At 66.0% G+C, this 112199-nt stretch carries 107 protein-coding genes and 3 tRNA genes (2 of these 110 cut by a window edge); 68 read left to right on the top strand and 42 right to left on the bottom strand.

All coding sequences use genetic code 11. The features are described from left to right. Positions 1 to 66: the final stretch of a PleD family two-component system response regulator gene (locus J0I99_RS01065; protein ID WP_291395255.1), read on the top strand. 1305 nt of this gene lie to the left of the window's left edge; only the last 66 of its 1371 coding nucleotides appear in the window; the start codon falls outside the window, past its left edge; its stop codon occupies positions 64 to 66. Between the two features lie 307 nt (positions 67 to 373). Here the strand turns inward: J0I99_RS01065 and J0I99_RS01070 are convergent, their stop codons facing one another. The 10 genes from J0I99_RS01070 to ruvX all read right to left on the bottom strand — a co-directional run bounded on the left by J0I99_RS01070 (position 374) and on the right by ruvX (position 11793). Then, entirely contained in the window at positions 374 to 1117 is a 744-nt protein-coding gene (locus J0I99_RS01070; protein ID WP_291395257.1) for a hypothetical protein, read from the bottom strand. Positions 1118 to 1284: 167 nt separating this feature from the next. After that, positions 1285 to 1452, bottom strand: a complete 168-nt coding sequence (gene rpmG / locus J0I99_RS01075) for a 50S ribosomal protein L33 (protein ID WP_273959475.1) — start codon at positions 1450 to 1452, stop codon at positions 1285 to 1287. A gap of 150 nt (positions 1453 to 1602) precedes the next feature. Beyond that, on the bottom strand, positions 1603 to 2025 hold the full coding sequence (locus J0I99_RS01080) for a DUF983 domain-containing protein (RefSeq protein ID WP_291395259.1): 423 nt from the start codon (positions 2023 to 2025) through the stop codon (positions 1603 to 1605). A 2-nt stretch (positions 2026 to 2027) separates the two neighbouring features. Beyond that, positions 2028 to 4319 (bottom strand): ribonuclease R, encoded by a 2292-nt coding sequence (rnr, locus tag J0I99_RS01085; RefSeq protein ID WP_291395262.1) that lies wholly within the window; start codon positions 4317 to 4319, stop codon positions 2028 to 2030. 101 nt (positions 4320 to 4420) lie between these two features. Further along, on the bottom strand, positions 4421 to 7048 hold the full coding sequence (gene topA / locus J0I99_RS01090; protein ID WP_291395264.1) for a type I DNA topoisomerase: 2628 nt from the start codon (positions 7046 to 7048) through the stop codon (positions 4421 to 4423). Positions 7049 to 7182: 134 nt separating this feature from the next. Further along, positions 7183 to 8301, bottom strand: a complete 1119-nt coding sequence (gene dprA / locus J0I99_RS01095; RefSeq protein WP_291395267.1) for a DNA-processing protein DprA — start codon at positions 8299 to 8301, stop codon at positions 7183 to 7185. A gap of 3 nt (positions 8302 to 8304) precedes the next feature. After that, positions 8305 to 8946, bottom strand: a complete 642-nt coding sequence (gene plsY / locus J0I99_RS01100) for a glycerol-3-phosphate 1-O-acyltransferase PlsY (protein WP_291395269.1) — start codon at positions 8944 to 8946, stop codon at positions 8305 to 8307. Then, positions 8943 to 10256, bottom strand: coding sequence for a dihydroorotase (gene pyrC, locus J0I99_RS01105; protein WP_291395271.1), 1314 nt, complete (start codon positions 10254 to 10256; stop codon positions 8943 to 8945). Before pyrC ends, plsY begins: the two co-directional genes overlap by 4 nt. After that, positions 10253 to 11248, bottom strand: coding sequence for an aspartate carbamoyltransferase catalytic subunit (locus J0I99_RS01110; protein ID WP_291395273.1), 996 nt, complete (start codon positions 11246 to 11248; stop codon positions 10253 to 10255). Before J0I99_RS01110 ends, pyrC begins: the two co-directional genes overlap by 4 nt. 95 nt (positions 11249 to 11343) lie before the next feature. Then, positions 11344 to 11793 (bottom strand): Holliday junction resolvase RuvX, encoded by a 450-nt coding sequence (gene ruvX, locus J0I99_RS01115; RefSeq protein WP_291395275.1) that lies wholly within the window; start codon positions 11791 to 11793, stop codon positions 11344 to 11346. 165 nt (positions 11794 to 11958) lie between these two features. Between ruvX and J0I99_RS01120 the strand changes: the two genes are divergently transcribed. The 7 genes from J0I99_RS01120 (at position 11959) to J0I99_RS01150 (ending at position 15947) form a co-directional block, all read left to right on the top strand. After that, entirely contained in the window at positions 11959 to 12147 is a 189-nt protein-coding gene (locus J0I99_RS01120) for a DUF4160 domain-containing protein (protein WP_291395277.1), read from the top strand. Continuing rightward, positions 12140 to 12589: a DUF2442 domain-containing protein gene (locus J0I99_RS01125; protein WP_291391840.1), complete on the top strand. Its 450-nt coding sequence runs from the start codon at positions 12140 to 12142 to the stop codon at positions 12587 to 12589. Before J0I99_RS01120 ends, J0I99_RS01125 begins: the two co-directional genes overlap by 8 nt. Next, entirely contained in the window at positions 12589 to 13095 is a 507-nt protein-coding gene (locus J0I99_RS01130; protein WP_291395279.1) for a hypothetical protein, read from the top strand. The genes J0I99_RS01125 and J0I99_RS01130 overlap by 1 nt, the downstream gene beginning before the upstream one ends. Positions 13096 to 13176: 81 nt before the next feature. After that, positions 13177 to 13464, top strand: coding sequence for an Asp-tRNA(Asn)/Glu-tRNA(Gln) amidotransferase subunit GatC (gene gatC, locus J0I99_RS01135; RefSeq protein WP_291391842.1), 288 nt, complete (start codon positions 13177 to 13179; stop codon positions 13462 to 13464). Between the two features lie 5 nt (positions 13465 to 13469). Beyond that, positions 13470 to 13952 (top strand): GNAT family N-acetyltransferase, encoded by a 483-nt coding sequence (locus J0I99_RS01140; RefSeq protein WP_291395281.1) that lies wholly within the window; start codon positions 13470 to 13472, stop codon positions 13950 to 13952. A gap of 70 nt (positions 13953 to 14022) precedes the next feature. Further along, positions 14023 to 15507, top strand: a complete 1485-nt coding sequence (gene gatA / locus J0I99_RS01145; protein ID WP_291391844.1) for an Asp-tRNA(Asn)/Glu-tRNA(Gln) amidotransferase subunit GatA — start codon at positions 14023 to 14025, stop codon at positions 15505 to 15507. 125 nt (positions 15508 to 15632) lie between these two features. Continuing rightward, positions 15633 to 15947 (top strand): hypothetical protein, encoded by a 315-nt coding sequence (locus J0I99_RS01150; protein ID WP_291391845.1) that lies wholly within the window; start codon positions 15633 to 15635, stop codon positions 15945 to 15947. A 585-nt stretch (positions 15948 to 16532) separates the two neighbouring features. Here J0I99_RS01150 and J0I99_RS01155 read toward each other — a convergent pair. Next, positions 16533 to 16787 (bottom strand): YjhX family toxin, encoded by a 255-nt coding sequence (locus J0I99_RS01155; RefSeq protein ID WP_291395283.1) that lies wholly within the window; start codon positions 16785 to 16787, stop codon positions 16533 to 16535. Between the two features lie 302 nt (positions 16788 to 17089). Between J0I99_RS01155 and J0I99_RS01160 the strand changes: the two genes are divergently transcribed. From J0I99_RS01160 to J0I99_RS01185, 6 genes are all read left to right on the top strand, one after another. Continuing rightward, entirely contained in the window at positions 17090 to 17398 is a 309-nt protein-coding gene (locus J0I99_RS01160; RefSeq protein WP_291391847.1) for a chorismate mutase, read from the top strand. A 32-nt stretch (positions 17399 to 17430) separates the two neighbouring features. Then, complete coding sequence (locus J0I99_RS01165) at positions 17431 to 17955, top strand: GNAT family N-acetyltransferase (protein ID WP_291391848.1); 525 nt, start codon at positions 17431 to 17433, stop codon at positions 17953 to 17955. Positions 17956 to 17965: 10 nt separating this feature from the next. Then, positions 17966 to 19468 carry an Asp-tRNA(Asn)/Glu-tRNA(Gln) amidotransferase subunit GatB gene (gatB, locus tag J0I99_RS01170; RefSeq protein WP_291395285.1) on the top strand — a complete coding sequence of 501 codons (1503 nt, stop codon included), beginning with the start codon at positions 17966 to 17968 and terminating at the stop codon, positions 19466 to 19468. 82 nt (positions 19469 to 19550) lie between these two features. Then, a complete protein-coding gene (locus J0I99_RS01175; protein WP_291395287.1) occupies positions 19551 to 20039 on the top strand; it encodes a nucleoside deaminase in 489 nt (162 codons plus the stop codon). A 74-nt stretch (positions 20040 to 20113) separates the two neighbouring features. Beyond that, positions 20114 to 21331, top strand: a complete 1218-nt coding sequence (locus J0I99_RS01180) for an MFS transporter (protein WP_291395289.1) — start codon at positions 20114 to 20116, stop codon at positions 21329 to 21331. Positions 21332 to 21635: 304 nt separating this feature from the next. Next, positions 21636 to 22112, top strand: a complete 477-nt coding sequence (locus J0I99_RS01185) for a VOC family protein (protein ID WP_291395292.1) — start codon at positions 21636 to 21638, stop codon at positions 22110 to 22112. 94 nt (positions 22113 to 22206) lie between these two features. Here the strand turns inward: J0I99_RS01185 and J0I99_RS01190 are convergent, their stop codons facing one another. After that, a complete protein-coding gene (locus J0I99_RS01190; RefSeq protein ID WP_291395293.1) occupies positions 22207 to 23097 on the bottom strand; it encodes a DMT family transporter in 891 nt (296 codons plus the stop codon). Between the two features lie 208 nt (positions 23098 to 23305). Here J0I99_RS01190 and J0I99_RS01195 point away from each other — a divergent pair, with 208 nt between their 5' ends. After that, positions 23306 to 24271, top strand: coding sequence for a bifunctional helix-turn-helix transcriptional regulator/GNAT family N-acetyltransferase (locus J0I99_RS01195; protein ID WP_291391854.1), 966 nt, complete (start codon positions 23306 to 23308; stop codon positions 24269 to 24271). Between the two features lie 93 nt (positions 24272 to 24364). On the opposite strand, the gene purN is transcribed toward J0I99_RS01195, so the two are convergent. Then, the gene (purN, locus tag J0I99_RS01200; protein ID WP_291395296.1) at positions 24365 to 24961 is read right to left on the bottom strand and encodes a phosphoribosylglycinamide formyltransferase; all 597 of its coding nucleotides are present in this window, start codon (positions 24959 to 24961) and stop codon (positions 24365 to 24367) included. Then, entirely contained in the window at positions 24958 to 26034 is a 1077-nt protein-coding gene (gene purM / locus J0I99_RS01205; RefSeq protein WP_291395298.1) for a phosphoribosylformylglycinamidine cyclo-ligase, read from the bottom strand. Before purM ends, purN begins: the two co-directional genes overlap by 4 nt. Positions 26035 to 26067: 33 nt before the next feature. Here purM and J0I99_RS01210 point away from each other — a divergent pair, with 33 nt between their 5' ends. From J0I99_RS01210 to J0I99_RS01225, 4 genes are read left to right on the top strand one after another with little or no spacing between them, the layout of a single operon-like run. Continuing rightward, complete coding sequence (locus J0I99_RS01210) at positions 26068 to 27273, top strand: AI-2E family transporter (RefSeq protein WP_291395300.1); 1206 nt, start codon at positions 26068 to 26070, stop codon at positions 27271 to 27273. After that, a complete protein-coding gene (locus J0I99_RS01215; RefSeq protein WP_291391858.1) occupies positions 27270 to 28016 on the top strand; it encodes a hypothetical protein in 747 nt (248 codons plus the stop codon). Before J0I99_RS01210 ends, J0I99_RS01215 begins: the two co-directional genes overlap by 4 nt. Then, positions 28009 to 30180 (top strand): RNA degradosome polyphosphate kinase, encoded by a 2172-nt coding sequence (locus J0I99_RS01220; protein WP_291391859.1) that lies wholly within the window; start codon positions 28009 to 28011, stop codon positions 30178 to 30180. The genes J0I99_RS01215 and J0I99_RS01220 overlap by 8 nt, the downstream gene beginning before the upstream one ends. Next, positions 30177 to 31715, top strand: a complete 1539-nt coding sequence (locus tag J0I99_RS01225) for a Ppx/GppA phosphatase family protein (protein WP_291395303.1) — start codon at positions 30177 to 30179, stop codon at positions 31713 to 31715. Before J0I99_RS01220 ends, J0I99_RS01225 begins: the two co-directional genes overlap by 4 nt. A gap of 9 nt (positions 31716 to 31724) precedes the next feature. Here J0I99_RS01225 and J0I99_RS01230 read toward each other — a convergent pair whose 3' ends face one another. From J0I99_RS01230 to J0I99_RS01240, 3 genes are all read right to left on the bottom strand, one after another. After that, positions 31725 to 33074 (bottom strand): TCR/Tet family MFS transporter, encoded by a 1350-nt coding sequence (locus tag J0I99_RS01230; RefSeq protein ID WP_291391861.1) that lies wholly within the window; start codon positions 33072 to 33074, stop codon positions 31725 to 31727. 72 nt (positions 33075 to 33146) lie between these two features. Beyond that, on the bottom strand, positions 33147 to 34388 hold the full coding sequence (locus J0I99_RS01235) for an FAD-dependent monooxygenase (RefSeq protein ID WP_291395305.1): 1242 nt from the start codon (positions 34386 to 34388) through the stop codon (positions 33147 to 33149). Positions 34389 to 34397: 9 nt separating this feature from the next. Next, a complete protein-coding gene (locus J0I99_RS01240) occupies positions 34398 to 34643 on the bottom strand; it encodes a zinc-finger domain-containing protein (protein WP_291391863.1) in 246 nt (81 codons plus the stop codon). Positions 34644 to 35002: 359 nt separating this feature from the next. On the opposite strand from J0I99_RS01240, the gene J0I99_RS01245 reads away from it, so the two are divergent. From J0I99_RS01245 to thrS, 4 genes are all read left to right on the top strand, one after another. Further along, positions 35003 to 35761: an alpha/beta fold hydrolase gene (locus J0I99_RS01245; protein ID WP_291391864.1), complete on the top strand. Its 759-nt coding sequence runs from the start codon at positions 35003 to 35005 to the stop codon at positions 35759 to 35761. Positions 35762 to 35856: 95 nt separating this feature from the next. Further along, on the top strand, positions 35857 to 36687 hold the full coding sequence (gene cysE, locus J0I99_RS01250; RefSeq protein WP_291395307.1) for a serine O-acetyltransferase: 831 nt from the start codon (positions 35857 to 35859) through the stop codon (positions 36685 to 36687). A 103-nt stretch (positions 36688 to 36790) separates the two neighbouring features. Further along, positions 36791 to 37009, top strand: a complete 219-nt coding sequence (locus J0I99_RS01255) for a DUF3126 family protein (protein WP_291395309.1) — start codon at positions 36791 to 36793, stop codon at positions 37007 to 37009. A gap of 271 nt (positions 37010 to 37280) precedes the next feature. Beyond that, positions 37281 to 39254: a threonine--tRNA ligase gene (gene thrS / locus J0I99_RS01260; protein ID WP_291395311.1), complete on the top strand. Its 1974-nt coding sequence runs from the start codon at positions 37281 to 37283 to the stop codon at positions 39252 to 39254. 43 nt (positions 39255 to 39297) lie between these two features. On the opposite strand, the gene J0I99_RS01265 is transcribed toward thrS, so the two are convergent. The 9 genes from J0I99_RS01265 to J0I99_RS01305 all read right to left on the bottom strand — a co-directional run bounded on the left by J0I99_RS01265 (position 39298) and on the right by J0I99_RS01305 (position 46255). Next, positions 39298 to 39594: a hypothetical protein gene (locus J0I99_RS01265; RefSeq protein WP_291395313.1), complete on the bottom strand. Its 297-nt coding sequence runs from the start codon at positions 39592 to 39594 to the stop codon at positions 39298 to 39300. Between the two features lie 249 nt (positions 39595 to 39843). After that, positions 39844 to 40200, bottom strand: a complete 357-nt coding sequence (locus tag J0I99_RS01270; RefSeq protein WP_291395315.1) for a cupin domain-containing protein — start codon at positions 40198 to 40200, stop codon at positions 39844 to 39846. A 102-nt stretch (positions 40201 to 40302) separates the two neighbouring features. Continuing rightward, complete coding sequence (locus J0I99_RS01275; RefSeq protein WP_291395317.1) at positions 40303 to 40569, bottom strand: hypothetical protein; 267 nt, start codon at positions 40567 to 40569, stop codon at positions 40303 to 40305. A 131-nt stretch (positions 40570 to 40700) separates the two neighbouring features. Further along, a complete protein-coding gene (locus tag J0I99_RS01280; RefSeq protein WP_291393905.1) occupies positions 40701 to 40970 on the bottom strand; it encodes a PilZ domain-containing protein in 270 nt (89 codons plus the stop codon). Between the two features lie 86 nt (positions 40971 to 41056). Then, positions 41057 to 42823 carry an adenylate/guanylate cyclase domain-containing protein gene (locus J0I99_RS01285; protein ID WP_291395319.1) on the bottom strand — a complete coding sequence of 589 codons (1767 nt, stop codon included), beginning with the start codon at positions 42821 to 42823 and terminating at the stop codon, positions 41057 to 41059. Positions 42824 to 42944: 121 nt separating this feature from the next. Next, positions 42945 to 44204, bottom strand: coding sequence for an RNA polymerase sigma factor (locus J0I99_RS01290; protein ID WP_291395321.1), 1260 nt, complete (start codon positions 44202 to 44204; stop codon positions 42945 to 42947). Between the two features lie 42 nt (positions 44205 to 44246). Then, on the bottom strand, positions 44247 to 44675 hold the full coding sequence (locus J0I99_RS01295; RefSeq protein ID WP_291395324.1) for a YciI family protein: 429 nt from the start codon (positions 44673 to 44675) through the stop codon (positions 44247 to 44249). Between the two features lie 12 nt (positions 44676 to 44687). Beyond that, positions 44688 to 45113 (bottom strand): YciI family protein, encoded by a 426-nt coding sequence (locus tag J0I99_RS01300; protein ID WP_291395326.1) that lies wholly within the window; start codon positions 45111 to 45113, stop codon positions 44688 to 44690. Between the two features lie 113 nt (positions 45114 to 45226). Further along, entirely contained in the window at positions 45227 to 46255 is a 1029-nt protein-coding gene (locus J0I99_RS01305; protein ID WP_291395328.1) for a hypothetical protein, read from the bottom strand. 105 nt (positions 46256 to 46360) lie between these two features. Between J0I99_RS01305 and J0I99_RS01310 the strand changes: the two genes are divergently transcribed. The 3 genes from J0I99_RS01310 to J0I99_RS01320 all read left to right on the top strand — a co-directional run bounded on the left by J0I99_RS01310 (position 46361) and on the right by J0I99_RS01320 (position 49113). Then, the gene (locus tag J0I99_RS01310) at positions 46361 to 46939 is read left to right on the top strand and encodes a nitroreductase (RefSeq protein ID WP_291395329.1); all 579 of its coding nucleotides are present in this window, start codon (positions 46361 to 46363) and stop codon (positions 46937 to 46939) included. A gap of 69 nt (positions 46940 to 47008) precedes the next feature. Then, positions 47009 to 47827: a transglycosylase SLT domain-containing protein gene (locus J0I99_RS01315; protein ID WP_291395331.1), complete on the top strand. Its 819-nt coding sequence runs from the start codon at positions 47009 to 47011 to the stop codon at positions 47825 to 47827. A 77-nt stretch (positions 47828 to 47904) separates the two neighbouring features. Further along, positions 47905 to 49113 carry a DUF2336 domain-containing protein gene (locus J0I99_RS01320; protein ID WP_291395333.1) on the top strand — a complete coding sequence of 403 codons (1209 nt, stop codon included), beginning with the start codon at positions 47905 to 47907 and terminating at the stop codon, positions 49111 to 49113. Here the strand turns inward: J0I99_RS01320 and J0I99_RS01325 are convergent. Next, complete coding sequence (locus tag J0I99_RS01325) at positions 49110 to 49883, bottom strand: NAD kinase (protein WP_367115342.1); 774 nt, start codon at positions 49881 to 49883, stop codon at positions 49110 to 49112. The two genes, J0I99_RS01320 and J0I99_RS01325, sit on opposite strands and share 4 nt — an antisense overlap. 116 nt (positions 49884 to 49999) lie before the next feature. Here J0I99_RS01325 and prfB point away from each other — a divergent pair. Then, a protein-coding gene (prfB, locus tag J0I99_RS01330) for a peptide chain release factor 2 (protein ID WP_291392017.1) occupies positions 50000 to 51128 on the top strand; the annotation gives its coding sequence in 2 pieces (ribosomal slippage) (positions 50000 to 50068 and positions 50070 to 51128; 1128 coding nt in all). 167 nt (positions 51129 to 51295) lie between these two features. On the opposite strand, the gene J0I99_RS01335 is transcribed toward prfB, so the two are convergent. The 3 genes from J0I99_RS01335 to J0I99_RS01345 form a co-directional block, all read right to left on the bottom strand. Continuing rightward, positions 51296 to 54619 (bottom strand): beta-ketoacyl-ACP synthase 3, encoded by a 3324-nt coding sequence (locus J0I99_RS01335; RefSeq protein ID WP_291395337.1) that lies wholly within the window; start codon positions 54617 to 54619, stop codon positions 51296 to 51298. A gap of 103 nt (positions 54620 to 54722) precedes the next feature. Then, entirely contained in the window at positions 54723 to 55910 is a 1188-nt protein-coding gene (locus J0I99_RS01340; RefSeq protein ID WP_291395339.1) for a M23 family metallopeptidase, read from the bottom strand. Between the two features lie 86 nt (positions 55911 to 55996). Continuing rightward, the gene (locus J0I99_RS01345; protein ID WP_291392022.1) at positions 55997 to 56491 is read right to left on the bottom strand and encodes a peroxiredoxin; all 495 of its coding nucleotides are present in this window, start codon (positions 56489 to 56491) and stop codon (positions 55997 to 55999) included. A 223-nt stretch (positions 56492 to 56714) separates the two neighbouring features. Between J0I99_RS01345 and J0I99_RS01350 the strand changes: the two genes are divergently transcribed. Then, entirely contained in the window at positions 56715 to 60104 is a 3390-nt protein-coding gene (locus tag J0I99_RS01350) for an AsmA-like C-terminal region-containing protein (protein ID WP_291395341.1), read from the top strand. A 71-nt stretch (positions 60105 to 60175) separates the two neighbouring features. Next, positions 60176 to 60625: a universal stress protein gene (locus tag J0I99_RS01355; RefSeq protein WP_291392025.1), complete on the top strand. Its 450-nt coding sequence runs from the start codon at positions 60176 to 60178 to the stop codon at positions 60623 to 60625. A gap of 145 nt (positions 60626 to 60770) precedes the next feature. Here the strand turns inward: J0I99_RS01355 and tyrS are convergent, their stop codons facing one another. Together tyrS and J0I99_RS01365 are read right to left on the bottom strand one after the other, a co-directional pair. Next, the gene (gene tyrS, locus J0I99_RS01360) at positions 60771 to 62027 is read right to left on the bottom strand and encodes a tyrosine--tRNA ligase (protein ID WP_291395343.1); all 1257 of its coding nucleotides are present in this window, start codon (positions 62025 to 62027) and stop codon (positions 60771 to 60773) included. 164 nt (positions 62028 to 62191) lie between these two features. Further along, entirely contained in the window at positions 62192 to 62854 is a 663-nt protein-coding gene (locus J0I99_RS01365) for an alpha/beta hydrolase (protein ID WP_291392030.1), read from the bottom strand. A 297-nt stretch (positions 62855 to 63151) separates the two neighbouring features. Here J0I99_RS01365 and J0I99_RS01370 point away from each other — a divergent pair, with 297 nt between their 5' ends. The 8 genes from J0I99_RS01370 (at position 63152) to aroA (ending at position 71630) form a co-directional block, all read left to right on the top strand. Further along, positions 63152 to 64306, top strand: a complete 1155-nt coding sequence (locus J0I99_RS01370; protein WP_291395345.1) for an aminotransferase class V-fold PLP-dependent enzyme — start codon at positions 63152 to 63154, stop codon at positions 64304 to 64306. 10 nt (positions 64307 to 64316) lie between these two features. After that, positions 64317 to 65816, top strand: a complete 1500-nt coding sequence (sufB, locus tag J0I99_RS01375) for a Fe-S cluster assembly protein SufB (protein ID WP_291392034.1) — start codon at positions 64317 to 64319, stop codon at positions 65814 to 65816. Between the two features lie 73 nt (positions 65817 to 65889). Further along, complete coding sequence (gene sufC, locus J0I99_RS01380; protein ID WP_291395790.1) at positions 65890 to 66642, top strand: Fe-S cluster assembly ATPase SufC; 753 nt, start codon at positions 65890 to 65892, stop codon at positions 66640 to 66642. Continuing rightward, positions 66639 to 67847, top strand: coding sequence for a Fe-S cluster assembly protein SufD (sufD, locus tag J0I99_RS01385; RefSeq protein ID WP_291395347.1), 1209 nt, complete (start codon positions 66639 to 66641; stop codon positions 67845 to 67847). Before sufC ends, sufD begins: the two co-directional genes overlap by 4 nt. Before the next feature lie 164 nt (positions 67848 to 68011). Next, complete coding sequence (locus J0I99_RS01390; RefSeq protein ID WP_291395349.1) at positions 68012 to 69232, top strand: cysteine desulfurase; 1221 nt, start codon at positions 68012 to 68014, stop codon at positions 69230 to 69232. 33 nt (positions 69233 to 69265) lie between these two features. Further along, a complete protein-coding gene (locus J0I99_RS01395) occupies positions 69266 to 69682 on the top strand; it encodes an SUF system Fe-S cluster assembly protein (protein ID WP_291395351.1) in 417 nt (138 codons plus the stop codon). A 52-nt stretch (positions 69683 to 69734) separates the two neighbouring features. Next, positions 69735 to 70115 (top strand): iron-sulfur cluster assembly accessory protein, encoded by a 381-nt coding sequence (locus J0I99_RS01400; RefSeq protein ID WP_291390219.1) that lies wholly within the window; start codon positions 69735 to 69737, stop codon positions 70113 to 70115. A 240-nt stretch (positions 70116 to 70355) separates the two neighbouring features. Further along, on the top strand, positions 70356 to 71630 hold the full coding sequence (aroA, locus tag J0I99_RS01405; protein WP_291395353.1) for a 3-phosphoshikimate 1-carboxyvinyltransferase: 1275 nt from the start codon (positions 70356 to 70358) through the stop codon (positions 71628 to 71630). Here the strand turns inward: aroA and J0I99_RS01410 are convergent. From J0I99_RS01410 to parE, 3 genes are all read right to left on the bottom strand, one after another. Continuing rightward, positions 71627 to 72688 carry a GGDEF domain-containing protein gene (locus J0I99_RS01410; protein ID WP_291395355.1) on the bottom strand — a complete coding sequence of 354 codons (1062 nt, stop codon included), beginning with the start codon at positions 72686 to 72688 and terminating at the stop codon, positions 71627 to 71629. The two genes, aroA and J0I99_RS01410, sit on opposite strands and share 4 nt — an antisense overlap. Before the next feature lie 136 nt (positions 72689 to 72824). After that, entirely contained in the window at positions 72825 to 74186 is a 1362-nt protein-coding gene (locus J0I99_RS01415; protein ID WP_291395357.1) for a DEAD/DEAH box helicase, read from the bottom strand. 271 nt (positions 74187 to 74457) lie between these two features. Continuing rightward, a complete protein-coding gene (parE, locus tag J0I99_RS01420; RefSeq protein WP_291395359.1) occupies positions 74458 to 76491 on the bottom strand; it encodes a DNA topoisomerase IV subunit B in 2034 nt (677 codons plus the stop codon). Positions 76492 to 76891: 400 nt separating this feature from the next. On the opposite strand from parE, the gene J0I99_RS01425 reads away from it, so the two are divergent. The 5 genes from J0I99_RS01425 (at position 76892) to J0I99_RS01445 (ending at position 81425) form a co-directional block, all read left to right on the top strand. Beyond that, positions 76892 to 77308, top strand: a complete 417-nt coding sequence (locus J0I99_RS01425; protein WP_291395361.1) for a hypothetical protein — start codon at positions 76892 to 76894, stop codon at positions 77306 to 77308. A 111-nt stretch (positions 77309 to 77419) separates the two neighbouring features. Further along, positions 77420 to 77740, top strand: a complete 321-nt coding sequence (locus J0I99_RS01430; RefSeq protein ID WP_291395363.1) for a hypothetical protein — start codon at positions 77420 to 77422, stop codon at positions 77738 to 77740. Between the two features lie 597 nt (positions 77741 to 78337). Then, a complete protein-coding gene (locus tag J0I99_RS01435) occupies positions 78338 to 79870 on the top strand; it encodes an ABC-F family ATP-binding cassette domain-containing protein (RefSeq protein WP_291395365.1) in 1533 nt (510 codons plus the stop codon). A gap of 139 nt (positions 79871 to 80009) precedes the next feature. Next, positions 80010 to 80726 (top strand): PilZ domain-containing protein, encoded by a 717-nt coding sequence (locus J0I99_RS01440; RefSeq protein WP_291395367.1) that lies wholly within the window; start codon positions 80010 to 80012, stop codon positions 80724 to 80726. A 3-nt stretch (positions 80727 to 80729) separates the two neighbouring features. Further along, positions 80730 to 81425: a PilZ domain-containing protein gene (locus J0I99_RS01445; RefSeq protein ID WP_291395370.1), complete on the top strand. Its 696-nt coding sequence runs from the start codon at positions 80730 to 80732 to the stop codon at positions 81423 to 81425. Here J0I99_RS01445 and J0I99_RS01450 read toward each other — a convergent pair. Beyond that, positions 81422 to 82408, bottom strand: coding sequence for a DUF808 domain-containing protein (locus tag J0I99_RS01450; protein ID WP_291393974.1), 987 nt, complete (start codon positions 82406 to 82408; stop codon positions 81422 to 81424). The two genes, J0I99_RS01445 and J0I99_RS01450, sit on opposite strands and share 4 nt — an antisense overlap. Positions 82409 to 82530: 122 nt before the next feature. On the opposite strand from J0I99_RS01450, the gene J0I99_RS01455 reads away from it, so the two are divergent. Further along, entirely contained in the window at positions 82531 to 83622 is a 1092-nt protein-coding gene (locus tag J0I99_RS01455; protein WP_291395371.1) for a DUF4432 family protein, read from the top strand. A gap of 53 nt (positions 83623 to 83675) precedes the next feature. Here J0I99_RS01455 and glnA read toward each other — a convergent pair whose 3' ends face one another. Both glnA and J0I99_RS01465 read right to left on the bottom strand, forming a co-directional pair. Then, positions 83676 to 85085 carry a type I glutamate--ammonia ligase gene (gene glnA, locus J0I99_RS01460; protein WP_291395373.1) on the bottom strand — a complete coding sequence of 470 codons (1410 nt, stop codon included), beginning with the start codon at positions 85083 to 85085 and terminating at the stop codon, positions 83676 to 83678. A 57-nt stretch (positions 85086 to 85142) separates the two neighbouring features. Further along, the gene (locus J0I99_RS01465) at positions 85143 to 85481 is read right to left on the bottom strand and encodes a P-II family nitrogen regulator (protein WP_046105125.1); all 339 of its coding nucleotides are present in this window, start codon (positions 85479 to 85481) and stop codon (positions 85143 to 85145) included. A gap of 302 nt (positions 85482 to 85783) precedes the next feature. Between J0I99_RS01465 and J0I99_RS01470 the strand changes: the two genes are divergently transcribed. The 3 genes from J0I99_RS01470 (at position 85784) to J0I99_RS01480 (ending at position 88933) form a co-directional block, all read left to right on the top strand. Continuing rightward, positions 85784 to 85868: transfer RNA gene (locus J0I99_RS01470), tRNA-Leu, on the top strand. 54 nt (positions 85869 to 85922) lie between these two features. Next, a complete protein-coding gene (gene tig, locus J0I99_RS01475) occupies positions 85923 to 87302 on the top strand; it encodes a trigger factor (RefSeq protein WP_291395375.1) in 1380 nt (459 codons plus the stop codon). 152 nt (positions 87303 to 87454) lie between these two features. Beyond that, a complete protein-coding gene (locus J0I99_RS01480) occupies positions 87455 to 88933 on the top strand; it encodes an NAD(P)H-hydrate dehydratase (protein WP_291395377.1) in 1479 nt (492 codons plus the stop codon). A gap of 64 nt (positions 88934 to 88997) precedes the next feature. Here the strand turns inward: J0I99_RS01480 and J0I99_RS01485 are convergent, their stop codons facing one another. Both J0I99_RS01485 and J0I99_RS01490 read right to left on the bottom strand, forming a co-directional pair. Further along, a complete protein-coding gene (locus J0I99_RS01485; RefSeq protein WP_291395792.1) occupies positions 88998 to 90239 on the bottom strand; it encodes a cytochrome P450 in 1242 nt (413 codons plus the stop codon). Beyond that, on the bottom strand, positions 90232 to 90702 hold the full coding sequence (locus J0I99_RS01490; RefSeq protein ID WP_291391003.1) for a YbjN domain-containing protein: 471 nt from the start codon (positions 90700 to 90702) through the stop codon (positions 90232 to 90234). The genes J0I99_RS01485 and J0I99_RS01490 overlap by 8 nt, the downstream gene beginning before the upstream one ends. Positions 90703 to 90903: 201 nt before the next feature. On the opposite strand from J0I99_RS01490, the gene J0I99_RS01495 reads away from it, so the two are divergent. The 9 genes from J0I99_RS01495 (at position 90904) to J0I99_RS01530 (ending at position 97220) form a co-directional block, all read left to right on the top strand. Next, positions 90904 to 91134: a hypothetical protein gene (locus J0I99_RS01495; protein ID WP_291391004.1), complete on the top strand. Its 231-nt coding sequence runs from the start codon at positions 90904 to 90906 to the stop codon at positions 91132 to 91134. A 29-nt stretch (positions 91135 to 91163) separates the two neighbouring features. After that, a complete protein-coding gene (locus J0I99_RS20285) occupies positions 91164 to 91286 on the top strand; it encodes a hypothetical protein (RefSeq protein WP_363278247.1) in 123 nt (40 codons plus the stop codon). Positions 91287 to 91382: 96 nt separating this feature from the next. Further along, positions 91383 to 91604 (top strand): hypothetical protein, encoded by a 222-nt coding sequence (locus tag J0I99_RS20290; RefSeq protein WP_367115343.1) that lies wholly within the window; start codon positions 91383 to 91385, stop codon positions 91602 to 91604. Continuing rightward, positions 91601 to 92227, top strand: coding sequence for an ATP-dependent Clp protease proteolytic subunit (locus tag J0I99_RS01505; RefSeq protein WP_291395379.1), 627 nt, complete (start codon positions 91601 to 91603; stop codon positions 92225 to 92227). The genes J0I99_RS20290 and J0I99_RS01505 overlap by 4 nt, the downstream gene beginning before the upstream one ends. A gap of 172 nt (positions 92228 to 92399) precedes the next feature. Beyond that, positions 92400 to 93674: an ATP-dependent Clp protease ATP-binding subunit ClpX gene (gene clpX, locus J0I99_RS01510; protein WP_291395381.1), complete on the top strand. Its 1275-nt coding sequence runs from the start codon at positions 92400 to 92402 to the stop codon at positions 93672 to 93674. Between the two features lie 98 nt (positions 93675 to 93772). Next, positions 93773 to 94618: a patatin-like phospholipase family protein gene (locus J0I99_RS01515; RefSeq protein WP_291395383.1), complete on the top strand. Its 846-nt coding sequence runs from the start codon at positions 93773 to 93775 to the stop codon at positions 94616 to 94618. Beyond that, complete coding sequence (locus tag J0I99_RS01520; RefSeq protein ID WP_291395385.1) at positions 94615 to 95565, top strand: small ribosomal subunit Rsm22 family protein; 951 nt, start codon at positions 94615 to 94617, stop codon at positions 95563 to 95565. Before J0I99_RS01515 ends, J0I99_RS01520 begins: the two co-directional genes overlap by 4 nt. A 101-nt stretch (positions 95566 to 95666) precedes the next feature. Further along, positions 95667 to 96722 (top strand): cysteine synthase A, encoded by a 1056-nt coding sequence (cysK, locus tag J0I99_RS01525; RefSeq protein WP_291395387.1) that lies wholly within the window; start codon positions 95667 to 95669, stop codon positions 96720 to 96722. 69 nt (positions 96723 to 96791) lie between these two features. Beyond that, on the top strand, positions 96792 to 97220 hold the full coding sequence (locus J0I99_RS01530; protein WP_291395389.1) for a low affinity iron permease family protein: 429 nt from the start codon (positions 96792 to 96794) through the stop codon (positions 97218 to 97220). 342 nt (positions 97221 to 97562) lie between these two features. On the opposite strand, the gene J0I99_RS01535 is transcribed toward J0I99_RS01530, so the two are convergent. Next, positions 97563 to 98648 carry a citrate synthase/methylcitrate synthase gene (locus tag J0I99_RS01535; protein WP_291395391.1) on the bottom strand — a complete coding sequence of 362 codons (1086 nt, stop codon included), beginning with the start codon at positions 98646 to 98648 and terminating at the stop codon, positions 97563 to 97565. An 88-nt stretch (positions 98649 to 98736) separates the two neighbouring features. Here J0I99_RS01535 and J0I99_RS01540 point away from each other — a divergent pair, with 88 nt between their 5' ends. The 5 genes from J0I99_RS01540 to J0I99_RS01560 all read left to right on the top strand — a co-directional run bounded on the left by J0I99_RS01540 (position 98737) and on the right by J0I99_RS01560 (position 105551). Beyond that, positions 98737 to 99870, top strand: a complete 1134-nt coding sequence (locus tag J0I99_RS01540) for a citrate synthase (RefSeq protein WP_291395794.1) — start codon at positions 98737 to 98739, stop codon at positions 99868 to 99870. Positions 99871 to 100069: 199 nt separating this feature from the next. Further along, complete coding sequence (gene lon, locus J0I99_RS01545) at positions 100070 to 102511, top strand: endopeptidase La (RefSeq protein WP_291395393.1); 2442 nt, start codon at positions 100070 to 100072, stop codon at positions 102509 to 102511. 128 nt (positions 102512 to 102639) lie between these two features. Beyond that, on the top strand, positions 102640 to 103797 hold the full coding sequence (locus J0I99_RS01550) for an alpha-D-ribose 1-methylphosphonate 5-triphosphate diphosphatase (RefSeq protein WP_291395395.1): 1158 nt from the start codon (positions 102640 to 102642) through the stop codon (positions 103795 to 103797). Between the two features lie 124 nt (positions 103798 to 103921). After that, positions 103922 to 105121, top strand: coding sequence for a Tet(A)/Tet(B)/Tet(C) family tetracycline efflux MFS transporter (gene tet / locus J0I99_RS01555; protein ID WP_291395397.1), 1200 nt, complete (start codon positions 103922 to 103924; stop codon positions 105119 to 105121). A 154-nt stretch (positions 105122 to 105275) separates the two neighbouring features. After that, positions 105276 to 105551 (top strand): HU family DNA-binding protein, encoded by a 276-nt coding sequence (locus tag J0I99_RS01560; RefSeq protein ID WP_291391713.1) that lies wholly within the window; start codon positions 105276 to 105278, stop codon positions 105549 to 105551. Positions 105552 to 105625: 74 nt separating this feature from the next. Here J0I99_RS01560 and J0I99_RS01565 read toward each other — a convergent pair. After that, a tRNA-Val gene (locus J0I99_RS01565) sits at positions 105626 to 105701 on the bottom strand. Positions 105702 to 105885: 184 nt separating this feature from the next. On the opposite strand from J0I99_RS01565, the gene J0I99_RS01570 reads away from it, so the two are divergent. The 8 genes from J0I99_RS01570 to nuoF all read left to right on the top strand — a co-directional run. Beyond that, positions 105886 to 105962 (top strand) — tRNA-Asp (locus tag J0I99_RS01570). A gap of 174 nt (positions 105963 to 106136) precedes the next feature. Next, positions 106137 to 106682: a porin family protein gene (locus J0I99_RS01575; RefSeq protein WP_291395399.1), complete on the top strand. Its 546-nt coding sequence runs from the start codon at positions 106137 to 106139 to the stop codon at positions 106680 to 106682. A 305-nt stretch (positions 106683 to 106987) separates the two neighbouring features. Beyond that, the gene (locus J0I99_RS01580) at positions 106988 to 107353 is read left to right on the top strand and encodes an NADH-quinone oxidoreductase subunit A (RefSeq protein WP_291391715.1); all 366 of its coding nucleotides are present in this window, start codon (positions 106988 to 106990) and stop codon (positions 107351 to 107353) included. After that, complete coding sequence (locus J0I99_RS01585; protein ID WP_291391716.1) at positions 107344 to 107919, top strand: NADH-quinone oxidoreductase subunit B family protein; 576 nt, start codon at positions 107344 to 107346, stop codon at positions 107917 to 107919. The genes J0I99_RS01580 and J0I99_RS01585 overlap by 10 nt, the downstream gene beginning before the upstream one ends. A gap of 8 nt (positions 107920 to 107927) precedes the next feature. Further along, positions 107928 to 108539: an NADH-quinone oxidoreductase subunit C gene (locus tag J0I99_RS01590; protein WP_291395401.1), complete on the top strand. Its 612-nt coding sequence runs from the start codon at positions 107928 to 107930 to the stop codon at positions 108537 to 108539. Beyond that, entirely contained in the window at positions 108539 to 109729 is a 1191-nt protein-coding gene (locus tag J0I99_RS01595) for an NADH-quinone oxidoreductase subunit D (RefSeq protein WP_291395403.1), read from the top strand. The genes J0I99_RS01590 and J0I99_RS01595 overlap by 1 nt, the downstream gene beginning before the upstream one ends. Then, positions 109729 to 110976 (top strand): NADH-quinone oxidoreductase subunit NuoE, encoded by a 1248-nt coding sequence (nuoE, locus tag J0I99_RS01600; protein WP_291395405.1) that lies wholly within the window; start codon positions 109729 to 109731, stop codon positions 110974 to 110976. Before J0I99_RS01595 ends, nuoE begins: the two co-directional genes overlap by 1 nt. Further along, positions 110976 to 112199, top strand: partial view of an NADH-quinone oxidoreductase subunit NuoF gene (gene nuoF, locus J0I99_RS01605; RefSeq protein WP_291395407.1) — the 5' portion only. Its footprint extends 90 nt past the window's final position; 1224 of the gene's 1314 nt are visible here — the first part of the coding sequence; the start codon lies at positions 110976 to 110978; its stop codon lies off the right edge, out of view. The genes nuoE and nuoF overlap by 1 nt, the downstream gene beginning before the upstream one ends.

Raw genomic sequence — 112199 nt, forward strand, 5'->3', positions numbered from 1 at the left:
GCCGACGTGGCGCTCTACCGGGCAAAGCGCGAAGGCCGCAATCGCGTCGTCTGCGACGCTGCCTGACCGGCACTTCCGGGCCCGAGAGCATTAAGGTTAAGGGTTAGTAACGTTTTGCGCGGCCTATTTGATTCGCCGAAAGAACGCGATAAGTTGCCCCAGTCGAATACGCCGACACTCTCGGTGTCAGCAGGCACCCCTACGGTTCTCCTCAGGTCCGCCGCAACTCCTGGGTCCGTAGGGAGGCTGGTTCGCAGCGGACAAGAGTGGCCTCTTTGACATTCCGCTGCGGACCAGCCGTCTATCCAACGCCCGTCCCGTATACCGGGGCGGGCGTTTTCCGTTCGTGACGCATTTGCGGCCAACGATCAGGTCAGTTGGCCAGCGTGCAATCGGTTGTCTCGGGGTCGATGCGTTGCAGCCCGTCCCGGTCACGATTCTCGGCCTTGTGGAAGACAACGGCAGGCTCGCCGGAGCGATCGAGCTCGAGTGTGCCCACGGCGCCCGCGAAGGCGCCCGAGGTCAGCAGGATCTTGTCGGCCGCGACGGCATAGGTGCCGCTGGCCGACGCCGTCCGATAGGTGCCGTCCGGGGCGAGGGTGAGCGTCACCATCATGGAATAGGCGATCAGGTACTCGTTGGGAACGCTGGCCTCGGCGCTGATGTGCACCTCCTGCCAGGCGCAGGTCAGTTTTCCGGTCGGGATGGATATCGATTCGGTTCGCACGGACTGAGGGGGCATGCCGCCAAGCGACGTGCTGCCCGTCATGTCGCCGCGCAACTGCCCTTCGCCGTCGAAATAGGCATCGAACGCGCCGCTGCCCTGGTGTCCGAACTGCTCGCCGTCGCAACGGCCGCGGAGCTCGAAACGGGTCCGGCCCTGTTCAAGATACAGGATGCACTTGCCATTCTCGAGGTAGCTGCGGGCCTCGACAAGTTCGGCTTCAAGATGCTTGCCGGCGATCGCGATGGTTGCCCGGCCGCTGAAGTTGCCCCCGTCCAGGGCAGCCTCGACGGCGAACTCGCCCGGATGCCCGTCCGCGGATTGCAGCAGGCCCCGGAAGGAGACCGCGCCGCTGTCGGGGGTGAGTTCGTTCCCCAGCGCGGGCGTGGCCAAAAGGCTCACGACCAATAGCAGCCTGCACAGAATCGGTCGCATTCACCCTCCCTCCGGTGTCGGATTGCCTAACGCATTCAAGCACGGGTTCCATACAGGGGAAACGCGGGCAATAAAAAACCCCGCGCCGGAGCACGGGGCTTGTCGTTGTCGTCCGGAATGCCAGACTACTTGATCTTGGCTTCCTTGAACTCGACGTGCTTGCGCACGACCGGATCGTACTTCTTGAACGAGAGCTTCTCGGTCTGGGTACGCGAGTTCTTCTTGGTGACGTAGTAGTAGCCGGTGTCCGCAGTCGACACGAGCTTGATCTTCAAAGATACGGCTTTGGCCATGGTTCAGGTTCCTTGAAACGGCTTGCCGCGCGTTGGTTTGGCGCGCGGCACTGAATTCACGCGGGCCACTGGGCCGCTCAAATTTGGCCGGAAACTACGGATTTTCGGCCGGATGTCAAGGCGATATAGGTGCAGGGACCGCAGCGCCGGTCAGACGTCGCTGCGGGCAATCTCGGTCGAGGTGCGGGCAGGATCGAACCCGTACATGTAGTTGGCCCATTGCAGCCCGACCACGGCGCCCTTGATCGAGGGCAGCATGACCAGCGGCAGCAGGATCGCGGCGGGAATCATGGTCAGCACGTAGAGCATGGGGTCCGACGGTCCGCTCATCTCGGCATGCAGCATCCAGCCGACCAGCACGTGGCCGACGATGAAGATGGCAATGTAGGGGGGGAAGTCGTCGGCACGGGCCGAGCTCAGGTCCAGTCCGCAGTTCGCGCAGGTCTGGTTCAGCTTCAGGTAGCCGCGAAACAGCTTGCCCTTGCCGCAGTTCGGGCACCGGCAGGCAATGCCGTTGCCTACCGCCTTCCAGAGCGAGCGGCTCGCGCGATACGTCTCAACCTGAACAGCCATGGCTATCTCTTCTTCCTGGGCGTCTTGGGGGAGGGGCGCGCCTTGCCGCGCGATGCAGATGATCCTTTGCGGCCTCGCCTGCCAGATGACGGAACGCCGCGGGCCCCCTCGCTGAGCAACTCAAAGCGCAACGCACCCGCCAGAGGCGCCGCTTCGAGCAGTCGTACCTGCACGTCGTCGCCGATGCGGAACGTTTCGCCGGTGCGGTCCCCGACCATCGCCTGCATCTCCTCGACGTAGCGATAGTAGTCCGTCCCGAGGGTCGAGGCCGGTATGAAGCCATCGGCTCCGGTGTCCTTGAGGCGCACGAAAAGACCCGACCGGGTGACACCGGAAATCCGGCCTTCAAACCTGGCGTTGATGTGGGCGGCGAGAAACTGCGCCAGCAGGCGATCGATGGTCTCGCGCTCGGCCAGCATGGCGCGACGCTCGGTGGAGGAGATGTGCTGCGCGATGCCGGGAAGCTTAGCGATCTCGCTGTCCGTCAGTCCGTCCTTGCCGAGGTTGAGCGCGGTGATCAGCGCACGATGGACGATCAGGTCGGCATAGCGCCGGATCGGCGAGGTGAAATGGGCGTAGCGATCGAGGTTGAGGCCGAAATGGCCGTAGTTCTCGGCCGCATACTCGGCCTGCGCCTGGGTGCGCAGGATGATCTCGCTGACCTGCTGGATCTTGCCGTCCGTGCGGGCCTTGTCGAGGATGCGGTTGAAATCGGACGGGCGCACCGCATCGGACTTGGGCGCCGGCAGGGCAAGCGAGGAGAGGAAGTCGCGGAGCGCGACCAGCTTCTCCTGGCTGGGCACGTCGTGCACGCGATAGAGCAGGGCGCTCCTGTGCTTCTCGAGCGTCTCGGCGGCCGCGACGTTGGCGGCGATCATCATCTCCTCGATGAGCCGGTGCGCATCGAGGCGCTCGGGCACCTTCACGTCGACGACCATGCCGGCCTTGTCGAGGATGATCTTGCGCTCGGGCAGGTCGAGGTCGAGCGGGCCACGGGCGTCACGAGCCTTTGCCATCGCTCCATAGGCAGCCCACAGCGGCCGCAGGATCGTGTCGAGGATCGGGCCGGTCTTGTCGTCCGGCTTGCCGTCGATCGCGGCCTGCGCCTGCTGGTAGTTGAGCTTCGCTGCTGAACGAAACAGCACCCGGTGGAAGCTGTGGCTGCGCTTCTTGCCGTGCTGGTCGAACACCATGCGCACCGCCAGCGAAGGGCGGTTCTCGCCTTCGCGCAGCGAGCAGAGGTCGTTCGAGATGCGCTCGGGCAGCATCGGCACGACCCGGTCGGGGAAATAGACCGAGTTGCCGCGGATGTAGGCCTCGCGATCGAGCGCCGTCCCTGGCCGCACATAGGCGGCGACGTCGGCAATGGCGACGTAGACGATGTGGCCACCCGCGTTCCCGGGATCGACGTCCGGCTCGGCATAGACCGCGTCGTCGTGGTCCTTGGCGTCGACCGGGTCGATGGTGACGAGCGGAATGTGCCGCCAGTCCTCGCGGCCCTTGAGGTCCCCCCCCTTCGCGTCCTCGGCCTCCTTGGTGACCGAGGCGGGAAAGCGGTAGGGAATCTCGAGGTTGTGGATGGCAATCAGCGAGATCGCACCCTCTGACCGGGGGTTGCCGATGACATTGGTGACCCGCGCCTTGGGGATCATCAGCCGCCCGGCGAACTTGACCTCGACTTCCACCAGGTCGCCGTCACGCGCGTCGCCGAGGTCGGCGCCGTCGATGCGCATTTCCTTCTGCTTGCGGTCGACCGGGAGCAGCCGCGCGCCGTCCTCGTCCAGCCGGACGATGCCGATCTGGCCGCGGCGCGGCTTGTCGAGGATCTTCATCGCCCGGGCGGTGTAGTTGGGAAGCTCGCCCTCGCCGGGATCGATGCGCGCCAGGATGCGGTCTCCTGGTGCGGGGACGACGCGGGCGTTCTTCGGCTGGTGCACGGTGACGCGCGGCCGTGCGCCTTCCTCGTCGTTCCACTGCGCCGGGAAGGCGTAGAGGTCGTCGGGATCGGCGTCGGCCGGGATGTCGAGGACGGTCACGGCGGGCAGGGCGGCAGTACGCCGGATCTGCTTGCGGGTGCGGGCGATGAAGCCCTCGCCCTCCATCTCCTTGAGCATCACCTTGAACGGGGTGCGCATGTCGCCGTGGATGCCGAAGTGGCGTGCCAGGTCGCGCTTGCCATCGAGGCTCGGGTTCTCAGCCATCGCCTGCAGGATGGCCTCACGGGAGGGCAAGGCGCCCACGGAGAATTCGCGTGGGGCCTTGGATACGATCTTCTTGTTGGTCTTCTGAGCCATTTTCAATCCACGGAGTCATCCCCGCAAAGGCGGGGATCTCCGTTCTTGTGGAGGCTCTGAAACAGAGGCCCCGCTTTCGCGGGAATGACTCTGTGAAATTGTCAGACCTCCACAGTCTTTGTCTTCGAGGCGGCCTTGGCCTTGGTTGCCTTGGCTGCCGGTTTCTTTGCCGTCGCCTTCTTCGCCGGAGCCTTCTTAGCAGCAGCGGTACGCGACGAGGATTTCTTTGTCGCCGAGGCGCCCCCCTTGGCGGCGATGAGCTCGAGCGCCTTCTCGACGGTCACGTCTTCCGGCTTCAGATCCTTGGGCAGCGTGGCGTTCACCTTGCCCTGATTCACATAGGGGCCATAGCGGCCGGCGCGAACCGTGATTGGACCGCCTTCGTGCTCGAAGGTCTGGATCGCGGCCGGGGCAGCGCGGTTGCCACGGGCGAACCGTCCACCGCCGGCGGCCTTCTGGGCCAGGAGGTCAACGGCGCGGTTGAGTCCGACCGTGAACACTTCCTCGACATCGGGGAGGTTGGCATAGGTCCCGTCGTGGAGAACGAAGGGCCCGTAGCGACCGATGCCGGCGCTGATCGGCTTGCCCGTCTCGGGATGGTTCCCGATTTCGCGCGGAAGCGACAGGAGTTGCAGTGCCTTCTCGAGTGTCAGGCTGTCGGGCGTCCAACCCTTGGGCAAGGACGAGCGCTTCGGTTCGGCACCATCGCCCAGCTGTACATATGGGCCGAAGCGGCCGGACTTCAAGGCGACCTCGAGTCCACTCTCGGGATCGGTGCCGAGGATGCCATCACCCGCGCCTGCCTCGCTCGCACCGCCGGTGGCGGCATCGCTCAACTGCATGGTGTAGCGGCACTCAGGATAGTTCGAGCAGCCGATGAAGGCGCCGAACTTGCCGAGCTTCAGCGACAGCTGGCCCTCGCCGCAATGGGGGCAGCGGCGCGGATCGGAGCCATCGGCCTTGGCCGGGAAGATGTGGTCCGACAGCATCTCGTTGAGGGCATCGAGTACTTCGGAGACGCGCAGGTCCTTGATCTCGTTGACCTGGTGCTGGAAGTCCTTCCAGAAGTCGCGCAGCACGTCCTTCCAGGCGAGCTTGCCGTCCGAGATCAGGTCGAGCTGTTCCTCGAGGCTGGCGGTGAAGCCGTACTCGACGTAGCGGTTGAAGAAGCTCTCGAGAAACGCGGTTACGATGCGGCCGCGATCCTCGGGGATCAGGGCGCGCTTCTCGAGCCGGACGTAGTTACGGTCCTGCAGCACCGAGATCGTCGCCGCGTAGGTCGACGGCCGGCCGATGCCGAGCTCTTCCATCTTCTTGATGAGGCTGGCTTCGGTGTAGCGCGGCGGCGGCTGGGTGAAGTGCTGCTCGATCAGCGCTTCCTCGAGCTTGGGCCGGTCGCCGACGCTCAGCGGCGGCAGCTCGCGGCTGTCCTCGTCGTCCTCCGCATCCTCGGCGCGATCTTCCCTGGCCTGCACGCCATAGAGCGCGAGGAAGCCGGGGAAGGTGACGACCGAACCGATGGCGCGCAGCGCGATGTCGCGGCTGGTGGCGAAGACCGAGATATCGGCGGTGGTGCGCTCGACTTCGGCCGAGCGCATCTGACTGGCCAGCGTACGCTTCCAGATCAGTTCGTAGAGGCGATGCCGGTCCGGATCGCCGCGCAGCGTGTCCGGATGGCGGAACATGTCGGTGGGCCGGATGGCCTCGTGGGCCTCCTGCGCATTCTTGGCCTTGGTCTGGTAGATGCGGGCCTTCTCGGGCACGTAGTCCGAGCCGAATTCCTTGACGATGGCGCGGCGCGCCTGGTCGATGCCTTCCGGCGCCATCTGCACGGCGTCGGTTCGCATGTAGGTGATGATACCGTCCTCGTAGAGCCGCTGTGCGACCTGCATGGTGCGGCTGGGCGAAAAGCCGAGGCGCGAGCTGGCATCCTGCTGCAGCGACGAGGTTGTGAAGGGCGGATAGGGATTGCGCCTGGTCGGCTTCTTGTCGACGGCGGTGACGCTGAACGTGCCGGCCTCGATGGCTTTCTTCAGGGCCTCGGCATCGGCGGCGGTGCCGACGTCGAGCTTGTCGGTCTTCTTGCCGTCGACAGAATAGAGACGCGCCTCGAAGCTCTTGCCCTTCTCGCTGAGGCGGGCGCCGATCGACCAGTATTCCTGGGCCCTGAACTTTTCGATCTCGCGTTCACGGTCCGACACGATGCGGAGCGCCACCGACTGCACGCGGCCGGCCGAGCGGGACCCCGGGAGCTTGCGCCACAGGACCGGCGACAGCGTGAAGCCGACGAGATAGTCGAGGGCGCGGCGCGCCAGATAGGCGTCCACCAGCGGCTCGTCGATGGCTCGGGGATGCTGCATCGCCTCGGTGATCGCGGCCTTGGTGATGGCGTTGAACACGACGCGGCTGACCGGCTTGTCCTTGATCAGCTTCTTGGACCGGAGCACGTCGAGCACGTGCCAGCTGATCGCCTCGCCTTCGCGATCCGGGTCGGTGGCGAGGATCAGTTCGTCGGCGTTCTTGAGCGCGTTGCCAATATCCGAGAGGCGCTTCCGGGAGGCAGCATCGACTTCCCAGCTCATCGCGAAGTCTTCGTCCGGCAGCACCGAGCCGTCCTTGGCCGGCAGGTCGCGGACGTGGCCAAAGCTCGCCAGGACCTCGTAGTCCTTGCCCAGATAGGTGTTGATTGTCTTGGCCTTAGCCGGACTTTCAACGATGACGAGCTTCATCGGACAACGCTTTCGGGAGTGGCTTTCAAACGCGGCGCAACATGGTGAACCGCCTTGGGGCTGTCAACCGGGGCAAATCCTGCAACCGCAGTTCCCCTACGGGGAAGAATCTCGTGGGAGCGGATGAGTGCGGCTCAGGGTCGGAGCGCCACCAACTGGCCGCTTGACCATTCGATCCGGCCATCGAGGTCGAGCTCGAGCAGAAGCGTCTGCACCCGGCCGATGCCGATGCCGGTGGTCTTGATCACGTCGTCGACCGGCACCGGGGTGATGCTGAGTGCCTCGATCAAGCGCGACCGCTCGTCGCTCGACGGCGCAACCGGATCGTAGCCCTCGCTGTCCGGCACCCAGTCGGGCTCGAGCAGGCTGGTGCGAGACGGATCGGCTTCGCGTAGCGTGTCGATGATGTCGGCCGCACCCGTGACCAGCCTGGCGCCCTGCTGGATGAGCGCGTTGCCGCCTTCGGCGCGCGGATCAAGGGGCGAGCCGGGGACCGCGAAGACCTCCCGGTTCTGCTCGAGCGCCAGGCGGGCGGTGATGAGCGATCCGGAACGCTTGGCCGCCTCGACCACCACGGTGCCGAGCGACAGACCGGAAACGAGGCGGTTACGCCTCGGAAAGTCGCGTGCCCTGGGTTCCCAACCGATCGGCATCTCGGTGAGCAATGCGCCGCCGCCGGCGACAATCTCGCGGGCGAGGGGAATATTCTCGTCGGGGTAGATCCTGTCGAGGCCGCCAGCGAGCACGGCAACGGTGCCGGTGCGCAGCGATGCGGCATGGGCCGCCGCGTCGATGCCGCGGGCCAGGCCGGAGACGATGGTATAGCGCGCTTCGCCGAGATCAGCGGCCAGCAGGCGCGCGAACTTCTGCCCGGCGGTCGAGGCGTTGCGGGCGCCGACAATGGCGACGGTGCGGCGCAACTCGAGGTTCTCGCCCCCAGCGATCGTCAGCATCGGCGGGGCGCCGGAGATGTAGCGAAGCAGCGGCGGGTAGTCCGGCTCCCCGGAGCCTACCAGCCGGCCACCCAGCTTCGCGGTTGCCGCAATCTCCTCCTCGGCCTGCATGGCGGAGGGGATGCGCGCCGGCGTGCCGACGCGGCGCAGCAGCCCGGGCAAGGCCTCGAGCGCGGCCTCTGCCGAGCCTTCGCGGTTGATCAACTGGCGAAAGGTCTGTGGGCCGACATTGTCGGTACGAATGAGCCGCAACCACGCGGTGCGTTGCGACGGCGTCAGTTCGATGCCGTCGCGCGCCATGGGTCAGCCGGCCTTGTTCTTCTCGGAGCCGATCTTGGGTTCGGTACCGTCCCACAGGCGCCGGATATTGCCCCAGTGCTTGTAGTAGAGCACCAGCGTCAGCAGGGCGCAGGCGGCCGCAAGGCTCAGGGCGGCGTCTTCCGCGCCAGCAAGGCCGTAGGCGAAGAGCGGGGCGGTGGCGGCGGCGGTCAGCGCGGCCAGCGACGAGTATTTGCGGCCGAAAGCAACGAGCAGCCATACCCCGCAGAAGACGAGGCCAACGACCCAGTTCCACGCCAGAAGGACGCCGATATAGGTGGCCACGCCCTTGCCGCCCTTGAAGCCGAGCCAGACCGGGAAGACGTGGCCGAAGAAGGCACCAATGCCGGCGGCATAGACGATGTAGCGGTCGGCCAGCAGCGTTTCCGCACCGGGCGTTGAAATAAGGAACCAGCGCGCGATCAGCACCGCCACGATGCCCTTACCGGCGTCGAGCAGAAGCGTGCCCGCGGCAAGCCAGCGGTTGCCGGTGCGGAGCACGTTGGTCGCGCCGATATTGCCCGAGCCGACCGAGCGGATGTCGATGCCGACGGCGCGCGTCAGCAGCAGGCCGAACGGGATCGAGCCAAGCAGGTAGCCAATGACGGCGGCGATCAGGAAATTCATGCGGCGGCGCCCTCCCGGGTCGCAGAATGGCTGAAGACGAGCTTGCCCGCAACGAAGCTGTGCATCACCGCGCCCTGCATGCGCGCTCCCTCGAACGCGGTATTGCGGGAGCGGGAGCGCAGGTCGCGATCCTTGACGACCCAGGGAAACTCGGGGTCGAGGATGATGAGGTCCGCCGGCGCCCCGATGGCGAGGCGGCCGGAGGGGAGGCCGAGGATCTCGGCCGGACGGCTGGTCATGGCGCGCAGGACGGTCAGCAGCGGCACGTCACCGGAATGGACGAGGCGGAGCGCGGCGGCGAGCATGGTCTCGAGTCCGACGGCGCCGTCCGATGCCTCGGCGAAGGGCTGGCGCTTCACTTCGCTGTCCTGCGGGTCGTGCGCCGAATGGATGGTGTCGATGGCGCCCGACTTGAGGCCCTCGATCACGGCCTGCCGATCATCCTCGGAGCGGAGCGGCGGTGAGAGCTTGAAGAAGGTGCGGTAGGGAGCAACGTCGTTCTCGTTGAGGGTGAGGTTGTTGATCGAGATGCCGGCGGAGACGGTTCCAGAGCGGCGCTTGGCGGCAGCCAGCAACTCGACGGCGGCGCCCGTCGAGACCTGCGCGGCGTGATAGCGGACGCCGGTAAGGGCGGCGAGTTGCAGGTCGCGGGCGAGGGGGATGGTCTCGGCCTCGATCGGGATGCCCTTGAGGCCGGAGACGGTGGCGAGCGTTCCTTCGTTCATCACGCCTTCGCCGACCAGCGTCCGCTCGGCGACATGGTGGATGACCGGCATGTCGAAGTTGGCCGCGTAGGTGAAAGCGGCGCGCAGCAGGCCGGCGGACTGGATCGAGTTGCGGCCGTCGGTGAGGGCAACGGCGCCGGCCTCCTGCAGCAGGCCGAATTCGGTGATCTCCTCGCCCCTGAGGCCGCGGGTGATGGCGGCCGCCGGCAGGATGTTAACCGAAGCAGTGGCGCCGGCTCGACGCAGCAGGAAATCGACCAGCGCACCGTCGTCGATCACCGGGGTCGTATCCGGCATCAGCACGAAGCTGGTGACACCGCCAGCTGCCGCGGCATCCGCGGCACTTTGAAGAGTCTCGCGGTACTCATGGCCGGGCTCGCCGGTGAAGACGCGCATGTCGATGAGGCCCGGCGCGACGACCAGGCCCCTCGCATCATGGAGTTCGGCCCCATCCGGGATGCCCTGCGGGCCGGCATTGGTCAGCCCGGCAATCCTGCCGTCCTCGACGAGGATGGCGCCGGGAGAATCGCGGTCGGTGGCGGGGTCGACGATGCGGGCGTTGGTGATGACGAGCGACCTGCTCATGCCGCCACCTCGCGGTCGGCGAGGAGGGTGTCGAGCACCGCCATGCGCACGGCAACGCCCATTTCGACCTGCTCGTTGATGACGGAGCGGGGGCCGTCGGCGATGGCAGGGTCGATCTCGACGCCGCGATTCATCGGGCCCGGATGCATGACGATGGCATCGGGCCTAGCGTAGCTCAGCTTCTCGGCATCGAGGCCGTAGAAGTGGTAGTACTCGCGGATCGACGGGATCATCCGGCCGCTGGCGCGCTCGTGCTGCAGGCGCAGCATCATGACCACGTCGGCGCCTTCAAGGCCTTTGCGCATGTCGGTGTAGACCTCGGAGGTCAACGCCTCGATGCCGCGCGGAATGAGCGTTCGCGGTGCAACGACTCGGGTGCGGACCTGCATGGCGCCGAGCAGCAACAGGTTGGAGCGGGCGACGCGCGAATTGGCGATATCGCCGCAGATGGCGACGGTGAGGCCGGCGAGATAGCCCTTGTGCTGGCGGATGGTCAGGGCATCGAGCAGCGCCTGGGTCGGGTGCTCGTGCGCACCGTCCCCGGCGTTGATGACCGAGCAGCCAACCTTCTGGCTGAGCAGTTCCACCGCGCCGGAGGCGGAGTGGCGGACGATGATGACGTCCGGGCGCATGGCGTTGAGCGTCGCGGCCGTGTCGATCAGGGTCTCGCCCTTGGCGACCGACGACGTCCTCACCGACATGTTGGTGACCTGCGCGCCCAACCGCTTGCCGGCGATCTCGAAGCTCGACTGGGTGCGCGTCGAGTTCTCGAAGAACAGGTTGATCTGAGTCTTGCCCGTCAACGTCGGCAGGATCTTCCGCTCCTGCCGCGAGATCGGGATCATCGCCTCGGCGCGATCGAGCAGTTCGACGATCTCGTGCTGGTTCAGCTGGCTTATGCCGAGCAGGTGCCGATGGCGGAATGGGGGTCTTGATGCCGATCCTGGGGCCGGCTGGCCCGGGGTGACCGATGCTGGCGAGGAAGTAGCCATGCCGCTCCGTTCCAGATGTTCGGGGCGGCATATCGCACGGGGCGCCCGCTGTATAGTTTTGTGGCACATTTTCCCCGGCGCGCGCTGTCGGGCCGCTACAATGCGCCCCGCCGCAGCCGCTCTAGAGCCCCCTGCAGGATGTAGCTCGCGGCCAGCTTGTCGACGACCTCTGCCCGCTTGTCGCGGCGGACGTCGGCCTCGATCAGGGTGCGCGTGACGGCGGATGTCGAGAGGCGCTCGTCCCAGAACACGATGGGAAGGTCGGTCTTCTGGGCGAGGTTGCGCGCAAAGGCCCGGGTGGACTGCACCCGGGGCCCTTCGGAGCCATCCATGTTGAGTGGCAGGCCGAGGACGAAGCCGACGGCGTCGTTTTCCGCGATCAGCTCGATCAGGCGGGCGGCATCCTGCGTGAACTTGGTGCGCTTGATGGTTTCGAGCGGCGTCGCCGAGTAGCGCATGCCGTCCGAGATGGCGACGCCGATGGTCTTGGTGCCGAGATCGAGCCCGAGCAGCTTGCCCGTGGGGGGGAGGGCGGAGAGGTCCAAGCTAAGCGCTCGTTGACATTGAGAACAAAACGTGAATTCTGGATAGGTAGACCTACGGACTCGACACGTTTCCTGCCGTAACGTCTTGAATTAGTGCATGGGGCGCACTAATTTTTGAGGAATTCTATGCCGACCATATTCCGAATTGGAAGGGTGCGGGTCAGAATGTTCTTCGATGATCACCATCCACCGCACTGCCACGTCTGGACGCCGGACGGCGAGGTGCAGATCGCTCTTGCCGACCTGTCAACGATGCGAGGTCGTATCAGTAAGGACGACTACGAATTAGCGATGGTATGGATTCGAGACAACATCGAGCGTCTTTGGCAGGAGTGGGATCGCTTGAATGGGTAACGACTACATTTCGGTTGGCCGGCCGCTCCCGCGCATCGCGGATGCCGCGCCGGGCGAGGGCCGCACCGCCAGGATCACCTGGAACAACGGCAGCACGCAGTGGGTAGACCTCGCGCCGGCGCTTGCCAATCATCGTGCCTTTGTGCGTCTGCGGTCCGACGACGCCTTGTTCGCCAGCATGAGGGTTAGTGAATATGGCGACTGCCTGGAGTGGAGCGACGGTGCAGAACTGTCCGCTGTGTGGATCGAGGAGCTGGCAGACGCGTCGCTCGACAATGCCGAGTTTCGGGACGCGATGGAAAAGCTGCATTTGACGCTGGACGGAATGGCGGCACGCCTTGGTATCGCGCGGCGCCTTGTGGCCGACTATCGGAAAGACAAACCCATTCCCAAACATATCGCCCTCGCCACAAAATACCTGCTGACGCGATCGGCTGCCTAGTGAAACTCACCTGGTTCGGCGGCACGACGATCCGCATTCATATCGGCGGCATCATACTCGTGGCTGACGCCGCGGGGATTGAGGGAGTGGATCCGGACGAGGTGGTATCCGGGGCGGACCGGGTCTTTGCGGTGGGCGAACTGGAGAAGGTCGATCCCGCTGCCTGGCAACCGGGGCGGGCCGGATCGATGCTCGACGGTGCGGCGGCGGTTGCCGTGCTCGGCATAAAGGGCGGGGCGATCATTGCCACGCCTGGAGAGCCGCCGCTGGTGCTGGCGGGGGCGGGTCTACCCAGGCTCGGCCGTTGGGGGCGGGACGCCGTCGTCGTCGTGTTCGGCGATAGCGCGGACGAGATGGCGGCCGAAGTGCTGGACGCCGTCGGGCCGAGGCTGATCGCGATCGCCGCATCGGAGACCGTCGTCGACCGGGCCTTCGCCGCGCTTCGGGATCGGTTGGACGGCACCGGCCTTGCTTCGCTCGAGGCCGGATTGGCGCTGGAAGTCTGATGGCGGCCAACAAGCCTTTTCGTTTTGCATTGCCGCGTGGCGTTGCTAGAACGCGGGAAATCGTGACTTTCGGAGTACCCCATGTCCGTTGATGCCGCCACCGTGAAGCGTATTGGCCGCCTGGCCCGCATTCGCATCGAGGAGGGCGAGGTTGCCAAGTACCAGGACGAGTTGAACGCCATCCTGGGCTTTGTCGAGCAGCTGGACGAGGTGGATGTGTCGGGCGTCGAGCCGATGACCTCGGTGATGCCGATGACGCTGCGCCAGCGCGAGGACAAGGTGACGGACGGCGGCTATGCCGAGAAGATCGTCGCCAACGCGCCGCTGAGCGAAGACAACTTCTTCATGGTGCCCAAGGTCGTCGAGTAGGCGCCATGGCCGTCACGATCGCCATCGAGACGCCGCTGCAGGATGACGTCCGCGAGCTCGTCAGCGAGCTGAACGTGCACCTGTTGCCGCTTTCACCGCTGGAATTCCAGTTCAAGATGACTGTCGAGCAGATGGCCGGCGCCGATACGACGCTGTTCGTGGCCCGCAACGAGGTCGGCGAGGCTGTCGGCTGCGGCGCGCTTAAGGTGATCTCGGACCAACAGGGCGAGGTCAAGCGTATGTATACAAGGCCGTCGGTCCGTGGGCAGCGGGTCGGTTCGGCCCTGCTCGAGGCGATCACGGAGCTGGCGCGCCAGAAGGGCATCGGCCATCTGCTGCTCGAAACCGGCACCGGCGACGGCATGGCCGAGGCCCACAGGCTCTATACCCGCAGCGGTTTTAACCCGCGCGGCCCCTTCCTCGACTACCCCGATAGCGAGTGGTCGGCGTTCTTCGAGAAGCACATCGACCAGCCCGCCGTCGCCTGAGGTTGCGGGAAGCGCCGCACCTCTGTAGGAACGGCGATCGATATTCCCGCGTCATTCCCGCGAGCCAGCCTTGTCCGATCTCACCCGCCTGACCCTTGCCGCCGCCCGTGACGGGCTGAAGCGCAAGGATTTCACCTCCAGCGAACTCACCGGCGCCTATCTGAAGGCGATCGAGGGTGCCAATCCCAAGCTCAACGCCTATGTGGCGGTGACCGCGGAACAGGCGCTGGAGCAGGCCAAGGCGAGCGACGGAAAGCTGGCTGCCGGGCAGGGCGGTTCGCTCGAAGGGATTCCGCTCGGGATCAAGGACCTGTTCGCCACTAAGGGCGTCCACACCCAGGCGGCAAGCCACATCCTCGACAGCTTCAAGCCGGAATACGAATCGACGGTGACGTCGAACCTGTGGCGCGATGGCGCCGTGATGCTGGGCAAGCTCAACATGGACGAGTTCGCCATGGGCTCGTCCAACGAGACCAGCTACTACGGCCCGGTCATCAACCCCTGGCGCGCCTCGAACTCGAACGCGCAACTGGTGCCGGGCGGTTCGTCCGGTGGCTCGGCGGCTGCTGTATCGGCGTGGCTATGCGCCGCGGCGACCGCGACCGACACCGGCGGCTCGATCCGCCAGCCGGCGGCGCTGACCGGTACGGTCGGAATCAAGCCGACCTATGGCCGCTGCTCGCGCTGGGGCGTGGTCGCCTTTGCTTCGTCGCTCGACCAGGCCGGGCCGATCGCCCGCACCGTCGAGGATGCGGCGATCATGCTGACCTCGATGTCGGGGTTCGATCCCAAGGACTCGACCTCGGTGGAGCTGGCGGTGCCGGACTTCGCCGCCGCGGTGGAGCGGGGCGTGAAGGGCCTCGTGATCGGCATTCCGCGCGAGTATCGGATGGACGGCATGCCGGCCGAGATCGAGGCGCTGTGGCAGCAGGGCATCGCCTGGCTCAAGGCCGAGGGCGCGACGGTACGCGACATCTCGTTGCCGCACACCAAGTACGCGCTGCCGGCCTACTACATTGTGGCGCCGGCAGAAGCCTCGTCGAACCTCGCCCGCTATGATGGCGTGAAGTACGGCCTGCGCGACACGGGCAAGGATATCACCGACCTCTATGAACTGACCCGCGCCGACGGCTTCGGCCGCGAGGTGAAGCGCCGCATCATGATCGGCACCTATGTGCTGTCGGCCGGCTATTACGATGCCTACTACGTCCGGGCCCAGAAGGTGCGCACGCTGATCAAGCGCGACTTCGAGACCGTGTTCAGCGAGGGTGTGGATGCCGTGCTGACGCCGGCGACGCCGTCCGCGGCGTTCGGGATCGGCGACGAGGACATGAAGGCGGACCCGGTCAAGATGTACCTGAACGACGTCTTCACCGTCACCGTGAACATGGCAGGCCTGCCCGGCATCGCCGTGCCGGCGGGCAAGGACGGGGCCGGCTTGCCGCTCGGCCTGCAGCTCATCGGCAAGCCGTTCGATGAGGAGACGCTGTTCGCGGCGGGCCGCGTCATCGAGCGCTCGGCCGGCATCGATTTCTCGCCCGACAAGTGGTGGTGACGACCACGAGAATCCCGAAACCGCTTGAAGCCTAGCGGTTTCGGCACTATTTGCCGCCCATGCGCAAATTGAGACTTGTCGAAATGCCGGCCCGCCCGGTGATTTCGTATCAGAGGACTGGCTCCATGGCCGACGTTTTCACGACCCTCGACTGGTCGGCTCCCCCCAAGGACATGTCCAAGCCGCTGCAGGCCATGTGGTGGATCAAGAAGGGTGGTTTCCGCGTCGGCCCCGAGTGGGAAGAGGCGCACCGGATCGTGCAGTCGATGGAAGGCACGTTCGAGTTCGACTGGGTGCACGCCCTGCTGCACTGGATCGAGGCCGACATGGGCAATGCCGACTACTGGTACCGCCAGGCCGGCCGCAAGCGCGCCACCGCCAGCGTTTCGGCCGAGTGGGAGCACATCGCCCGCGAACTGAGCGGCGTCACGCAGCACTGAGCTCAAGTCAAACGGAGTTTCCCGATTTCGCGGGAATGACCCGGTGGTTGGGGAAGCACTAAGAGCCCGACTGGCTGATTGCCATCGGGGTTTGGTGCAGTCTTGCCGCACCGGGGTGCGGCATGGGCGGGACTTCGTCCCCGTGCCGGTCGTCCGGCAAACTGTACAAAGGTTGGGACTCTCGCCCCGCCCATTGCGAACGGTCTTTAGGCCGCCGGCACCACGAAGCGATGCAGGAACCGGCAAACCCTGGCAGGAACGCCTCCCCACCAGCCCGAACCCCCACCGCGACGCCGCGTAGCGCCTCGCATCGATGAGGTGCGGGGAGAATACGATGCGTCCGGAGTGGGGGGATCAGTTTTTCTTTTCCAGCAGCACCGGTCGTCATCCCGGCGGAAGCCGGGACCCACGGCTCGGTGGTGGGACCATAAGCAAATGGCGCCCGCCCGTCGGTGATAGGTGGGCGCGATCGCAGCAACGCCAACCACTTGAGCACTGGGTCCCGGCTTCCGCCGGGATGACGGCCGGTGGGTGGGATGACGGCCGGTGGCTGCGGCGAACTGGTGCCCCAGCCACCGGTATGCCCTATCTGTTGTCCACCTCTGCCCGTACCAGCTCGAGGCCGCGCCGGGTGATGCGGTAGGGGCGGCTGTTGGCGGAGGCTATGGCCTTCTTGTTCTTGAGTATCTTGAACATGCCGAGGGTGCAGGGCATGAGCCAGCCGTCGCGGCTGTAGAGCTCGATGCCGTTGATCTTGCCGGTCTCGGATTTGAGTGCGTGAATGGAGCCGCCCTGCGCGAGGGCGTGCAGCACCCGCTGTTCTTCGCGGGAAATATCCATGGAATGTCAATGCCTTGGGATGCGTCGAAGCGAGCCGCCGCCAGCATCGCGCTTGGCAGCAACCTGGTTCAGACCCCGAGCCAACTCACTGATTGCGCGAGGCAATCAGGTGGCCGGGGGGTTACGCAATCTCCGTCTGGCTAGACATAAGGCAGTCCTGTCCTTGAAAGCGCCGCCGTACTGCCGCGCCGATGAACGGGTGATGAATAGCGGCGGAGCGGCATCCGGGCCAGCCCCCCGGTTGCAAACGCCGGCGTGGCGGTGCAAACCAGCAACTCTACCCCTTGCCCCGAGTGCCTCCCGTGACCAAAGCCCCTGCCGAATGCAACACCAAGGAAGACGTGCGCGCCGAGATCGACCGGATCGACCAGGGGCTGCTGTCGCTGCTCGCCGAGCGCCACGCCTACGTGACGCGCATGGCCGAGATCAAGACGGACCCGCATGAGGCCTATGACCCGACGCGCATCGAGTCGATCATTGCCAAGCAGCGCAAGCGGGCCGAGGAACTGGACCTCGACGAGGACCAGGCCGAGCTGATCTGGCGCACGCTGATCAACTGGAATGTGAACTACGAAAAGGGCATTATCGCCGCGCGCAAGCGCCACGGCTGAGCTAGGCTGGCCGCGTACCGGAGCCAAACCAGATGACGTCGCCCGAGATCACGATCAGGAAGGCAGTCGCGAGCGAGGCCGAGCGCCTGGCGGAACTGGCGCTGCTCGCCTGGGAGCGCGACCTGCGCCCGTTCCTGTCGGGCGAGGCGGCGAGCCGGCAGAGCGAGAAGCGGCGGCTGGGGACGGCGGTGCACGAACTGCTCGACCGGACAATCGTGGCCGAGATCGACGGCGTGCCGGTCGGCTGGTGCGCGCGGGCGCGGAGCCGCGCGTACATCCCGTACCTGTTCGTGACGCCGTCGTTGCAGAACCAGGGCATCGGCAAGCTGCTGCTCAGGCGAATGGAGTCGATCCTCGAGCTCGAGGGCAACGACCGGGTACAGCTCGATACCTTGAGCGACAACGTGCGGGCGGTGAATTTCTACCAGCACCAGGGCTATCGTATCCTGGTGCTCAAGCGCGAAGGCGGCCACTCGAACGACGCGCAACTCAGCGTGCGGCTCGAAAAGCGCCTCTCCCCATACCGCGGTCCGCTGACCGACGACGAAGAAGAATAGGAAGTCCCACTTGACCCTCATCGATACCAGGACCCCCAACCCCAAGAGCTTCATCAAGGGTTCGACCGGGGATTGGGAGATCGTCATCGGCATGGAAGTGCATGCCCAGGTGCTGTCTGAATCGAAGCTCTTCTCGGGCTCTTCGACCGAGTTCGGCTCGCCGCCCAATGCCAACGTCTCGTTCGTCGACGCGGCCATGCCGGGCATGCTGCCGGTGATCAACGCCGAATGCGTGCGCCAGGCGGTGCGGACGGGGCTCGGGCTCAAGGCGCAGATCAACAAGCGCTCGATCTTCGACCGCAAGAACTACTTCTATCCGGACCTGCCGCAGGGCTACCAGATTTCGCAGTTCAAGGACCCGATCGTGGGCGAGGGCTCGGTGTTCCTCGACATGGGCGGCGAGGAGCATATCGAGATCGGCATCGAGCGGCTGCACCTCGAGCAGGACGCCGGCAAGTCGATCCACGACCAGCATCCGAACATGAGCTTCGTCGACCTCAACCGGTCGGGCGTGGCGCTGATGGAAATCGTGTCGAAGCCCGACCTGCGCAATGCCGACGAGGCCAAGGCCTATCTCGGCAAGCTGCGCACGATCCTGCGCTATCTCGGCACCTGCGACGGCAACATGGAAGAGGGCTCCATGCGGGCCGACATCAACGTCTCGGTGCGCAGGCCCGGCGGCCCATTCGGCACGCGCTGCGAGATCAAGAACGTCAACTCCATCCGCTTCGCCGGCCAGGCCATCGAGTTCGAGGCGCGGCGGCAGATCGACATCCTCGAGGACGGCGGCACGATCGACCAGGAGACGCGGCTCTACGACCCCAAGACCGGCGAGACACGCTCGATGCGCTCCAAGGAAGAGGCGCACGATTACCGCTACTTCCCCGATCCGGACCTGCTGCCGCTGGAATTTGACCAGGCCTTCATCGACGACCTGGCCCAGCACCTGCCGGAACTGCCCGACGACAAGCAGGCGCGCTTCATCAAGGACTATGGCGTGACGCCTTATGACGCGATGGTGCTGACGCTCGAGCGCGAGACGGCCGACTACTACGAGGAAGCGGTCAAGTCGGGCGGCGGAAAGCGCGACGGCAAGGCCGTGGCCAATCTCGTCAACGGCGACATCGCGGCCTACGCCAACAGCCAGGGCCTCAGCGTATTCGAGACGCACATCAAGCCGGCCCAGATCGCCGGTATCGTCGATCTGGTCGCAGCCGGGACAATTTCGTCCAAGGGCGCCAAGGATCTGCTCCAGATCATCATCGCCGAGGAGCCCGAGGGCGAGCCGGCCGAGATCGTCGAGCGGCGCGGCATGAAGCAGGTGACCGACCTCGGTGCGATCGAGGCCGTGATCGACGAGATCATCGCTGCGAACCCGGGCCAAGTGGCGGCCGTCAAGGCCAAGCCGACCATGCTCGGCTGGTTCGTCGGCCAGGCCATGAAGGCGAGCGGCGGCAAGGCCAACCCGCAGGCGCTGAACGAGTTGCTGAAGAAGAAGCTGGGGATCGAGTAGGCGATCGCAGCTACGGAATCCGCCGGCTTGTAACGGCGGGTTCTTTGGCACAAGCTGCCCGGGCAATCCGGAGGGTCAGCGGATGCCACAACGCCCCTATGACGAGCGCCTGCTGCGACAGACATTCGACGTTGCCCGCAGGGCCCGCGACGCCGGCGAGCACCCTTTCGGTTCGCTGCTCGCCGACAAGGACGGCAACGTCCTGCGCGAGCAGCTCAACGGCTACAAGGCCGGCGGCGGCGACCGCACCGCGCACGCCGAACGCCTGCTGGCGCAGTGGGCGCGGGAGAACCTGAGCGAACAGGAGCTGGCCCAGTGCACGCTCTATACGTCTGCGGAACCGTGCGCGATGTGCTCCGGCACGATCTACTGGGTTGGCATCGGGCGCGTGGTGTTCGGCCTTGCCGAGCACGACATGAAGGCGCTGACCGGCAATCACAACGAGAACCCCACACTCGACCTGCCTTGCCGGACCGTATTCGAGGCCGGCCAGAGACCAACGGATGTGGTGGGTCCGCTGCTTGCGGACGAAGCGGCAAAACTCCATTCTGATTTCTGGAAAGACAAGTAGCTCAAGGGCTGCTTAGTCGTGAGGTGCCGCCAGGTTCCGCTCCCGCGGGACCGGGCTGACCGCTGAGGGAAAACATGACGACCGAACCGAGCGCAAATCCGGGCCGGCGCTCCCTTCCCGCCGGCATCTGGGCGCTCGGCTTTGTTTCGCTGCTGATGGATGTCTCGTCCGAGATGATCCATGCGCTGCTGCCGATCTATCTGGTGACAGCGCTGGGTGCGACGGCGCTAATGGTTGGCTTGATCGAGGGCATAGCCGAGGCGACCGCTTCGGTGACCAAGGTGTTCTCGGGCGCGATTTCGGACTGGCTGGGCAAGCGCAAGCTGCTCGCCATCATCGGCTACGGCGTCGCCGCGCTGACCAAGCCGATCTTCCCGTTGGTCACTTCGATCGGTTGGCTGCTGGCGGCACGCTTCGTCGACAGGATCGGCAAGGGCATCCGCGGGGCCCCGCGCGATGCGCTGGTCGCCGACATCGCTCCGCCCGAGCAGCGCGGCGCGGCCTTCGGGCTGCGGCAGAGCCTCGACACCGTGGGCGCTTTCCTCGGACCAGGGCTGGCGGTGCTGCTGATGTGGCTGACGGCAGACAATTTCCAGGCGGTGTTCTGGGTAGCCGTGATCCCGGCTTTCGCCTGCGTCGTGGTGCTGATGCTCTTCGTCAAGGAACCGGAGCGGCCGGCGGAACTGCGCAAGGTGCGCGCACCCTTGTCGCGGCGCGAACTCGGCCGGCTGGGTGCGTCCTACTGGTGGGTCACGGGCGTGGCGACGCTGTTCACGCTGGCCCGGTTCAGCGAGGCCTTCCTGCTGTTGCGCGCCCAATCGCAGGGGCTTGATGTGGCCCTGGTGCCGCTGGTGCTGGTGGCCATGAACGTCGTCTACGCCCTGTCCTCGTATCCGGCCGGGGCGCTGGGCGACCGCACCAACAAGCTGACGGTGCTGTTGCTCGGCGTGCTGATGCTCATCGCCGCGAACCTGTTCCTCGCCATGGACGGGCCGCTCGGGCTGGTGCTCGGCGTGCTGCTGTGGGGGCTGCACATGGGCTTCACCCAGGGACTGTTCGCGAGCCTCGTCGCCGAGACGGCGCCGGCCGAGCTGCGCGGGACGGCCTACGGCATGTTCAATCTGCTCGGTGGCGGTGCCCTGCTCGTGGCGAGCGTGCTGGCCGGCTGGCTCTGGCAATCCATCGGCCCGTCGGCGACGTTCATCTCCGGGGCGGTCATCACCGTGCTGAGCCTGGCCGTGCTGCTGGTGATGCGGCGGCGGTTGCCGCAGATCGGCGTCGTCAGGAGCTAGAACCGGCCGCAAAAAGCAAGAGGGCCCGTCGAGGAGGTGGAATCTCCCGGCGGGCCCAACCGAACGGGCGGCGAAGCCCGATCAGCGGCTGTCACATACGTATCCCGCACGAGGAAAGCAAGGGCTGGCGCGATCGAACCGAACCGGCGGCGTTCGCCGAATCCCCATCGGAAGGATCGATTGCGGCCACATCTGCACTTCATTGAAGCCACACTGGCCTGCGACGGTCCCGGGGTGAACGGGCGGCCGGGAACCGTGAACCCAGCCGCCCGTTCAGTTCGACAGACCCAGAACGGAGGCTACGATGCCCGTACTCAACCGCGTCCTGTTCAATGTGCTGTGCAAGGACCTCGCCGACAGCGTCGCCTTCTATCGCGAGCTGTTCGGCCTCGAGACGGTCTATGACAGCGACTGGTTCGTGATCCTCTCGCCGGCCGGGCAGCCGAATGTGCAGATCGGCCTCATCGACCAGGTGAGCGAGTACACCCCGCGCCACGCCTGGGGCATGCACGAGGGCACCTACCTGACCTTCGTGGTGGACGACGTGCTCGACGTGATGGACCGGGCGCGGGCGATGGGCGCCGATATCGTGACCGAGGCGGTGGCACTCGACTATGGCCAGACGCGCGGGCTGATCCGCGACAAGAACGGCATGGTCATCGATATTTCGACCCCCACGGAACAGCTCGCAGCCCGTGGCGAGGAGGGCGTGGATTTCGCCGACCGCGACACGATGATCGACCAGGGTCAGCCCGGCGATACGGCGCGTCCCTTCTTCTAGGTCGGCGGTCTGCCCGTGTGTCGGTCGCGAGTTGGGTCCGAGCTTTTGCCGCGATGACAGCGGTGGGAGAGGCAGGTCCCTGCCTCCGCACAGGTCAGGCTGGCGCGCGCCTGAGCCGCCTCACCAGCCGGCCATCGATGAAGACCAGGCCGAGGAAGACCACGGCGATGCCGAGGACGTGGACGAGTTCGAACCGCTCGTGCAGCACCAGCACGCCCAGCAGGATCGCCGAGATCGGGGTGATGAAGGTGTTGAGCGAGAGGTTGGTCGCGCCGACCCGCGGCAGCAGCCAGTAGACGAGCAGGAAGCTGAAGCTGGTCGAGAACACCGAGATGCCGAACAGCGCGGCCCAGGTCTCGGCCAGGGTGATGACCGGCACGCCGGAGAAGACGAAGGCGATCGGGATCGAGACCAGCGCCGCGCCGGTGAGCGAGCTCGAGGCGACGGCGTAGGGCTCCACCTTGGCGAAGCGACGGGCATAGTTGAGGGTCAGCGCGTAGCAGCAGGTGGCGGCGAGCGCGGCGAGCAGGCCCACCACCTGCGCCGCTGCGCCATCGCCGAACGAGGGCAGGGCGAGGATGATCGCCCCGGCAAATCCGACCAGCACGCCGGCGACCTTGTTCCAGGTCGCCTTCTCGCCGCCCGCCCACATCTGGGAGACGATTACGGTGGTCATCGGCGTCATGCCGTTGATGACGCCGACGATGGAACTGGCGACGGTCTGCTCGGCGTAGGGAAACAGCGCGAACGGGACGGCGTAGTTGAGGATGCCGAGGACGAGGAACTGCGGGTAGAGCCGAAGGTCGGTCGGCAGCTTTTTGCGCGTTGCAAAGAATACCGCCCAGCAGATCGCGGCGCCGATGGTGACGCGACCCGCCGCCACCCAAAGCGGGCTGATCTCGCGGATGAGGACCGCGTTGAAGAGGAACGAGCAGCCCCAGACGGCGCCGAGCAGGATGATGAGCAGCCAGTAGCGAAGGGGCATCAGGGTGGTATCTCGTTGTTGCTTCAGGGGGCGGAACATGGCTGCGAACGGGAGTCGCGTCGAACCGATTTTGACGATGGGTACAATCAATTCCAGTGATGCGCCGGCCGAGCCAGGCTACGACGACCTCGCGGCTACTTCGCGACCATGGACTGCTTCGCCGGAAGGAGATATGTTAGTACTTACATAACTTCGTCGGGAGGGACCGATGACGTATCTGAGCGAGATGGGGCTGCTGTCGCTGGGCAGCCAGTTGAAGGCGATCAGCGACCAGCTCTACGCCATGGCGGACGATGTCTACAAACGGCACGGCATCGACCTGCAGGGCCGCTGGTTCCCGATCCTGCGCCTGCTGCACGACCAGGGCCCGATGACGGTGGGCGATATCGCGACGGCGGTGGGGCAGACTCATTCGGCGATCAGCCAGCTGGCCAACCGGCTGGTGCGCGAGGGCTGGCTGACGGCCTCGAGCGACGCCCACGATCGCCGGACGCGGCGGCTGGCGCTGACCGCCAGGGCCGAGGCGGTGATCCGGACGGCCAAGCCGCTGTGGCGCGCCATGAAGGAGGGATTGGAGCAGCGGGTGCGCGACACCGGCCTCGATGCCGCCATGCTGGAGGCACTGGCGCGGGTGCCGGGCCGGGAACTGGCCGACATGATCAGCGAACGAGCCGCGGCGTATCGCGGCGGTGCTGTCAGCATCGTGCCGTTCCAGCCGGGGCTGCGCGACCACTTCTACCGGCTGAACGCCGACTGGCTGGAGCGCTACTTCCAGCTGGAGCCATACGACATCGACGTGCTGTCGAACCCGGAGGGCGTGATCCTCTCGACCGGCGGAGCGATCTTCTTTGCGCAACTGGGGGACGAGATCGTGGGGACCTGCGCGCTGCTGCAGGTGTCGCCGGGCGAATACGAGCTCACCAAGATGGGGGTGGATCCCAAGGCGCAGGGCATGGGCATCGGGCGCCGGCTGATCGAGGCGACGATCGCCGAGTTCCAGCGGCTGGGCGGGCGCGAACTGTTCCTCGAGACCAACAGCAAGCTCAAGACTGCGATCCGGCTGTACGAGACCTCCGGGTTCGAGCACCAGCCGGCCGTGAAGGCGGATTCGCACTATTCGCGCGCCGACACCTACATGATCTGGCGGGGCTGGCCGGCGTCGCAGGCGGCGTGAGGGACTTGGGGTGGGGAGGCATCGACGATCGCCGCGCTACCCCCTCCCTCAGTCCCTCCCCTCAAGGGGGAGGGAGGCGATCGCCGCAGTGTCCTAGCCCGGGTACGTAGCGGCGCCGCGGGCCACCAGCGCGAGGGCTTCGGGATAGATCCGGTGCTCCTCGACGAGGATGCGCTCGGCCAGCGTGTCGGGCGTGTCGCCGGGCAGGACCGGGATGCGGGCCTGCAGGATGGTCGGGCCTTCGTCCACGCCGGGCGAGACGAAGTGCACGGTGCAGCCATGCTCCTTGTCGCCAGCGGCGAGAACCGCCTCGTGCGTGTGCAGGCCCCGATAGAGCGGCAGGAGCGAGGGGTGAATGTTGATCATCCGGCCCTTCCACCTCTCGGTGAACTCCGGCGTCAGGATGCGCATGAAGCCGGCGAGCGCGATAATGTCGGGGCGCCAGAGCCTGAGCACATCGGAGAGGGCCAGCTCGAAGCCGGTGCGGCTCGGATAGTCCTTGTGCCAGCGCCACGCCGTGGCGATGCCGTGGCTGGCGGCGGTCCTCAGCCCCTCGGCGTCGGGCTTGTTGGAAAAGACACCGACGATCTGCGCCGGATAGTCCGGCGCCCTGGCCGCACGGATCAGCGCCTCCATGTTCGAGCCGCGGCCCGAGATCAGGATGGCGACGCGTTTCCTCGACTCGGTCACAGCGCCAGTGCACCTTCGAAGGTGACCGGTTCGCCGGTGCGGGGACGGAGCTCGCCGACGATGGCGGCGGTTTCGCCGTGCGCGCCAAGATGTTCGACCAGCCGGCTGGCGTCCTCGCTGGCCACGGCGCAGAGCATGCCGACGCCGCAGTTGAAGGTGCGCAGCATCTCGCGCTCGTCCATGCCGCCGACGCGGGCGAGCCAGGCGAAGACCTTCGGCACGCGGATGCGGTCGAGCTGGACGTGCGCGGCCAGATTGTCGGGCAGCACGCGCGGGATGTTGTCGATGAAGCCGCCGCCGGTGATGTGGGCCAGCGCCTTGATGCCGATGCCGGCCTTGAGCGCGGCGAGCAGGGGCTTCACGTAGATGCGGGTCGGGGTGAGGAGCGCGTCGGACAGCGACCTGGACGGCTCGAACGGGGCCGGCAGGTACCAGTCGATACCGGAGAGCTCGACGATCTTGCGGACCAGCGAATAGCCGTTGGAGTGCACGCCCGACGAAGCAATGGCGACGAGCACGTCGCCGGCGGCGATGTCAGCACGGGGCAACAGCGTGCCGCGCTCGGCAGCGCCGACGGCGAAGCCGGCGAGGTCGTAGTCCTTGCCGTGGTACATGCCCGGCATCTCGGCCGTCTCGCCACCGATGAGGGCGCAGCCGGCGATGCGGCAACCCTCGGCGATGCCCTCGACGATCGCCGCGCCGGTGCTGACGTCGAGCTTGCCGGTGGCGAAATAGTCGAGGAAGAACAGCGGCTCGGCGCCCTGCACGATGATGTCGTTGACGCACATGGCCACGAGGTCCTGGCCGATGGTCGCGTTGTTGCCGGTCTCGATGGCGATCTTGAGCTTGGTGCCGACCCCGTCATTGGCCGCGACGAGGATCGGATCGGTGAAACCGGCCGCCTTGAGGTCGAACAGGCCGCCGAAACCGCCGATCTCGCCGTCCGCCCCGGGGCGCCGGGTCGAGCGGACGGCCGGCTTGATGGCCTCGACAAGCGCGTTGCCGGCGTCTATGTCGACGCCCGCCTGCTTGTACGAAAGCCCGTTTGATGGCACGTTTTGCGCGTCGGACATGGGCTTGTTCGCCATATTTCAGGGGTAGCGGAATTGTCGAGCGCTGATAACCGCTCCACCTCGGTGACGCAAGAGTCGCCACATACCCTGAGCCTCAGGCATCAGGTGCTGATCTGGGGCGGGCTGTTCCTGCTCACGATCCTGTTCCTGTGGATCTTCCGGCCGATCCTGCTGCCCTTCGTGGTCGGGCTGACGCTCGCCTATCTCCTGAACCCGGTGGTCAACTGGCTGCAGCGGCTCGGCATCAGCCGGAGCTGGGGCGCCATGCTCGCGCTGACCGGCGTCATCGTGCTGCTGGTGGGGCTGCTGCTGGCCGTCGTGCCGCTTGTGGCCACGCAGATCGGCGGGCTGGTGGTGAGACTGCCCGGATATGTCGGCGACCTGCAGGGGCTGCTGCGACAATGGGCCCCCCAGTTCACCGAGTGGCTCGGGCCGGAGCGTACGGCGCAGCTGCAGGGCAGCCTGACCGACCTGATCGGCAGGGCGGTGGAGTTTGTCGGACTCGCGACGACCACCCTGGCGCAGAGCAGCCTGACCGTGCTCGGAACGATCGCCGTACTGTTCATCACGCCCGTGGTCGCCTTCTATCTCCTCGTCGACTGGGAGGGGATGATGCTGAAGGCCGACGACCTCCTGCCGCGCCGCTACCAGGGCGAGATCCGCGGCATCCTCAACGACATCGACCGCGCCATGGCCGGCGTGATCCGCGGGCAGGGCGGCGTGATCCTCGTGCTCTGCGTCTACTACTGCACGGCGCTGACCCTGGCGGGGCTCAACTATGGCCTGGCGATCGGGCTGATCGGCGGGCTGCTCAGCTTCGTGCCCTATGTGGGTTTCCTGACCAGCTTTACGCTGTCGCTGACCATCGCCCTTGTGCAGTTCCTGCCGGACCAGTGGATCTTCGTCGGCATCATCCTCGCGATCTACGGCGTGGGGCAGTTCCTCGAGGCCAACATCCTCTATCCCAAGCTCGTCGGGCAGAGCATCAACATCAATGCGGTCTGGCTGATGTTTGCGCTGTTCGCGTTCGCACTGCTGTTCGGCGTGGTGGGCCTGTTGCTGGCGGTGCCGCTGGCGGCCATCACCGGCGTGCTGACGCGCTACGCCATCGCGAAGTACCAGCAGTCGAGCCTCTACCTGGGCACCGAGCCGGTGGCAGCGACCCCGGCCCCGGTGGCGGTCGAAAAGCCCGCAGCCGCAAAGCCGGCGCGCCGGACCCGCGCCACGACGGAGAAATGAGCATCTCCGAACCGGTCTCGCCGCGTCCCGGCCAGCTGGCACTGGACCTGGGCCACGAGCCCAGCCATGCCGAAGCGGATTTCATCGTCGGCGAAGGCAACCGGCTGGCGCACGCGCATGTGCTGGCATGGCCGAACTGGCCCGCGCCACTGACCCTGATCGAGGGCCCAGCGAGTTCCGGAAAGTCGCATCTGGCACGCATCTGGGCCGAGCGGGCCGGGGCCGGCTACGCTGCGCCGGAGTCGGCCGAGGACCTGTCGCGCGCCGGCGGCACGGTCCCGCTTGTGCTCGAGGACGCCGACCGGGCGGGCTACGAGGAGGCCGCGCTGTTCCACCTGCTCAACCAGTCGATGCGCGATCGCCGGCCGGTGCTGATCACGGCGCGCGAGCCGGTTGCAAACTGGCCGTTCGCGACCGATGATCTCAAGTCGCGGGCTCGACTCGCGGCGCATTTCAGCGTGTCATTGAGCGACGACATCCAGTTGTCACAGATGTTCGTGAAGTTGTTCGATGACCGCCAGGTGACGGTCGACCCCCGGATCATCGCTTACCTGGTTGCCCGGATGGAGCGCTCCTCCGAGGAGGCGGTGGCGCTGGTGGAGACGATGGATCGGCTGGCGCTGGAACGCGGCACGGCGATCAATCGAACGATCGCGAGCGAGGCCCTGGCGCGGCGCGGTGCGTTGCGGGACGATGGGCAGATGGAACTGGCGCTCGATTGGGAAGGCCACGACGATGAATGAGATGAGCGAGATCGCCGATCCTTCGGCCGAGGCACCCGACGTGACCGAACTGCGCCAGAGCCCGGCGCGCTTCGTCAATCGCGAGGTCAGCTGGCTGCAGTTCAACATGCGCGTGCTGGAGGAGGCGGGCAATGTCAACCACCCGCTGCTCGAGCGGCTGCGCTTCGTCTCGATCTCGGCGACCAACCTCGACGAGTTCTTCATGGTGCGCGTCGCGGGGCTGAAGGGTCAGTTGCGCGCCGGCCTCGGCTCCAAGAGCGCGGACGGGCTGTCGCCCGCCGAGCAGCTCGAGGAGATCGCCACGCTGGCCCAGCACCTGCACCTCGAGCAGCAGGACCACTGGCAGCAGTTGCGGGAGGAGCTGTTTGCCAAGGACGTGGTGATCCACGAGGCGGACGACCTGACGCCGGACCAGGTGAAGTACCTGCAGAAGCTGTTCCGCGAGGAGATCTTCCCGGTACTGACGCCGATCGCGGTCGACCCGGCGCATCCGTTCCCGTTCATTCCGAACCTGGGTTTCACGCTCGCTTTCGAGATGGTGCGCGACGGAACGGCCCAGACGCTGACCGCGCTGGTGCGCGTGCCCTCCAACCTCGACCGCTTCATCAACCTTCCGTCCGACCTTACGGCCGGCACGCGGGTCGAGGTGGTGACCATCGACACGCTGATCAACCTGTTCATCAACAAGATGTTTCCGGGCTACACCGTGTCGGGCTCCGGCGCCTTCCGGATCATCCGCGACAGTGAAATCGAGATCGACGACGAAGCCGCCGACCTCGTGGTGGAGTTCGAATCCGCCCTGCGCCAGCGCCGGCGCGGCATGGTCATTCGCCTCGAGATCGAAAAGAAGATGCCGCGCGCGCTGCGCCGGCACATCTCGGAGCGGCTGGGCGTCGGGCCGACCGACACGTTCGAGGTGCAGGGCTTCCTCGGCCTCGCCGATGCGAGCTGGATCTGCTCGATCGACCGGCCGGACCTGAAGTTCACGCCCTACCTGCCGCGCTATCCCGAGCGCATCCGGGACTTCAACGGCGACATCTTTGCGGCCATCCGGGCCAAGGACCTCCTGGTCCACCACCCGTTCGAGAGCTTCGACGTGGTGGCCCAGTTCCTGATGCAAGCGGCGCGCGATCCCGACGTTGTGGCGATCAAGCAAACGCTGTACCGGACCTCGCGCGACAGCCCGATCGTCAAGGCGCTGGTGCAGGCAGCCGAGGCCGGCAAATCGGTGACGGCACTGGTGGAGCTGAAGGCGCGCTTCGACGAGGAGGCCAACATCCGCTGGGCCCGCGACCTCGAGCGCGCCGGCGCGCAGGTGGTGTTCGGCTTCATCGAGCTGAAGACGCACGCCAAGATGAGCCAGGTGGTGCGGCGCGAGGCCGGCAAGCTGGTCAGCTACTGCCACCTCGGGACGGGCAACTACCACCCGATCACGGCCAAGATCTACACCGACCTCAGCTATTTCACGACCGAGCCGGCGATCACCCGCGACGTGGCACGGGTGTTCAACTTCATCACCGGCTATGCGCGGCCCTCCGAGATGGAGGCCATCGCCTATTCGCCGGTGACGCTGCGCCAGACGCTGCTCGATTCGATCGCCAAGGAAGTCGAGTTCGCCGAGCGCGGCGAGCCGGCCAGCATCTGGCTGAAGATGAACGCGCTGGTCGATCCCGAGATCATCGACGCGCTCTACGACGCGAGCCGCAAGGGCGTGAAGATCGAGCTGATCGTGCGCGGCATCTGCTGCCTGAGGCCGGGCATTCCGGGCTTCTCGGATAATATCCGGGTGAAGTCCGTGGTCGGGCGCTTCCTCGAGCATTCCCGCATCTACTGCTTCGGCAACGGCGCCGAGATGCCGTCGCGCCGGGCCAAGGTCTACATCAGTTCGGCCGACATCATGCAGCGCAACCTCGACTGGCGCGTCGAGGTGATGGTGCCGATCCTGAATGCCACCGTGCACGAGCAGATCCTCGACCGCATGATGGTTGCGTACCTGAAGGACAACCAGCAGAGCTGGGAGGTACTTCCCGACGGCAGCTCCGATAGGATAAAGCCGAAGGAGGGCGACGAGCCCTACAATGCGCACGACTACTTCATGACGCATGCGAGCCTGTCGGGTCGCGGCACCGCGCTGAAGCGCGAAACCGAAGAGAGAGCTGAGTGAACCAGTACTGGGGCGTCGACGCCGACCCCACCGCTCAGGGCCGTATCAAGGGCGCGCGCCCGGTTGCGGTGCTGGACATTGGATCCAATTCGGTCCGACTGGTGGTCTACGAACGGCACGCCCGCTCGCTGACCCCGCTCTACAACGAGAAGACCGCCTGTGCGCTCGGCCGCGGCCTGGCGCAGACCGGCAAGATTGCCTACGAGAACATCGACCGCGCGCTGACCGCCATCCAGCGCTTCGCGCTGGTGTCCAGGCTGATGCGGGTGGGGACGACCCACATCCTCGCCACCTCCGCGGTGCGTGAAGCCAGCAATTCCAAGGCCTTTGTCGATGCCGTCGAGCAGACGATGGGCGGCAGGGTGACGGTGCTCTCAGGGGCCGAGGAGGCGCATTTCGCCGCGCTCGGCGCGATCTCGGGAATGCCGGGCTTCAACGGCGTGGTCGGCGACCTCGGCGGCGGCAGCCTCGAGCTGTCCACGATCTCCGGCGGCATCGATTCGACCGGGGAAACGCACCAGCTTGGCGTGATCCGGCTGCAGGACGATTCCGAGAACTCGCCGTCGAGGGGGCAGGCCATCGCCAAGCGCCGGCTCAAGAAGTCGGCGCTGCTGGATGGGCAGGGGGGCAGCTTCTGCGCCATCGGCGGCACCTGGCGGTCCCTCGCCAAGGTGCACCAGGTACTGCGCAACTATCCGCTGCACATGGTGCAGAATTACGAGGTCGGCGCGGCCGACATGCTCGACCTGTGCGAGCAGATCGTCGCCGCCACGGCGTCGGGCAAGGCCTATGTGGGCGCCGAGCTCGCGAGTTCGAGCCGGCGCGATCTGGTGCCGTACGGGGCCGCGGTGATGATCGAGGTGCTGAAGGCCGGCAAGTTCTCGAGCGTGATCTTTTCCGCCCTCGGGGTGCGCGAGGGCTATCTGTTCGGACTGCTCGACGAGGGTGAACGCGCCATCGACCCCTTGCTGCAGATGGCCGAGGACGTGAACGTGCTGCGCTCGCGCTCGCCGCAGCATGCCGAGGACCTGATCTCGTTCTCGGGCGGATTGCTCGAGACGCTCGGGATCGCCGAGACCGCCGAGGAGACCCGGCTGCGGCGGACGGCCTGCTACCTCGCCGATATCGGCTGGCGCGGCCACCCCGACTACCGCGGCGAACAGGCGGTGGACATGGTGGCCTATGGCGCCGCCACCGGCATCGACCATCCGGGCCGGGCCTTCCTCGCCGAGGTGCTGGCCGTGCGCTACATGGGCCTCAAGCAGAAATCGATGAGCGCCAGCCTGTTGGCGCTTTCGGGGGCAGCGATGAGCGCCCGGGCGCGCCTGCTGGGTGCGATGTTCCGCGTTGGCTATCCGATGTCGGCGGCCATGCCGGGGGTGCTGCCGCGCATCCGCTTCGAGCTGGATGCCAATGTCCTCAGGCTGCTGCTGCCCGGCGACCTCGCGTTCCTCGACGGCGAGCACCTGCGCGGCCGCCTCGATCAACTGGCGGGCGTGGCGGGCTACAAGCAGACCGACATCGTGGCGGGCTGAGCCGGCCGGCTACTTGCTCGCCGGCTCCGTGCCGCCGTTGCCGTTGCCGTTCTCGTCGTGCGGAGGGGTCACCTGCTGGCCGGGCTGCGCCATCTCGTGAATATGGGGCATCTTGGCGACCGGCGGCCGGTGGGTCAGGTCGAAGCGGCGGACCGTGTAGACGAAGAGGCCGGCCGCGGCCACGACGAGGAGGCCGGCGCCAAAGAACGGGGCGCCGGGAAAATAGCCGGGCTGGCCCTTCTCGGCCTGCGTGAAGAAGCTGAACAGCTGCGTCGCGAGTAATGGCCCGAGGATCGAGGCCAGCGAGTTGGTGGCATTGATGGCGCCCTGCAACTCGCCCTGCGCATCATCCGGCACCTGCCGCGACATCAGCGAGTTGATGGCCGGGCCGGCCAGCCCCGCCAGCGAGCCGAGGATCAGGAAGCCGTAGAGCGGGAGCTCGGAGTGGATGAACGCGGTGCCGGTGAAGGCAATGGCGGCGGCAAGCATGCCGAGCAGCACGGTCGACCACTCGCCGATCTTCTTGGTCACGGGGCCGATCAGCAGGGCCTGGCTCAAGGCGAAGCCGATGCCGAACGTGCCCAGCGCGATGCCGATCTGCGCCGACGAGAAGTTCAGTACCTGGATGGTGAAGAAGTTCCACACCGACGGGAAGGACTGGCTGGCGAGCACGAACAGGCCGAGCACACCCAGCAACCAGAGCACTACCGGGTTCTTGCCCAGGCTCAGCAGCACGCCGAACGGGTTGGCGCGGCGGATATCGAAGGGACGGCGCTTGTCCTCGCCCAGGCTCTCGGGAAGCACGAAGAACCCGAACAGCAGGTTGGCGCCAGCCAGGGCCGCCGCGGCATAGAACGGCCAGCGCGGGCCGAGTTCGCCGAGAAGCCCGCCGACCACCGGGCCGAAGATGAAGCCCAGGCCGAAGGCCGCGCCGATCAGGCCGAAGCGCCGGGCGCGCTTCTCGCGCGGGGTGATGTCGGCGATATAGGCCGTCGCCGTGGCGACGGAGGCGCCGGAGACACCGGCGATGGTGTGGCCGATGAAGATGAACACCATCGAATTGGCGAAGCCCATGATGGTGTAGTCGATGGTGAGGCCGGCCAGCGCGACGAGGATGATCGGGCGGCGTCCGAAGCGGTCGCTGAGGTTGCCGAGCGCCGGGCCGAACAGGAACTGCATCAGCGAGTAGGCGAACACGAGATAGCCGCCCAGAACGGCGGCCTGCGCGACGCTGCCGCCTGAGAGCTGCCCGATCAGGCTGGGCAGCACAGGCAGGATGATGCCGTAGCCCAGCATGTCCAGGAAGATCGTGATCAACACGCAGGCGAGTGTGAGATTGGACTGGGGCGATACAGGCATGCGCGGGCGGCTGTCCCTTGTGGTCGGCGGCAGTTGACACAGCGCCCCCGGATTAGGCAAGCGCCGGATGGCTCAGTGGACGTCCTGTCGCGGCTGGCGCGGCGGGGCCGGAACGGCTCCTGGAGCGGATGCGGCGTCGTAGCCGTAGAGCCACGACAGTCTCTTCAAATGCCCACGGGGGCCCTGGAGTTTCACCACGGCGTTGCGAGCGAGGGTGAACGGCCATTCGAGATGGAAGGCAATCCCGTTGGAGCTGGAGATCCTGCGCACCCGCTCGACCCGCGGCCGGCGCAGCGCGGCATAGCGCTGCAGCGCCGACCCGGCATCGGCTTCGCTCATCAGCAGGGGCGCGAGGACGGCGGCATCCTCGATCGCCATGACGGCGCCCTGTGCCTGGAAGGGCAGCATGGCGTGGGCGGCGTCGCCGATGAGTCCGATCCCGCCCTCGGCCCAGACCGGGGTGGAGACGGTGGAGCACGGCCAATAGCCCCAGTCGTTGCCGGCAGCTTCCCGGATGGCGTCGAACTGCCGGCTCTTCATCATGGCCCAGGGCAGGTCGGGCGCGAGCGGCGGATCCTCGCCGAAAGCGCGCTCGGCCCTGACTTTGGAAAAGAGCGCGACATTGACCTGCTTGCGGTGCGGCAGCGGATAGGTGACGGCGTGATAGCCCGGGCCCCAGAGCAGGCTGGTCTGCCCGGCCACGAGCACGCGATCGAGCGCATGCTCGGGCAGGGTGATGCGCCAGGCGACCATGCCGGAATAGGTCGCCTCGGGGCCCATCAATACGCCGGTGCGGGTGCGCGAGTTGACGCCGTCCGCGCCGATGAAGGCGAAGGCCCTGGCGGACCGCGACTTGCCATCCGCCTCGTCGACGGTGACCGAGACACCGCGGGCGTGGCTGACGACGTCGTAGGCCCGGACGCCGAACAGCATGTCGATGTTGGCGAAGCGCTTGCACGCCCGATAGAGCAGGTCGGCAAGGTCGGCCCGGTGCATCACCGCATAGGGTGCGCCGAACTGTTCCTCGACGATGCGGCCCAGCTCCAGAGTGACCAGCGGCTGGCCGGCGCCGTAGGGGTAGACGTCGATGCCGCGCGGCTGGAACGACACCTCGTTCAACGCGCGGTCGAGGCCGAGGCGGTTCAGGATCTTGCGCGCGTTGGGACTGATCTGCAGGCCGGCGCCGACTTCCTGCACGGCGTTGCGCTTCTCGATCACGACGACGGTCGCGCCGAACTTGGCGAGCGCCAGGGCCAACGTCATGCCGGCGATACCGGCACCGGCGATATAGACGGTGCGTCCGTTACCGGACATGGCGGGATATCAGGCGGCTTCGGAGTGGTAGATCGCCGACAGGGGCTCGGAGGTGCCGGGCGCGAGCGTGCTGTCGTACTTGTAAAGCGTCGAGCAGTAGGGGCACACGATCTCGCTGTCCTTGCCCATGTCGAGATAGACATGCGGATGGTCGAACGGGGGCAAGGCGCCGACGCACTGGAACTCCTTGGACCCGATCCGGATGCTCCGCAGCCCTTCGGTGTTGTGGAAGTGCGGAGTGCTCTCGTGCGCCATCGTCGGATCCTCGGTTCGAACTCGGCCGGAACATAGCGGCGTGAACGGGGGAAGGGAAGGGCGGCATCCTTCCCGGGGCGGGGGGTTCATTTCGGACTACGCCAAACTCACCGGGTCAATCCCGCGAAAGCGGGAACCTCTGTTTGCGGAGCGTGAGGCCAAACGGAGATCCCCGCTTTTGCGGGGATGACCCGGTGAGAATGAGGGGTGACCCGGTGAGGTTGAGGGGGCGATCCGGTGAGGGTTAGGGGATGCCCGGTGACAAGGCGGTTCAACCTGTCCCGCCGACGGGCGAACGACTGGGGTATCCTGCCATGCCCGTCGTTGCTACAACCCGCGCCTCCACGAAGGGACCGCCCATGCCGCAGTTCAGTTCCGCCGGAATCGCCATCGACTACCAGGTGCACGGGGAGGGCGCGCCCATCCTCTTGATCCATGGCTTCGGCTCGTCGGGAAAGATCAACTGGATCGACACCGGCTGGGTCGAGACGCTGAGCGGGGCCGGCTACCAGCCGATCACCTTCGACAATCGCGGCCATGGGGCCTCGCGGAAACTCTACGACGCGCAGCTCTACTTCGCGCACGAGATGGCCAAAGATGCCCTGCGCCTGCTGCACCATCTCGGCATCAAGCGGGCGCCGGTCATGGGCTATTCGATGGGGGCCCGGATTGCTGCCTACCTGATGTTGCAGAACCCCGAGGCGGTGACGTGTGCCGTGTGGGGCGGCATGGGGCTCAACCTGATCTCGGGGCTCGAGGACAGCGAGGAGATCATCTCGGCGCTGACGGCCGAGTCGCTCGAGCAGGTCACCGGCCGGACCGGACGCCAGTTCCGCATCTTTGCCGACCACAACAAGGCCGACCGGGCGGCGCTGGCCGCCTGCATGGTCAATTCGCGCGAGCCGATGCGCGAGGCGGACGTCCGCCGGATCGCGGCGCCGGTCCTGGTGGCGGTGGGCAGCGAGGACGACATGGCCGGCTCCGCCGACGCACTGGCGGCGCTGCTGCCGCAGGGCGAGCCGTTCACCATCGCGCGGCGCGATCACATGCGCGCGACCGGCGACAAGACCTTCAAGGCCGCCGCACTGGATTTCCTCGCGCGGCACGCCGCGGAGTAACCATTGTACCCAAGCGTGCGAGCCGCGAACCAATTTACGCGCTAAGGGTTGGTATCGGAGCACGACTTGTCTTATATCGGCACTCGCCGATGGAGATGCGGATGAGCACGAACTTGAAGACGGCCGGCGTCACGGCGATGGATCCGGTCTGGGATGCAGTCGTTTCCGGGGCGCGCCAGATCGTGGCGACCGAGCCGGCCCTTACCAACCTTGTCTACTCCAATATCCTCAACCATGACACGTTCGAGGACGCGCTGGCGCACCGCCTGGCCGAGCGCCTCGACCACCCCGATGTGTCGGCCGACCTGATCCGCCAGGCGTTCCGGGATGCGCTCGCGAGTCGCCCGGAGATCGGCATCGAGTCGCGCGCCGACCTCGCCGCGACGCTCGAGCGCGATCCCGCGCTGCACAAGGCGGTCGACTGCTTCCTCTATTTCAAGGGCTACCACGCCATCCAGACGCATCGCTTCGCCCACGCGCTGTGGACGAGCGGGCGCAAGGACTTCGCCCTCTACCTGCAGAGCCGCTCGAGTGCGGTGTTCCAGGTCGACATCAACCCGGCCGCCCGGATCGGCAAGGGTATCATGCTCGACCATGCGACCGGGTTCGTGGTCGGCGAGACCGCGACCATCGGGGACAATGTCTCGATCCTGCAGGGCGTGACCCTGGGCGGCACCGGCAAGTCCGAAGAAGACCGGCATCCGAAGATCGGCAACGGCGTGCTGATCGGCGCCCATGCGGTGGTGCTGGGCAATATCCGCGTCGGCGATTGCGCCCGGATCGGCGCCGGCTCGGTGGTGGTCAAGGAAGTGCCGCCACGCGTCACCGTGGCCGGTGTACCGGCCCGCGTGATCGGCGAGGCGGGGACGCCCCACCCGGCTTCGGTGATGGACCAACTCGGCGTGGTCAAGGACATCACCGGCTGATTCCGGCCGGTGGTCCCGGAAAAAACGTCGTGTTCGGGATTGCCCGGCGGGGCGCAATGCCTATTGTGGCGATCCCAAATCGACCCCCCTTGAAGGCGCCGCCATGAACCACCCCGAAATCATCAAGCTCCAGAAATTCCTGCAGCAGAAGTTCAACAACCGGAACATCGACGTCCGTCCGCGCAACAAGCAGAACGACAGCGTCGAGGTCTATCTGGGCGAGGAGTTCCTCGGTCTCATCTATGTGGACGACGAGGACGGCGACCGGTCCTACAATTTCCAGATGGCCATCCTGGACGTCGACCTGGACGAGATTCACTGACGGGCAGGGCAAGACCCTGCACTGAACCCAGCCCCGCCGACCTGACTTCGCACGTGGGCGCTGGCGGCCTGTTCCTGGCGGTCCGACCAACCAGAACTGACCAGGTTGGCAGCCGCGCTTGCCAGCCGCCGTTCCGACGTTCGGCGGGTGGCTGGAGGGCCCGTGGGCCCTGGCAGTTGTTGGCGTCGTGCCGCAACGCATGCTAGAGACCGCGCCTTGTCCCGTCCCGCAAGGACGAACGGGACGAAGATCAAACCCATTGGAGATGAAAATGATCAAGGTGACGTTCCCCGACGGTGCAGTACGCGACTATGCGCGTGGCACCACCGGGACCACCGTGGTCGAGTCCATCTCCCCCGGCCTCGCCAAGAAGACCGTCGCCATGAAGTGGAACGGTGTCCTGTCCGACCTGAGCGACCCGCTCGAGGATGACGGCAGGATCGAGTTCGTCATGCGCGACAGCGCCGATGGCCTGGGGCTGATCCGGCACGATGCGGCACACGTGCTCGCCGAGGCGGTGCAGGAGCTGTGGCCGGCGACGCAGGTCACCATCGGCCCGGTGATCGAGAACGGTTTCTACTACGACTTCAAGCGCGACACCCCGTTCAGCGAGGACGACTTCGCCACCATCGAGAAGAAGATGGCCGAGATCGTTTCACGCGGGGCTGCCTTCACCAAGGAAGTCTGGACCCGCGACCAGGCCAAACAGGTGTTCAAGGCCAAGGGCGAGGACTTCAAGGTCGAGCTCGTCGACGCGATCCCCGAGGATCAGTCGATCAAGATCTACAAGCAGGGCCAGTGGTTCGACCTCTGCCGTGGTCCGCACATGCGCTCAACCAAGGATGTCGGCACGGCCTTCAAGCTCACCAAGGTGGCCGGCGCCTACTGGCGCGGCGACAGCAACAATCCGGTGCTGAGCCGCATCTATGGCACGGCCTTCGCCAGCCAGAAGGAGCTCGACGAGTACCTCCACATGCTCGAGGAGGCCGAGAAGCGCGACCATCGCAAGATCGGCAAGGACCTCGACCTGTTCCACCTGCAGGAGGAGGCGCAGGGCTCGGTGTTCTGGCACCCTAAGGGCTATGTGCTCTACAACCAGATGGAGGCCTATATCCGCCGTCGGGTGAATGCCAACGGCTACAACGAGGTGAAGACCCCGCAACTGATGTCGTCGAAGTTCTGGGAGGCCTCGGGCCACTGGGGCAAGTACCGCGAGAACATGTTCGTGGTGCCCGACGAAGTACCGGGGACCGAGGAGGAGGGGCCGGTCCTGTCGGGCAAGTCGGAGCTCATGGCGCTGAAGCCGATGAACTGCCCGGCGCATATCCAGATCTTCAATCAGGGCATCAAGTCTTACCGCGATCTGCCTATCCGCATGGCGGAATTCGGCTGCTGCCACCGGAATGAGGCGCACGGCGCGCTGCACGGCCTGCTGCGCGTCCGCCAGATGACCCAGGACGACGCCCACATCTTCTGCACCGAGGAGCAGATCCAGGGCGAGACCGAGCGCTTCGTGCACCTGCTGTACTCCGTGTACGAGCACATGGGCTTCGAGAACGTGGTCATCAAGCTTGCGACGCGGCCGGAGAAGTTCGGCGGTACCATCGAGCGCTGGAATGCCGCCGAGAAGGCCCTGGGCGACGCGCTGCGCTCCACCGGCTACGACTTCGTCATCGCCGAGGGCGAAGGCGCCTTCTACGCGCCCAAGCTCGAGTTCCACCTCAAGGACGCGATCGGGCGCTCCTGGCAGGTGGGGACGCTGCAGCTCGACTACGTGCTGCCGGAGCGCCTTGGCGCCATGTATGTGGCCGAGGACGGGACCAAGAAATACGCCGTGATGCTGCACCGCGCGATCCTGGGCTCGCTCGAGCGCTTCATCGGGATGATGATCGAGCACTATGCCGGCAAGATGCCGATGTGGCTGGCGCCCACGCAGGTCGTGGTCGCGACCATCGTCTCGGAGGCCGACGACTATGCCCGGAAGCTGGTCGATCGCCTGCGCGCCGGCGGCATCCGGGCCGAGCTCGACGCGCGCAACGAGAAGATCAACTACAAGGTGCGCGAGCACTCGGTGCAGAAGGTGCCGCTGATGTTCGTGGTCGGCAAGCGCGAGGCCGAGGAGGGCACCGTGTCGGTGCGGCGGCTGGGAACCGAAGGCCAGAAAGTGGTGCCGGCGACCGACGCGATCGTCGAACTGATGGCGGAAGCCGTGCCGCCGGACCTCAAGCAGCCGGCCGCAGCCTGAACGATACGAGGGGGCCGCAGCGATGCGGCCCCCTTCCGACGTCTCAGAGCGTCATCACCATCTTTTCCGGAAGCACGTAGCAGTTGTCCGCGACCTGGACGAACTGGCGCGGCGTGAGCACGCCAAAGACCACCTTCTCGAGGCGGTAGTCGCATCCATCCTGCTCGATCAGCGACCCCTTGTTGTCGATCTGCTCGCAATAGCCGCCGGGGCGCTTGTAGCCCTCGGGCGCGTCGGGGCCGCAGAGCGGGTTCGTCGACGAGTCGGCAAGCGCCGGGGTGGCGGCGGGGGATGCTGCGGCGGAAGCGAGCAGCAGCGTGACGGCGAGGAACTTCTTCATCCTGTCTCTCCTGATATGGCCGGCGTCAGGCCGGCGATGCCGGCGCCATCCAGGTCGCCAGCGATGCTCCAGGACTAGGAGGACGGCCTTGAACGCGAGCCGAACCCGACATTCAACCTGCATTCATAGTCATCATATGACTTACGACTCTGGCGCGGCTGCGCGTGGGCGGGTTGCGTCGCGCCAGCAGACAAACGAAAAGGGCGACCGCAGGGGTCGCCCTTTTCGTGAAGCCGCCGTTTGGTTGCGTCAGGCAGCGGTGAGGTGGATCGTGATCCTCCAGGCATCGCGCACGGGGGTAGCCGGTGCGGTCCGGCAGAGCAGGCGGGCGACTTCGTCACCGACGTTGCGGTAGCCGAACGCGGTCCCGGCCGGAACGCGAACGTGCGATCCGGCGCCCACATATGCGGCCGCGCCGTTGACCATGACTTCGATGACGCCGTCGCTGACGTAGAGCACGGTTTCGGCGCCGTCATGCAGGAACGGACCGGCCTGTACCTGGGCGGGCAGAACATGCGCCTGCGCGCGATACTGAAAGCCGGCTCCCGACGCGTTGGCGACGTGCAGGACACGATCGCCGACAATGAAGAATGCATGCTTGGACATCGAGGACTCCCCGGACCGACGCAGCACCGTAGTGCCACCAGCCTGAACCTGATTTGAACGGAGGGGAAGGGGGAAGCGGCTGCTCGCCGCTTCCAAAGCCGCCTAGAGCGGCCACTCGCCGTCGTAGCAGCCGTCGGGCGCCCACTCGACCGTGCTCACCACGCCGCCGTAGCATCCGGCGTTCTGCGGCTCGACGAGCGATTTGTTCGAGCCGACCTGGTCGCAGTAGCCGCCGGGACGCTTGTAGCTCTCGGGGCCATCGGGGCCGCACAGGGCCGAGATGCTGGTGTCGACGGCCAGGCTCGGCGTGATCACCGGGAAGGCCACGAGGGAAGCGGCGACCAGCGCCAGGGCAACGATATTCTTCATAGTCCACTCCTGTTAGACAACCATTCCGCAGGGAGGCGGAAGACGAGGCGGGCTATTGCGTCCGCCGTCGATGGCCGGTCTGATAGGAGGGGCGGTTTGAACCGATCCCGAACCGCGCGTTCAGTGCGGGTTCAGCGACTCGCCGGGGCGCCCACGAACTGCACGCCCAGTTCCTTTACCGCTCGCCACACCACGATGCAGGGCTGCGGCCGCACCTTCCCCACGACGAGGTCGAAGGTGCGGGGAATGTTGGCGACCGAGGCGACTTCGAGCTTGGCGCCGGAATCGGAGAGGTTGCGGATGATGCACCGCATGCGCGAGCGCCCGCCATCGAACACCACCGTCGCCTCGATCATGGTGTTGCGACGCGGAGCGAGACGTTTCTCGAGTCGTATATCCAAGGCACTGCCCCCAAAACCGCTACGCAGAATGCCGCGTTCCGGTAGAGGAAGTACTTAGGCCATCGCTAAAATTGCGTAAGCGCCCGCTACTTCAGGCCGGCAAGGCTCAGTCCCTGCAGATAGCGGGCGAGTAGCGAGGGGTACATAAAGCGCAGGCCGTCCCCAATGCTGGCGATGCTGACGCCGGGGTGGTGGCGCTGGAAGCGCTCGAGGGAATCGCGCGCCGCGGCGAGGTCGCCGTGATGGGCGTGGTACACCGCGAGGTCCCGATGCGGCCAGGTGATGCCCGGGCGCTCCGACATGGCGCGCTGTGCCCAGGTGATCGCCTGCTGCGGGCGGCCGGCGGCGAAATGCGCGAGGCCGACGCCGATATGCACGTTGAACGCAAACGGATCCATCGGCGACAGCCGCATCGAGCGCTCGAAGGCGGCCAGGCCCTCCTCGGGATGGCTCAGGTAGACCTGGCCCCAGCCGCGCCGCATCCAGGCCCAGGCATGGTTGGGGTCAAGGTGCAGCGCCCGGTCGGCCAGCGCCGTGGCCTGCGGCACGTCCTGGCCGAGCATCATCATGGCGGACCCCAGCGCCGTGAGCGCGGTAGGATCGTCGCCGATGCTGCGGGTGGCTGTTTCGATCAGCCTCTGCGCTGCCCGGCGCTCGGAGGCGAAGTCGGTCGTCCAGTTGTAGACGACCTGCTGACCGTGGGCCCAGGCGGCGAGCCCGGCCGCCAGCGCATAGTCGGGGTCGAGCTGCAGGGCGCGCTCGAGGAGCGCAATCGCCTCGGCATTGTCCTCGGGGCTGTGGGCCCACAGGTGCGGGAAGGCGCGCATGACGAGGTCGTAGGCAGCCAGCGTATCGGGTCGCTTCTTTCTCGCCCGGTCGATTTCGGCGCGCCGGATCGAGGGCTGGATGGCACTGGCCACTTCAGCCGCCATCCGGTCCTGCAGGTCGAAGAGGTCTGCGACGGCGCCGTCGATCCTGTTGGACCAGATGTGGCTGCCGGTTTCGGTCTCGACCAGTTGCGCCGTGATGCGGACGCGCTCTCCGACGCGACGGACGGAGCCCTCGACGACATAGCGCACGCCCAGGTCGCGGCCGATCTGACGGATGTCGACACCGGCACGGCCCTTGTAGGTGAAGGCCGAGTTGCGGGCGATGACGAAGAAGTCCTTCACCCGGCTCAGCGTCGCGGTGATCTCCTCGACCACAGCGTCGGCGAAATAGCTCTGGTCGGCCTCTCCCGACAGGTTGTCGAACGGCAGCACCACCACGGACGGGCGGTTGCTCGGCGGTGGCGGCGGCGCGGCGTCGGTGGGCTGCGGACGTGCAATCCCGGCCGGATGCCAGGTGTAGATGCGCACCGTCTTGCTGATGTTCTTGAGCTCGGTGGGGCCCATGTCGGTGAAGGGCAGCTCGGTGGTCCCGTCGAGGTACTGGTACATCCACTTGGTGATGCACATGCCGCCCGGCGGAGAATGGCCCTGCACCCGCACGGCAAGATTGATGCCCGAGCCGTAGAGGTCGTTGCCCGCCACCAGCACGTCGGCGAGCACGATGCCGGCGCGCACCTGGAACATCTCGCCGCCCGGCGCATGGATCTTGCGCTCGTAGATCTCCCGCTGCAGCTGTGCCGTCCACTGCACCGCGGCGACGACACTGTTGAACTCGGCGAGCAGGCCGTCGCCCATCGTCTTGAAGACCTTGCCGCCGGCCTCTCCGATGGTACGCGCGATCAAGCGATCGTAGACCCGCTGCACGAGGCGCAGGGTCTGACGTTCATTGCGTTCGACGAGCCGGGAATACCCCACCACGTCCAGCGATACGATCGGGACCAGTCTTCGGTCAGGCTGAACCATTCGAGTCTTCTGCTGCGACAGCCGGTTTTATAGCATTGCCGACGGCGACGGAGATAGCGCGGCGGGCAGGGGACCGCCACCATATTCCTGCGCGACGGGCATGCCCTGGGGGCGGCCGGACTCAGTCGGCGAGGCAGCTCGCGGCACGATCGAGCAGCAGGGCCCGCTCACGCTGGTTCCGGGTCAGTTCGGCCGCACGCTCGAACTCGAATCGGGCCTCCGTCCTGCGGCCGAGCTTCATCAGGAAGTCGCCCCGTACGCTCGGCAGCAGGTGATAGGTCCTGAGCGCGGGCGCATCGGCAATGGCGTCGAGAATGGCGAGCCCATTCCCGGGGCCGAATGCCATTGCATGCGCCACCGCCCGGTTGAGTTCGACCACCGGGCTGGGCGTGTTGGCGGCAAGCGCATCGTAGAGCGCCGCGATTCGCGGCCAATCCGTCTCGCCGGCGCGACGCGCCCGGGCATGGCAGGCGGCAATCTCGGCCTGAAGCACGTAGGGGCCGTTGCCACCGAGCGCGGCGGCCCGATCCAGGGCGGCGAAGCCGCGGTTGATCAGCAGCCGGTCCCACAGGCCGCGATCCTGGTCCAGCAGGAGTATGGGCTCGCCCCCGGGGCCAGTGCGGGCGCGCAGGCGAGAGGCCTGGATCTCCATGAGGGCGACGAGGCCGTGCACCTCCGGCTCCTCGGGTGTGAGGCCGACGAGGACACGGCCCAGCCGCATCGCCTCCTCGCACAGCTGCGGCCGCGTCCAGTCATCACCGGCCGTCGCCGAGTAGCCCTCGTTGAAGATGAGGTAGATCACATCGAGCACCGAGGCGAGCCGCGCGGCGCGCTCCTCAGTGCGTGGTACCTCGAACGGAAGGCCGGCCTCGGCCAGGCTCTTCTTGGCGCGCACGATGCGCTGGGCAATCGTCGGCTCGGCGGCGAGGAAGGCACGGGCGATCTCGTCGGTCGTCAGCCCGCCAAGCAGCCGCAGCGTCAGCGCGACGCGCGCCTCGGGCGAAATGGCCGGATGGCAGGCGGTGAAGATCAGCCGGAGCAGGTCGTCCCCGACGTCGTCGTCGAGTGCGGTATCGAGGTCGGGCGCCGTCGATTCCTGCTCGCGCAGGTCGTGGCCCAGTTCCTCGAGCTTTCGCGCGGCCATCTTGTTGCGCCGGAAATAGTCGATGGCGCGGCGCTTGGCGGTCTGCATCAGCCAGGCCCCCGGATTGAGCGGCACGCCGCTTTCCGGCCAGTGCCTGAGCGCCACAACCAGCGCGTCCTGCGCCAGTTCCTCGGCAAGACCGACGTCCCGGACGATCCGCGTCAGGCCGGCAATCACCCTGGCCCGTTCGAGCCGGAAGACTGCTTCGATGGCGCGCTGAGTGTCCCGTTCGGTCATGGTGGCGGATCAGACCAAATCCGATCCGCCGCGGCAAGCGCGTCACTTGCGGGCGTGCTCGGCGATGCGCATCGCCGCCTCGCGCTCGATCAGCTCAGGCGTCATCGCGTCGCCGAAGTCCTCGGCGGTGGCGACCTGCCGGAGTTCGAGCTCGACGCTGCCGTGCCCGTCCTCGGGCGGCCACTGTCGCACCCATTCGAGCGCCTCCTCGCGGGAGGCCACTTCGATCATGGTGTAGCCGGCGATGAGTTCCTTGGCCTCGGCAAAAGGACCATCGGTGACGGTCGGCCTGCCGTTCGCGAACTTGATGCGGGCACCGCGGGAACTGGCCAGCAGGCCATCGCCGCCGACCAGCACGCCGGCTTTGGAGAGCTTCTCGTTGTAGGCCGTCATGGCCTCGATGAGTTCGGTGGAGGGCATCACCTCGGCCTCGGTCTCGGCGTCGGCCTTGCGGATGATCATGAAACGCATGCAGTGCTCCCCTTAGTTGGTGATGGGCTTCTGGTTGGCGTCGCGCCAGGCCTGTTCGCGGGCGACCTCCTCGGCGGGGACGACGTCGGCGAAGTCGGCCGCCTCGAAAACGCGGCGCAACTCGATCGTCTCACCTTCGTCGAACGGGATGCGCTTGACCCACTCAAGCGCCTCGGCCTCGGACTTGGCGGTGATGATCCAGAAGCCGGCGATCAGCTCCTTGGTCTCGGCGAAGGGGCCGTCCTTGATGACGTGCTCGCCCCTGGTAAAGGTGACGCGCGCTCCCCGGCTCGAGGGATGCAGGCCTTCCGCGGCGAGCAGGATGCCGGCGTCGATCAGTTCTTGGTTGAACTTACCCATTGCCTCGAAGGCTTCGGGCCTGGGCATGATGCCGGCTTCGCTGTCCGCTGTCGCCTTGACGATGATCATGAAACGCATGGTCGGTCTCCTTGTGCATGCCGGCCGCCGAACGGGCTGTTCAGCCGCCTTCAGCGACACAACGAGCGGGCCCGGGCAAAATCGACAGGCGTGGCAAAGATTCTTCGGGGGCGTCAGTAGACGGTGGTCAAGACCTCGACTTCCCGCGCCGGACCGGCCTGGACCTGGAACTCGCGGTTGTAGACCTGCTCGCCGCGTTTCGCCAACACCAGGTAATCGCCCTCGGCAAGGACGGTCGACGGGAACGCGCCGATATTTGTGAAGACCGTCTGCCCGTCCGCCGTCTTCACGGTCCAGTCGATATCGGCAATCGCCTCGCCGCCGGCCTGGCTTACCAGCTTGAACGAGACCTGGGCGGCCTTGTGGTAGAGCGTGGCATCGGTCAGCTGCCCGGGCTCGACCCGGAGATCGGCACGGACCACGGCGTTCACGTCGCCGAAGTAGGAAACGATGTGGTAGGTGCCGGCGTTGAGCGTGACGATGTCGTTGGGGCTGAGATTCTGGGCGACCAGCGTGCGGTCGGCCTCGTTGCCGCCGGCGCCATAGATATCGAAGCGGAGCAGGTTGATGGGAATCGGCACGTCGCCGGTCACGGCCGCGTTGAGGCGCATGGCGCCTGCATCAAGCACGAGCTGCTTCCTGTTCTCACCCTGCGCCACCGTCAGCGTATCGGTGGTCTGGGCCCGGCCGTAGGCGACGTGGACAACATAGTTGCCCGGCGTCAGCTCCATGTGCGCCGTCGCGTCGTCGGACTTCTGCGCGAGGATCAGGTCGCCCGAGGAATCGGTCCTCGTCTCGAAGACGCGCCAGGTGACACCGTCGGGCAGGGGCGTCCCATCCTCGGTGATCTTGGCCATGAGCGTTACCGGCTGCGGCGTGGCGTTGGCCGAGGCGGCGGCGGCTGCAGCGGCGGCGGCCTGCGCAGCGGCCTGCATGGTGGATTCGTCCGGAACCGCAGGCTCCGTGGCCTCGGGCTCGGCCGTCGTCGCCCCCGATGGGTCGGCTGGCTGCTCGATGCCCTGCGGCATGCGATCGGCGCGGCGAGGCAGGGGCGTCGGCGCGTCCTGGGCGATCGCCACCATCGGGGCAAGCAGCGCCGCCAGCGCGAGCCAGCCGATCCAGTGCTTCAGTTTCACCCGCATTCCCCGCAACCTGAGCCGCCCCGGCTGGCCTGACTGCCATGCCTGCTACGCTTGGATTTTGGAGAAGCTGTGTCATAAGGGCCCCACTCTCGCAAGGACCGGACCATGGCCATCAACGCAGCACTGCGCGACTACCTCAAGACCCGCCGTTCCGTCGGCATCGGCTTTCTCAAGGACCCCGGCCCGACCCCTGAGGAACTCGAGGAAATCCTGACCATTGGCACGCGCGTGCCCGACCACGGCAAATTCGAGCCCTGGCGGCTGATCGTGATCCAGGGCGACGCCCGCGCCAGGGCCGGGGAGAAACTGGCCGAGATCATGAAGCGCCGCCGGCCCGACATCGACGAGGCCGGCCTCGACATCGAACGGCGCCAGTTCCTGCCGGCGCCCGTGACGATCGGCGTGCTGCTGTCGCCCAAGCCGAACCCGAAGGCGCCGGAGATGGAGCAGCTGCTGTCGGCCGGCAATGTCTGCTTCAACCTCTCGCACGCCGCCTTCGCGCTCGGCTTTGCCGCCAGCTGGACCAATCGCTGGTACGGCTTCGACACCGAGGCGCAGACCATGCTGGGCGCGCGCGGTGGCGAACGGTTCGTCGGCTTCATCCACATCGGCACCCCGACCACGGTGATCGAGGATCGCGACCGGCCGAACCTCGCCAAGGTCGTCAGCTACTGGGGAAGCTAACGCTTCGTTAACCGGTTGCGGGCGATTGGTTAACCGAACGTTAGCAACCGGACCCTCGAGTCGATGGGCGTGAAGCCGATATCGGTGCCGCAGCCGCTCGCCTACGCCATCGATTCGGCGGGGGCGAAGAGCGACGTCGATTTCGACTACCTGCTGCAGACAGCGATCCGCGAAAGCAGCCTCAACCCTGGGGCCAAGGCGCCGACATCGAGCGCTACGGGGCTGTTCCAGTTCCTCGACAGCACCTGGCTGCAGGTGATGAAGCAGGAGGGGCCCCGGCTCGGCTACCAGCAATATGCCGACGCCATCCAGGTCAGCTCGGACGGGGATTACTACATCGCGGACAAGGGGCTGCGGCGGGAAGTTCTTGCCCTACGCGAGGATCCGCAGATCGCTTCCGACCTCGCCGCCGCCTACACGCGCGGCAACGGCGAATACCTCTACTCGCGGTTTGGCCGCATGCCGAGCCCGGGCGAACTGTACATCGCGCACTTCCTCGGCGCGCAGGGCGCCGAGAAGCTGTTCAATGCCGGGCTCGCCGACCCCGACCAGATCGCGGCCAAGCTCTTTCCCAGGCAGGCCGCGGCGAACCGTTCGATCTTCTACGAGCACGGCAAGGCCCGGACCATCCGGGAGGTGTACGAGGCGCTGGTCGACAAGCACCAGACCCCGGTCGATCCGCTGTTTTCGGCCCAGCAGATGGCCTCCGATCCGTCCGGCAAGTGGCCCGACGCGACGCCGCTGCCGTCGCGATTCTCGGCCGGCGACATGTCGTTCACGTCGCTGTTCTCGAACGAGGGCGAGGTCCAGGGCAGGGTGCTGATGAGCCCCTCCACCGAGACCCAGGGGTCGGCGCTGTTCACCCAGCTCTACGGGCAGGGCAAGTAGCCGCCTGAACAATCATGGTGAACCGGTTATTAAGGCTTCGCGGGTAGCGTCGACTTCGGCGCTTTCCGGAGAGCTTGATGGTCGCGTACCAGGATTTCGTCGCGCTGAGCCAGTCGCGCGACAGCGAGGAGAGGGGGCAGGCGGCCCACCTCGCGGCCATGGCCTATCTCAACCATTTCGGACCAGCCGACGAGCATGCGGCGCTGTATGCCGCGCTGATCGGCTTTCTCGACGATCCGTCCGTGCGTGTGCGCGGCGCCCTGGCCTACGGGCTGCTGCATGCCGTGGAGGCGCCGCGGCCGATCCTGCTGGCGCTGCTCGGCGACAGCCCGGTAATCGCGCGTGCCGTTGCCCAGTACTCGCCGGCCCTGGTCGATGCCGACCTGATGTCGGTCATTCGCAGCGCCGACGAGGCCATGCTGATGGCTGTCTGCATGCGCGAACGGTTGTCGCAGCGGGTGGTCGAAGCGTTGATCGCGTTTGGCGGGCGACCCGTGCTGCTGGCCCTGCTGCCGCGGCCGGACGTGCCGTTCACCGCGGCGATGCTGTCGCGGATCGCCGCCAACGAGGCGACCGAGGACCCCGAACTGCGCGGCCTGATGCTGGATCGGGACGACCTGCCGGCAGATGCGCGCCTCGTGCTCGTCCAGGCTGTTGCCGCGGCGCTGCGGGCCAATCGCATCGTCGGCGGCGCCGTCGCCCCGCATCGGCTCGAGCGGATCCTGCGCGATGCCACCGATACTGCGCTGACTTCGATCGGCGAGCACGAGGCGGCGGCGGGCCGCTTGCCCTATGCCGCCACGCTTGTCGACAGCGAGCGCGTGTCCACCCGCGTCATGCTGCATGCGATCGTGCAGGGCCATGTGCTGTTCTTCGCCGATTGCGTCGCCAACCTCGCCGGGACCCCGCGCGACAAGGTGTTCACGTTGCTGGAGCGCGGCAGCCGTGCAGCGCTCAACGCGCTGTTCACGCGCTGCGGTCTCTCCGAGGCGGTTCGCAACATGCTGGCGCGCCTGATCTTCCACGCCCGCGCCGCCGACCTCGCCGACGACCTGGCGGCCCGGCACTTTGTCGTAACGGCGCTGACCGAGGAACTGATTGTCGACCACGGCGGCGTCATCCCGCCCGACCTCGAGGAAGCCTTCGCGTATCTGAGCGAGCAGAACGTGCTGCTAGCGCGTCGCGCCGCCCGGGGGGTGATGGCGGCTTTTGCGGGCTGGACGGATGCCCGCATGGTCCTGCCGGAGCTCGAGGCGGCGGATCGCCTGGCGCTGCCGGCCGCTTAGTAGCGGAACTGTTCGGTCAGGACGCGCTCCTCGAGCCCGGTGCCGGGGTCGAACAGAAGCGTCACCTTCTGGTTGCGATTCTCGCGCACCGTGACCTCGAGCACCCGCTGGAACTCGACATTGTCGGCCACGGCGCTCACCGGACGCTTGTCGGCCTCACGGGTCAGGAACTTGACCACGGCGCGGTTGTTGAGGATGGCGCCGCGCCATCGTCGTGGCCGGAATGGAGAAATCGGCGTCAGGGCGAGCAGGGGCGCATCGATCGGCAGGATCGGACCGTGCGCGGAAAGGTTATAGGCGGTCGAGCCGGCAGGGGTTGCCAGCAGGACGCCATCACAGATCAGTTCGTCGAGCCGCACGTGGTCATCGACGAGGATCTGCACCTTCACGGCCTGGTAGGTCGCGCGGAACAGCGACACTTCGTTCAGGGCGAGCGCCGTGTGCTCGCTGCCATCGGCAAGATGCACATGCATCTCGAGGGGGTAGATGTCGGTCGGCTTGGCCGCCGCGAGGCGCGCCGGCAGGCCATCGGCGGCGAAATCGTTCATCAGGAAGCCGACCGAGCCGAAGTTCATGCCATAGACAGGCACGCCCATGCCCATCTTGCGGTGCAGCGTCTGCAGCATCAGCCCGTCGCCGCCGAGCGCGACGACCAGACGGGCGCTGTCGAAGCCGCAATCGCCATAGCGCTCGCGCAGCATGGCCGCGGCGCCATCCGCCTCGGGCGTGCCGCTGGACACGAAGCTCAGCCCTTCGATGCGTTCAGTCACGGCCCGCCCCCGGTCATCCAGCCCGCTGCCTAGCATGGGCGGCGGACGCGGGGAAGAACGGGTTGATCGCGCCCTTCGTCTCAACTACATGGGGCGCAACGAGTTCGAGGACAGACATGCGCGCCGAAATCACCAAGGTCATCGCCGAGATCGAGCAGGTCATAAGCCTGCTGAGGAGGCATCTTTGACTGGGGTACAGCCCAGGCAAGACTAGACGATCTCAACGCCCGCACCGAGAATCCGAACTTCTGGGCCGACCCCGAGAAGGCGCGCCCGATCATGCAAAAGCGCGATGAGCTGGACGCCCAGATCACCGCCGTGCGCAAGTTCGAGGCCTCGATCCGCGACAACTCCGAACTCATCGAGATGGGCGAGGCCGAAGGCGACGCCGAGGTCGTGAAGGAGGCCGAAGCGGCCCTGCAGGAGACGCTGAAGGACGCACGCTCGGCCCAGGTCGAGACGCTGCTGTCCGGCGAGGCCGACGGCAACGACGCCTACCTCGAGATCCACTCCGGCGCCGGCGGCACCGAGAGCCAGGACTGGGCCAACATCCTGCTGCGCATGTACACGCGCTGGGCCGAGCGCCGGAAGTTCAAGGTCGAAGTCATGGAAATGCATGACGGCGAGGAAGCCGGGATCAAGTCGGCGACGGTCAAGATATCCGGCCACAACGCCTACGGCTGGCTGAAGACCGAGTCCGGCGTGCACCGCCTGGTCCGCATCTCGCCGTATGACAGCGCTGCGCGCCGCCACACCAGCTTTTCGAGCGCCTGGGTCTATCCGGTGGTCGACGATACGATCAACATCGAGATCAACGAGTCCGACCTCAAGGTCGACACGTACCGGTCGTCGGGCGCCGGCGGCCAGCACGTGAACACCACGGACTCGGCCATCCGCATCACGCATATCCCCACCGGGATCATCGTGGCCTGCCAGGCCGAACGCAGCCAGCACAAGAACCGCGCGACCGCCATGGCGATGCTGAAGGCACGGCTCTACGAGGCCGAGATGCAGAAGCGCGAGGAAGCGGCGAACGCCGAGTCCGCCGCCAAGACGGATGTCGGCTGGGGCCACCAGATCCGCAGCTACGTCCTGCAGCCCTACCAGATGGTCAAGGACCTGCGTACCGGGCACGAAACGTCCAACACTGCCGCCGTTCTGGATGGCGATCTCGACGACTTCATGGAAGCCTCGCTGGCGGCGCGCGTCACCGGTTATGCGGACCGCGTCGCCGACGTCGAATAAGGTTTCGGCCGGTGCCATGGGCACCGGCCGAAAACCCCAAGATCCCCGAAAATCAGGATGTTGGCGCCCAGAGCCACCTCGGCGCCCAACAGGTGGACTGCTAGCATGCTGGCGAACTGCAGGCATGATGCATTTGGACTATCCGTTCCACGATCAGGAACACGACCTCAGCGCGGCGACCCCACCGTTGCAATCGCAGCCGCATAGGTAATGCCCCCGCCAAAGGCGACGAGACCCAGCCGGTCGCCCGGCCTGGTGGTCGGCAACGCATCCATCAGCGCGAGCGGGATAGTCGACGAACTGGTATTGCCGAAGGTCCGGATGATGGAGTGGGCGGGCCGGCCCGAGCGGCGGGCGATGGCGTCGATGATCCGCTGATTGGCCTGATGCGGCACCATCAGGTCGATGTCGTCCATGGTGATGCCCTCGGCGGTGCAGGCGGACGTGAGCGTTGAGGTCATGGCGCGCACCGCGTCGGCAAATACCTCGCGCCCGTTCATCCTGATGTAGCCCTCGCCGGCGCGCGGGACGCTCAGCAGTTCGCCCGACTCGGGCGAGCCAGCAATGGTCGGCTGGGCGAAGGTGAAGAGCGCCGGCTGCTCATGGTCGGGTCCCTGGACCAACGACGCCGTCGCCGCGTCGGCGAACAGCACGGCCGTGTTGAAGTCGTTCTGGTCGAGTAGCGGCGAGAGCACTTCCGACGTGACGATCAGTACGCGGGCCGACGGATTGTTGGTGACGAAGTCACGGGCCTGGGCCAGGGCATAGAGGTAGCCCGAGCAGGCCGCATTGATGTCGTAGGCGGGCAGGTTGGCTCGGCCGGCCCGGCTGACCGAGTCGGCGACGCGGCAGGCGAGCGACGGCGTGATGACATCCGGCGTCCCGGTGGTGGCGATCACCAGATCGATCTGGTCGATGCCGAGTTGCTGCTCCTCGAGCAGCTTCTCCGTCGCGGCCGTGGCGAGCGAGAACACGGTCTCGCCGGGCTGCACCCAGCGGCGGCTCTCGATGCCCGTCAGCTTGACGATGTCGCCCGCATCACGCGTCTGCCAGTTGCCGCGCAGATCGGCGTTGTTGACCTTGCGCCCGCCGGCGACCCCGGCGATGCCTGCGACGCCAACCGCGACCGGCGCGCGTCCGACTGTCGCGGGCGCGGCGAGCGTGGTCGCGCGGCGCTTGAGGATGGCGCGGTCGATCCGCTCGGCGGTGGCGGTCGCCTGGCGCGGCGCGGCGCCGGCATCTGCCTCGACGAACATCAGGGGCGCGCCCACGGCGATCTTGTCCTTGAGCGCCACCGGGATCGACAGAACCTTGCCCGACACTGTCGCCTGCACGTCCACTGCCGCCTTGGTGGCTTCGACGACAGCGACGAGGTCGCCGGTCTTGATGACGTCGCCCGGATTCACCAGCAGCTCGACGACCTCGACCTCGTCGTCTGCCGGGCCGGAGCCGATGGCGGCAATGGCAGCCGGGCCGCTCTCGGCCCTTGGCGCTTCCCACTCGAGATCGAACTCGAGCAGAGCCGCGGCTGCCTCCATGATCCGGCGATAGGACGGCAGCGCCTCGATCTGGCGCTCGAACTGGAACGGCACGTGGATGTCGTCGCGCGTGACGCGCCTGGCGGCGACCGGGATGCCGGCCCGCTCCATCACCGTCGCCATCACCTCGGCGCCGAAGCCGGCGGTGTGATTGTCTTCGTGCACGACGAGCAGCCGCTTGGTGCGGCGGACCGAGCGGAGCACTGCGTCCTCGTCCCAGGGCGAGATGGAGCGCAGGTCGATCAGGTCGGTTTCCGCTCCCGCGCCCGACAGCGTTTCCGCTGCCAGCGACGACTGCGCCATCGGGTTGCCCCAGGTGACCAGCGTCAGGTCGTTGCCCTGCCGCGCGATCCGGGCCCGGCCCGGAGCGACGAAGTGGCGATCGATGTCCTCGGACGTGCGGCGATCGGAGAGGTTCAGCGCGCTCTTGGGATAGAGAAAGACCGTCGGACGCTTGCTCTGGAACGCGGCGTTGAGCAGGCCGGCCGCGTCGCCGGCGCTGGAGGGCATGACCACGTCGATGCCGGGCACATGTGCCAGGACGGATTCGAGTGTCTGCGCGTGGAACGGACCCAGCCCAGCCTTGTAGCCACCGCAACTGACCATCAGGATCACCGGCGCCTGCCAGGCGCCGTCGGTCCGCCAGTACATCGAGCCCAGCTCGGAGATGATCTGGTTGAAGGCGAGGGGCAGGAAGTCGGCGAACTGCAGGAACGCGACCGGCCGCTGGCCGGCGAGCGCGCGTCCCACGGAGGTGCCGACGATGGTCGATTCCGACAGCGGCGCGTTGCGCACGCGACCGGGAAAGGCGGTGGACAGGCCCTTGGTAACCCCGAACACGTCGCCCTTGGGATCCTCGATGTCCTGGCCCAGCAGCTGGACATCGCGACTGGCGGCAAGCTGCTCGCGCAGGACGCGGTTCAGCGCCTCGCGCATGGTAAGCGCCGGCGCCTGCGCGTCGCCGCGATACTCCCTGGCCTGGGCGAAGCTGGCCGGGTAGGGGGCCTTGGCCACGCCGGCGGTCCGGGGTGGGGGCTCGGCCCGCGCTCTGGCCGCGGCGGCAGCAACTTCGGCGATGAGGCCGGTTTCGAGCTGGGCCAGGGCAGCGTCGCCCATCTGCGACTCGCGCAGCGATTGCCGGATCGCCTCGAGCGGATCGCGACTCCTGCCGGCCTTGATGTCCTCGGCGGTGCGATACAGCGCCTGGTCGTCGGCATTGGTGTGGTCGGACAGCCGCTCCAGTTCCATCAGGACGATGGAGGGGCCGCGCGTCGCCCGCGTATGCGTGACGGCCGCTTCGAACACGGCGCGGGTCGAACCGAGGTCGACGCCGTCGACGCGCCGGATCGGCAGCCGGAGATAGCTGTCCGCCGGACCTGTCGGCAGGTCGAAGAAGGTCTGTCCGGGCGTCCTGGTCGAGATGGCCCAGTTGTTGTTCTGGATCACGAACACGACCGGCGCGTCGGTTCGCACCGCTTCGCTCACCGCCTCGAGAAACTCGCCCTGCTGGGTGGTGCCGTCGCCGACGCAGCAGATGACCACCGGCGCATCGGGATGCGCCTTCACCGCCTGGGCGTTGCCCACGGCGTGCAGCGCATTGTTGCCCACCGGCCCGACCATCGAGGCGACCTTGAGGCCGCGCGCCGAGTAATGCGCGCTCATCTGCCGCCCGGCCGAATGCGAATTGCCCGTGGCGAGCAGGCTCGAGAAGAATTCGAGCACCGGCATGCCGCGCGCGACCAGGAGTGCCTTGTCGCGATAGTGCAGATGCAGCCAGTCCTCGGGGCCCAGATAGTCGGCGATCAGTGCCGTCGACTCGTGTCCGGCGCCGGAAACATGAAAATGGGCGAGACCCTGCTTGACCAGGTCCTGCTCGACGCGGTCGATCTCTCGGGCGACAAACATCGCCCGGTGGAGCCGCAGCATCGTCGGAATGTCCGAGGTCATCAGCATTGTGGTGGGACCCTAGACCCGGCTGGGGCGAAAAACCAGAACATCAGGCCGTGTTTGCGCGGCTGCATGGCTGATTTGCCCGCGACGTTGCCCCCTTGCATCCTCAGGCACCGAGGAACCGCGCGAGTCGCTTGCCGACCGCGAGATACTTCCCCGGGTCGACGGCCACGTCCCTGAGCCGGACCTCGAAATGCAGGTGCGGTCCGGTCGAACGGCCGGTCGAGCCCACTCGGGCGATCGGGGTGCCGGTGGCGACGATCTGCCCTTCGGTGACGAGAAAGGCGCTCAGGTGCCCGTAGCGGGTGACGAGGCCCGTGCCGTGCGCGATCTCGACGAGGTTGCCGTAGCCCGACTTCATGCCCACGAACGTCACCTTGCCGTAGCCGGCGCTGAGCACCGTGGTCCCCTTCGGGGCGGGGAAATCGATGCCGGCGTGGAAGGCACGGCCGCCGGTGAAGGGGTCCTTGCGATTGCCATAGGTGGAGCTGACGCGGGTCAGCGCGCCCATCGGCTTGTGCACCGGAGCAAGGTCGATGGCGGTGCGCGCCGCCTTGAAGCGGGCCAGGGCCAGGTAGGCCGCATTGGCGTCATCGACGATCCCGGTCGAATCGAGACCATCGGTGGTTGGCGGCAACAGCGGCCCCCCGACGCCCAAGTCGGAATCGTCAGGCATGCTGGGCCTGATGCCGATGCCCTTGAGGGCGTCGAGTATGGTGGTGGTCGACTCGGTGGCGGACCCGGATAGCGCCGCAAGGGCCATGCGGCTGTCGTCCATCATCTGCACCATCGACGAGCTGACCGCCGCCAGGTCCTCGGACGTTGCGCTGGCCGGCGCGACGGTCGCTATCGGAGCGGTGGGCGCCTCGTCGTCATCGGCGGCCGCGCTGGTCGTCGTCGAGGTGTCGATGCCCATCTCGGCGGCCTTCTGGGCCAGCTGCTTGACCAGCTGATGCTGCTCCAGCAGCACTTCCTGCTGCTGGGTCAACTCCTGCAACTGAAGGTTGATGTCACCGGCCTGGGCAAACTGCCGGGAGTGCAGGCGATCCACCTCGACCCGCAGTTGCGCGATGCGGTCCTCATAGGCCGCGACGACCTGGTCGTTCTGGCCAGAGAGCAGCGCTGAGATATCGGGCGCCATCAGGAACCCGACCAGAGTCAGGACGTTGGTGGCCAGCAGACCGGCGAAAAGCGAGTAGAACAGGGCAGGTCGGATGCCGCCGACGCTGCGCGCTGGCGCCTTCTTCGGAGCGGCGCCGAACACCTTGTGAACACCAGCCGAATGGGTACGCACGACTGCGACTCCGGACGCAACTTGATTGCATCCGATGATGGTCCGTTAAGGTTAACAAACGCGAAAAGCTCGGCAGCGCGGGGCTCTCAGCGTGACAGGCCGGCGCGGCGCGCGACCAGTTCGCGGGTCGCTTCGAGCACCTTTGCGGCGTGGCCCTTGATGCGGGTGGCGGGGAAGACGCCGGCGACATTGCCGTCGGGGCCGACGAGCACGGTCACGCGCTTGACCCCCATGAACTCGACGCCGAACATCTTCTTGAGTTGCCAGACGCCGTAGGCCTCGATGGCCTTGCGCTCCGGATCGGCGGCCAGCGTGACGCCGAGGTTGAATTTGTCGCGGAAGGAGCAGTGCTTCTCGACGCTGTCGGGCGAGATGCCGACGACGACCGCGCCGAGCCGCCTGAATTCGGGCATCTGGTCGGTGAACTCGATGTTCTCGAGCGTGCAACCCTCGGTGTCGTCCTGGGGATAGAAGTAGAGCACGACGGGGTGGCCACGATGGTCCGAAAGACGGAACTGCTGGGACGCGTCGGTGGTCAGCTGGAAGTCGGGAGCTGGGGCCCCCACGGTTACAAGCGTCATGTGATGGTCGCGCCCAAGCTGGAGGCACGCCGGATAGCGGCGCTGCCAAGGGGTGTTAGTGCCATATTGCAGCCGGTATCATGAGGCAGTGAACGCCTGCTCGATTTGATTCTACGATAGGGCGACAAAGCGGGCAGCCTCAAGTCGGAAAGCAGTGAAACCTACTCCAGCCCCTGGCTCTCTCCGCAAGCGCTCGGCATGGCGCATACTGGGTAGGATCGCGGTGGCGGCGGTTGCCGCACCTGTCCTGCTGCTCATCGCCCTGTACGCCGTGCTGCTGATCACGCCGATCCCGCTGCCCTTCGTGAGCGCGCAGGTGCGCAACGCCGTGCTCTCGTCCATGCCCGAGGGCAGCCAGCTTGAGCTCGGCGACATGGCGCTGGCGCTGGAGGGCTTCGTCTGGCCGGTGATCCAGTTCAAGCCCGTGACCTACACCGACGTGAAGACCGGAGGCACGGTCAGCATGGAGGCGCTGGAGGTCGGGTTCTCGCCCATCCGCATGCTGGTCGGACAGCCGGGCGCGACGGTCACGGTGGTGGGCCCGCACCTGCAGGTGAACCAGGACCTGTTCGGGCCACGTCTCGCCAAGTTCGAGTATATCGACGAGCCGAACGGCGAACGCACCGTGCGCGTCATCGAGGGGCAGGATGCCTTCCCGCAGGTGAACCTGTCGGCGGGCGGTGTCGACGTGAAGGGGGACGTGCCGGACGCCAGCCTCGGCATCCGGTCCGACAACGATTGGCTCGTCTACAATCTCGAAGCCGCCGCAAAGGGCATCGCCGGCATCGTGCAGCAGGCCAAGCTTGGCAACTTCTCGCGCCTCGTGGTGCGCAACGGCGCGCTCGACATGAACGACGCCCTGTATGGCGTGCTGCGCTACTTCACCAATATCACCCTCGACATCGCGCCCAGCCCGGACGCCAAGACCGCCTCCGGGCAGTTCTCGGCCGAGATCGGTGGCTCGGTGATGAATGGCATCCTCGAGTGGGTCGAGCAGCCGGATGGCGGCGCCCGGATGAAAGCCTCGATCACCAATCTCGACCCGGGCGCATTCGCGCCCTTCGTGGGCGAGCAGGAACAGGCGATCGCCATCGTGGGAACCGCCTCGGTGTCCATCGATGTCGGTTTCACGCCGGACAGCAAGACCACCGATGGGCTGTTCCACATCGACCTGACCGGCATGGATATCCGCGTAAACGACCAGTACTTTCCGATCGCGACGTCGATCGCCGCGGTGACGTGGGATCCGGCCATCGGCCAGTTCAACATGGCGGAGACCCAGGTCAGCGTCGCAGGCAGTACCGGCTATGTCAGCGGTGTATTCAAGCTCGGCCTCGATCCGCTCTACGGTCCGACGGTGGGCATGAAGGTGTCGGCGCGCGATGTCTCGATCCACGACGAACTCGGCGCACCGGCGGAGCCGTTTAGCGAAGTCAATTTCCAAGGCTGGTCCGCGCCGCTCTATGGTGCAACCGGCATCGACCAGTTCGAGGCGAAGAAGGCCGACGGCAGCGTGCTGGTCTCGACCGGCCGCATCGACATGGTACGCCGCGGCACCGGCTTCGAGCTGAACGTCGCCGGCGACGGCCTGTCGGCCGACGACATCAAACGGCTATGGCCCGCGTTCCTCGCCAAGGAGTCGCGGGACTGGTTCGTCAAGAACGTCATCGGCGGGCGCATCAAGAAGTCGACGATGCGGTACGCCTTCCCGGTCGGCTCGCTGGGCCAGCCCGGGGAGAACAAGCCGCTGCCCAAGAATGCCATTTCGATCGAGATCACCGGCGTCGGCGTTCAGATCAAGGCGCTCGACACGATGGACCCGATCACCATCGAAGGCGAGATGAAACTGAGCCTGCGCGACAGCGACGTCACGATCTCGGGCGACGGCGCGACGATTCCGACGCCGAAGGGCAACATCTCGATTGCCAATGCCGGATTCATCATCGGGTCGAACAGCGACACGGAAGCGGTGTACGAGATCTCGGGCGATCTCTCCGGGGGCATCCCGGCCCTTATCGCATGGGCGCGCCAGAACCAGCCCGATGCGCTGAAGCAGGCGGCCCTCCCGTTCAATCCCGATGTGCTTTCGGGGCAGGTCTCGCTCGGGCTGGTGGCGACCATCGTTACCGACAAGGCGACGAACAAGCCCAAGAGCATGGACTATGTCGTCAATGGCACGCTGCAGGATCTCGGGACGACAAGTCCGATCGATGGCCATAGCCTCGGCAAGGGCGAACTCACGTTCCGGGTGACGCAGGCCGGGTTCAATATCGGTGGCTCGGCGGAACTGGACGGCGTAGCCGCCGATGTCGCGGCGAGGGGGACGATGGACCCCAAGAAGCCGGACGTCGTCGTGACCGCCAAGATCGACTCGGGCGCCTTCAAGAAGTTCGGCGTCGACACCTCGGCTTTTCTCGACGGGCCGCTGACCCTTGCCGTCAAGCCAATGGCCGACGGCAGCGCGCAACTGGTTGCGGACCTGGGACAGGCCAGCCTCAACATCAAGGACCTGGGCATCAGCAAGGCCGCGGGCGTGCCCGGAAGTGCCAAGGCGCAGATCAAGCTGACCGGCGACGTGGTCGACGTCAGTGCGCTGGATGTCGGTTTCGGCGACGTCAAGCTGGAGGGCAGCCTCGGTTTCGATGTCAAGCAAGGGCTGCAGTCCGCGGAGTTCACCAACTTCGCACTGAGCCCGGGCGACCAGGCGCAGATCACCCTGACGCCCATCCGCAACGGGTACCAGGTGCGCCTGCGCGGCGACCAGCTCGATCTCAAGCCAATGCTGCAGCGCTTCTTCAGCCTCTCGGGCGACTCGACCGGCGGGCCGCAGGCGACAGCCATCGACCAGACCATCGCCGTCGATCTCGAGCTCAAGCGCGCGCTCGGCTTCTACAAGACCACCGCGTTCAACGTGAACCTCGACCTCGTGCTGCGCGGCACCGACCTGCAGAAGGTGAACCTGCAGGCCAACCTCGGCGGCGACAGGAGCGTGTCGGTCACCACCAATCCGACGCCGGACGGCAAGGTCATGTCCGTGGCCTTCAACGACCTCGGCACGCTGCTCAGACTGATGAACGTCTATCCCAACATGGAGGGCGGGCAGGGAAGTCTCGTGGTCGAGACGATCACGGACCAGAAGATCGACCAGGGCACGTTCAACCTGCACAACTTCGCCTTCGTCAACGAGAGCAACGTCGCGCAGATTCTCGGCAACCACAGCGAGTCGCGCGCCATGATCGCCCGCTCGAACAAGCTCGAGTTCAAGAGCGCAGAGGCCGACTTCATCCGGCGCAAGGACCGGGTCGAGATCACTGATGCGGTCCTGGCGGGAGCCACCGTGGGTGGCACCGCACGCGGCTTCATCTACACCGACAAGCGAAGGTTCGACCTGTCGGGCACGTACGTGCCGATGTTCGGGCTCAACAATGCCTTCGTGAAGCTGCTCGGGCCGCTGGCCGGTCGCGAGGGCGAGGGGCTCTATGGGGTCACCTTCGCGGTCAAGGGGCCGCTCGACAATCCCGAATTCAAGATCAACCCGATGTCGGCGCTGGTCCCAGGTGCGTTCCGGCGCATGTTCGAGTACCGTGCCAAGGAAATCCCGCGCGTCGAGTAGGCTTGATCTCGATCAAGCGCGCCGCTGCGGTGGCGGGTAGGACGTTCACATCTGGTGCAGAGGTATTCGAAATGTATTCCCATATTCTCGTGGCCGTGGATGGCTCCGACCTGGCGGGCCGCGCCCTTGACCATGCCTTGCAGCTGGCGAAGGCGCTCGGCTCGCAGGTCACCGTCGTCACGGTGACCGAGCCGGCGGCGCTGGTTGGCGGCGGCTACGGCGCCGTGGCGGGCACCGCCTACGATCCGATTCCGGAACTGATCGAGGCCCAGGAGCAGGGCGCCAAGGCATTGCTCGCGAAGGCTGTCGAAACTGCGAAGGCCGCGGGCATCGATGCCAAGACCGCCTATGTCAGCGACAGCTTCCCGGCCGAAGGAATCATCTCGACGGCCAACGACATCAAGGCCGACCTGATCGTGATGGGCTCGCACGGTCGCCGAGGTTTCGGTCGCCTGCTGCTCGGCAGCCAGACCAACAACGTGCTCGCGCACACCACCATCCCGGTGTTGGTGACCCGCTGACGGCATGAATTAGTCCATACCGCGTGATAGGCTGATCTCCACGGAGGTCAGCCGAGCCCTCCCGGGTCATTGTCGTGCGCGTGTTCCACGGCGGCCAGGATCGGGAGCGAATCCTGAAGGGCGCCAAACACAGTGAAGCCGGTTCCTAGACCGGCTTCAGCAGCGCGTGTTTCTTCTTGCCGACCGACAGCTTGATCACGCCCTCGGGCAGGAGCGCGCTCGTGCCGAGCGAGGTGCGCTCGTCCGTCACCGCCTCGTCGTTGACGCGCACCGCGCCCGACTGGACATGACGGCGTGCCTCGCCATTCGAGCCGGCTAGCCCAACCGTAACCAGCGCATTCAGCAGGCCCAGGCCGGCGGCAAGGTCGCCCCGGGAGACCTCGGTGGTCGGCAGCGACAGGTCGATTGCTCCAACCTCGAACGTTGCCGCGGCGGTCGCGGCGGATTTCTCGGCCGCGTCGCGGCCGTGGACGATGGCGGTGACCTCGGTGGCGAGGATCTTCTTGGCTTCGTTGAGTTCCGATCCGCCGAGTGCCTCGAGCTTTGCGATCTCCTCGAGGGGCAGGCGGGTGAAGATCTTCAGCCACTTGCCGACATCGGCGTCCTCGGTATTCCGGAAGTACTGCCAGAAATCATACGGGCTGAAGAGGTCGCCGTTGAGCCAGACGGCACCCGAGGCCGACTTGCCCATCTTTTCGCCCGACGACTTGGTGAGCAGCGGCGTCGTCAGGGCGTAGAGCTGCGGGCCACCCATCTTGTGGCTGAGTTCGACGCCGTTGATGATGTTGCCCCACTGGTCGGAGCCGCCCATCTGCAACACCGCACCATACTGCTTGTTGAGCACGGTGAAGTCGTAGCCCTGCATGATCATGTAGTTGAATTCGAGGAAGGTCAGCGACTGCTCGCGCTCGAGCCGCATCTTCACGCTGTCGAAGCTCAGCATGCGGTTGACCGAGAAATAGCGGCCGATCTCGCGCAGGAACTCGACGTAGTTGAGCTTCAGCAGCCAGTCGGCATTGTTGACCATGACCGCATCCGTCGGGCCATCGCCGTAGCGCAGGATGCGGCTGTAGACCTTCTTGATGCTCTCGATATTGCTGTTGATCTTTTCGACCGTGAGCACCTGGCGTTCCGCCTCGCGGCCGGTCGGGTCGCCGACCATGGAGGTGCCGCCGCCCATCAGGCTGATCGGCCGGTGTCCAGTCTCCTGCAGCCAGTAGAGCAGCGTGACCGTGATCAGGTTGCCGATATGGATCGAGGTCGCCGTGGCGTCATAGCCGACATAGCCCGTGATCGTCTCCTTGGCGGCGAGGGCGTCCAGCCCTTCCGGATCGGAAATCTGGTGGATGAAGCCACGCTGATCGAGGACGTTCAGGAAATCTGACTTGTACTTGGCTGCCATGGCTGTTGCCCGGTTTCTCAGGGTGGTCCCGGCTTTCACCGGGTCATCCCCGCGAAAGCGGGGATCTCTGTTTGCTGTGGTTGTTCCGGAAAACGGAGGTTCCCGCTTTCGCGGGAATGACCCCGTGGGTGTGGGGAGTCGAGCAAGGCGCCCCTTGCAGCCCGCTAGCGCCCCTTGCCCGCCGCGATTTCCGCGCGGCGCCGGTCAAGATAATCGGCGCAACGCTCGGTCAGCTCGTCGATCTTGCCCTCGTAGAAGTGATTGGCACCATCGACGATCTGCTGTTCGATGGTGATGCCCTTCTGCGTCTTGAGCTTGTCCACCAGCTTCTGCACCGACTGCGGCGGCGCCACGCGGTCCTTTTCGCCATGGATGATCAGCCCGGAGGAGGGGCAGGGGGCGAGGAAGGAGAAGTCGTAGAGGTTTTCCGGCGGGGAGACCGAGATGAAGCCCTCGACCTCGGGGCGGCGCATGAGCAGCTGCATGCCGATCCAGGCGCCGAACGAGAAGCCGGCGATCCAGCAGCCACGCGACTCACGGTTGAGGCTTTGCAGCCAGTCGAGCGCCGCGGCCGCATCGGAGAGTTCGCCGATACCGTGATCGAACAGGCCCTGCGAGCGGCCGACGCCGCGCGAGTTGAAGCGCAGCACCGAGAAGCCCCGGTTCGCGAACATGTAGAACAGGTTGTAGACGATCTGGTTGTTCATCGTGCCGCCGAACTGCGGATGCGGATGCAGCACGATGGCGATCGGGGCGTTGGGGTCCTTGCCCTGCTGGTAACGCCCCTCGAGGCGCCCCTCAGGTCCGTTGAAGATGACTTCTGGCATAGATCGTTTCCTTGGCCCCGCCGGTCTTATGCGCTGTGCTCATGGCTGAGCGCCGCAGCCGGTCTCTCGGCTTGACGAATGGTGCGCCGCTGCCTAAACATGGGCCGAAAACTCCAGTTTCGAACAATTCTAAACTGGGTTTTCGAAGGCGGCAGTTGGTGTTCCAACCGCTTCCGGTTGCTGGTGAGCGCTCCTTGTAGAGAAAGTGAGCGCCCGATTTCAAGAATTGTTTCGGGCTCCAGCGAACGCCTCGGTGTCGCGGCTGCCCTTCTAGCGGACGAGCGAGTTCCCGGGTTCATGGCGCGACAGGCGATCTACCTCGATCACAATGCGTCGGCACCGCTGCTGCCGGAGGCGCGGGCTGCCGTTGTCGCGGCCCTCGACCTGGTTGGCAATCCCTCGTCCGTGCATGCCGAGGGCCGGGCCCTGCGTGCAGTCATCGACAAGGCGCGCGCCCAGGTTGCGCGGCTCGCCGGTGCCGAGCGTGACCAGGTCGTATTCACGTCCACTGCCACCGAAGCGATCACACAGGCGATCGTCGGCGGCGCCAGGGCGTTCAGCGTCGATGCCATCGTGGTGTCCGCTGGTGAGCATGCGGCGGTGCTGAAGGCTGCCGAGGCGACGGGTCTGCCGGTGAAGAAGGTTGGCCTCGACAGCGACGGCTATATCAAGGTCGAGGAGATCGCCGCAGCCATCGCGGCCGCCGATCTCGTCGGCATGCGCCTGCTCGTGGCGGTGCACCTGGTCAACAACGAGACCGGCATTGTCCAGCCTGTCGATCGCATCGAGGTGCTGGTGGGGCCGAGCCCACACTACCTGTTTGTCGACGCGGCCCAGGCCTTCGGTAAGTTCGGACTGGAATTCGCCTCGCGCGCACCCGATATGATGGCGATCAGCGGCCACAAGATCGGCGGTCCGGCCGGTGCAGCTGCCCTGCTGGTCAAGGGCCATGCCGACCAGGTGCGGTTGATCCCCGGCGGCGGCCAGGAAAGCGGGCGTCGCGGCGGCACCGAGAATGCAGCGGCGATCGCCGGCTTCGGTGCGGCCTGCGAGGTATTCGCGGAGCGCTTCTACCACGCAAACGTGAGCGAACTGGTGCGCGTGGCGGAAGATGGCATGCGACTGATCGCGCCCGATCTCGTTGTATTTGGCGAGACGGGTGGGCGCATCGGCAATACTTCGAACTTCGCCGTGCCGGGCCTCGGGAATGCCGTGGCGATGATGGGGCTGGACCTCGCCGGGATCGCGGTCTCGTCCGGCTCGGCCTGCTCGTCGGGCAAGGTCGGCCCCAGCCATGTGCTCGAGGCCATGGGCGTGCCGGCCGAACTCGGCGAATGTGCAATGCGAGTGAGCTTCGGCTGGTCCTCCTCGATCGAGGACGTCGAGGCTTATCTCAAGGGTTTCAGCGAAGTCGTGGGGCGTCATCGCGCCCGCCACGGCGTCGCAGCATAGGAAGAAGACGATGGCCCGTTACGATATCCCCACCTTGAAGGAAGAGATCGAGGACGACACCGTCGAGAAGGTGCTCGCGCTCGATGTCGAGAACTACAAGTACGGATTCGAGACCAAGCTCGAGGTCGAACGCGCGCCCAAGGGGCTGAGCGAAGAGGTCATCCGCTTCATCTCGATGAAGAAGGAAGAGCCCGAGTGGATGCTCGAGTGGCGCCTCGACGCCTACAAGCGCTGGCTCACCATGGATGAGCCGACCTGGGCCAAGGTGCACTACCCCAAGATCGACTTCCAGGACATGTACTACTACGCGGCGCCGAAGAGCTCGAACCGGCCGAAGTCGCTGGACGAGGTCGATCCGGCCCTGCTCGAGATGTACGAGAAGCTGGGCGTGCCGCTGAAGGAGCGCGAGCTGCTGGCCGGGGTCGAACAGCCCAGGGTGGCCGTGGATGCGGTGATCGACTCGGTCTCGGTCGCGACCACGTTCCGCGCCGAGCTGAACAAGATGGGCATCATCTTCTGCTCGATCAGCGAGGCCATCCGCGAGTACCCGGACCTCGTGAAGCAGTACCTCGGCTCGGTCGTGCCGGTCAGCGACAACTACTACGCGACGCTGAACTCTGCGGTCTTCACCGACGGCTCGTTCTGCTACATCCCCAAGGGCGTGCGCTGCCCGATGGAGCTTTCGACCTACTTCCGCATCAACGAGGCCAAGACCGGCCAGTTCGAGCGCACGCTGCTGATCGCCGACGAGGGCGCCTACGTGAGCTATCTCGAAGGCTGCACGGCGCCGGCGCGCAACGAGCACCAGCTGCATGCGGCGGTGGTCGAGCTGGTGGCCATGAAGGACGCCGAGATCAAGTACTCGACGGTCCAGAACTGGTTCCCGGGCGACAAGGACGGCAAGGGCGGGGTCTATAACTTCGTCACCAAGCGCGGCGACTGCCGCGGCGACAACTCCAAGATCAGCTGGACGCAGGTGGAAACCGGTTCGGCCATCACCTGGAAGTACCCGAGCTGCATCCTGCGCGGCGACAATTCGTCGGGCGAGTTCTACTCGATCGCCATTTCGAACGGCTACCAGCAGGTCGACAGCGGCACCAAGATGCTGCACCTGGGCAAGAACACCACGAGCCGGATCATTTCCAAGGGCATCGCGGCGGGGTTCTCGGACAACACCTATCGCGGCCAGGTCTCGGCCCACGCCAAGGCCAAGGGCGCCCGCAACTTCACGCAGTGCGACAGCCTGCTGATCGGCGACAAGTGCGGCGCGCACACCGTGCCCTACATCGAGAGCCGCAACGCATCGGCCGTGTTCGAGCACGAGGCGACGACGTCCAAGATTTCCGACGACCAGATGTTCTATTGCATGCAGCGCGGGCTCTCTGAGGAGGAAGCGGTGGCGCTGATCGTCAACGGCTTTGTCCGCGATGTACTGCAGCACCTGCCGATGGAGTTCATGGTCGAGACGCAGAAGCTGATCTCGATCTCGCTCGAAGGCAGCGTCGGCTAGCCCCGGTTTCAAATCTCGCGAGGCGCCCCTGGCGACTCCGGATCACGTTTTGGAGAAGATAATGACCACCCCAATGCTCGAAATCCGCAACCTGCATGTCCGCATCGAGGAGCGTGAGATCCTCAGGGGCGTGAACCTGATCGTGCCCAAGGGTGAAGTGCACGCCATCATGGGCCGGAACGGTTCGGGCAAATCGACGCTGAGCTATGTGCTCGCCGGAAAGGAAGACTACGAGGTCACCGAGGGCGAAGTGCTGCTCGACGGCGTGAACATCCTCGAGATGGAGCCGTCGGACCGCGCCGTGGCCGGGCTGTTCCTCGCCTTCCAGTACCCGATCGAAATCCCGGGCGTCGCCACCATGACCTTCCTCAAGGCGGCGCTCAATGCGCAGCGCAAGGCGCGCGGCGAGAGCGAAATCTCGACGCCCGACTTCATGAAGGCGGTCAGGGATGCCGGCAAGGCGCTGCATATCGACGCCGACATGCTGAAGCGTGCCCTCAATGTCGGTTTCTCCGGCGGCGAGAAGAAGCGCGCCGAGATCCTGCAGATGGCGCTGCTGAAGCCCAAGATGTGCATTCTGGACGAGACCGACTCCGGCCTCGACATCGACGCGCTCAAGGTCGTGTCCGACGGCGTGAACGCCCTGCGCGGGCCGGATCGCTCCATGCTTGTCATCACGCACTACCAGCGTCTGCTCAACCACATCGTGCCGGATGTCGTGCATGTCTTCTCCGACGGCCGTGTCGTCGAGTCGGGGGGCAAGGACCTGGCGCTCGAACTCGAGGGCAAGGGCTATGCGGGCTTCGACGAGGAGAAGGCGGCGTGAGCGTCCACGTACCGGTTCGTCTCGGCCCCGCCGAGAGCAAGCTGATCGAACAGCTGACGGCGGCTGGTGCAGTCGCCGAGGCCGAGCGTCTCACCGGCTCCGGCCTGCCGACACGCCGTGTCGAGGCTTATCATTACACCGACCTGAAGCAGTTGCTCCGCGCCGTGCCGGAACTCGCTGGCGCAGCCGAGGCGGCCAGTGCCCCGGCGCTCCGCGTCGCCGGTGCGCATCAGTTGATGATCGCCAACGGCATCGTGCAGGAGTCCGGCACGGCCCCCGCTGGTGTCATCGTCGGCAAGACGACGGGCGGCGTGTTGTCGACGCGTGACGACATCGTTACCCGTTTGAACAATGCCCTTGTCGGGGAAGCGCTGACCCTCGAGCTGGACGGCTCGGTCGATCCGGTGATCCAGATCGACCGCCGCACCGAGGGTGGGGCCGGACATTCCACCAGTGCCGCCAAGATCTATGTCGGCGACGGCAGCAGCGCGGTGATCCTCGATACCTATTCGGGCAGCGACGAGGCGCACCTCGGCAATCACGCTACCTACCTGGCGCTGGGCAAGAACGCCAAGGTGACGCACATCACCGTCAACCTTGCCGGCTCGAAGGCCACGCACTTCGCCTCCAACGAGTACCACCTCGCCGAGGGCGCGCAGTTGCGGACGCTGATCATCAATGCCGGCGCCGCGCTGAGCCGCACGCAGCTCTTCCCGAAGTACGAGGGCGCGGGCGCCCATGCCGACGTGACCGGGCTCAACCTCGTGTCGGACGGCCAGCACGCCGACATCACCATGGACGCGCTGCACGCCGTGCCGCATACGTCCTCCAAGCCGCTGTTCAAGTCGATCGCCCGCGGTCGTTCCAGGGCCGTGGTGCAGGGTCGGCTGGTCGTGGCGCGTGACGCGCAGAAGACCGACGCCAAGCTGATGAGCCAGGGGCTGATGCTGTCGGACGAGGCGGAAATCCTCGCCAAACCCGAGCTCGAGATCTACGCCGACGATGTGGTCTGCGGCCACGGCGCGACGAGCGGGCAGCTGGACGAGGACCACATGTTCTACCTGTTGAGCCGCGGCATACCCAAGGCCGAGGCGGAGACCATGCTGGTGCGGGCGTTCCTCGCCGAGCTGATCGATCCGATCGAGGACCAGGCGCTCAACGAGGCGCTGACGGACGTGGTCGACGGGTGGCTGGCGCGGGGCTGATCCGCAAGAAAGGCCCCCTCACCCGGAGCACTGCGTGCTCCGACCTCTCCCCCAAGGGAGAGGTGGTGGTGGGGCGATATGGTGCCTCAGTCACCTCTCCCTTGGGGGAGAGGTCGCCGCGAAGCGGCGGGTGAGGGGGCCTTCGCAGCCCCATTGGATAGTAGATGACCTTCGACCTCGCCAAAGTCCGTGCCGATTTCCCGATCCTCGAGGAGAAGATCCACGGGCATCGGCTGGTCTATCTCGACTCGGGCGCATCGGCGCAGAAGCCGAATGCGGTGCTGGACAAGATGGACTGGGCGCATCGGCACGCCTACGCCAACGTACATCGCGGCCTGCACACGCTCGCCAACCGGGCGACCGAGGCCTACGAGGATGGGCGAAAGGCCGTGCAGCGCTTCATCAATGCCGGCCGGACCGAGGAGATCATCTTCACGCGCTCGGCCACCGAGGCGATCAACCTCGTGGCGTCGTCGTTCCTCGGGCCGCGGATCGGGGAGGGCGACGAGATCGTGCTCTCGATCATGGAGCACCACTCCAACATCGTGCCGTGGCACTTCCACCGCGAGCGCAAGGGTGCGGTGCTGAAGTGGGTCGACGTCGCCGATGACGGGAGCTTTTCGCTCGACAGGTTCGAGCAGGCGCTGTCGCCGAAGACCAGGATGGTCGCCATCACGCACATGTCGAACGTGCTGGGCACGGTGACGCCGATCAAGCAGATCATCGAGATCGCGCATGCGCGCGGCATTCCGGTGCTCGTCGACGGCAGCCAGGGCGCGGTGCACCGCAAGGTCGACGTGCAGGATCTCGGCGCGGATTTCTACGTCTTCACCGGCCACAAGCTCTACGGCCCGACCGGCATCGGCGTGCTCTACGGCAAGTACGAACTGCTCGCCGACATGCAGCCGTTCAACGGTGGCGGCGAGATGATCGATACCGTGACGATGGACGCCATCACCTACAACGAACCGCCGCACCGCTTCGAGGCGGGCACGCCGCCGATCGTCCAGGCGATCGGGCTCGGCGCGGCGATCGATTATGTGGAGAGTATCGGACACGGCGCTGCCGAGACGCACGAAGCGGAACTGACCGCTTACGCGTTGGAGCGGCTGGGCCGCATCAACTCGCTGCGCCTGATCGGCACCGCGCCGGGCAAGGGCGGTATCTTCTCGTTCGAGCTCAAGGGCGCCCATGCCCATGACGTCTCGACCATCCTCGACCGCTACGGCATCGCCGTGCGCGCCGGGACGCACTGCGCCATGCCGCTGCTGAAGCGGTTCGGAGTCACCTCTACCTGCCGCGCTTCCTTCGGCCTATATACCGGCAGGGATGATATCGATGCGCTGGTCGAGGGCATTGAGAAGGCGCGAAGCTTCTTCGCGTAGGGGCGCGAAGCCGTTTCGCCTTAAGGATTTGAGATGATGGACGAAGCAAACGACCTGCCTGCCGAAGCCGAGGCGCCCGAGGCCGCTGCGGGCGATGTGCTGCGCATCACGCCGAACGTGTCCGGCGCGCTGCCTCCCGACGAGGTCGAGCGGATTACCAAGGACCTGATCGGCGCCCTGAAGACGGTCTATGACCCGGAAATCCCGGTCGACATCTATGAGCTCGGGCTCATCTACAAGGTCGACCTGGACGATGACCGGAACCTTGCGATCGACATGACGCTCACCGCGCCGGGCTGCCCGGTGGCAGGCGAGATGCCGGGCTGGGTCGAGAACGCGGCCATGTCGGTCGAGGGCATCCAGAATGTCACTGTCAACATGGTGTATGATCCACCGTGGGATGCGTCGCGCATGAGCGAAGAAGCCCAGGTCGCGCTCAACTGGTGGTAATCCCGAGCGAAGCGGTCTATATATCGTCTTGTTACGATGAAGGTCTGTAGCGATGGCCCTGAAGATCATGAGCCTCACCGATGCCGCTGCCGAGCGCATCAACGAGATCATCGAGGATAGCGACAAGCCGGTCGTGGGCGTGCGCGTCGGCATCAAGAACGCCGGCTGTGCAGGGCAGGCCTACACGCTCGACTACGTGGCCGAGCCGGTCGCCGGCGACGACCATGTCGAGGACAAGGGCGTGCACGTCTTCGTCGAGCCCAAGGCGACGCTGTTCCTGCTCGGCACGGTGATGGATTTCGAGGAGGACATCCTGAAATCCGGCTTCACCTTCAAGAACCCCAACCAGACCGGCGAATGCGGCTGCGGCGAAAGCGTGCAGCTCAAGCCAGCCGACCTGAAGGCCCTGGCCGAGGCGCGCGCGCACGCCTGAGCTTTCCGCAGGTTCGAAGGGCCCAGAGTTCCCGCTTTCGCGGGAATGACCGGTGAGCCCGGCGGCCCGGCGTGTGGCGATTGGATCCGCAAGTGTTGCATCCTCGGCGCGAACTCCGCTAAACCCGTCGGGCTTGCTTCAACCTCACCCCGGCGACAGGACCGGGCCAATCGACAGATCGATGTGTCCGGCGCTGCCGGAGTGAGAGCGGCTTCGACCGCTGATTGACGGAGTCTCCAAGTGACCGCCGCTCTCCACGCAAAGCTCGAGGCTTTGACGATAGTCCCGCCCGACCATCCGCTCGTCGGTCGCGTGACTCCGCCGGGATCGAAATCGATCACAAATCGCGCGCTCCTGCTGGCTGCCCTCGCGAAGGGGACGAGCCACCTCACCGGCGCGCTCAAGAGCCGCGACACCCAGTTGATGGCGCGGGCGCTCGAGCAGATGGGGATCACCGTCGAGGAGCCCGACGCGACCAGCTTCGTCGTCACCAGCGACGGCACGTTCAAGGCACCGACGGAAGCGCTGATGCTCGGTAATGCCGGCACGGCGACCCGCTTTCTCACCGCTGCCGTGTCGCTGGTGAGGGGCAGGGTGGTCATCGACGGCGACGAGGCGATGCGCAAGCGCCCGATCGAGCCGCTGCTCGTCGCCCTCCGCTCGCTCGGTATCGATGCGGCGAGCGAGACGGGCTGTCCACCCGTGGTGATCAACGGGACCGGTACCTTTGGTTCGGGGCGGGTCGAGATCGATGGCGGGTTGTCCAGCCAGTACGTATCGGCCCTGCTCATGGCTGCTCCGTTCGGCCAAGGCCCGATCGAGGTGGCGTTGACCGGCAAGGACCTCGATGCGCGCGGCTATGTGAACCTGACGCTGGCCGCGATGCGGGCCTTCGGCGCCGACGTGACGCAGGTTGACGAGATGACCTGGCGCGTGCAGCCGACCGGCTACCGCGCCACCGATTTCCACATCGAGCCCGACGCCTCGGCCGCTACCTATCTCTGGGCGGCGGAAGCCCTGACCGGCGGCAGGATCGACCTGGGCGTGCCGATGGACGCATTCACCCAGCCCGATGCCGAGGCGGCAAAGCTGATCCGGATGTTCCCGCGCATGCCCGCCGTTATCGATGGCTCGCAGATGCAGGACGCAGTGCCGACTCTGGCCGTGCTCGCCGCCTTCAACGAGACCCCCGTTCGTTTCGTCGGGATCGCCAACCTGCGGGTGAAGGAGTGCGACCGTATCTCGGCGCTGTCGACCGAGCTCAACCGCATCCGTCCCGGGCTGGCGCGCGAGGAGGGGGACGATCTGGTCGTCAACTCCGACCCTGCGCTCGCCGGGCAGGTGCTGCCGACCAGCATCGAGACCTACGAGGACCACCGCATCGCCATGAGCTTTGCGCTCGCCGCGCTGAGGATTGGCGGCATCTCGATCCTCGACCCCGCATGCGTCGGCAAGACCTATCCCGGCTACTGGGACGCCTTGCGCTCGCTGGGGGTGGAGACGATCGACAGCTAGGCGGCACCCACCGCCGCGAGGTCGTCCCGCGCGAGTTCGTTTTCGCTGACCACCTTGTTCCGCCCACCGTGCTTGGCGGCGTAAAGGCAGCGGTCGGCCCGCTCGATCAGGCTCGATTGAGTATCGGACGGTCGGAAGCACGCGACGCCGAACGAGGCGGTAACGCGGCCCAGCTTCTCGTTGGTCGAACGCTTCAACAATTCCTTGGCGTGGATGGCCTTGCGGATGTTGTCGGCGACGATCACCGCCCCCTCAAGGTCCGTGTCCGGCAGCACCGCCGCGAACTCCTCGCCGCCGTAGCGGGCCGCGATGTCCTTGCCCTTGATGTTTGACTTGAGCGTCATCGCGACGAGGCGCAGCACCTGGTCACCGGTCTGGTGCCCCCAGGTGTCGTTGAAGCGCTTGAAATGATCAATGTCGACAAGCAGCAGGCAGAGGTGCTGCCCGGTTTCGCGCGAGCGCCCCACGGCGTGGGCTAGCCCTTCGTCAAAGGCCTTGCGGTTGTGTATCTTGGTCAGCGGGTCGAGCAGCGCCTCGCGGCGGACGTCGTCGAGGTCGCGCTGCAGGGCTTCGATGTCGTCGCGTGACGCCTGGAGGCTCATTTCGAGGCGGTGGTTGGCATCCTGCATGCGGCGGGTCTCGGCGAGCAGGGCGCTGGCCAGGGTCCGCAGTTCCGCCGCGTCGTGCTCATCCTGGCCCAGGTCGCCGCTGGCGACCTGCAGCGACGCCGAATAGGCGGAGGCAGTGGTCATCGCTGAATCGATGGCGTCGTGAACGGCGACGATCCGCTTCGACATGCGCTCCGACACGCCCGACATGCGGGCATTGGTGTCCTGCGCCTTCAGGAACTCATTGTAGAGCCGCTCGGCGATGTCGGAGGTGACATGGCCTTCGCGAAAGATCTCGTTGACACGATTGTTGAGCGCCGGGTTCACACCTGTCGCATAGGTATAGAGCAGCTCGTAGAACTGCGGGTAGGGCGGGATAAGGGCGCGCTTGAGCAGTTCAAGTGCCGACGACGCGTAGCCAAGCGCCCGCCTGAATTCCTGTTCTGACACGGCTCCCCCAAGGCTCCGACCCTCGTCGGTAGATCGGAAAGCATTTTCCGACCTTCAGACTTAATGAGCGGTAAAAGCGGAGGCCGTTGCCAGCAATTCTACGCAGATGTGATCGGTTTTTCTGTTGATCCCGTCGTCATCGACGAAGAAGGAAGGCGGGAACTGGCCCGTCGGTGCCGAATGGCGAATCGGCGACTATGCCTTCGATCGGTTGGTCTGCAGAACTACGGGCCGGCGCCTCGGCTTCACCGGAGCGCCGGCTGCCGCGGCGCGGGCGCTCGTTGCGCGCAGTGCGCTCGTGGCGCTCACGCCTCGGTGCGGGCTCTGCCCGGGCCTCGCCGTTCGGCGTGCCGGTCGGTTCCGCGCTCCCGGCCAGACGCGCCTCGGGAATGTCCTTGGCGATCAGCTTGGTGATCGCATCCACGTATTTGCCGTCCGACGGCGCCACCAGCGTCACGGCGACGCCGGAGCGGCCCGCGCGGCCAGTGCGGCCGATGCGGTGCACGTAGTCTTCAGCATGCGTCGGCACGTCGAAGTTGAATACGTGGCTCACCGCGGGAATGTCGAGGCCGCGTGCCGCAACATCGCTGGCCACGAGCAGCTGGAGCTTGTCGGTCTTGAACGCGTCGAGCGTTTCCATGCGGCTCTTCTGGTCCATGTCGCCGTGCAGCCCGGCGGCGGAGAAGCCATGCTTCTCGAGCGAGCGGGCGAGGGTGGCGACATCACGCTTGCGGTTGCAGAAGATGATCGCGTTCTTGAGGTTCTCTTCACCACGGATCAGGCGGCGCAGGGCGTCGCGCTTTTCCTCGGGCTTGCCCGAGACGCGTACAAGCCGCTGCTCGATCGTGTCGGCGGTCGAATTCTGGCGCGCCACTTCGATCTTGATCGGATCGCGCAGGAAGCGCGCCGTGAGGCGCTGAATCTCGGGCGGCATGGTGGCCGAAAAGAACAGGGTCTGGCGGCGCGTGGGCAGCAGCCCGCAGATGCGCTCGATATCGGGGATGAAGCCCATGTCGAGCATGCGGTCGGCCTCGTCAATGACGAGGATGTCGACGCCGGTGAGCAGGATGCGGCCGCGCTCGAACTGGTCGAGCATGCGACCGGGTGTTGCGATCAGCACGTCCGCGCCACGATCGAGCACCTTGTTCTGGTCCTCGAACGACACACCGCCGATCAGCAGCGCGACGTTGAGCCTGTGGTTCTTGCCGTACTTCTCGAAGTTCTCGTGCACCTGGGCAGCGAGTTCGCGCGTCGGCTCGAGGATAAGGGTGCGGGGCATGCGGGCCCGGGCCCTTCCGCTCTCGAGAAGGGTCAGCATGGGAAGGACGAAGGAGGCCGTCTTGCCCGTTCCCGTCTGGGCGATGCCGATAATGTCCCGCTTTTCAAGGACATGCGGGATTGCCTGGGCCTGGATATCGGTAGGCTTGGTGTAGCCGGATGCGGCAACCGCATCGATTACCTTGGCGCTAAGGCCGAGCCCGGAGAAGTCATTTGCCAAATCAGTGGTCCGCTCAAGTCGGTAGGGCAGGTCGACGAGCAGTTACTTGAGGAACAGCGGGTCGACATCTCGTCGCGGGGCGCAGCCGTTCCAGCCTCGGCTGCACTCACGGCAACCCATCCGGACTCCGCCCTTCCGGAAGTGCGCGCGACGCGCCCGGAACATAGTGGAAACCCTTTGCGAGTCAACGAGATTCGCGGCGCCTTGCTTAACCGAGTGATGAACTCGGGTGGACTGCGTTTCGCAGCACGCAGTGAGCCGGAAGTATTCGCTAGATATCCAGGTCCGTGACGAACGCGGCGTTTTCCTGGATGAACTCGAAGCGGGCCTCCGGCCGGTTGCCCATCAGGCGCTCGACGGTCGACCTGGTGGCGTCCTGGTCGTCCTTGACGCGTACCTGCAGCAGTGTGCGGGTCCTCTTGTCCATGGTCGTTTCGCGCAGGTGCACATAGGGCATCTCGCCCAGCCCTTTGAAGCGCGTGATGTCCGGCTTCTTGCCCTTGAACTCGCTGGCAATGATCGCATCGCGATGCGCGTCGTTCATCGCATAGGCGACCTTGGGACCATGGCTGATGCGGTAGAGTGGCGGCATGGCGAGGTAGAGGTGCCCGCCGTCGATGAGCTGAGGCATCTCCTGGAAGAAGAACGTCATCAGCAGGGACGCGATATGCGCCCCGTCGACGTCGGCGTCGGTCATCAGGATGATCTTGTCGTACCGGAGGTCGTCGTCGCGGTAGCGCTCGCGCGTCCCGCAGCCGAGCGCCTGGATCAGGTCGGCGATCGCCTGGCTGGCCTGGACCTTGTCGCGGCTGAGGCCGGCGACATTGAGGATCTTGCCGCGCAGCGGCAGCACCGCCTGGCTGGCGCGGTCGCGCGCCGATTTGGCGCTGCCGCCGGCCGAGTCGCCTTCGACGATGAACAGTTCCGCGCCCTGCGCCGCGGACTGAGTGCAGTCGGCGAGCTTGCCCGGCAGCCGGAGCTTTCGGGTCGCCGACTGGCGGTCGACCTCCTTCTCCTTCTTGCGGCGCAGACGCTCCTCGGACCGCTCGATGGCCCAGTCGAGGAGCTTTGAGGCCTGGTTCGGCGAGGCCGCGAGCCAGTGGTCGAACGCGTCCGACAGGGCCTTGTCGACGATACGCGTGGCCTCGGGCGAACTCAGCTTGTCCTTGGTCTGGCCGACGAACTCGGGCTCGCGCACGAATACCGAGAGCATCGCCGAGCACTGTACCAGCACGTCTTCCGCGGTGAGTTGCGCCGCACGCTTGTTGCCCGACAGCTCGGCGTAGTTTCTCAGTCCGCGCAGCAGCGCGACACGCAGGCCCTGCTCGTGAGTACCGCCGTCACCCGTCGGCACCGTGTTACAGTACGAGTTGACGAAGCCATCGCCGAGGCACCAGGCGATTGCCCATTCGACGGCGCCGTGGCTGCCCGGTTTGCCGACGATGCCCGAGAAGATGTCCTCGGTGATGCGCGGCTCGCCTTCGATGCGGCTGGCAAGGAAGTCGCGCAGGCCGCCGGGGAAGTGGAACGTCGCCTTGGCCGGCATGTCGTCCTTGGCGAGGCTCTCGTCGCAACTCCAGCGAATCTCGACGCCCCCGAAGAGGTAGGCCTTCGACCGCGTCATCCTGAACAGGCGCGCCGCGGAGAACTCGGCCTTGTCGCCAAAGATCTGCGGATCCGGGTGGAAGCGCGTAGCGGTGCCGCGGCGGTTCTGCACGCGGCCCACGGTCTCCATGCCGCCCTGCGGCTTGCCGCGCGAGAAGCGCTGCCGATAGAGCACCTGGTCGCGTGCCACCTCGACCACAAGGTCATCCGACAGCGCGTTGACGACTGACACGCCAACGCCGTGGAGACCACCAGAGGTTTCGTAGGCCTTGCCGTCGAACTTGCCGCCGGCATGCAGCGTCGTCATCACGATCTCGAGCGTCGAGCGGCCGGGGAATTTCGGGTGGTTCTCCACCGGGATGCCACGGCCGTTGTCGGTGATCGTCAGGTAGCCGTCGGCGCCGAAATGCACCTCGATCCGGCTGGCATGTCCGGCAATGGCCTCGTCCATCGAGTTGTCGATGACTTCGGCGAACAGGTGATGCAGGGCGTTGGCATCGGTGCCGCCGATATACATGCCCGGGCGGCGGCGCACCGGCTCCAGGCCCTCGAGGACCTCGATGTCGGCGGCCGAGTACGACGTGGCGTTCGACACGTTGGGCGCGACCGGCGGCGCAGCCGGGGCAGGGGCCGGGGCAACCGGCCTTGCCACGCGGGGCGCCTCGTCATCAGGGCCGAACAGGTCTTCGATCGCCGCCATGAAATCTCCGTCCCGGGCGCGAATCGGCGCCCGTCAAAGCTCTAGCATATCTGCCGGGTTGGGTGGGTTAAGCGCGGACGTAAGGGGCGGGGCGACGCCTGTCAACCAGCTGTGAACGGCATGTGAACGCACGGTTCCGCGAGCGTTCAACCGCGCGGCGATAGCCGGGACGGGAGATTGCGGAGCGCCGGGCCGGGGCCAGTAGGCAGTGTCCGGGCCGGGCGATCGGCAATCTCACCATCCTGCCGCTTCTAACCTGTCGGAGTCTGTACCCGCGCTCGCCCGCAACATGAACCGCGGATGAACGGGAGATACCGCGTTGGTTAAGAATGCAACCCTTAGCGTCGTGCGACACTAGTGGACCTGGCACCACAGAAGACGACCCAAAAAGGAGACTACCATGACCCCGATCCTTTCCCGCGTGATGAAGTCCGGCCGAGCGGCAATCGTTGCCGTCACGCTTGGGGCCGCGGCGCTCACGGCCATGCCGGTCCAGGCTCAGTCGGGCGGCAATCCGTCCTTCAACTTCCAGTTCGGCATTCAGGGTGGCGGTGACAATTTCTCGTACCGCTTCGACAACGGCAAGCGCTTCAAGCGCGAGTGCCTGACCAACAACGAAGTCCGCCGCGGGCTGCAGCGCATGGGCTGGGATGACATCCGGTTCGTCGACCGCCACGGCGTGCGCGTGAAGGTGGTCGCGGACTGGGGCCGTCGCACCTACGCGATGACCGTCAACAAGTGCACCGGCCGCGTTACCGACATCGAGCGGCTGAGCCGTCCGTACCGTCCGGGCTTCCACTTCCAGTTCCGCTTCTGACCTGAACTCCGGCGGAGCCGGAACCTCCTCCCTCCGGCTCCGTCGCACCCCGGCCCCCAACAGGGCCGGGGTTTTGTCTTTCCGGCGCAATGACAACCAAGGAGACGATCAATGAGAACGACATCCTCCGTAAGGGCCGCCATTCTCGGGCTTGCCCTGGCGGCATCCGCCGTCCCGGCCGGCGCGGCGCAGTTCCACTTCGGATTCGGGACCGACGGCTTCGGCTTCCGCCGCCCCCTGATCTGCATCGAACTGACGGACCGGCAGATCCGCAACGCCGTGCGCGATCAGGGGTACTCCAACATCTACCTCAATGTGAGCAACAACCGCCGCATCCAGGTTCGTGCCACCCGTGGCGACTGGGTGTATCTGCTGCGTGTCTCGACCTGCACCGGCACCATCCTCAGCCGCGAGCGGCTTCGCCCCGCATGAACTGAAGCCGGTTCCGAGTTCAGTGCGTTCGTTCCCGCGCGCCGGGGGCGAACGCATTGTTTTGGATCACCCTGTTTAGAGTTCGTTCGCTTTGTCGAAGCACTTTCTTAAACGCCCGCCGCTATAACTCGGTCATACGGTTTTTGTGTCTGGAGTAGCCGTATGCGTGCCCGAAGCGAGGGTGGTCTCGCGTACCTTGAGACCCATCGTCGGGCACCTCGAAACAGCGGATGGCCGCAAGCCGGATTGAAGAGTTTTGCGTACCGGCTTGCCCATCTTGCGTTTCCTCGTTCGCTGACCATCGCGGCAGTCGCGACGCTGTTCTACCTGGCGTGATTGCCAGAGCGCGGCCGCTGCGCTATTGAGCCAAAGTCCGCTACACCAGCTGAAGGAGGGTCGCGTGGGCTTTCGTCATGACCACCACCGCAGCCGTGGCCCTGTCTTCGCCCTGCAGCAGCAGTTGCAGGGCTGACCGAGCGGGTCCGGACGACAGTTTCGTCTCATCCAATTCTGGTCTGCCCACACGGCTTCGCTTGACGCGAGCCATTGACGGCAAGGGCGCCTTGTTGCGCCATGACTTCCAGAAGTGAGACAGACATGGGCTCGATCAGCCTCAAGAACCTTTCCACAATCGCGACGGCGCAGCTGTTCAGCGATCTCAACCTGGTAATCGCCGACGGCGATCGGGTGGGGCTCGTCGCTGGCAACGGTCTCGGCAAGACCACGTTGCTGCGCATCATCGCCGGCCTTGCCGAGCCGACCTCGGGCGAAGTCACTCGCTCGCGGGGGTTGCGCATCGGCTATGTCGAGCAAGACGTGCCGGCCGCCTTGTTGCCATTGACGATGCGCGACGCGGTGCTCGAGGCGTTGCCGCCATCGGATCGCGAGACGGATGCCTGGCGCGCCGACGTGGCTCTCGACGGTTTCGAAACACCCTACGAGTTGCGCGACCGGAAGGTCGCCGAGCTCAGCGGCGGCTGGCAGAGGCTGATGCTCATTGCCCGTGTCTGGGTCACCGATCCGGATGCGTTGCTGCTGGACGAGCCCACCAACCACCTCGACCTGAGCAAGCTGTTCAGGCTTGAGGAGTGGTTCCGTCGCGAGGCGCGCAACATCCCGGTCATCGTCGCCAGCCACGATCGCGACTTCCTCGATGCAGTCACCAACCGGACGCTGTTCCTGCGGCCGGGCACCTCGCGCTACTTCCCGCTCGCCTACAGCGCCGCGCGCACCGAGATCGAGCGGGAGGACGCCTCCCAGGACGCACAGAACGAGCGGGACCTGAAGGAGGCCGCCAAGCTCAGGAAGCAGGCCGCCAAGCTCAACAATATCGGCATCAACTCGGGCAGCGACCTGCTGGTGGTCAAGACCCGGCAGCTGCGGGAGCGTGCCGCGAAAATAGAGGAAGCCGTCCGGCCGGCGCACAAGGAGCGGTCCGGCGAGATCCGCCTTGCCAACCGCGGCACGCATGCCAGGTTGCTCGTCGGTATCGAGAACATGACCGTTGCCACGCCGTCCGGGCAGGCGCTGTTCCGTATCGACAAGCTCCACGTCTTCCAGGGTGATCGCATCGTCCTGCTCGGGCGCAATGGCGTCGGCAAGTCGCAGTTCGTGAGACTGGTACACGAGGCGATGACCGACCCGGACGGTGTGGCGGGCATTCGCGTCACGCCGTCACTGGTCCTGGGCTACACCGACCAGGACATGTCGCAATTGCCGACCGGCGAAACGCCGGAGAGCTTCATCTCCACCCGCTTCAAGCAGCCCGATGCCCGGGTGCGCAGTCTTCTCGCCGCTGCCGGCTTCCCCATCGAAAAGCAGGGCAAGCCGATCGGGCAGCTCAGTTTCGGCCAGCGCGCGCGCCTTGGCCTTCTGGCCCTGCGCCTCACCGAGCCCAACTTCTACCTGATGGACGAACCGACCAATCACGTGGACATTCCGGGCCGCGAGGCGCTTGAGCGCGAAATTCTCGAACACGAGGCAACCGCCATTCTTGTCTCACACGACCGAAGCTTCGTGCGCAATGTCGGAAACCGCTATCTTCAGATCGACGGCCGGAGACTGCGCGAAGTCGAGGGGGCTGAGGACTTTTTCGAGCAGATGATGCTCGAAGTCGATCAGTTGACGTGAGCCTGCGATGAAACCTGCCAGTGAGATGGCAACGTTAGCACGGCGTGGTGTCCCGGATTTGAGTCCGATGATCTGATTAGATCTGGCGTTGTATTTTAGAATGGAGACGCGTTTCGTCCTGTCTGCATCCGAGTAACTTATGATTCAGGATCATTGCGGTAGTCTTTTCTCCAGGATGGAGATGGGCGCAATGGCCAGTTCCTTTCGGCAAGAACGAAATGCACAGCGGGCAGCGGATCGGCGGGCCGAGATTCGGTACGACGGCAACATTGCGGCCTCCTTCACCTATACGCCCGGTTCCGGCGGTGGCGTGCGTGCGGTCAACTGCACCGTGGTGAGCCTGTCGCCGTCGGCGATGGTGGTGACGGCGCCGGTGCACGGCGCGGTGGGGGAGCATCTCTGGCTCGAGCTCGACGGCTTCGGACTTGTTCGTTGTGCGATCGAGCAGATCCGCGAGGACGGCTTCGTTTGCCAGAACCTGCTCAATGACGATGCCCGGCGGCGCCTTGCCACCTGGGTATCGTGGCTCCGCCGCCGTGGTGGCCGCGTTGCCGGCGATCAGCGCGAATTCATGCGCCTTCGCCCCCGCGATGCGCGGACGACTGTCATCTTCACCGATGGCTCGGCGGCGGACGTGCTGCTCAGCGACGTGTCCCGCTCCGGTGCGGCAATTGCCTCCGACCGGCAGGTGAGCATCGGCGACGTCATCCAGATCGGGCGCGTGCCCGCCCACGTCGTGAGAATTGTGGAGGGCGGTTTCGCCGTCGCCTTCGACCAGGTGCTGGACGCGGCGGATGCTGACCGACTGGTCGCCGGCTATGAGGTTGGCGTCAGTCCGACGAGCAAGGCGGTCTAGACCATGCCGGCCGCAGCCCGGATCCAGACCGATGCCTCTGCAGCCGGTGCTCCAAGCCGCACGGATGTGCGCTTCATCGGCGATGTCATGGGCAGCTATGTCCTTGCCAGCCGCCTGCAGGCCCAGGGCTCGGTGCAGGTCTTTGCCTGCCGGGCGCGCAGCATCTCCGCCTACGAGGCGGTGATCCATGCCCCCGTCACCGGCACGCCCGGCGAGGCCCTCACGGTCACGTTCCAGGGGCTGGGCATCCTGCACGGCCGCATCGGCCGCGTCGTGGATGGCGGCTTCGTCGCCAGCTTCGAATGTACCGAGCCGGAGCGCGCTCTGCTGGCATCGCGCATCGACTGGCTGAAGCGCAGGACGCTCAAGGCCGTTGCCGATCGCCGCGCCCACAAGCGCGTGCTGCCGCGTGAGACGAGAGCCAAGCTCCTGCTCGGCGACGGCACCAGCTACGACTGCTTCATCATCGACATGTCGCAATCCGGGGTCGCGGTGTCAGCCGATGTACTGCCGCCGCTGGGCGCGCTGGCCGGAGTGGGTGCAGTGCCGGGCAAGGTGGTGCGCTACGTCGAGGCCGGCTTTGCCGTGCAGTTCGCCGAATTGCAGCAACTCGAGCAGTTGGAAGCACTGCTGACCGGGCAGACAGAGCAGAACCGCCATCCCGCGGCCCGGCAACCCGGCGTGGCTGGCGAAGCCTAGCGTTCCGCCGACTTTCGGAACATGCCGCGGATGGCCCGCCAGGCCGGCGCGACGACCTTGCCGGCGATCGGGATCAGGATCAGCCCGAGCACAAGGCCGAGAACGAGGTCGGCGAGGATCGTCGCCAGCCCGCCGGCGAAGCCGTCGGGAGCCGGCAGCAACTGCTCGATCCAGTGGGCGAAGGCCTCGATGCCGTGCTCGATGAAACCCAGCCCGAAACCCGAGAGGCCGTGCACAATGATGCCGCCGCCGACCCAGATCATGGCGGCCGTGCCGACGACCGACAGCGTCTGCATCACCCACGGCATGGCGAGCAGTATACCGCGTCCGAAAGCGCGGCCGGCCCCGGTGCGGGCTTTCCGGGCGAGCAGCAGGCCGAAATCGTCCGCCTTGACGATCAGCGCCACCGCGCCATAGACCGCGAGCGTGATGCCGATGCCGACCACGGCAAGCACGATCGCCTGCTCCCAGAACGGCATCGCCGGCAGCGCGGCGAGCGCGATGGTCATGATCTCAGCCGAGAGGATGAAGTCCGTCTGGATCGCGCCGGTCACCCGCTCGTCCTCCAGCGTGGCGCCTTGATCCTCGGGCCGTTCGACCTCTGCCGCGTGCGCGTGGTCCTCGTGCGGAAAGACCGCCTCGAAGACCTTCTCGGCGCCCTCGTAGCAGAGATAGGCGCCGCCGAGCATGAGCAGCGGCGTGATGATCCAGGGCGCGAGGAAGCTGAGCGCCAGCGCCGCGGGAAGCAGGATCAGGAGCTTGTTGCGGACCGACCCGGCGGCGATGCGAGCGACAATCGGCAGCTCGCGTTCAGCCGCGAAGCCGTGGACGTACTTGGGGGTGACGGCCGTATCGTCGATGACCGCGCCCGCCGCCTTGAGCCCGGCCTTGGTCGCCTGGCCGGCCACATCGTCGATCGACGCCGCTGCGACCTTGGCGAGCGCCGTCACGTCATCAAGCAGGCCGAGCAGTCCTACGCTCATCGCGAATCCCCGTGGTGGATGCCTCACCATGCCAGCCAGTGCTGGCGCTGAAAACGCCCCACGGGGCGTGGCCGTTGCGCGCAGGGCGCGATACGGTGGCCAGGAAATCCGGGAGGAACATCGTGGACGCAACAGACGAGGTGGTGCTGCAACTGTCGGAGGCGCAGTTCACCGCGCGCGAGACGCCGCTGGCGGGGTATGGAGACATCGCCGTCACGGCGTTTCGATACGGGACCGGGATCGCCGCCGTGCGGATCCGCACCGGGGCAGGGGAGGTGATCGTGCTGCCGTTCCACGGCCAGCAGATCTGGGACGTGCGCTTTGGCGGGCGGCGGCTCACGATGCGGTCGATCTTCGATGAACCGCAGCCCGGCGGATATCTCGACAACTATGGCGCGTTCCTCGTTCACTGCGGGGCAAGTGCGATGGGCAACCCGGCTCCGGAAGATATGCACCCGCTGCATGGCGAGCTGCCGAACGCCGCCTTCCAGTCCGCCGAGTTACGGTTCGGCACCGGCGGGAACGGTCGCTACGTGACCCTTGCCGGCGTCCGCGAGGAACGGGTGGCGTTCTCGCGGCACTACACCTTCACTTCGTCGGTGCGGCTGGGCGAGGAAGCAACGCGCATCGGCGTCGAGGTGGCGGTCAGGAACCTGCGCCACAAGCCGATGGAGCTGATGTACCTGGCGCATGTGAATTTCGCGCCGGTCGACGGCAGCGTCATCATCGACGCGGTGGCGGACGAAGCCGCGCACTTCCGGGTGCGCCGGCACCTGCCGATCTACGCCAACGGCTCGGCAGCCTACCGCGAGCTGATGGACCTGGTGGCGAACGATCCGGCGCAGCACCGGCGCGTCCTCGCCGGCCGCGCGATCGACCCCGAACTGGTGGCGGGCATGGACTGCGTCGCGGATGCGGACGGCTGGGCCCACGCCCTGCAGGTGCTGCCGGATGGCACGGCCGACTTCATCAGCCATCGGCCCGACCAGCTTCCGCACGCCATCCGCTGGATCACCCGCAACGGCGACGAGGACGCCCTCGGCCTGGTGCTGCCGGCGACGGCCGAGGTCGACGGCCGCGAGGCCGAGCGGCGCAAGGGCAATGTCCGCATGCTGGCGCCGGGGGCCGAATGGCGCGGCGAGCTGGTATTCGGCGTACTCGATGCAGCGGAGACCCGCGACATGCGCGATGCAATCGCCAGGCTGCGGGCGTAAACACGAAAGGGCCCCGAGGGGCCCTTTCCAGATTCCGTCGATCGATCCGGCGCTCAGGCCGAGTAGTACATCTCGTACTCGACCGGGTGCGGGGTGTGCTCGAACTTGATCACTTCCGTCATCTTCAGCTCGATGTAGCTGTCGATCTGGTCGTCGTCGAAGACGCCGCCGGCCTTGAGGAAGTCGCGGTCCTTGTCGAGGGCCTCGAGGGCCTCGCGCAGCGAACCACAGACGGTCGGGATCTGCTTCAGCTCTTCCTTGGGCAGCTCGTAGAGGTCCTTGTCCATCGGGTCGCCCGGGTGGATCTTGTTCTTGATGCCGTCGAGACCGGCCATCAGGAGCGCGGCGAAGCCGAGGTACGGGTTCGCCAGCGGATCGGGGAAGCGGACCTCGACGCGCTTCGACTTCGGCGACTGGCCGAAGGGGATGCGGCAGGAGGCCGAGCGGTTGCGCGCCGAGTAGGCGAGCAGCACCGGGGCTTCGAAGCCGGGCACCAGGCGCTTGTACGAGTTGGTCGTCGGGTTGGTGAAGGCGTTGATGGCCTTGGCGTGCTTGATCACGCCGCCGATGTAGTACAGGGCTTCCATCGAGAGGCCCGCATACTGGTCACCGGCGAACAGCGGCTTGCCGTCCTTCCAGATCGACTGGTGGCAGTGCATGCCCGAGCCGTTGTCGCCATAGACCGGCTTGGGCATGAAGGTCACGGTCTTGCCGTAGGCCTGGGCCACCTGCTGGATGACGTACTTGTAGATCTGCACGTCGTCGGCCGACTTGATCAGCGGGGCGAACTTGATGCCGAGCTCGTGCTGGGCCGAAGCCACTTCGTGGTGGTGCTTCTCGACGGTGACGCCCATAGACGCCATGGCGGCAAGCATCTCGCCGCGCATGTCCTGCGCGCTGTCCAGCGGCGGAACCGGGAAATAGCCCTTCTTGAGGCCGATGTGGTGGCCGGTGTTGCCGGACTCGTACTCGGTGTCGTTGTTGATCGGCAGTTCCGAGTGATCGACCGAGAAGCCAACCTTGTAGGTCGTGTTGGAGTAGCGGACATCATCGAAGATGAAGAATTCGGGCTCAGGACCGAACACGACGGTGTCGCCGATGCCGAGTTCCTTCACATACGCCTCGGCCTTCTTGGCCGTGGTGCGCGGGTCGCGGTTATAGGGCTGGTAGGTCAGCGGCTCGAGAATGTCGCAGTTGATCGCGAGCGTCGGGGCGCCGAAGAACGGGTCGATATAAGCGGAGTTCGGATCGGGCATCAGCACCATGTCCGACTCGTTGATCGCCTTCCAGCCGCCGATCGACGAGCCGTCGAACATCGTGCCTTCCTCGAACAGGTCTTCGTCGACCACGGTCACGTCCATGGTGACGTGCTGCAGCTTGCCGCGCGGGTCGGTGAAGCGGAGGTCGACGTACTTGATATCCTCGTCCTTGATCTTCTTGAGGATTTCTGCGGCTGTGGTCATTAGGTTCCCCTGTCAACAGTCTGGGTTTGCGTTAGGCCGGGACGACGCGAAGGTGCCTTAGAGCGCGTCGTCGCCGAATTCGCCGGTGCGGATGCGGATCGCCTGTTCGATCGAGTAGACGAAGATCTTCCCATCGCCGATGCGGCCGGTTTGCGCGGCAGTGCGGATCGCTTCGATCGCCTTCTCGGCGAGATCGTCGGGGCACACCACTTCGACCTTCACCTTGGGCAGGAAATCGACGACGTACTCGGCCCCCCGATAGAGCTCGGTATGGCCCTTCTGCCGGCCAAAGCCCTTGGCCTCGGTCACGGTGATGCCCTGCAGGCCAACTTCCTGCAGCGCTTCCTTCACTTCGTCGAGCTTGAACGGCTTTACGATAGCCTCGATCTTCTTCATTCAGGCCTCCACTCTGGCACCGGTCGGGTGCCGCAAGGTTGTATGCAGGGGGCGTGCCAGTGCATGCCGATGTGTGAAATGCATGTTATGATAAGGTTTTCGAGCGGCAACCTGACAAACTGCATCAGGCTCCTTCACGACATACTGCCTAAATTGTAGGCGCCGCGATCGTAATTCGGTCAGGCAGCCATCGTGGACGGCCCGCGCATCGGGCACGCCACGAGATGATGCCGCTGTCAAACGCCTTTGACCTTCCCCGTTTCTTGCCATATATGCACGCGACCCGGCCGACGGGGCACCTTGCGGGTGTGGCGGAACTGGTAGACGCACTGGATTTAGGTTCCAGCGCCGCAAGGCGTGGAGGTTCGAGCCCTCTCACCCGCACCATTCCGCCGCGAGACCCCGGCCACACGAGATTTGAAGAGACAACGGGATACCCCAATGCAGGTTACAGAAACCCTCAACGAGGGCCTCAAGCGCAAACTCTCCGTGGTCATTCCGGCCAAGGACCTGAGCGAGCGCCTCGACGCCCGCCTCGATGAGCTGAAGTCCACCGCGAACATCAAGGGTTTCCGCCCCGGCAAGGTGCCCGCCGCCCACCTCAAGAAGGTGTATGGCCGTTCCGCCATGTCCGAGGTCCTGTCCGACGCCATCAACTCCACCGTCTCCAAGACCCTCGACGATCGTTCCGAGCGGGCCGCGACCCAGCCCAAGGTCGATCTGCCGGAAGACCAGGACGTCATCAACAAGGTACTCGACGGCGCTGCCGACCTCAACTTCGAGGTCAGCTACGAAGTGCTTCCGCCTGTCCCCCTGATGGACTTCAGCTCCCTCGCCGTCGACAAGCCGGTGGTCGAGATCGACGAGAAGGACGTGGACACCGAAGTGCAGCGCGTGTTCGCGCAGCAGCGGGGCTATGAGGAGAAGGGCGAGGACGGCGTGGTCGAGACCGGCGACCGTCTTGGCCTGTCGTTCAAGGGCACCATCAACGGCGAGGCCTTTGCGGGCGGTTCGTCCGACCATGCCCACCTCGTCGTCGGCTCGGGCGAGTTCATCCCCGGCTTCGAAGAGCAGCTGGTCGGCATGAAGAAGGGCGAGACGAAGACCGTGAAGGTCACGTTCCCCGACGACTACGCGCAGGACGAGCTGGCCGGCAAGAAGGCCGAATTCGAGACCTCGATCCTGCACATCGACGGTCCCAAGGCCGGCGAGCTCAACGACGACTTCGCCAAGGGTTTGGGCCTCGAGAATGTCGCCGCGCTGCGCGATGCGGTGAAGGACCAGATGCGCGCCGCGCTCGACTCCATGAGCCGCCAGGCCATCAAGCGTCAGATCCTCGACCAGCTCGACGAGGGCCACAAGTTCGACGTGCCGCAGCAGCTGGTGGACGCCGAGTTCGACACCATCTGGCAGCGCGTCGTGCACGAGGTCGAGCACCACGGTCGCTCGTTCGAGGACGAGGGTACCACCGAGGACGCTGCCAGGGAGCAGTACAAGAAGATCGCCGAGCGCCGCGTGCGCCTGGGCCTGGTCGTCGCCGAGATCGGCAACGTCAACAAGATCGAAGTGACCGAGGAAGAGCACCAGCAGGCGCTCATCGCCGAGGTCCGCCGCTTCCCCGGCCAGGAACAGCAGGTCTACGACTACTACCGCAAGAACCCGCAGGCGCTGGCCGGCCTGCGTGCGCCGGTGTTCGAGAACAAGGTGGTCGACTACGTCACCGAGCTCGCCAAGAAGACCGACAAGCCGATGACCCGCGCCGAGCTGAGCAAGATCATCGCTTCGGACGATGACGAGGTTCCGGAGGAGCACCACCACTAAGGGGTGGGTTCCGCGAATTCAGGGCCGCCCTTCGGGGCGGCCTCTTTGTTTCGGGGTACCTCGCCCCTTGCCCGCTGCACCCAGTGATCGGTGACGCCAGGGACCGACCCCGCCGGCTTTCCGTTTGGGTCGAGGCCAGCTAGGCTCCCGCCATGATTTCCACCCCGGTCCTCCTCACCCCCGCGGAGATGTCGCGTGCCGACCAGTTGGCGGTGGCGGGGGGCGTGCAGTCGTTCAAGCTGATGGAGGCAGCGGGTACAGCGGTGGCCGACTTCGTCGCGGACCGCTATCCCGAAGGCCACGTCCTCGTCCTGTGCGGGCCCGGCAACAATGGCGGCGACGGCTTCGTTGCGGCCGAGAAGCTGCGGCAGGCCGGGCGCGAGGTACGGCTGATGCTGCTCGCCGACAAGGACCGGCTGAACGGCGACGCCGCGCTGTTCGCCGACATCTGGAAGGGACGCATCGAGCCCGCGGACGCGACGGCCTTGCAACCGGCTGACGTGATCATCGACGCGCTGCTCGGCGCCGGGCTCGACCGCGACGTAGCAGGCGAGATGGCCGACCTCATCGACGCCGTGAACGCCTCGGGCATACCGGTCGTCGCCGTCGATGTGCCCAGCGGCATCGACGGGGCGACGGGGCAGGTGCGGGGCACCGCGATCCGCGCAGCGGCATCGGTAACGTTCTTTCGCCTGAAGCCGGGGCACATCCTGCTCCCGGGCCGTGCCCGCTGCGGCGACGTGGTGCTCGCGCAGATCGGTATTCCCGATGCCGTGATGGACGAGATCGCACCGAGCCTGTGGCGCAACGGCCCCGGACTCTGGCAGCTCCCGAGGCTGGATCCGGAAGGCCACAAGTTCACGCGCGGCCACTGCATGGTGATGTCGGGCGGTCCGTTGCAGACCGGGGCAAGTCGGCTGGCCGCGACGGCGGCGCTGCGGGCAGGGGCGGGCCTGGTGTCGCTGACCGGGCCGCACCAGTCACTGCTGGTCCATGCCAACCATGTGACGGCGATCATGCTCAAGCCATCGGACGGCGCGGCAAGCCTGTCCTTGCTGATGGCGGAGCACAGAGTCCGGTGCTTCGCCATCGGTCCGGCTGCCGGCGTGGGGGAGGCGACGCGGGCCAACGTCATGGCGATCCTCGATGGGGCTCCGGCGGTCGTGCTCGATGCCGACGCCCTGACCAGCTTCAAGGATGATCCGGACACGCTTTTCGTCGCTATCGGGAAGCACCCCGACCGGCCAGTGGTGCTGACGCCGCACGAAGGCGAGTTCGAGCGGCTGTTCGGCCCCATGCAGGGCTCAAAGGTGGAACGGGCGCGGTCCGCCGCCAAGCGCTCGGGCGCCGTCCTGTTGCTCAAGGGCAGCGATACGGTGGTGGCCGCGCCCGACGGGCGAGCGGTGATCAACGACAACGCGCCGCCCACGCTGGGCACGGCCGGCTCCGGCGATGTGCTCGCGGGCCTCGTCGCCGGACTGCTCGCCCAGGGCATGCCCGGCTTCGAAGCCGCCTGCGCCGGGGTGTGGATCCATGGCGAGGCGGCGAACCGCTGGGGCAGGCCGGGATTGATGGCAGAGGATTTGCCGGGGTTGGTGCCGGACGTGCTGGCGGAGCTGGCAAGCCAGTAGCGCCGGCCGGGAAACCACGTCCCAGGGCACAAGCAGCGGATGCCGCCTGGGCCCTGGGGTCAGGTCACCACGCCAGCTCGAGCCGCTCCAGCCCGTGGAAATGATAGATATTCTTGTACTCGGGCGGCTGGGCCAGCTTCAGCCCCGGCAGGCGAGTGAACAGGGTCTTGAGCGAAACCTGCAGCTCGATCCGGGCCAGCGGCGCACCGATGCAGAAGTGGATGCCGGCCCCGAAGCTGACATTCTGGCCGTCGTTGCGGAACGGGTCGAAGCGGTTGGCATGGGCGAAGCGCGACGGATCGCGGTTGGCGGCGCCGAGCATCAGTCCGATCGTCTCGCCCTGCTTGAAGCTGAGGCCGTTCTCGAGCGTCACGTCCTGCAGGGCATAGCGGGTGAACATGTGCAGCGGGGCGTCGAAGCGCAGGCATTCCTCGACCGTCGCCTCGGTCTGCTTGTCGTCGGCGAACAGTGCCTGCGGGTCGAGCCCGCTCTCGAGGATCGACTTGACCGCATTGCCCGTGGTGTGAACGGTCGCCTCGTGCCCGGCGTTGAGCAGGAGGATGGTGGTCGAGATCACCTCGTCCTCGGTGAGCTTCTCGCCGTCCACCTCGGAAGTCAGCATGTGCGTGAGAAGGTCTTCCCTGGGGGCGCGCCGCCGTTCGTCGATCAGGGTGCGGACATAGTCCATGAACTCGATCGAGGCCTGGTTGGCGTCGAACTCGGTCTCGTGGGTGACGCCATGCATGTACATGGCCACCATCCGGTTGGACCAGTCGACCAGCTGCATGGCCATGTCGCTCGGCATGCCGATCATCTCTGCGATGACGATGGCGGGGATAGGCACGGCATAGCTGCGCAGCAGCTCGACGCGCCCGTCCGCCTCGAACCCGTCGACCAGCTCGTTGGCCAACCGCTCGATCCGGGGGCGCAACTGCTCGACATTGCGCGAGACGAAGGCGCGGTTGACCAGCGAGCGCAGCCTCGTGTGGCTGGGCGGCTCGAGCGTCAGCAACGAGTACTTCTCGGTCTGGTCGAAGGCGGCCGTGTGCGCCTTGGGCGGCGGCATGCCGAGCTGTTCGCGGCTCATCAGGTGCAGGATTTGCCGGCCGAAACGCTTGTCGCGCAACAGCGCGTTCACGTCCTTGAAGCCGGTGAAGCACCAGTGGCCGTAATTGTCCCAGAAGAAGGTCGGGGAGGCGGCGTGCACCGCGTCGTAGAAGGCGTAGGGGTCACGGTAGAAGGCCGGTTCACGAGGCGCAGCCTCGGCTCGCCTCGTGTCCGTCGTCAGTCGGAATGCATCAGAAATGGAAGTAGTCCTTCATGTCGCCGAGCTTGCGGTCCCATAGCTTGACCGTCTGTTCAAATACACTTTCGGGGATCCCCTCGAATGTCGACACCGCATAGTCGAGCTGGGGATCTCCGTTGTCGTCGAGCGAGACGCGGCCCGTGATTTCCTTGGCGTTCCAGGAATTGGCCTGGTTGAGCGTTGCGCCGTCCTTGAGATCGAGAACCACCACGAAAAGCAGCGTGTAGCAATCCTCGAGCTTGTCGTCGCAGTCGTAAAAATCGATGAAGGTGTTGAGCCCCGAGATCGGCACGGCGATGGACATGCGGCCGGAATCCATCTTCTCCAGCGTGCCCCGGTAGCCCAGGGCACTCAACGCATCCAGCACGGTTTGCGGATCTCGGGCCGTGACGTCGGCCGCGAGTGCGGCGCCGGACGATCCGAACATGGCCACAACGGTGGCAAGCGCGGGTAATAGTCTCATCGTTACCTCCTTGCTGTTGCGCCCCAAACGCAACCGCAGCCATGCTTGCCCCACGCCCGTGTTGTCGTAAAGCGAACTTGCCGCGGCGGTTTCCTGCACATTCGACGGAGTGGCACGAACGCCACGGGCGCGATTGGGTCTTGTCCGCCCGAAAAATCCGGGTAGTGCATAAGGCCAAGAACACTCATCGGAGCAAATCCCGTGGCCGACCTGACGCTCGCCGAAGCCATCGACAATATCTACGCCTCGCTGAGGGCCAACAACCAGGACATCGACACGCACATTGCCGCGCTGAAGGCTGCGATGGCCAGGGATGGCGCCACGGAAGCGGTGTTCGATCCGACCAAGCTGGCGCAGAACAACAGGCAGGGCCGCAAGACGATGCAGGCCTACTTCAAGAAGCGCGGCGTGGTGGTGACGTTCGGCGCGTGACCTGTTTCCGGATGAAGTGAGCCGCGAACTTGGCTTGGACGATTGAGTTCGATGCCCACGCGGTGAAGCACCTCGGCAAGATGGCCAAGGTCGATGCCCTCCGGATTCGCGATTTTCTGCGTGACCGGGTGGCACCGCTCGAGAACCCCTGATCAATTGGACAGGCGTTGCAGGGCTCGCGCTTTGCCGGTCTGTGTCGGTATCGCGTTGGCGACTTCCGTGTGCCCTGCGAGATTCAGGACACGCGGGTGGTCGTTCTCGTCGTCGGCATTGGAACCGCCGCGACGTCTACCGTTGATCCTCCCCATCCGGGCAGCTTCCGCAAATCCCTAGCATTGCGCGAGACTGCGAGTATTGCGGCTCGCCACATTGGCGCCTATCTGTCGCTTTACCCGCCCTTAACGGGGCATCGCCTGAAGTCGGCCGCGAGCGCTGATTCTTCTTACCTCAGGGGCAAAATCTCGAAATGAGAGATCCGGTCGACACCTTCACCAACTACCTCGTGCCCACGGTCATCGAGCAGACCAACCGTGGCGAGCGCGCCTTCGACATCTATTCGCGCCTGCTCAAGGAGCGCATCATCTTCGTGACCGGTCAGGTCGAGGACACCATGGCCTCCCTGATCGTGGCGCAGTTGCTCTTCCTCGAGTCCGAGAACCCGAAGAAAGAGATCTCGATGTACATCAACTCGCCCGGTGGCGTGGTGACGTCGGGCCTTGCGATCTACGACACGATGCAGTTCATCCGCCCGCCCGTGGCGACGCTCTGCACCGGCCAGGCCGCCTCGATGGGTTCGCTCCTGCTCGCCGGCGGCGCTGCGGGCATGCGCGGGTCGTTGCCCAACTCCTCGATCATGGTGCACCAGCCCTCGGGCGGCTACCAGGGACAGGCGACGGACATCCTGATCCACGCCCAGTTCACCGAGAAGCTGAAGCGCCGGCTCAACGAAATCTACGTCAAGCATACCGGCCAGAGCTACGAGGCCATCCATAACGCGCTCGAGCGCGACCGCTTCCTCAGCCCGGAGGAAGCCAGGGAATTCGGCCTCATCGACTCGATCTACGAGAAGCGGGCGGAACCGGACGCTTCGTGAGCCTTTTACGCGTTAACGTGAACGGCATCACGCGCCTCTGTGTGACACTTGTGTGATTGTGCGGTGTCCGGCTGGCCTTTAAGGTCGGTCGGACTTACCTTTTGTTCAGGATAGCGGGGCTAGCGTTCTATTCTAGCCGGGAATGGGAGCCCAACCTCCCAGGAGTGACAGGATGTCCAAGGACACGACCAGCGGCGAATCCAGCAAGAACACGCTCTACTGCTCGTTCTGCGGGAAATCGCAGCATGAGGTCCGCAAGCTGATCGCCGGGCCGACCGTATTCATCTGTGATGAATGCGTGGAGCTGTGCATGGACATCATCCGCGAGGAAAACAAGACCTCGATGGTGAAGTCCTCGGACGGTGTCCCCACGCCGGCCGAAATCTGCAAGGTGCTGGACGACTATGTTATCGGCCAGGCGCGCGCCAAGCGTGTTCTGTCGGTCGCGGTGCACAACCACTACAAGCGCCTGCACCACGCCACCAAGAACCAGGACATCGAGCTCTCGAAGTCCAACATCCTGCTGATCGGCCCGACCGGTACCGGCAAGACGCTGCTCGCGCAGACGCTCGCCCGTATCCTCGATGTGCCGTTCACCATGGCCGACGCCACGACGCTAACCGAAGCCGGTTACGTCGGCGAGGACGTCGAGAACATCATCCTCAAGCTGCTGCAGGCCGCCGACTACAATGTCGAGAAGGCTCAGCGCGGCATCGTCTACATCGATGAAGTCGACAAGATCAGCCGCAAGTCCGACAACCCGTCCATAACCCGCGACGTGTCGGGCGAGGGTGTGCAGCAGGCCCTGCTGAAGATCATGGAAGGCACCGTGGCTTCCGTTCCGCCGCAGGGCGGCCGCAAGCATCCACAGCAGGAATTCCTGCAGGTGGACACGACCAACATCCTGTTCATCTGCGGCGGCGCCTTCGCAGGCCTGGAACGCCTGATCGCTGCCCGCGGCGAAGGCTCGGGCATCGGCTTCTCGGCCGTGGTGAAGGATCCGCGCGACCGACGCGTCGGCGACTTGTTGAAGGACGTGCAGCCGGAAGACCTGGTGAAGTTCGGTCTGATCCCCGAATTCATCGGCCGCCTGCCGGTGCTGGCGACCCTCGAGGATCTCGACGAGCCGGCGCTGATCCAGATCCTGACCGAACCCAAGAACGCCCTGGTGCGCCAGTACCAGCGCCTGTTCTCGATGGAAGACGTGGAACTCACCTTCCACGAGGACGCGCTCAAGGCCATCGCCAAGCACGCCATCGAGCGCAAGACCGGCGCCCGCGGCCTTCGCTCGATCATGGAAGGCATCCTGCTCGACACTATGTACGACCTGCCGTCGCTCGACGGCGTCGAAGAGGTGGTGATCAGCGAGGAAGTCGTGAACGGCAAGGACGCTCGCCCGCTCTACATCTACGCCGAGCGCAAGGAAGAGCAGAGCGCCAGCGCCTGAGTGGATGGCCGACCCGATTAAGGCCCCGCTGGTCAAGCCGGCGGGGCCTTTGCTTTGCCCGAGTGGCGGAATAAGTCTGCGACAGGACGGAGGACTGGATGCGCATCGGGGTAGCGCTAGGGAGCGGGGCGGCTCGCGGGCTCGCCCACATTCCCTATATCGAGGCGATGGACGACCTGGGGTTGAAGCCGGCGGTCATCGCCGGCTCTTCTATCGGCGCGCTGATCGGGGCGGGCTGGGCCAACGGCATGACGGGAGCCGAGCTGCGTGAGCATGCCTACGGGGTGCTGGGGTCGCTGCAGTTGATCGCGGCCGCGCTTTGGAACCGGGGTATGCCTAGTCTCACCAAGCTGCTTGCCAACGGCATCTCGATGCAGGTTGACGGCGAGGGGATCGCGAATGCCTTCCTGCCGGAGGGGTTCCCCGACGACTTCGCCGCGCTGGAGATCCCGTTCCACGTCGTCTCGACCGACTTCTATGCGTGGAAGGAGGTCATCTTCGAGACCGGCCCGCTGCGACAGGCGATCGCAGCCTCGATGGCAATTCCGAGCCTGTTCCGTCCGGTGAGCCTCGGCGGAAGCTACTTCATCGACGGCGGCGTGACCAACCCGCTGCCGCTTGCCCAGATCGTTGGTCGCTGCGATCTGACCATCGGCATCGACGTGCAGAGGTCCCCGGATCCGACGCTGGCAGTGAAGGAGCCAAGTCCGTTCGACAGTGCGATCGTCGCTACCGAGATCATGTCGCAGCGGATCGTCGATGCGACGGTGGCCAGGTACCATCCGGACGTTTTCGTGCATGCCGATGTCGGGCCGTTCGGGGGCAGCGAGTTCTGGCGCGTGCGCGAAATCGTAGAGCACGCGTCCAAGGACAAGGACCGCTTCAAGAAGGCGCTCGACGGCGCCGTGGCGATCGTGCAGCTGCGCGAGCGGCGCGGCCAATGAGCGCCCTGCCGCACGCCCTGCAGCAGACGGTTCGCGAGCTGACCGCGGGGCAGCACGGCCTCAAGGAAAGCGCCGGGCGCATCTCCGCGCACTACCGGCAGCTCGGCGCGTCCCGCGGGGTGATCGGCGCCAGTGCCGATGCCCTGGCATATGCGCTCAGCCGCATGCCGGCGACCTATGCGGCGGTCTCGGCGGTGCTGGCGGAACTACGGCGGCGCGCACCGGAGTTCGTGCCGACGGCTGTGCTGGACGTGGGGGCGGGACCCGGCACCGCGGCCTGGGCGGCGGCCGAGACCTGGCCTGGCCTGGCGACCACGCTGCTCGACCACAATCGCGAGTTCCTGGCGGTTGCCCAGGCACTGGCCCCGCATTCGTCGGCGGGAGCCGTCGACCTGCGCGCCGGCGAGATCGGCGCGTTCGAACTGGCCGCCGGCTTCGGGCTGGTCACCTGCGCCTACGCACTGACCGAACTCGCGGACGACGCGCTGCTGGAGGCAGCGTCGCGGCTCTGGCGCCACAGCGACGGAGTACTCGTGCTGGTCGAGCCCGGCCGACCGCGCGACTATCAACGCTTGATGACGATCCGTGCTCATCTGGTCGGGCAGGGGGCGAAGGTGCTGGCGCCCTGTCCGCACGACCGCGCGTGTCCGCTCGAGGCGCCGGACTGGTGCCATTTCACGGTCAGGCTCAACCGCAGCCGCGACCACATGCGGATTAAGGGCGGTACGCTCGGCTACGAGGATGAGAAGTACAGCTACCTCGTTGTCGCCCGTCCCGGACTGGGCGAGCCGGCCGCCGGTCGCGTCCTCCGCCGACCAGAGGAGACCAAGTTCTCGGTGAGCCTCAGGACCTGTGCGCCCGATGGCATCGAGCAGCGTACTGTCCAGAGCCGGGACAAGGCAGCGTTCAAGGCAGCCCGGAAGCTCGATTGGGGCGATGCGGTGTAGGCCGGCCGGGGTGCCCCTCGGGTCCGTACCATGGGTTCACTTGTCGGCCTCCACACTGCGGAGTACCGTCTGTCGCAAGCGGGGTACCCAGAGGACGAACCATGAAATTCAAAGACATACTCGGCACCATCGGAAACACGCCTGTCGTGCGGATCAACAAGCTCGGTCCCAAGCACGTGAAGCTCTACGTCAAGGTCGAGGCCTTCAACCCGCTTGGATCGGTCAAGGACCGCCTCGCGCTCGGAGTCATCGAGGCTGCGGAGAAGTCCGGCGCGCTCAAGCCAGGTCAGACCATCATCGAGGCAACCAGCGGCAACACCGGCATCGGGCTCGCCATGGTCTGCGCGGCCAAGGGGTACCCGCTCGTCGTCACCATGGCCGAGAGTTTTTCGGTCGAGCGGCGCAAGCTCATGCGCTTCCTTGGCGCCAAGGTGGTGCTGACGCCGGCGGCCGAGCGCGCCAACGGAATGATCCGCAAGGCGGAATCCCTGGCGGCTGCCAATGGTTGGTTCCAGACCCGCCAGTTCGAGAACGAAGCCAATCCCGATATTCACTCCCGGACCACCGCACAGGAAATCCTGCGCGACTTCGCCGACGAGAAGCTCGACTACTGGGTCACCGGCTTCGGCACCGGCGGCACCCTCACCGGGGTCGCCCGCGTCCTGCGCGACAAGATGCCGAACACGCGGATCATCGTGGCAGAGCCGGAGGGCGCCCCGATGCTGACCAGCGGCGAGGGCCAGCAGCGGCGCGCCGACCACGCGGCCACCGGCAGCCATCCGGCGTGGAAGCCGCATCCGTTCCAGGGCTGGAGCCCGGACTTCATCCCGTGGATCACGGACGAGGCCATCCGGGAAAAGCTTTTCGATCAGGTCGTGACCGTGGCGCCGCCCGACGGGATGAAGGCGTCGATGGACCTGGCGCAGAAGGAGGGCATTTTCGTCGGCATCACCGCCGGTGGCACGTTTGCCGCAGCCTTGAAGCTCGCCGAGTCGGCCCCCGCGGGCTCCACCATCCTGGCCATGCTGCCGGACACGGGCGAGCGCTATCTCTCCACGCCGCTGTTTGCCGACGTGGCGGCGGACATGACGGCGGAGGAAGAGGCGATCTCGGCCTCGACGCCGGGGCAGCAGTTGCCTCCCAAGGTTGCAGCCTGACAGCAGGCGGAGGGCCCCGGAAGGGGCCCTTTCTGCATCCAATGCCGAGATGCGGCGTTTCTAGGCATCATGCGCCTCGATCGCCACCTGCCCAGCCGCATCATCAACCGCGTCGCGGACTTCCTGTCCACATCGCTGGGCTTCATCGTGACATTCATCGCACTGCTCGCCGGCATCGCGATCGGTGCCTTCGTGCAGTTCAACGACAGCTTCATGTTCGGCTTCAACATCTTCCTGTCGGTGGCTGCCATCGTGATCTCGGGCGTCATCCTGGTGGCCGGGGCCCGCAGCGAGGCGGCGCTGCACGTCAAGCTCGACTACCTGATCGAGGCCTCGAGGGCGCCCAACAAGTCCGTCGGCATCGAGCACAAGGACCACGCGGAAATCGAGGCCGAGCGCCAGAGGATCGAGGCGGAGGCCCGCGCCGAACTCGAGGAGGCCGTGGAGGAAGAGGTCTCGGAGCAGCTCGACGCGCGCGGACCGAGCACCGGCGCCTAGCGGACGCCAGCCGGTATCCGTTCGTGGCCTTCCCGAACGACCCTGCCCTGCGCGAGCGTACCCACGGTCCGCCCGCAGACGGAGCAGTTGAGGGCATGGCTTTCGGGCAGCGACACCGTTGCCACCGAGAGTTGGTTGTCGTGTCCACAAGTCGTGCACGTGACGTGCACGTCGAAGCGCTGTGCGGAGTTCATGATCCCTGCCTTGGCTGGATGAGGCGGGAGTGGGCGCGCAAGAGCGGCGCGTGTCTCTCAGTCGGCAACGTGCCACAAAATGGACTGCCGATGCCTGAGACCTACGCCCCGCGCCAAGCGCGCGCTATTAACAATGACACCCTCTTGGTCAGGCGGCCTCGCGCGGCTGTGGTCCGACATACATCGACTTCGGCCGGATCAGCCGCCCGGTTGCGGCCTGTTCGCGAGCGTGGGCAATCCAGCCCACGACACGACCGGCGGCGAACACCGCTGTGAAGGTTTCGCGCGGGAAACCCAACGCCTCGAGGAGCAGCGCGGTGTAGAACTCGACATTGGTGTCGAGCCTGCGATCCGGCTTGTGGGCACGGAGCGCGGCCAGGGCCGCTGTTTCGACCGCGCTGGCCAACGCCAGACGGGCCTCATCGAGTTCGCCGACCTTTTCGATCCGCATGAGCGCCGCCTTGAGGGCATCGGCGCGCGGATCGCGGACGCGGTAGATGCGGTGTCCAAAGCCCATCAGCCGCCCGCCGCGCGTCAGCTCCGCGCTGATCCACCGATCTGCGTTGGCCGGTGCCCCGACCGCATCGAGCATGTCGAGGACCGGTCCGGGAGCGCCGCCATGCAGCGCGCCCTTTAGCGCCCCCAATGCTGCCAGTACCGAGGAAGTGAGTCCGGCCTGGGTCGATGCGACGACGCGGGCGGCAAAGGTCGAGGCGTTGAGTCCGTGGTCCGCGACGGTGACGAGGTAGGTATCGAGCGCCGCCGCCACTTCGGCCCGGGGCATCGCGCCGGACGTCATGCGTAACAGATCGGTTGCATGAGCGAGCTCGGCATCCGGTGCCAGGGGCGTGGCTCCGGCTCGGAGCCGCAGCAGCGCAGCCAGCGCCACACCGGGGGCGACGGCAAGTCTCAGGGCGGTATCCAGATCGCTTCCGTCAGGCATCAGCGCGACCAGGGTGCGCATCGCGTCATAGACGGGCTGGCCGGCGACCAGCGGCAGGGCCGGCCCCATCGTGGCGAACACACTCACCCTCGCGCGGCCCAGCAAGCCCGAGATGTCGTGGGGCGGGGCGGGAAAGAACCCGTCCCACAACAGCGCCACCATGTCCTCGAAGCGGACATGCCCGGCCAGGGCCTCGAGCGGCTGCCCGCGCATGATCAGGCGCCCGGCTAGCCCATCCACATCGGACAGCACCGTTTCCGCGGCCACCACGTTCTCGAGACCATCGCTCATGCAAGCCTCCTTTGGCTGTTTGCAGTGAAAGGTAGGCGCGCTAATATTGACGTCAATCTTGATCATTTGGATCAATGTGAGGCTCAACATGTGGCTCAGTGCAGGCGAAGCGCTCGCGCGGCTCGGCAGCAAGCCGCAATCGCTCTATGCCAATGTCAGCCGCGGCCGCATCCGGGCGAAGCCGGACCCGGGCGACAGCCGCCGCAGCCTGTATCGCGAAGAAGATGTCGACCGCGTCGCACGCCGGTCCCGCGGGCGGCGCAGCGCGGCTACGACGGCGTCCGAAGCGATCAGCTGGGGCGATCCGGTGCTGACGTCAACCGTGTCCACGGTTGCGGGCGGGCGGCTGGCATACCGCGGCGTCGATGCCGCCGACCTGTCGGTGTCCGGGACGCTGGAGGATGTGGCCGAGTTGCTGTGGGCGAGGTCTTACGCGCCGGTCGTTCCGATGACCGCAATCGAGCCCTCCATCGGCGCTGCGCTCATCGCGCTCGCAAGCCGCGTACCAAACGATCCGCCGAGCAGTGGACGCGGAACCAGCCAGTTACGGGACGATGCCGTCGTGGTTCACACGACTGTCGTCGGCGGCCTTGTCGGAGCGGGGCAAGGCCCGCTCCACCAGCGGCTGGCCGAGCGCTTCGCTCGGCCCGCAGCCGCAGACGCGTTCCGCCGCGCTCTCGTCCTGCTCGCCGACCACGAACTGAACGCCTCGACCTTTGCCGCGCGCGTGACGGTATCGACCGGCGCACCGCTCAGCGCCGGCGTGCTCGCCGGTCTTGCGGCGCTCGGCGGTCCGCGCCACGGCAATGCGACCCTGGAGGTGATCGCATTGGCCGAGGACATCGAGGCCCATCCGGAGTCGGCCGAGGACGCATTGCTCGATTGGCTGGGCGAGCGGCGGGCCGTTCCCGGCTTCGGCCACCCGCTCTATCCACGCGGGGATGTCCGCAGCCAGGCGCTGCTGGCCGCGATCGATATCCCCCGGGCGTTCGTTCGCCTGGCGGCTGCCGGCGAAGCCATTCTCGAGGAGGCGCCCAATATCGACTTCGCGCTTGCCGCGCTGGCTGCCGCGCATGGCTTGCCGCGCGAGGCGCCGGCCACCATCTTCGCCCTCGCGCGCTCGGTCGGCTGGCTGGCGCACTGCATCGAGCAGGCGGTGTCCGGGCAGTTGATACGCCCACGCGCCCGCTACGTCGGGCCTCCCGTCGCCACCCGCGGCTGATGCGGCCGTGGCACACACTCGCGCCGCATTGCGGGCGTACCCAGCAATACGGGTAGGTAGGCTTGCCCTTTGGTGCCGGAGCCCTATTTAATCTGCAGAATCAGGCTCGCCGCCCGACTTGGGGACTGGCCCGATTGCTGTACGGGCGCGGGCTCGCGAATTCCTCCCTTGAGCCCGGCGTCCCAGGAAAGGACCAAATATGTCGGACACGACCCAAGGTGGCGCCGCTTTCGATCGCGATCGGGTTTACCCGGTGCTGCCGCTTCGCGATATCGTTGTCTTTCCGGGCATGATCGTGCCCCTGTTCGTCGGCCGCGAGAAATCGGTGAAGGCCCTCGAAGAGGTGATGCGCGACGACAAGCACATTCTGGTCGTCACCCAGAAGAACGCCCAGGACGACGATCCGTCGCCTGACGAGATTTACGCCACCGGCACCATTGCCTCCGTGCTGCAGCTGCTCAAGCTCCCCGACGGTACCGTGAAGGTGCTGGTCGAAGGCCTGCGCCGCGCCAGGATCGACAAGTACCTGCAGACCGTCGACTACTTCGAGGCCGAGGCCACGAACCTCGACGAGCCGGCCGAGGACGAGACGGAGCTCGAGGCATTGGCGCGTTCGGCCCAGAGCGAGTTCGAGAACTACGTCAAGCTGAACAAGAAGATCTCGGCCGAGGTGGTCAACGCCGTCAGCCAGATCACCAGCCACTCAAAGCTCGCCGATACCATCGCGAGCCACCTCGTGATCAAGATCGAGCAGAAGGAAGATCTGCTCGGCACTGTCTCGATCGCCGAGCGCCTACAGAAGATCCTCGGCCTCATGGAGGGCGAGATCGGCGTGCTGCAGGTCGAGAAGCGCATCCGTTCGCGGGTCAAGCGCCAGATGGAGAAGACGCAGCGCGAGTACTATCTCAACGAGCAGATGAAGGCGATCCAGCGGGAGCTGGGCGACGGCGAGGAAGGCTCCAACGAGCTGACCGAGCTCGAGGAGAAGATCAAGAAGACCCGGCTCTCCAAGGAAGCTCGCACCAAGGCCGACGCCGAGCTGAAGAAGCTCAAGACCATGAGCCCGATGTCGGCTGAAGCGACGGTCGTGCGCAACTACCTGGACTGGCTGCTCACGCTCCCCTGGGGCAGGAAGAGCAAGGTCAAGCGCGACTTGGTCTACGCCGAGCAGGTGCTGGACGAGGACCACTACGGCCTCGAGAAGGTCAAGGAGCGCATCCTCGAGTACCTGGCGGTGCAGTCGCGCACCGGCAAGCTCAAGGGGCCGATCCTCTGCCTCGTCGGTCCTCCGGGCGTCGGCAAGACCTCGCTCGGCAAGTCGATCGCCAAGGCGACCGGCCGCGAGTTCGTGCGCATGGCGCTCGGCGGCGTGCGTGACGAGGCCGAGATCCGCGGCCACCGCCGGACCTATATCGGCTCCATGCCCGGCAAGGTGATCCAGTCGCTGAAGAAGGCGGGCAAGTCCAACCCGCTGTTCCTGCTCGACGAGATCGACAAGATGGGCCAGGACTTCCGTGGCGACCCGTCGTCGGCGCTGCTCGAGGTGCTGGATCCGGAGCAGAACTCGACGTTCAACGACCACTACCTCGAGGTCGACTACGACCTGAGCGACGTGATGTTCGTGACCACGTCGAACACGCTCAACATCCCGGGCCCGCTGATGGACCGCATGGAGATCATCCGGCTCTCGGGCTACACCGAGGACGAGAAGTTCGAGATCGCGCGCCGTCACCTGATCCCGGAGACGCTGAAGGAGAACGGACTGCAGCCCAAGGAGTTCGTCCTCGATGACGAGCAACTGATGGCCGTGGTGCGCAACTACACCCGCGAGGCGGGCGTGCGTAACCTGAAGCGCGAGCTCAGCAAGCTTATGCGGAAGGCCGTTCGCGACATCATGACGAAGAAGGCCGCCAAGGTGGTCATCACTCCGGAGCTGCTCGAGGAGTATCTCGGGCCGGCGTTCTTCCGGAACGACAAGCTGGACGCCGAGCCGCAGGTTGGTGCGGTCACCGGTCTCGCCTGGACGTCGGTGGGTGGTGAGATCCTCACCATCGAAGGCGTTATGACGCACGGCAAGGGCCGCATGACGGTTACGGGTAACCTCAAGGAAGTGATGAAGGAATCCATCACCGCCGCTTCGGGTTACGTCCGCTCGCAGGCGGTTGAGCTCGGCATCAAGCCGCCGCTGTTCGACACCCGCGACATCCACCTGCACGTGCCGGAAGGCGCGACGCCGAAGGATGGCCCGTCTGCAGGTATTGCCATGGCCACCGCCATCGTGTCGCTGATGACCGGCATTCCGGTTCGCAACGACGTGGCAATGACCGGTGAAGTGACGCTGCGGGGCAGGGTGCTGCCCATCGGCGGGCTCAAGGAGAAGCTGCTCGCGGCCCTCCGCTCCGGCATCAAGACCGTGCTGATCCCCGAGGAGAACTCCCGCGATCTCAAGGAGATCCCGGAGAATGTGACCCAGGGCATGGAGATCATTCCGGTCAGCCGCATGCACGAGGTGCTGAGCCGCGCCCTTGTCCGCCAGCCCGAGCCGATCGAGTGGCAGTATGACGAGGACAAGCCGGCCGCGCCGCCGGCCGCTATCGAGACGCCGGAAGGCGACGAGGCCGGATCGAGCCTGCCGCACTGAGCGGTGGCGAACTGCTGAATGGAAGACGGCGCCTGCGGGCGCCGTCTTCGTTTCAACATGACACCTGTCGCGAGACCGTCACATCCTCTAGCTATCGGCAGCCCCCTTGGCAGTTTAGGGAGTCGGTGATGGACGGAGCAGATTGGGTGCGCGAAGTGCGGCTGGTGAACGCGCGGGTGCTCACCCCGATCGATACGGGCGCCACCGAACTGAGCCTGCGCGACGGTGTAATCACCGAAGTGTCCCGGGCGACGAGCGCGACGGTGGTCGACTGCGAGGGAGATCTGCTGATCCCCGGGCTGATCGACCTGCACACCGACAATATCGAGCACCACTTCCACCCGCGTCCGGGCGTGACCTGGCCTTCGGCACTCTCGGCCGCTCTCGCGCACGATGCGCAGATGCTGGCCGCAGGCATCACGACCGTGCTCGATTCGCTGTCGCTCGGTGACTACGACAGTGCTGGCGCACGGACCCGGATGCTCCATTCCGCCATCGGCGGCCTCGACCAGGCGCATGCGGCCGGCCTGCTTCGTGCCGACCACTATTTCCACTTCCGTTGCGAGCTTTCCGACGGCGGCCTGCTGCCGATCATCGAGGATCATGTCGACAATCCGCGCCTGCGACTGATGTCGATGATGGATCACACCCCGGGCCAGCGGCAGTGGCAGGACGTGGCGCTGTATCGCGAGTTCCGCCGCAAGAAGAACAACCGGGTCTGGAGCGACGAGGAGTGGCAGGCCTATCTCGATGATCGGCTCGCCCAGCAGGCCCGCTTCGTGCCCGAGGCCCGCGCCATCATCTCCGACCACGGTCGCGACAAGCAGGTCCGGCTCGCCAGCCACGACGACACCACGATCGAGGACGTCGAGCAGTCGCACGGCGATGGCATCTCGATCAGCGAGTTTCCCACCACCCTCGCTGCGGCGCGGCGCGCCCGCGAGCTCGGGCAGTTGATCGTCATGGGCGCACCAAACGTCGTGCTGGGCGGATCGCATTCGGGCAATGTGAGCGCCATGGCGCTGGCGGAAGAGGGCCTGCTCGATGTGCTCACCTCCGACTACGTGCCGGCCAGCCTGCTGTCGGGTGCGATCCAGGTCGGCGAACGGCTGGGCGACCTGGGGGCAGGGGTGGCGACGGTTACCAGCCGGCCAGCCGACCTTCTCGGCTTTATCGACCGCGGGCGCCTCGAGCCCGGCCTGCGTGCCGATATCCTGCAGGTGCGAATCGTCGCCGGGCAGCCCGTCATCCGTGGCGTCTGGGCCGCAGGTCGGCGCTATTTCTAGGTCCCTGGTCTGACGATACTGGCAAACCGTCGGGGCGATCTCCACCTGACGGTTTCGTTTGCCATGGTCGGCGGGAACGAATATAGAACGCGACCCGCGTCGGACGGTGGAGAGGGACCCCGCCATGAATCGTGCACTCGTCGTTATTCTTGCAGCCGTCACGCTCGACGCCATCGGCATAGGCCTGATCTTTCCAATTCTGCCGCGCCTGCTCGAGGACGTCGCGCACACGCACGAAGTGGCGGTGCTGATGGGGCTGATGCTGGCCCTGTACTCGGCGATGCAGTTCCTGTTCTCGCCCATACTCGGCGTTCTCAGCGACCGCTACGGCCGCCGGCCGGTGCTGCTGGTCTCGCTCGCGGGCGCCGCGATCGACTATCTGGTCATGGCCTTCGCGCCCGAGCTCTGGATGCTGGTCATCGGTCGCGCCATCGCCGGAATCACCAGCGCCAACATGGCCGTGGCGACCGCCTACATCACCGACATCTCGGCCGAGGAGCAGCGCGCCAGGCGGTTTGGGTATTTCCACGCCGTGTTTGGTATCGGCTTCATCATCGGTCCGGTGCTGGGCGGCATCCTGGGTGACATCTGGGTGCGTGCGCCGTTCCTCGTCGCTGCAGCGCTCAACGGCCTGAACTTCGCGCTGGCGCTGTTCGTGCTGCCCGAATCGCGCAAGGGCGAGGCGGCATCGAAGTTCAACCTCGATGCGCTTAATCCGTTCCGCCCGCTCGGCTGGGCGCTGACGTTCTCGGCGCTGCTGCCGCTGATGGCGATCTTCGTCATCATGAACTTCGTCGGCACCATGTACGGCACGGTTTGGGCCCTGTTCGGGCAGGACATGTTCCAGTGGAACGGGCTGACCATCGGGCTGTCGCTGGGCGCCTTCGGCCTGTTCCACGCGGGCGCGCAGGCGCTGCTGACGGGGCCGGCGGCCGCTCGGCTGGGCGAGAGGTGGGCTCTCATCCTCGGCATGGCCTGTGAGCTGACGGCGCTGCTCGTCCTGGGCTTCGCCACCCAGGGTTGGATCTTGTTCGCCCTGGCGCCACTGTTCGCCCTGGGCGGCATCGGCATGCCGGCGCTGCAGTCGCTCACCACGCGGCAGGTCGACGGCGACAACCAGGGCAAGCTGCAGGGCGTGCTGGCGAGCCTTGTCAGCCTGTCTGCAGTGTTCGGCCCGCTGTTCTTTGCCCTCGTCTATTTCGAGCTGAAACCGACGTGGCCGGGCCTGATCTGGATCGTCGGCGGGGCTGTGTACCTGCTGGCCCTGCCGCTGCTGCTCGGCATCCGGAAGGTCGCCCTCGCCACACCGACGCCCGAGAGCTGACAAAGTTGAGCCGAAATTGAGGGTTCATTAACAGAATTGCTGGGGCCAGACGGCGGAGAAGCCCGGATTTCCTTGCGTTCCGGTCAGAATCGAAGAAGGGTCTCGGCGTTTTGGTTCGCCACCCAGGGCGGGCATCCCACAGTGAGGAAACGCTATGTCTAACAAGAACGATCTGATCGGCGTCGTCGCCGACAAGGCGGGCCTGACCAAGGCTGACGCCGGGCTGGCTGTCGATGCCGTGTTTGACGCGATCACCGCTTCGCTGAAGAAGGGCGAAGAAGTCCGTCTGGTGGGCTTCGGCACGTTTGCCGTGTCCAAGCGCAAGGCTTCGGTCGGCCGCAACCCGGCCACCGGCGCTGAGATCAAGATCCCGGCGTCCAACCAGGCCAAGTTCAAGCCCGGCAAGGGCCTCAAGGACGCGATCAACTAAGCATCGCGACTTGGTCTGATCGACCAAAATGGTCCCGCGCGCAGATCGCCGGGGCCATTTTTATTTTGGGGAAGTGGTGGGCGGTGACGGTCTCGAACCGCCGACCCTCTCGGTGTAAACGAGATGCTCTACCAACTGAGCTAACCGCCCGTGCGCCGCGGCCGATGGCTCGCCACGCGAAGCCGCCTACGTATGGATTCCCGTCCGTCTCGTCAACCCGCAGACGCTTCCCACGGCCGCGGCGAGAAAGTGTCGCGCGGGGATGATTTCGACGCTTGACACTCCCCGACCTGCCCTCTAAACGGACGCCACGTTGCGCGGCTGAGCCGCTCAAGCGGGAGTAGCTCAGTTGGTTAGAGCGCCGGCCTGTCACGCCGGAGGTCGCGGGTTCGAGCCCCGTCTCTCGCGCCACCCTTCATAGGTGGCGCACGGGGTTCCAGCCCCCATTCAGACAAACTCAGTCAGCATCATGGTTTAAGTCGCCCTTGCGTTGCGCGTGGGAACGACCACATTCATACGGCGCCAAGCGGAACCGCAGGCGCGTATCGGCATTGGGACGCTGGGAGGCGACCAAGGAGAAACCGCATGCGGATGTCGAAACGTCTGCTGTTGGCAGCTTCATTGCTGATTGGCGGGGCAGGGGCTGCACAGGCTTCCGACTTGATTACCGTGCCCGTGCAGTCGGGCTCTGCAGCGATGCCGGTCTCCGACAGCGCCTTCGACTGGAACGGCTTCTACGCGGGTGTGTACGGCGCCGTGCAGTCGAGCGCGTCGAATGACACCACGGTCGGCGCGGGCGTCGAGCTCGGGGTCAACGCGCAGTTCGACTTCTTCCTCGTGGGCGGCGAAGTCGCCCTGCAGGGACTGACGAGCGACACGATCGACACTGCCTATGGCAAGGTCACGGGACGCGGCGGCGTGCTGATCACTCCCGACCTGCTGGCCTATGCATCGGCAGGTTATGGACTTGAGCTGGGCGGGTCTGGTGGCAGCGACCTGCTGGCCGGGGGTGGCGTCGAGTTCGCCGTCAACGACGCCCTGTCGCTGAACGCAGAATACACCCGCAGCTTCTCGGTCGAAGGCGATGGTCCGAAGGATCAGTTCACCCTCGGCGCGCGGTTCCACTTCTAGCCGCTCGACCATCCTTTGGGGCGATTCTGCGGGCGGGACGGGCAATCTGCATTCGTCATGGCGCGAATGCGGCGAATCGACGTTCCAGGAATGCGCTCTCGCCCTGAAAGCCCTTGCAGCTCAGGCGTTTCCGTCTGAATCGGCTCCTAACATGAGCGTAATGATCAGCATTAGTTTTCCTTGAAACGCTTTTGGGCGTGGGCTAAGCCCGTGCCACACGAAGTCGCGTCGCCTCATGGGCCCAAAATTGCCCGTCTGGCCGCGCGACGCCGGCACTTCCCACCGGCCGACCAGTAGGCTGTACAATGAACGAGTTGCTCAGCAACTACCTGCCGATCCTTGTCTTCATCGGCCTCGCCGCCGTCATCGGCCTGGCCCTGATGATCGCCCCCTTCATCATTGCCTACAAGAAGCCGGATCCCGAGAAGGTGTCCGCATTTGAGGCTGGGTTCGAGGCCTTCGACGATGCGCGCATGAAGTTCGATGTGCGCTTCTACCTGGTGTCGATCCTGTTCATCGTCTTCGACCTCGAGGTGGCGCTGCTGTTCCCGTGGGCGGTGGCGTTCCGCGACGTCGGCTGGTTCGGGTTCTGGTCGGTGATGATCTTCCTCGGCGTCCTGACGATCGGCTTCATCTACGAGTGGAAGAAAGGCGCGCTGGAATGGGATTGACCGAAGGCACCCTCGTTGCCCCGCAGCCCAAGGGCGTCATCGATCCGCGCACCAGCAAGCCGGTTGGTGCCGACGATCCGTTCATGCTCGAGGTCAATGCCGAGCTGGCGGACAAGGGGTTTCTCGCTACTACCGCGTCGCAGCTGATCACCTGGGCCCGCACGGGCTCGCTGATGTGGATGCAGACCGGCCTTGCCTGCTGCGCCGTCGAGATGATCCAGATGTCGATGCCGCGCTACGACATCGAGCGATTCGGCACCGCGCCGCGCGCCTCGCCGCGCCAGGCCGACGTGCTGATCGTCGCCGGCACGCTGACCAACAAGATGGCTCCCGCGCTCCGCAAGGTCTACGACCAGATGCCGGAGCCGCGCTACGTCATCTCGATGGGCAGTTGCGCCAACGGCGGCGGCTACTACCATTATTCCTACTCGGTGGTGCGCGGCTGCGACCGCGTCATGCCGGTGGACATCTATGTCCCGGGCTGCCCCCCGACCGCTGAAGCCTTGTTGTACGGCATCCTGCTGCTGCAGAAGAAGATCCGCCGCACCGGCACGATCGAACGATAGGACCGGCCATGACCGACGGCCCCATTCCTTCACCGCTGGCGGCGCTCGCTGAACGCGCCCGAAATGCGCTCGGCGACAAGATCGTGGAGCACAGGATGGCTTTCGGCGAACTCACGCTGCTGGTGCAGCGCGAAGCGATCGTCGATGTCGCGACTTTCCTGCACGACCATGAGGCGTTCATCTCGATTTCGACGGTCTGCGGTGCCGACTATCCGGAACGCGAGGAGCGCTTCGAGGTGGTATACCACCTGCTCAGCCCCCGGCAGAACCTGCGGGTGCGGCTGAAGCTGACGACGGATGCAGACAAGCCCGTCCCGTCGATCACCGGCCTCTACCCGGGGGCCGACTGGTTCGAGCGCGAGACCTACGACCTGTTCGGCATCCTGTTCACCGGCCATCCGGACCTGCGCCGGTTGCTGACCGACTACGGCTTCGACGGCTATCCGTTGCGAAAGGACTTCCCGACCACCGGGTACGTGCAGGTGCGCTACGACGAGGAGCGCAAGCGCGTCGTCTACGAGCCGGTCAAGCTCGCGCAGGAATTCCGGCAATTCGATTATCTGTCACCGTGGGAAGGTACGGATTACGTGCTGCCGGGCGACGAGAAGGCGAAGAACTGATGTCCGAAGTCGACGTAAGAAACTTCACGATCAACTTCGGTCCGATTCACCCGTCGGCGCACGGCGTGCTGCGGCTCATCCTCGAGCTCGACGGCGAAGTCGTGGAACGGGTCGATCCGCATATCGGCCTGCTGCACCGCGGCACCGAGAAGCTGATCGAGACCAAGACCTACCTGCAGGCCGTGCCCTATTTCGACCGGCTCGACTACGTCGCGCCGATGAACCAGGAGCACGCCTTCTGCCTCGCGGTGGAGAAGCTGCTGGGTCTCGAAGTGCCGATGCGCGGCCAGCTGATCCGCGTGCTGTATGCCGAGATCGGCCGCTTGCTCTCGCACATCCTCAACGCGACGACGCAGGCCATGGACGTCGGCGCGCTGACGCCGCCGCTCTGGGGCTTCGATGAGCGCGAAAAGCTCATGATCTTCTACGAGCGCGCCTCGGGCAGCCGCATGCATGCGGCCTATTTCCGGCCGGGCGGCGTGCACCAGGACCTGCCGCAGGCGCTGATCGACGACATCGAAGCTTTCTGCGATCCGTTCCTGCTGGTCCTCGATGATCTCGAAAAGCTGCTGACCGGCAACCGCATCTACATGCAGCGTAACGCCGATATCGGCGTCGTTTCGGCGGAAGATGCCTGGAAGTGGGGCTTCTCCGGTGTGATGGTGCGCGGCTCGGGGGCGGCCTGGGACCTGCGCAAGGCGCAGCCCTACGAATGCTACGACCGTTTCGATTTTGACGTGCCGGTCGGCAAGAACGGCGACTGCTACGATCGCTATCTCGTCCGCATGGAGGAGATGCGCCAGTCCATCCGCATCATGAAGCAGGCGATCGCGCTGCTGAATTCGCCCGAAGGGCAGGGCCCGGTGTCCTCGACCGACGGAAAGGTGGTGCCGCCCCCGCGCGGTGAGATGAAGCAGTCGATGGAAGCGCTGATCCATCACTTCAAGCTCTACACCGAAGGGTACAAGGTGCCGGCCGGCGAGGTCTACGCCGCCGTTGAGGCGCCAAAGGGCGAGTTCGGCGTCTACCTGGTCTCGGACGGCACCAACAAGCCGTACCGCTGCCACATCCGCGCGCCGGGGTTCGCCCACCTGCAGGCCATGGATTTCCTTTGCCGGGGGCACATGCTGGCGGACGTCGCCGCCATCCTCGGTTCGCTCGATATCGTGTTCGGTGAGGTCGATCGGTAATGTCCGTCCGCCGTCTAGCAGATGAGGCCATCCAGCCGGCAACCTTCGCCTTCACGAAGGAAAACCAGGCCTGGGCCGAGAAGAAGATGGCCGAGTATCCGCCGGGCCGTCAGCAGTCCGCCGTGATTCCGGTGCTGTTCCGCGCCCAGGAGCAGCAGGGCTGGATCAGCCGCGCCGTCATCGAGAACGTCGCCAACCTCCTGGGCATGCCCTACATCCGCGTGCTCGAAGTGGCGACCTTTTACACCCAGTTCCAGCTGAAGCCCGTTGGAACGGTGGCCCACGTGCAGGTCTGCGGTACAACGCCCTGCATGCTGCGCGGCGCCGAGGACATCCGCCACGTCTGCGAGCGCAAGATCAGCCACGAGCCCTTCGAGGTCACTCCTGACGGCAAGTTCAGCTGGGAAGAGGTCGAGTGCCTCGGCGCCTGCGTGAACGCGCCGCTGGTGATGATCGGCTCGGACACCTACGAAGACCTGACGCCCGAGAGCTTCGAGGCCATCCTCGACAAGTTCGCCGCCGGCAAGGGCGATGAAGTGAAGCCCGGTCCGCAGGTCGCGCGCCAGTTCGGCGCCGCCGAGGGTGGTGCGACGACGCTGCTCGAGAAGCCCACCGCCAAGCGGACCTACAAGCCGTTCCCGCCGCCGCCCGAGGCGCCTGCCGCCCCGGCAGGTGCAGTTCCGGCGCCTGCGGCCGCCACGCCGACCGCTGCCGGCGGCAAGAACAAGACGACAGAGGAGACAGCCCCGGCCCTCAAGTCGCCGTCACCGGAGAAGGTCTCCCCTGCGACCGCCGAGGGCGAGCGCAAGGCTGCCGCCACTTCGGCCAAGGCCGATGGCGCGCCCAACAAGGCCATGCGGGAGGAAGCGACCGGCGCCGAGTCGCCGGCGGGCAAGATCGATGCCGGCAAGACCGACACCAAGGCCAAGCGCGTTGCCGCGCCGGCTGCGGTCAGTTCTCCCACTCGCGAGACCGGCGGTCCGTTGTTCACCCCGCCCCCGGGCGCGAAGGACGATCTCAAGCTGATCTCGGGCGTCGGTCCGGTGCTCGAGGGCAAGCTCAACGCTGCCGGCATCACGACCTGGGCTCAGGTCGCCGCGCTCAAGAAGGCGGACATCGACAGGCTCGAGGCCCATCTGGCGTTCCCGGGTCGCGTCGCCCGCGATGAGTGGATCAAGCAGGCCAAGGCGCTCGCCAAGGGTGGCGTCGAGGAATATCGCCGTGTGTTCGGGAAGGACCCGCGCTGATGCTGGAAGACAAAGACCGCATCTTCACCAACCTTTACGGCACGGGCGACTGGGGCCTTGAAGGGGCTCGCGCGCGCGGCGGCTGGGTCGATACCAAGAAATTCATCGACAGCGGCCGTGACTGGATCGTCAACGAGGTCAAGGGCTCCGGCCTGCGGGGGCGCGGCGGCGCCGGTTTCCCGACTGCGCTCAAGTGGACCTTCATGCCCAAGGAAGGCGTCAACGACGGCCGTCCGAGCCAGCTCCTCGTCAATGCCGACGAGTCCGAGCCCGGCACCTGCAAGGACCGCGAGATCCTGCGGCACGACCCGCACCACCTGATCGAGGGCTGCCTGCTGGCCGGCCGCGCCATGGGCGCGCACATCGCCTATGTCTATATCCGCGGCGAGTTCATCCGTGAGCGGCAGAACTTCGAAGCCGCCGTGCAGCAGGCCTATGACGCGCGGCTGATCGGCAAGGACAATGTCCACGGCTGGGACTTCGACATCGTCGTCCACCACGGCGCCGGCGCCTACATCTGCGGCGAAGAAACCGCGCTCATGGAGTCGCTCGAGGGCAAGAAGGGCCAGCCGCGGCTGAAGCCGCCGTTCCCGGCGGCCATGGGCGTCTACGGCAACCCGACCACCGTCAACAACGTCGAATCCATCGCCGTCGTGCCGGAAATCCTCCGCCGCGGCGGCGCCTGGTTCGCCGGTATCGGCCGGCCCAACAACACCGGCACCAAGCTGTTCATGGTCTCGGGTCATGTGAACAAGCCGGCCGTGTTCGAGGACGCGCTCGGCTGCACCTTCGAAGAGCTGATCGAGAAGCACTGCGGCGGAATTCGCGGCGGCTGGGACAACCTGCTGGCCGTGATTCCGGGCGGCGCCTCATGCCCTGTCGTGCGCGGCGAGGACATGCGCACCGCCATCATGGATTTCGACGGCCTGCGCGACAAGAAGAGCTCGTTCGGCACCGGCGGCATGATCGTGATGGACAAGTCCACCGACATCATCAAGGCGATCTGGCGCATCGCGGCGTTCTTCAAGCACGAGAGCTGCGGCCAGTGCACGCCGTGCCGCGAAGGCACCGGCTGGATGATGCGTGTCATGGCGCGCATGGTCGAAGGTCGCGCCCAGAAGCGCGAGATCGATATGCTGTTCGAGGTCACCAAGCAGATCGAAGGCCACACCATCTGTGCCCTCGGCGACGCTGCGGCCTGGCCGATCCAGGGCCTCATCCGC

It is taken from the genome of Devosia sp., assembly GCF_017307495.1.
Classification (GTDB): domain Bacteria; phylum Pseudomonadota; class Alphaproteobacteria; order Rhizobiales; family Devosiaceae; genus Devosia_A.

Excerpts from the sequence above, each read along its gene's own strand:
- J0I99_RS01595 (WP_291395403.1), top strand. The coding sequence starts at position 108,539 with ATGTCCGAAGTCGACGTAAGAAACTTCACGATCAACTTCGGTCCGATT.
- nuoE (WP_291395405.1), top strand. The coding sequence starts at position 109,729 with ATGTCCGTCCGCCGTCTAGCAGATGAGGCCATCCAGCCGGCAACCTTC.
- J0I99_RS01120 (WP_291395277.1), top strand. The coding sequence starts at position 11,959 with ATGTTCTTCGATGATCACCATCCACCGCACTGCCACGTCTGGACGCCG.
- rnr (WP_291395262.1), bottom strand. The coding sequence starts at position 4,319 with ATGGCTCAGAAGACCAACAAGAAGATCGTATCCAAGGCCCCACGCGAA.
- J0I99_RS01155 (WP_291395283.1), bottom strand. The coding sequence starts at position 16,787 with ATGGATATTTCCCGCGAAGAACAGCGGGTGCTGCACGCCCTCGCGCAG.
- J0I99_RS01535 (WP_291395391.1), bottom strand. The coding sequence starts at position 98,648 with ATGAGCGATGGTCTCGAGAACGTGGTGGCCGCGGAAACGGTGCTGTCC.
- J0I99_RS01295 (WP_291395324.1), bottom strand. The coding sequence starts at position 44,675 with ATGCGTTTCATGATCATCCGCAAGGCCGACGCCGAGACCGAGGCCGAG.
- J0I99_RS01275 (WP_291395317.1), bottom strand. The coding sequence starts at position 40,569 with ATGAAGAATATCGTTGCCCTGGCGCTGGTCGCCGCTTCCCTCGTGGCC.
- tet (WP_291395397.1), top strand. The coding sequence starts at position 103,922 with ATGAATCGTGCACTCGTCGTTATTCTTGCAGCCGTCACGCTCGACGCC.
- J0I99_RS01110 (WP_291395273.1), bottom strand. The coding sequence starts at position 11,248 with ATGGCTACTTCCTCGCCAGCATCGGTCACCCCGGGCCAGCCGGCCCCA.
- plsY (WP_291395269.1), bottom strand. The coding sequence starts at position 8,946 with ATGAATTTCCTGATCGCCGCCGTCATTGGCTACCTGCTTGGCTCGATC.
- J0I99_RS01235 (WP_291395305.1), bottom strand. The coding sequence starts at position 34,388 with ATGTCCGGTAACGGACGCACCGTCTATATCGCCGGTGCCGGTATCGCC.
- J0I99_RS01270 (WP_291395315.1), bottom strand. The coding sequence starts at position 40,200 with ATGTCCAAGCATGCATTCTTCATTGTCGGCGATCGTGTCCTGCACGTC.
- cysK (WP_291395387.1), top strand. The coding sequence starts at position 95,667 with ATGAAATTCAAAGACATACTCGGCACCATCGGAAACACGCCTGTCGTG.
- J0I99_RS01175 (WP_291395287.1), top strand. The coding sequence starts at position 19,551 with ATGCCACAACGCCCCTATGACGAGCGCCTGCTGCGACAGACATTCGAC.
- J0I99_RS01430 (WP_291395363.1), top strand. The coding sequence starts at position 77,420 with ATGAGAACGACATCCTCCGTAAGGGCCGCCATTCTCGGGCTTGCCCTG.
- gatC (WP_291391842.1), top strand. The coding sequence starts at position 13,177 with ATGTCCGTTGATGCCGCCACCGTGAAGCGTATTGGCCGCCTGGCCCGC.
- J0I99_RS01355 (WP_291392025.1), top strand. The coding sequence starts at position 60,176 with ATGTATTCCCATATTCTCGTGGCCGTGGATGGCTCCGACCTGGCGGGC.
- J0I99_RS01365 (WP_291392030.1), bottom strand. The coding sequence starts at position 62,854 with ATGCCAGAAGTCATCTTCAACGGACCTGAGGGGCGCCTCGAGGGGCGT.
- pyrC (WP_291395271.1), bottom strand. The coding sequence starts at position 10,256 with ATGAGCAGGTCGCTCGTCATCACCAACGCCCGCATCGTCGACCCCGCC.
- thrS (WP_291395311.1), top strand. The coding sequence starts at position 37,281 with ATGATCAAGGTGACGTTCCCCGACGGTGCAGTACGCGACTATGCGCGT.
- J0I99_RS01400 (WP_291390219.1), top strand. The coding sequence starts at position 69,735 with ATGGCCCTGAAGATCATGAGCCTCACCGATGCCGCTGCCGAGCGCATC.
- J0I99_RS01150 (WP_291391845.1), top strand. The coding sequence starts at position 15,633 with ATGGCCGACGTTTTCACGACCCTCGACTGGTCGGCTCCCCCCAAGGAC.
- J0I99_RS01265 (WP_291395313.1), bottom strand. The coding sequence starts at position 39,594 with ATGAAGAAGTTCCTCGCCGTCACGCTGCTGCTCGCTTCCGCCGCAGCA.
- J0I99_RS01255 (WP_291395309.1), top strand. The coding sequence starts at position 36,791 with ATGAACCACCCCGAAATCATCAAGCTCCAGAAATTCCTGCAGCAGAAG.
- J0I99_RS01390 (WP_291395349.1), top strand. The coding sequence starts at position 68,012 with ATGACCTTCGACCTCGCCAAAGTCCGTGCCGATTTCCCGATCCTCGAG.
- J0I99_RS01395 (WP_291395351.1), top strand. The coding sequence starts at position 69,266 with ATGATGGACGAAGCAAACGACCTGCCTGCCGAAGCCGAGGCGCCCGAG.
- J0I99_RS01300 (WP_291395326.1), bottom strand. The coding sequence starts at position 45,113 with ATGCGTTTCATGATCATCGTCAAGGCGACAGCGGACAGCGAAGCCGGC.
- J0I99_RS01230 (WP_291391861.1), bottom strand. The coding sequence starts at position 33,074 with ATGCCTGTATCGCCCCAGTCCAATCTCACACTCGCCTGCGTGTTGATC.
- J0I99_RS01310 (WP_291395329.1), top strand. The coding sequence starts at position 46,361 with ATGGCCATCAACGCAGCACTGCGCGACTACCTCAAGACCCGCCGTTCC.
- parE (WP_291395359.1), bottom strand. The coding sequence starts at position 76,491 with ATGGCGGCGATCGAAGACCTGTTCGGCCCTGATGACGAGGCGCCCCGC.
- J0I99_RS01240 (WP_291391863.1), bottom strand. The coding sequence starts at position 34,643 with ATGGCGCACGAGAGCACTCCGCACTTCCACAACACCGAAGGGCTGCGG.
- clpX (WP_291395381.1), top strand. The coding sequence starts at position 92,400 with ATGTCCAAGGACACGACCAGCGGCGAATCCAGCAAGAACACGCTCTAC.
- J0I99_RS01215 (WP_291391858.1), top strand. The coding sequence starts at position 27,270 with ATGAGCATCTCCGAACCGGTCTCGCCGCGTCCCGGCCAGCTGGCACTG.
- J0I99_RS01585 (WP_291391716.1), top strand. The coding sequence starts at position 107,344 with ATGGGATTGACCGAAGGCACCCTCGTTGCCCCGCAGCCCAAGGGCGTC.
- J0I99_RS01195 (WP_291391854.1), top strand. The coding sequence starts at position 23,306 with ATGACGTATCTGAGCGAGATGGGGCTGCTGTCGCTGGGCAGCCAGTTG.
- J0I99_RS01140 (WP_291395281.1), top strand. The coding sequence starts at position 13,470 with ATGGCCGTCACGATCGCCATCGAGACGCCGCTGCAGGATGACGTCCGC.
- sufB (WP_291392034.1), top strand. The coding sequence starts at position 64,317 with ATGGCCCGTTACGATATCCCCACCTTGAAGGAAGAGATCGAGGACGAC.
- J0I99_RS01125 (WP_291391840.1), top strand. The coding sequence starts at position 12,140 with ATGGGTAACGACTACATTTCGGTTGGCCGGCCGCTCCCGCGCATCGCG.
- J0I99_RS01320 (WP_291395333.1), top strand. The coding sequence starts at position 47,905 with ATGGTCGCGTACCAGGATTTCGTCGCGCTGAGCCAGTCGCGCGACAGC.
- rpmG (WP_273959475.1), bottom strand. The coding sequence starts at position 1,452 with ATGGCCAAAGCCGTATCTTTGAAGATCAAGCTCGTGTCGACTGCGGAC.
- J0I99_RS01345 (WP_291392022.1), bottom strand. The coding sequence starts at position 56,491 with ATGACGCTTGTAACCGTGGGGGCCCCAGCTCCCGACTTCCAGCTGACC.
- glnA (WP_291395373.1), bottom strand. The coding sequence starts at position 85,085 with ATGACCACAGCCGCAGAAATCCTCAAGAAGATCAAGGACGAGGATATC.
- sufC (WP_291395790.1), top strand. The coding sequence starts at position 65,890 with ATGCTCGAAATCCGCAACCTGCATGTCCGCATCGAGGAGCGTGAGATC.
- J0I99_RS01165 (WP_291391848.1), top strand. The coding sequence starts at position 17,431 with ATGACGTCGCCCGAGATCACGATCAGGAAGGCAGTCGCGAGCGAGGCC.
- tig (WP_291395375.1), top strand. The coding sequence starts at position 85,923 with ATGCAGGTTACAGAAACCCTCAACGAGGGCCTCAAGCGCAAACTCTCC.
- cysE (WP_291395307.1), top strand. The coding sequence starts at position 35,857 with ATGCGGATGAGCACGAACTTGAAGACGGCCGGCGTCACGGCGATGGAT.
- J0I99_RS01490 (WP_291391003.1), bottom strand. The coding sequence starts at position 90,702 with ATGAGACTATTACCCGCGCTTGCCACCGTTGTGGCCATGTTCGGATCG.
- J0I99_RS01530 (WP_291395389.1), top strand. The coding sequence starts at position 96,792 with ATGCGCCTCGATCGCCACCTGCCCAGCCGCATCATCAACCGCGTCGCG.
- J0I99_RS01590 (WP_291395401.1), top strand. The coding sequence starts at position 107,928 with ATGACCGACGGCCCCATTCCTTCACCGCTGGCGGCGCTCGCTGAACGC.
- J0I99_RS01505 (WP_291395379.1), top strand. The coding sequence starts at position 91,601 with ATGAGAGATCCGGTCGACACCTTCACCAACTACCTCGTGCCCACGGTC.
- J0I99_RS01180 (WP_291395289.1), top strand. The coding sequence starts at position 20,114 with ATGACGACCGAACCGAGCGCAAATCCGGGCCGGCGCTCCCTTCCCGCC.
- J0I99_RS01445 (WP_291395370.1), top strand. The coding sequence starts at position 80,730 with ATGCCGGCCGCAGCCCGGATCCAGACCGATGCCTCTGCAGCCGGTGCT.
- topA (WP_291395264.1), bottom strand. The coding sequence starts at position 7,048 with ATGAAGCTCGTCATCGTTGAAAGTCCGGCTAAGGCCAAGACAATCAAC.
- J0I99_RS01370 (WP_291395345.1), top strand. The coding sequence starts at position 63,152 with ATGGCGCGACAGGCGATCTACCTCGATCACAATGCGTCGGCACCGCTG.
- J0I99_RS01435 (WP_291395365.1), top strand. The coding sequence starts at position 78,338 with ATGGGCTCGATCAGCCTCAAGAACCTTTCCACAATCGCGACGGCGCAG.
- J0I99_RS01425 (WP_291395361.1), top strand. The coding sequence starts at position 76,892 with ATGACCCCGATCCTTTCCCGCGTGATGAAGTCCGGCCGAGCGGCAATC.
- J0I99_RS01465 (WP_046105125.1), bottom strand. The coding sequence starts at position 85,481 with ATGAAGAAGATCGAGGCTATCGTAAAGCCGTTCAAGCTCGACGAAGTG.
- J0I99_RS01450 (WP_291393974.1), bottom strand. The coding sequence starts at position 82,408 with ATGAGCGTAGGACTGCTCGGCCTGCTTGATGACGTGACGGCGCTCGCC.
- J0I99_RS01560 (WP_291391713.1), top strand. The coding sequence starts at position 105,276 with ATGTCTAACAAGAACGATCTGATCGGCGTCGTCGCCGACAAGGCGGGC.
- J0I99_RS01245 (WP_291391864.1), top strand. The coding sequence starts at position 35,003 with ATGCCGCAGTTCAGTTCCGCCGGAATCGCCATCGACTACCAGGTGCAC.
- J0I99_RS01190 (WP_291395293.1), bottom strand. The coding sequence starts at position 23,097 with ATGCCCCTTCGCTACTGGCTGCTCATCATCCTGCTCGGCGCCGTCTGG.
- J0I99_RS01185 (WP_291395292.1), top strand. The coding sequence starts at position 21,636 with ATGCCCGTACTCAACCGCGTCCTGTTCAATGTGCTGTGCAAGGACCTC.
- J0I99_RS01580 (WP_291391715.1), top strand. The coding sequence starts at position 106,988 with ATGAACGAGTTGCTCAGCAACTACCTGCCGATCCTTGTCTTCATCGGC.
- J0I99_RS01540 (WP_291395794.1), top strand. The coding sequence starts at position 98,737 with ATGTGGCTCAGTGCAGGCGAAGCGCTCGCGCGGCTCGGCAGCAAGCCG.
- lon (WP_291395393.1), top strand. The coding sequence starts at position 100,070 with ATGTCGGACACGACCCAAGGTGGCGCCGCTTTCGATCGCGATCGGGTT.
- J0I99_RS01285 (WP_291395319.1), bottom strand. The coding sequence starts at position 42,823 with ATGGTTCAGCCTGACCGAAGACTGGTCCCGATCGTATCGCTGGACGTG.
- J0I99_RS01440 (WP_291395367.1), top strand. The coding sequence starts at position 80,010 with ATGATTCAGGATCATTGCGGTAGTCTTTTCTCCAGGATGGAGATGGGC.
- J0I99_RS01220 (WP_291391859.1), top strand. The coding sequence starts at position 28,009 with ATGAATGAGATGAGCGAGATCGCCGATCCTTCGGCCGAGGCACCCGAC.
- dprA (WP_291395267.1), bottom strand. The coding sequence starts at position 8,301 with ATGGCGCGCGACGGCATCGAACTGACGCCGTCGCAACGCACCGCGTGG.
- J0I99_RS01305 (WP_291395328.1), bottom strand. The coding sequence starts at position 46,255 with ATGCGGGTGAAACTGAAGCACTGGATCGGCTGGCTCGCGCTGGCGGCG.
- tyrS (WP_291395343.1), bottom strand. The coding sequence starts at position 62,027 with ATGGCAGCCAAGTACAAGTCAGATTTCCTGAACGTCCTCGATCAGCGT.
- J0I99_RS01480 (WP_291395377.1), top strand. The coding sequence starts at position 87,455 with ATGATTTCCACCCCGGTCCTCCTCACCCCCGCGGAGATGTCGCGTGCC.
- J0I99_RS01575 (WP_291395399.1), top strand. The coding sequence starts at position 106,137 with ATGCGGATGTCGAAACGTCTGCTGTTGGCAGCTTCATTGCTGATTGGC.
- J0I99_RS01515 (WP_291395383.1), top strand. The coding sequence starts at position 93,773 with ATGCGCATCGGGGTAGCGCTAGGGAGCGGGGCGGCTCGCGGGCTCGCC.
- J0I99_RS01335 (WP_291395337.1), bottom strand. The coding sequence starts at position 54,619 with ATGCTGATGACCTCGGACATTCCGACGATGCTGCGGCTCCACCGGGCG.
- J0I99_RS01080 (WP_291395259.1), bottom strand. The coding sequence starts at position 2,025 with ATGGCTGTTCAGGTTGAGACGTATCGCGCGAGCCGCTCGCTCTGGAAG.
- J0I99_RS01290 (WP_291395321.1), bottom strand. The coding sequence starts at position 44,204 with ATGACCGAACGGGACACTCAGCGCGCCATCGAAGCAGTCTTCCGGCTC.
- J0I99_RS01520 (WP_291395385.1), top strand. The coding sequence starts at position 94,615 with ATGAGCGCCCTGCCGCACGCCCTGCAGCAGACGGTTCGCGAGCTGACC.
- J0I99_RS01550 (WP_291395395.1), top strand. The coding sequence starts at position 102,640 with ATGGACGGAGCAGATTGGGTGCGCGAAGTGCGGCTGGTGAACGCGCGG.
- purM (WP_291395298.1), bottom strand. The coding sequence starts at position 26,034 with ATGTCCGACGCGCAAAACGTGCCATCAAACGGGCTTTCGTACAAGCAG.